Origin of the sequence: Agrobacterium rubi TR3 = NBRC 13261, assembly GCF_000739935.1 — a bacterium.
GTDB lineage: Bacteria > Pseudomonadota > Alphaproteobacteria > Rhizobiales > Rhizobiaceae > Agrobacterium > Agrobacterium rubi.
Map to the genome: position 1 here is coordinate 56,325 of NZ_BBJU01000017.1, position 97,183 is coordinate 153,507.

The following is a 97,183-nucleotide window of genomic DNA, read 5'->3' on the forward strand; positions in this document are numbered from 1 at the left end:
ACGCCTCCGCCCGCCCCTGGGCTTGATCGCATTCAGAGCCTGTTTGGTTCTACCCGTACCGAATCGTCGCTGGCGTTCCTTGAAATAGACCATCTCCAAGGCTAAGAAGCCCGCACCCCGCAACATTTGACGCTGCGGGGCTAAGGATTTTGACGCGCCCGCCGTTTGAAACCTCCGGAGGTTCTACGTCGTGGCCAAGGAGGGTTTTCATGACAGTGCGCACGCTTTTCCTGCTGCCCGGTGACGGCATCGGCCCCGAAGCCATGGCGGAAGTCCGCAAGCTGATCGATTATCTCAACAGCGAGAAGGCTGCTGGTTTCAAGACGGAAGAAGGCCTCGTCGGCGGCAGCGCCTATGACGCGCACGGCGTGGCAATCTCCGACGCCGACATGGAAAAAGCGCTGGCAGCAGATGCGATTCTGTTCGGCGCTGTCGGTGGTCCCAAGTGGGATAGCGTGCCTTACGAGGTGCGCCCGGAATCCGGTCTGTTGCGCCTGCGCAAGGATTTGGAGCTGTTCGCCAATCTGCGCCCGGCGATCTGCTACCCGGCACTGGCTGCCGCATCCTCGCTGAAGCAGGAACTGGTCGAGGGCCTCGATATCCTCATCGTTCGCGAATTGACGGGCGGCGTTTATTTCGGTGAGCCGAAGCAGATCATCGACCTTGGCAACGGCCAGAAGCGCGGCATCGATACCCAGATTTACGACACGTTCGAAATCGAGCGCATCGCCAGCGTAGCCTTCGAGCTGGCCCGCACCCGTGGCAATCGCGTCTGCTCCATGGAAAAGCGCAACGTCATGAAGTCGGGCGTGTTGTGGAATCAGGTCGTCACCGAAACCCATGCGGCGAAGTACAAGGACGTGCAGCTGGAGCATATGCTGGCCGATGCCGGTGGCATGCAGCTGGTTCGCAAGCCCAAGCAGTTCGACGTGATCGTCACCGACAACCTGTTCGGCGATATGCTGTCGGACGTAGCCGCCATGCTGACGGGCTCTCTCGGTATGCTGCCATCCGCTTCGCTGGGCGCACCGGATGCCAAGACCGGTAAGCGCAAGGCCATGTACGAGCCCGTGCATGGCTCGGCCCCTGACATTGCTGGCAAGGGTATCGCAAACCCCATCGCCATGATCGCGTCCTTTGCCATGTGCCTGCGCTACTCCTTCAACATGGTGGATGAAGCGACCAAGCTGGAAACGGCCATCGCTAATGTGTTGGACAAGGGCATCCGCACAGCGGACATCGTCTCGGATGGCAGCCGTCAGGTCAGCACGTCTGAAATGGGCGATGCGGTTCTGGAAGAGTTCAAGGCGCTGTCGGCTTGATCGAAACATTCTGGGCAGGGGGCGTTGCGCCCTGCCCGGTATCGTCTTTCGGCAAGAGATGCTCATATCGCTTGTCGGTCAGCGTTTTCAAAAACGCGACGATGGCATCCACCCGCTTGTCATCCAGTGCAGGCGCTGCCGTCAGCTCCGTCATGGCGATATTCTCAGGCACCTCTGGTGCATCCCATGTCTGCCCCGTTTCCGGGTTGATCTGACGGCTGGGCTTCTTGCTTTTGTATTTTACGTAAAACAGCACGACCGTGCGCAAATCCTTGAACACGCCATTGTGCATGTAGGGGCCGGTCACCGCGACGTTGCGCAGGGTGGGGACCTTGAACTTGCCGCGCTGCGCGGGATCGCCTGCAACAGCGGGGTTCTGCGCCAAACCAAGATCGACGGCATCCGGCTTCGATCCATTCGCTGCCCGGGCTGCCTTGTTGGCGGGAACGCCGATGTTGAAATATTTGTGGTTGGTGAAAAGCCCGTTGGACAGGCCGTTCGGGCCTTTGAGTTCATGGCAGGTGTTGCAGTTGGTAAACTGTGTCGAGGACATCAGCACCCGGCCCAGCTCTTCCTGATCGGTCAGCTTCTCTTCACCCCGCAGGAAGCGGTCATATTTGGAATCGAATGTCGAGAAGGTGTCCGTCCGCTCGAAAGCGGCCAGCGCCTTCGTCATGGCGGCGAAGGCTGCGTCATCGGTCTTGAACACATCCCCGCCGAACTGGGTGCCGAAAGCGGCAGCGTAATCCGGGTTTTCCTGCAGCCGCTTGGCGATGGTCGTTTTGTCCGGCATGCCCATTTCGATTGGGTTGAGAGGCGGGCCAGCCGCCTGATCTTCCAGAGACGATGCGCGGCCATCCCAGAACTGGCCGCCGACATATTCGCCCAGCGCGTTCTTTCCGAACGGTGGTGAAAAGCTGGCATAGGCGGCGCTGGGCGTGTTTCGATCACCCAGCGAGGTGCCGTCATCTCCCAGCGAGACATCGTGCCCAATCGGGCCGCCTGCATCACGTCCATCGGTAAAGCCCGCCGCCGGCATGTGGCAGGTGGAGCAGGACATGGTGCGGTTCATGGAGAGATTGGGATCATCGAACAAGGCAGCGCCAAGCTTTTCCAGCGTGGCATAATCCTCGCCGCCATGGGCAAAGGTTCCCGTGCCAAGCCCAGCGGGCGTAAAGGAAAAGGCACATGCAGAGATAACGCAGATGAGATGTCTGATCATGGCAGAACGCCGCAATAGATGAACTGGCGTGCTCTATAGCACCTCAAAACGGCGAAGCACAGAAACTTTCTGTGCCCGCTCCACTTTACCGCAACAGATGTTTCAGTCGATCTGGAAGTAATTCTCGAAGGATTCCGGAAAGTTCTGCCGTGCCACCCGCTCATCGATAACAAGCATGGACTGATACGACAGCGGATCGAAGTCCTTGTCGGCAGGCAGCACCTCACGACCGAACAGAAGGCTCAGGCGGGCAGCATCGAGGTTACCGCGCTCGAACGGCTCGTTGCCGAACTGGTGCCACAGCGCATGCAGGAAAGCGGCATCCACCTTGTGTTCCGCCGAATCATTACGCGCACGGCGCGGAATCTGTTTAACGGGCGTGACGCCGCGCGGATTGGCGCGGCGTATAGTGAATTGAATGCCCGTGCTCGGCATGCCGGATGGAAAGCCGCGGTGTTTCGTCATTTCAGGCAGCTTTGCCATGGTGTTTCCTTATGCTTTGCCGATCTTGTCCTGCGTCTTCGTATCGAAGTCTGAGGCGTCGTGGCGTTCGTGTAACTGTTCTGACGGATCGCCATTCATCTTGTTGACCATGCGACCACGCTTGACCGCCGGACGTTCCGCAATTTCGTTCGCCCAGCGCTGAAGGTTCTTATAGCTCTTCACGTCCAAGAAGACATCTGCCTTCGGATAGGACTGCCCACGCGCCAGATTGCCATACCACGGCCACACCGCAATATCCGCAATCGAATATTCCGAACCGGCCAGATAGCGGTTTTCTGCCAGATGGCGGTCCAGCACGTCAAGCTGTCGCTTGGCTTCCATGGCAAAACGGTCGATGGCATATTTGATGTGAATGGGCGCATAGGCATAGAAATGGCCGAAACCACCGCCCAGATACGGGCCGGATGCCATCTGCCAGAACAGCCAGTTGATCGCCTCGGTGCGACCCTTGTGGTCCGTAGGCAGAAATGCGCCGAATTTTTCCGCGAGATAGAGCAGGATCGAGCCGCTTTCGAACACGCGAGTCGGCTCCGGCGTGGAATGGTCCACCAGCGCCGGAATTTTCGAATTCGGGTTGGCCTTAACGAAATCGGAGCCGAACTGGTCGCCCTCACCGATCTTGATCAGCCAGGCATCGTATTCGGCGCCCGTATGCCCCGCCGCCAGCAGCTCTTCCAGCATGATGCCAACCTTCTGGCCGTTGGGCGTCGCCAGCGAATAAAGCTGCAGCGGATGTTTGCCGACCGGCAATTCCTTGTCGTGGGTCGGGCCGGCAATCGGGCGGTTGATATTGGCGAACTGACCGCCGTTGCCCTTTTCCCACTCCCAGACGTCGGCTGGTTCGTAACCGGCAGGAAAGTTATTCTCGGGGGATTTCTCGGTCATGAAAATCTGTCCTTGTTCAACGGATCAAGCGCCAGCGTTCAGCACTCCAAAGCAATATAGGGATCAACAAAGATTTCCTCCACCGCATCATCGATGAGAAAAATTCAACCTTTGGCGATGGCGTGAAAAAACGTCCCCGTAACTTGCCCGCGTCGGCCACCGGATGGGCCAAGCGGTTTGCCCTGCCCATCGGCAATCTGGGCAAAGGCTTCGTCGTGACCTTGATCGATGACCCGCGCATAATGAAACTCATGGCCGCGCAGAACATCGCCAGCGCGCCCGATGGGACTATCGGCTATAATTGTCGCCTGCCGGTAGCCGAGGTTCATCTTGCGCTTGGCGAAGCTGGTGGCATGCGACAACAGCCCCGTCATCTGGTGGGTCACGCCATCCGCATCCTCGAGTGCGGCACCCAGCACCATGTAGCCTCCGCATTCGCCATGGACAGGCTTGGTTTCTGCGAAGTGTGCCAGACCCGACCTGAAGCTATCAGCGGCGGCAAGCTGGCCCGCAAAAAGCTCGGGATATCCTCCCGGCAACCAGCAGACATCGCAGGAAGGCTCCGGGCCCTCATCGGCCAGCGGCGAAAAGGGCACGATCTCGGCACCGGCTTCGCGCCAGTGACGGGCAAGATGCGGATAGAGGAACGTAAAGGCGGCATCCTGCGCCAGCGCAATCCGCTGGCCGGGCGGGGCAATCGCTGAAACGGTCGAGCCATGCGGCACGGTAACGGGTTGCGCCAGAGACAGAAGCGCATCGAGATCGATGGCCGCCTCCATGGCATCTGCCAGGCGGTCGATATGCCCATCGATTTCCGGGTGCTCGCTGGCCTGCACTAGCCCCAGATGCCGCTCCGGCAGCACCAGCGACGGATCACGCATGACGCAGCCCGCAACGGGCAGGCCGATCTTTTCGATGGCTTGCGAGCAGAGCGTGCGGTGCCGTTCACTGCCTGCGCGGTTCAGCACCACGGCGGACATTTCGACTGCCGGATCGTAATGGGCAAAGCCATGGGCGACGGCTGCGGCGGTTTGCGACTGGCCGGAGACATCCAGCACCAGAAGCACGGGAATGCCGAACAGGCGCGCCAGATCGGCCGCAGAGCCGGTTCTATTATCCGGCACGACGATACCATCGAACAGGCCCATGGCGCTTTCGATCAACACCAGTTCTGCATCCCCTGCCTGCTGGGCAAACAGATGCCGCAGCAAATCGGGCTGCATGGCCCAACTATCGAGATTGAGCCCCGGCGTTCTTGCCGCAAAGGCATGGAAACCCGGATCGATATAATCAGGCCCGGTCTTGATACCGCGCACTTTCACGCCCCGCCGCGCAAAAGCGCGCAAAAGCCCAATGGTGACGCTGGTCTTGCCGGAGCCAGAGCGCGGCGCGCCGATGATGATGGCACGTGCCGTCATACCCGTCTTCCCTCATTCCTGTGCTCGTCACAGGAATCTAGCCAGCCCAAGTCATTGGGCTGAAAAGATTCTTTCCGCCGCGCAGACGCGCGATGACTGGATTCCTGTGACAGGCACGGGAATGAGGGTGGTGAAGCGTTTCTAACAGTCTTCAAAATAAGGGCCTTAACATTTTGTCGCTGTTGTTTCCCGATGACGGCCCAACCCGTAACCGCTATAGAAACACGATGGAAACGGATGGAAAAAATCTGCGTCGCGGCTGGACGACCGGCGCTTGCGCGACGGCTGCGGCGAAAGCCGCCTGCACCGCGTTGCTGACCGGAGAGTTTCCATACCTTGTCGAGATCGAACTTCCAAGCGGCAAGCGTGTCGGCTTTTCGCTGGCAACCAGCCATCGCGGCGACGGCTTTGCCCGCGCAGGCGTTATCAAGGATGCAGGCGACGACCCTGATGTGACCCATGGCGCGCTGTTGGAAAGCACCGTGCGCCCCGGCAGACAGGGCACGGGCATCACCTTTAAGGCAGGCGTGGGTGTCGGCACCGTCACCCGTCCGGGTTTACCGCTGGCAGTCGGCGAGCCTGCCATCAACCCCGTGCCGCGCAAGATGATCGAAAAGGCCATCCACGAAGTTGCTGGAGAAAATGCCGATTTCGAGGTGGAGATATCGGTGGAGGATGGCGAGAAGATCGCAGAGAAGACGCTGAATGGCAGGCTGGGCATTCTCGGTGGCATTTCGATCCTCGGCACCACTGGCATCGTCATTCCCTTCTCCTGTTCCGCCTGGATTCACTCCATCTGGCGCGGCATAGACGTGGCCCGCGCCGAAGGGCTGACCCACATTCTCGGTGCCACCGGCAATGCCTCTGAAAAGGCGGGACAGGCCCTGCATGGCCTGCCGGAAACGGCGCTGATCGACATGGGCGACTTCATCGGCGGCATGCTGAAATATCTGCGAACTCACCCGGTCGAAAAACTGACCATTGCCGGTGGCGTTGCCAAGATGACGAAGCTGGCCCAGGGCATGCTGGACGTCCACTCCAAGCGGGGGCTTGCCGATCTGCATGCGCTGGCGAAGCTTGCCATGGAGGCGGGCGGCGATGACGGGCTAGCCGATGCCATCCGCCACGCCAACACCGTGTCCCATGCCTTTACGATGTCTGAAGCCGCAGGCATCGACCTTGGCGCAACGGTTGCCGCCAATGCGTGGAAAACAGCTGCCGACGCGCTGAATACGCCCGGCATGTCGCTAGAAATTCTGGTCTTCGACCGGGATGGCGTGCTGAAAGGGCGATCAGGCTTTGCGCCGTCAGCGCATCACGTCTCGGCTTTTCCTTCCGGCGAGCGGAATCGGCGAACATAATCCGTGCTGTAAAGCGCGCTTTCGCGGAAGTCCTGCGAGGCCAAGCCCTTGCCCACGAAAATCAGTGCCGTGCGTTCCACAGGTTCTTCCGCAAGCTTGGCCTCGATGTCGCCAAGGGTGCCGATGATCACGCGCTCTTCCGGCCACGAAGCACGGACCACGATAACAACCGGGCAATCCGCGCCGTAAAGCGGCGTCAGTTCCTCGACCACCTGCGCAATGGCGTGGATGGCGAGGTGAATGGCGAGCGTGGCGCCTGTCGCCCCGAAAGCCCTCAGATTTTCCCCCTCCGGCATTTTCGATGCGCGACCGGAAATGCGGGTCAGGATGAGGCTTTGCGCCACTTCCGGCACCGTCAGTTCTTTTCTCAAACTGGCGGCGGCGGCGGCAAAGGAGGGAACGCCGGGTGTGACGGTGTAATCCAGCCCCAGCCGCTCCAGTCTGCGGATTTGCTCACCCATCGCGCTCCAGACGGAGAGGTCGCCGGAATGAAGCCGGGCAACATCCTTGCCGTCACGGGCGGCCGCGACAAATTCGGCCTCGATCTCATCCAGCGAAAGCGCTGCGGTATCGATGATGCGTGCACCGGGTGGGCAATAGTCGATCAGGGCTTTCGGCACCAGCGAACCCGCATAGAGGCAGACGGGGCAAGCGGCGATGAGATCGCGCCCGCGCACGGTGATCAGGTCTGCGGCACCGGGGCCAGCACCGATAAAATGAACCGTCATGGTTGGTCTCCTGACACGGCAATCGCAATGGTAATATCGCCCAGCACAGAACGCGGCGCGATGAGCTTTGAATTCGGGCCACAGGCGGCAAGCGCCGACGCTTCGCTGAGACTTGGGGAGCCGGAATGCTTCAGGCTTGTTTCCGAGCGCGTGACCGTGCGTTCGCCCGCAGCTTCAAAATCCGCCTGCGCCACCACGACGAGGGCCATGCCTAAGCGTGTTGCTGCCTCCAGCAGACCCGGTTCATCGCCCTTGATCGGCGCTGTCGCGATGAAGTCGATCTTCACGTGATGAGCAAGGGCAACCTCGTGCAACGCGGCCATGATGGCGTGTGCGCCAACGCCCTTGCGACATCCGATACCGGCGACGATCATGGCTTGACCCACGACCATTGCGTAACCGGCATCGATGGCCGCCAGCCCTGCATGGTGCCGACAGGCGACGCACGTGCCACGTCTAGCCGGATCAGCGAACCACCAAGCCGGGCTTGTGCGGCAAGCAGAACCGCTTCCATTTCGAGCGTTACCGCATTGGCGACCAACCGGCCACCGGATTTGAGCGCGGCAATGGCACCGTCCAGCACGCCGTCTTCACTGCCTCCACCGCCGATGAAAATCGCATCCGGTGCTGGCAGGCCTTCAAAAGCATCCGGCGCTGTCCCGATTACCACCTCTAGACCCGGCACGCCGAAAGTCTCGGCATTGCGGCTGGCCCGTTCGGCGCGCTCCGGGTGTTGCTCGATGGCGATGGCGCGAAGGGAAGGGTGCGCTAGCATCCATTCGATGCCGATCGAGCCCGATCCGGCACCGATGTCCCACAGCAATTCGCCATGGCGTGGCGACAGGGATGACAGCGTCACAGCGCGGATTTCCCGCTTGGTGATCTGGCCGTCATGTTCGAAAAGCGCGTCGTCCAGCCCCTGCGCATAGCTGAGCACGCGTGATGTCTCGTCGGCGGCGACCTCGATGGCCACGACATTGAGCGGGTCGATAGTGTCGAAGGCGAAGCCCCTTGCCTCTGCGTTGCGCACCCGCTGATGCGGACCACCCAAGGCCTCCAGCAGTGTGAAGCGTGAGCCCCCGAAACCTGCCTCCGACACGAGCGCTGCCAGCAGGGCAGGGGCGTTTTCATCCGACGTCAGCGCGATGAGCTTTGCGCCAGGGTGCAGATGCGGGCGGATGAGATCGATGGAGCGGCCATGCAACGATACGCATTCCACATCCTGCAACGCCCAGCCCAGCCGTGATGCTGCGAGCGAAAAGGCCGAGGGAGCAGGGTAAGACACGGTTTCTTCCGCCGCAACTTGCCGCAACAGGGTAACGCCGACGCCGTAGTGGAAAGGGTCGCCGGAGGCGAGCACGCAGACGTTTCGATTTCGCAGCGCCACCACATCGCTCATGGCGACGTCGAACGGCGCAGGCCATGGCCGTGCTTCTCCGCGAATAGCGTCTGCCGCCAGCGCCAGATGCCGCCTGCCGCCAAAGACGAACTCGGCATTCTTGATGGCTGCGCGCGCTGCACTCCCTAGGCCCAACAAGCCGTCTTCGCCGATTCCGACGATAGAAAGCCAGGGCGCTACAGTCTTTTCGGTGGATGAAGCACTCAATCCCGCATATTCAGAGACCATGACACGCTCCATACTCATTCTTGGTGGCACGGCGGATGCCCGTATCCTGGCTGGCAGACTGGCCGGCGAATCCGGCTATCGTCTTCTGTTGTCCATGGCTGGTCGCACCCGTGATCCCGTTGCGCAACCGGTGCCTATGCGCAGCGGTGGCTTTGGTGGCGCGAGCGGGCTGGCGCGTTTCATCGAGGACAACGCCTTCGATCTGCTGGTCGATGCCACCCATCCCTATGCCGCGCGCATATCGGCCAATGCGGTCGAGGCGGCAGGCATAGCTGAAGTGCCGCTGGTGGCCCTGGAGCGTCCGGCGTGGGTGAGGACGCCGGGAGGCGATTGGCGCGAGGTGCCCGACGTCGACAGTGCCGTCACCGCTCTCGGGCAGGAAAGCTGCACCGCGTTTCTGGCCCTTGGCCGTCAGGAACTGCTGCCCTTTGAGGCCGCACCACAGCACCACTATCTCATTCGCAGCGTCGATCCCGTCGAGCCGCCGCTTGTCGTGCCCCAAGCGCGCTACATCACGGCCCGTGGACCCTTTGCTCTCGCCGATGAAATCGCCATGTTGCGCGAAAATGGCATTGAGGCGGTGGTCTGCAAAAACTCCGGCGGGGCGGCGGCCTACGGCAAGATCGAGGCGGCGCGGCAGCTGGGCATTCCCGTCATCATGATCGCACGTCCCGCGCATCCCTGTGGTGACACGGTCTCCGATATCGACACTGCGCTCAGCGCCATCCGCCATCAGCTTTCCCTTTTGGACGAGCGCGGCGAATAGACGATCGGCGCTTGTCCATCACGCTCGATCAACCGTGTTTCGACGGAGCCGACGATGATGCAGGTGGCCATATCAGCCATGTCGCTTGCGGCTTGTCCCAGCGGCACCACGCGCATGCGCTCATCCGCACGGCCTGCTGCGCGCCCGAAAATGACGGGCACGGTTTCAGGCAGATGGGCGCGCAACACATCGAACGCCGTCGCAAGCTGGTGAGGTCGGGCCTTGCTGACGGGATTGTAGAAGGCCATGACAAACCCGGCCTCAGCCGCAGCAATCAGTCTTTTTTCGATCAGCGACCATGGCTTGAGATTGTCCGACAGCGAAATAGCACAAAAATCATGCCCTAGAGGCGCACCCGCACGCGCCGCCACCGCCAGCATGGCCGTGACGCCGGGAACGACGTGGAAGTCGATATCGCGCCATTCGACGGGGCCGTTCTCGATGGCCTCGCAGACGGCAGCGGCCATGGCGAACACACCGGGATCACCGCCCGAAACGACGCAAACTTTACCACCGGCAGCAGCGATGGTCAGCGCGGCCTGCGCCCGGGAAAGCTCTTCGCGATTGTCCGAGGCATGACGGCGTTGATGGGGCCCAAGCGCCAGACGGTCGAGATAGGGAATATAGCCGAAGAAATCGTCCGCCTCACGCACGGCGGCGTGTGCTTCCGGCGTGATCTGGTCCGGGCTACCGGGCCCAAGCCCGACAACCGTCAACCGCCCGCTCATGCCGTTTCACCGACAGGGCGATCTTTCCAGCCGGGAACGAGAACCAGCGAGAAATAGGGCGCGGGCGATGCATCGCGTTCGATGAGCCTCATGGCATGGCCATTTTCCATCGTGCCGCGTTCGACATAAAGCGCGCTGTGCAGCTTGCCTGCTTTTTCGAGCGCCCGGCAAATTTTCGGCAGGTTGCGCCCGACCTTCATGATCACGGCGCCATCGGTGCCGGACAGGCGTTCGGTCAATGTTTCCTCGCCCAGCGTCCCCGGCAACACGCTCAAGATATCGTCGCCCTGCACAAGCGGCAGACCCGCCATGGACCAGCAACCGGACATGGCCGTGATACCGGCGACAACTTCCGCAGGGTAGGCCGGGGCCAGCCGCAGATGCAAGTGCATGTAGGAGCCGTAAAACAGCGGATCACCTTCCGACAGCACCGCGACGCTGCGACCGGCATCCAGATGAACGGCGATATCGCGCGCCGACTGATCAAAGAAGGCCGCGATGGCGCCTCTGTAGTCGTCTCCATTCTTGTCACTCTCGACCGTGACGGGGTAGACCAGTGGCATTTCCAGCGTGCCGGGGCGGATGAAGCTTTCGACGATACCGCGTCCATTGCCCTTGCTACCCTTCTTGCAGAAGAAGGCGACGACATCGGCATTCTCGATAGCACGCACCGCTTTCAGCGTCAAAAGCTCGGGATCACCGGGGCCTGTGCCGACACCGATCAGCTTGCCCTTCAGCACCGGCTGCGCCGCCGGATCGAACAAGGCCGCACTCATAGCCCGGCCCTCGCAATGGCGTTGATGGCAGCCGCTGTCATGGCAGAGCCACCCAGGCGGCCCTTGACGATGGCATAGGGTATGCCGAGCGGACTCTCCTCAAGCGCATCCTTGGATTCCGCCGCACCGACGAAACCGACAGGCATGCCAATAATGGCGGCGGGGCGGGGAGCGCCTCGCTCCAGCATTTCCAGCAGATAAAAAAGCGCGGTGGGCGCGTTGCCTATGGCAACCAGCGCACCTTCCATCTGGTCGACCCAGAGATCGAGCGCGGCTGCAGACCGGGTATTGCCGATCTGCTTGGCAAGGTCGGGCGTGCGCAGATCGCGCAGCGTGCAGATTACCGGATTGCCAGCGGGCAACCGCGCATGTGTAACCCCATGCGCCACCATATTGGCATCGCACAGGATCGGCTTGCCAGCCAGAAGCGCGCCACGTGCGGCATCCACGAAGTCAGGCGAAAAACGGAAGTGCTGCGCGGCTTCCACCTGCCCGCAGGCGTGGATCATCCTGATAGCGATATCGGCCTGATCCGGCGTAAAAGCCGTCAGGTCCGCCTCTTCGCGGATCATCGCAAAGGAGCGCTCATAGATCGCGTTGCCATCGCGGATATAGTCGTATTCAGTCATCTCGTATCCTGTCGGAGCGCCGCTACGATCCGCTCCTTGCCGAGACGGGCAAGCAGGGTGCGGGCATTTTCTCCGGGCTTATGTTCTTTTTCATATAATCGGGCAAGCCGCGAAAGTGCCGCCTTGCGGTCAGCGAGCGGCAAAACCGCCTGCGGTGTGTCGGAAACGCGACCTGAAAAGGTAAGGGCCAGCCCTTCGGACGAGCCCGCAAAGGCCAGTGTGGCAGGCGTTGGGTGCGCGCAACCCTTACCGCAGCCCGAAAGATGCAGCGTAAACGAGCCATCCAGCAAGGACGCACAGTCCGTCGCCGCATGTTCGGCTAGGTCTCGCGTGGAGATAACCCCCGAAGCGCAGGCCGGTTTTCCAGCGCAGACGGCGATGGAAGAGCGCGGATCATCGGCACCGGTCACAAAACCGGCGTCCCGCGCATGATCGAGAAGGGCCCGGCATGCCTCATGGCTGCCGGTGAAAAACATGGCATGCGCTGGCCCGGGCCGCAAACGCTGTAGTCCCAGTGTCGAAGCATGGTGGCAAAGGGCAGCGAGCATGTCTGCGCCGATTTGCCCGAAGGCGGGCGCAACAACTGCTGCAAACACATCGTTCGAAAGGCGCATAATACCGTAGGGACGTGCGTTGTTACAACGGGCGACGGTAGTGGCATACGGAGCGTTGGCCCCCTTATCCGACCTTTCAGGCAAACGCCTCACGTCGACCAATCGACCCGCACATACGGCCCGTACCTGTTCAATATCCAGGTCACGACCGCGCGTATCAGAACCCCGTTCGGCAAGACACATCAGAAGATCAATCACGCTATCGGCAACATGTTCCGTCCGCAGCAAACCCGCCTGCAACGCCTTATCTTCGGCGCCACCCAGCATGAGTTGCCAAAACACGTGATCGCTGACACGAGTGGCCTTGAGCCTGATATCCGCAAGCAGATCACCCATGTCCACAAGACCACCGCCATCGACGATGACGGACAACTTCGCAGCCAGCTTTTCATGCAGTTGAAGCGCATCCGCTCGCGCGCATATCCGGCTTACGATATCGCGCGTATCGGCAATTTCCGTTTGGTCGATCCCGGTGAGGGGCGATGTTTCCACCGTCAATCCCTGCCGCAATGGCAGATCAAGAGCGAGAACATCGCGTTCCAGAGCCTCGGCGCTCTCAGCCGTCAGGCCACGAAATTGCAGCCCGCCCCGCGCGGTGATGTCCATCAGCCCGTTGCCGTGCTGGATTGCGAGGGCGCACAGCGCCTCCAGATCAGAGGGCGAGATAGGATCCGTGAAGGCGATGCGCGATAAAAGTCCGTCCCCCGTCTGCATCGGAGCCGACAGGGCCGGGCAAACGCCGCGACGCGTGAAAGGCTGGACATCCACAGGGCCGAAAGCACTCATGCCTCTACCCTCGCCGATTTCGGCGCAACGAGCATTTCCAGCTCTGCATCCACGGCATTGCGGCGGCTGTGCCAGAGGCCGCGGCGGCGGGCAGAGAGAAAACGCTGCGCCATCACCTCTGCCGCCTGCGGGTTTTCCCGTAGAATGAAATCTCTGATATCCTCATTGCCGAAATAGGCGTCGTAGACCGCTTCTATCAATGAGGACGACACCGCGTGAGTGGTCTCGGCAAAGCCGATCAGCCTGTCGACCGTCTCGGCAAATTCCGCAGCACCGCGCGGCCCGTGCCGCATCTGCCCGGCAATGAAGCGCGGATTGATGGCGCGGGCGCGCACCACGCGGGTAATGGCCTGCGCAATGGAACGGGCGCGGGGACGCGCGGGATCGGTCGTATCGAGCGCCACGACATCGGCGGATTGCCCAAGGGCCGCCTTGGCTGCCGCAAAGCCACCGATAAAGGCGACGTCGGACGAACCATCGAGCAGATCACGGCCCGGATCGTCGCCCGTATGAACCAGAAGATCGGCCTTTTCCACTTGGCCTGCAAAGCTGGCATCGGCAAACACACCAAGCCCGTTCGCCCCGCCAAAAGCATGGCTTGCGGCGTCCAGATAGATCTGGCCCAGCTCTTCGCGCGCATCCCAGCGCCCGTTTGCCAGCTTTTCCTCGATGCCAGCACCGTAGGTGCCGGGTGCCGAACCGAAAATGCGGGCAGGGATACGGCCGAGGCTGGCGGCCTCTTCTCCCAAGGGGTTATCACCCGGTGATTCTTCACGGCGCGCAATGGCTTTTGCGGCAGCATCCAGCAGGGCAATCAGCGCCGGAAACATATCGCGGAACAGGCCGGAAATGCGGAATGTCACATCTACGCGGGGCCTTCCCAAAGCCGCTGGCGGCAGCACTTCGATGCCCGTGACGCGGCCCGTGCCTTGATCATAGATCGGTCGTGCGCCCATCAGGTGCAGCGCCTGGCCGACATCTTCGCCGCCATTGCGCAGAGAGGCCGAGCCCCAGAGATCGAAGACGATATTCCTCGGCCAATCGCCATGGCTTTGCAGATGGTGCCGCAAGACTTCTTCACCCGCCATGCGGCCCAGCTCGAAAGCGGTCGGGGTCGGCATGGTGCGCGGGTCGGCAGCGTAAAGATTACGCCCCGTCGGCAACACATCCAGCCGTCCGCGCGCTGGCGCACCAGATGGGCCGGGCGTAATGTGCCGTCCGTTGAGAGCAGCCAACAAAGACACTTTTTCCGCTATCGCACTATTACGCCTGAAGACATCCGGCTCATCATCCGCGCAGCGACCGAACACATGCTGGCCGTCCTTGATCGCGAAATCCTTGAGATCGCAGAGAAACGCATCGATGCGTGACAGTGCGGTATCGGCATCATCCTGCGTGTCGATACCGGCATCGGCTGCTAATCCCGTTTCCTGCGCCTTTTCGAAGATCAGTTTGGCCAACCGGTCGCGGCGGCGACGGTCCAAACCATCGGCCTGGGCATATTCGTCGACAAGCTGTTCCAACGCCATCTGCTCCGACGAAAGCCCGGCATCGACCAAGACGGGCGGAATATGCCCGATGGTCACAGCCGCGATGCGCCGCTTCGCAACCGCCGCTTCCCCCGGATTGGAGACGATGAAGGGATAGATCACGGGCAGTGAGCCGGTGACGATTTCAGGGAAACAGGCTTGCGATAGCGCAACGGTCTTACCTGGCAGCCATTCAAGCGTCCCATGGGCGCCGACGTGAATGACGGCATGCGCCTCGAGGCTTTTCCGCATCCAGGCCCCGAAGGCGACCAGCGCATGCCGAGGGGGCAGGGCCGGGTCGTGATAATCCACCCGCCGGTTTTCGTTCCGACCACGATCAGGCGCAAGAGCAACTGTTACGGAGCCGAATCGAGCCGCGCGGAAATGGAAGACACCATCTTTAACGGCCTCATCGTTTTCTGCATGGCCCCACGTCTCATCCAAAGCCAGATTGGCAGTTTGGGGCAGGGCGCTGCGAAACGCTGAATACTCGGCCAGCCCAAAAGCAGCCGTCTCGCTTTCAACGCGGTCGAGCAAAGCCCGAGGCGTTTCGGGAATATCGCCCACCGCATAACCGGCATCGCGCAGATCGCGCAACATCTCCAGAACACTCTGCGGCACGTCCAGACCCACCGCATAACCGGTGCGCCCCGGTGCGGCGCCGGGATAATCCGGTATCAAAATAACAATCCGCCGCTCTGATGGAGCCGCGTTTTTCAGCCGCAGAAATGAAGAAATGCGTTCAGCGACCTGTTCGACACGATCAGACTCCGGGCAATGCACCAGCCCGCGCCCACCTTCTGGATCGGGCTGCTTGAAAGAGATCGCCCCGGCGAGAATGCGTCCATCCAGCTCCGGCAACACCACATGCATGGCCAGATCGGACGGATTGAGGCCGCGCATGTTGTCCGCCCAGCCGTCCCGCCGGGTGGTGGCCATGATGACCTGAAAGGTCGCGACACCCAGCCGGTCAAACAGGCTTCTGCCATCGTCGTCCGAATGGCTGGCAAAGGCCGTGGCCGCAATCATCGCCGCTGGCTTCAAAGTGACAAGAGTGTCTTCCAGAAACCGGATCGCATCTGAGTCCTTCAAACCGCTGACGAAGATCGGCAGCGGCGAAAATCCGCGTGAGTTCAACGCTTCATAAAGCGCATCGATGGGGGCGACGTCTGCCGCCATCAGCATGGAACGGTAAAACAGGATAGGAACAAGCGCCATGCCGTCTTCACGGCCATCCAGCGCTGCCGGAAGGTCAACCACGCCTTCACCAGGCCGGTAGAACCCGCATTTGGGCAAAGGTTCAGCGACGACATCCGGCCAGGCGCCTTCTCGCGCAAACGCAGCAAGCAATCTCGCAACCCGGTCCATATTCTCCGGCCCGCCCTCGCGGAAGAACGATAGAATTCTGGACTGCGTCGGTAGATCGACGGTGGAGGCAACCTCAAGCTTTTCATCGCGCTCGCTGCATTCGCCGGGCAGAAGTACGAGCCTGATACCACGCCGACGCGCCATTCTCGACAGCTCGTCCACGCCGTATCGCCAGCGATCGGCACCACCGAGAATCCGGATAAGGATCAGCTTGGCGTGTTCCGCCGTCTTTTCGATCCACAGATCGACCGACATGGGATGGCGAAGTTCGGAGAGGTTGGCGGACACGAAGGACACCGAACCATCCGTGCTACGCTGCCATCCGCGCTTCAGCCCCCCGAGGTCGCTGGCCGAAAAAGACAGCACCACCACATCCGCCTGACCCTGGTTGAGATCAACCGGCTCGATCAGGTCGTCCAGAGACGAGGATGTGGTGGCGAGGATGTGCATGGATCAGGCAGCCAGCATCCGCTCGATTTTCGCGCGGTCGAGACCCTTTTCACCGATCACCACCAGATGGCTGCGGCGCACCTCGCCTGCTGCCCATGGACGGTCGAAATAATGGTTGACGCGCGAGCCGACCGCCTGGACCTGCAACCGCATCGGCTTGGCGGACACTTCGACAAAACCCTTGATGCGCAGCACGTTTTCAGATGCTGCCGTTTCCGAGATACGCGCAGCCAAAGCCTCGGCGTCGGTGACGGCATCCAGTTCCACGACGAAGCTGTCGAACTCGTCGTGATCGTGGTCTTCTTCCTCATCGTGATGGGTGTGGCGGTTTTCGATATCCTCTTCCACCGCAAGGCCAAGGCCGATCAGAACGGCAGGATCAACCACGCCATTGGAGGCCACGACGATCTTCGCAGCCTTCGGCAGATGCGCGTTGATATGGGCCTTTGCGCGTTCAAGACCCGCTGCATCCAGCAAATCGCCTTTTGTGAGAACGATGAGGTCTGCGCAGGCAATCTGGTCTTCGAAGACCTCTTCGACCGGATCATCGTGATCCAGCGCCTCGTCGTTTTGGCGCTGAGCGGCCAGCGCTTCCAGATCATGCGACACCATGCCATCGGCCAGGGCGACACCATCGGCCACGGCCACCACCGCATCCACCGTCACTCGGCTTTTGATCGCGGGCCACTGGAAGGCCTGTACGAGTGGCTTCGGCAGAGCGAGGCCCGATGTTTCGATCAGAATATGCTCGACGCGTGGCTCGCGGCTCAGAATCTGCTCGATGGCGGGCTGGAAATCATCCGCCACCGTGCAGCAGATGCAGCCATTGGCCAATTCCACGATGTTTTCTTCCGGGCAGCTTTCGATGCCGCAGCCTTTCAGGATATCGCCATCAATGCCGACATCGCCAAACTCGTTGACGATGATGGCCAGCCGCTTGCCCTCGAGCTTTTCCAGAAGGCCGCGCAGAAGCGTGGTTTTGCCCGCGCCCAGAAAGCCGGTGATGATGGTGCAGGGAACGCGGTTGAGCGTGGTCATTATGTCTCCTCGGTAAAATTCAAAGGGGGAATGCGGGCAACAAGGCCACGCTTTAAACTGTCGGGCCGTCCGCGCCATGGCATCAGGCCATCGGGTGCTGAAGACAACAGGCGCGCGCCGACCAGCAAGTCGGCAGCGTCGTCTTCGCTCAACGATCCGAACATGTAGGACCAGCCATCGGCGCTGCGCACCGCGGCACTCAAGCCACGCTTGCAATTGGCAAGGCAGTTGACGCTGCGTACATCGACACCTTCAGCCTGACCGAGTGCAACAGCAGCCTGCGCAAGGGTCGCACCGGTGCGAGGGTCCGCGTTCGGATCGGCTTCCGACCGGCAACTGCGGCAAACGTAAACCACGACGCCGGGCGCGGTGTCACGGTCCGTCTTTTCATTCAGGCTTGATGATGTCGATGTCATATCCAAGGGTATGGTTTCCGCGCCTTTGCAATGGTCTCGGGGTGCGGATATCGAAAACGGCATGCGGATCAACGCAACGCCATCGTTCGAACAACCGACTGACCGGAGCACCCCGCCCGGCAGACGTTTTTCCTGAAACGGCAGGTCTCCTGGCTTGCGGCTTCGACACCCTTGCGCCGCCTTCCCGGACTCATTCGTCCAGTGGCTTTCGGCGCGGGCTCACCGCTTACAGTTGCGGGGGCAGCCACGGGTTGGTTCGCACACGCGAATGGCACCGTGTTCCCTCTTAGCTTTTCCCGTTGCCGGAAAAAGACCGTCAGTCCTTAACCCTTATGCCCTGCGGTGCTTTTGTGTCAATGCCGCCGTGTCATTGCCGTGGAACACGTTTTGGCTATAGTCGCCGCTTTGAAAAAGCATGAGACCCGGAAGGATGAGCCACTATGACCCGTGACATAAGCGATAGCGAGGCCGAACGTCACCGCGCCAAGATGGTCAACCGCAAGGCGGTGCAGGATGCCGAAGTCTCGGAAAAGACCATCGAAAAAGGTCTGCTGATGATCAACACCGGCCCCGGCAAAGGCAAATCCACTGCTGCCTTCGGCTTGGCGCTGCGCATGCTGGGCACCGGCAGGCGTGTCGGCATCGTCCAGTTCATCAAGGGGGCTTGGTCGACCGGCGAGCAGGGGGCGTTGGCCCTGTTTGGCGACCGTGTCGAATGGCGTACCATGGGCGAAGGTTTCACGTGGGACACTCAGGATCTGAAGCGAGACGTCGCTGCTGCCACCAAGGCGTGGGAAGAGGCAAAGACGCTGATGGCCGATGAAACCATCGGTCTTGTGGTGCTTGATGAGCTCAACATCGCGCTGCGCTATGATTATCTGTCGTTGGAAGAGGTGGTCGAAACCCTGCAGAACCGCCGCGATGGCTTGCACGTCATCGTCACCGGTCGCAACGCCAAACAGCTGCTGATCGACGCCGCCGACATGGTGACGGAGATGACGCTGGTGAAACACCACTTCAAGGCGGGCGTCAAAGCGCAGTCGGGCATCGAGTATTAATCCATGACAGCGCGCGTTCTCATGTTTCAAGGCACCGGCTCCGATGTCGGCAAGTCGCTGATGGTGGCGGGGCTGGCGCGCGCTTTCGTGCGACGTGGCTTGTCCGTCATGCCGTTCAAGCCGCAAAACATGTCCAACAATGCCGCCGTCACCGCCGATGGTGGGGAGATTGGCCGGGCGCAGGCATTGCAGGCGCGGGCGGCGGGCGTACCGCTTTCCGTCCACATGAACCCGGTGCTGCTCAAACCCCAGAGCGAGACGGGCGCGCAGGTGGTGGTGCAGGGCAAGGTCATCGGCAACGCCAAGGCCGCTGACTACCAGCACATGAAAGCCGGGTTGATGCCGCGCGTGCTGGAAAGTTTCGATCATCTCAAAACCATGGCTGATCTCGTATTGGTGGAAGGTGCGGGCAGTGCTTCGGAAGTCAATCTTCGTGCCAATGACATCGCCAATATGGGCTTTGCCCGCGCAGCCAATGCCCCCGTGATCCTGATCGGCGATATCGACAGAGGCGGTGTGATTGCCAGTCTCGTCGGCACGAAGACGGTTCTGGATAGGGCGGACGCGGCGATGATCGAAGGCTTCATCGTCAATCGTTTCAGAGGCGATCCAAGTCTGTTCGATGAGGGCATGCGGATCATTTCGGAGAAGACCGGCTGGAACCCGATTGGCCTCTTGCCGCATTTTGCCGATGCCAGCCGCCTGCCCGCTGAGGATGCTTTAGGGTTGAGTGGAGCTGGCGAAAGAAAGCCTGACGCGAAAATTCGGATCGCGGTTCCTATCCTGCCGCATATCTCCAACTTCGATGACCTTGATCCCTTGGAGGCCGAGCCGGACGTCGAGCTTGTCCGCGTACGCCAGGGAGACGTCATTCCGACAGATTGTACGCTGGTGCTGCTGTGCGGTTCCAAATCCACCATCGCCGATCTGACGGCGCTGAAACATGCTGGTCTCGACGTGGATATCAAAGCGCATGTGCGGCGTGGAGGCTATGTGCTTGGCGTGTGCGGCGGCTATCAGATGCTCGGGAAAACCGTGGCTGATCCAGAGGGCATCGAAGGCGCTCCCACCGCGATCGAAGGGCTTGGCTTGCTCGACGTGGACACCGTGCTGACGGGTGACAAACGGCTCGTTTCGGTAACCGGCCAGAGCTTTGATCAAATCTCCTTCTCCGGCTATGAAATGCATGTGGGCGTCACCGCCGGACCGGATGATATTCGCCCGTTCTCCACCATCGGCAACCACATCGAAGGCGCTATGTCCCCGAATGGACGCGTGTTTGGCACCTATATTCATGGCCTGTTTGCCGATGACCGCCAACGCAGCGCATGGTTAAAACGGCTGGGTGGGGAAAACTCGACGCTCCATTACGAGGAACAGGTGGATGCGGTTCTCGACCGGCTGGCCGACCATATGGAGCGTCATCTCGATCTCGATGCTCTCTTGGCTATAGCACGATAGCTAAGGCCAATATCCCGAACAATGCAATCAACATGGCGTCTGCAATGCGTGTGAGCTTCAGGGCCCGGCGAATATCGGCAGCGTTCAAATCCCGCCGCCCACCTTCACCCATGAACCGCGCTTCGATCATCTGCCTGCCATAAGAGCGTGGACCGGCCAGCGCAAAACCCAGAGCACCTGCCATTGCGGCTTCCGGCCATCCGGCATTGGGCGAACGGTGATGGCGCGCATCACGGAAAATCGCCTGCAAGCCCTGACGAGGCGAGGCACCTTTTACAAAAAACGCGGCCAGAACGAACAAGAGGGCGGTGAGACGGGAGGCGGGAAGATTGACCAGATCATCTAGCCGTGCGGAGGCCCAGCCGAAGGCTTCATGGCGTGGAGAGCGATGGCCGATCATGCTGTCCGCCGTGTTGATCGCCTTGTAACCGGTGCCACCGGGCAGCCCAAGAAGCCCGAGCCAAAGCGAGGGTGCGACAATGCCATCGGAGAAATTTTCTGCCAGACTTTCAATCGCCGCCCGGCAGACAGCGGCTTCATCCAGCGTTTCGGGATCACGGCCGACGATCATCGACACCGCCTTGCGGCCACCCTCAATACCGTCACGTTCCAAAGCCACCGCCACCGCCTGGACATGCTGCTCCAGACTTTTCTGCGCTGGAAGCGAAGCGCCAAGCACTGCAACGAGGATCAGACCGAGCGGAAGCCAAAGAAGGGCCGACTGCAATAAAGAGGCAATCAATACCGTCGACCCCAGAAAAACAGCGAGAGCTATGACGCCGAAGCCCTTGCTACGCGAAAATGAATCGTGTTCTCGGTTCCATTTTCTGTCGAGGAAGGCGATAAGCGAACCGATCCAGGTCACGGGGTGGCCGATGCGTTTGAACAGCCAGTCGGGATATCCGACAAGGCGTTCGATCAGCAGGGACAGGAAAGCGAGAGCGAAGAACATGGGCGAGAGGGTACCAGACAAAGCGCAACCGGCGATCCGCCATGGGGGCAATCTGGGACGGGCGCGCCAGCTTTTTCCTAGGGCACCTGAACCGTGGATCGACCTTTCCACCGGGATCAATCCGCACTCCTACCCCCATTCGCCCATTCCCGCCAGCGCCTTTGCCCGCCTGCCAGAACCGGGTGCCGTGGAAACGCTGAAAGATATCGCAGCAGCGGCCTTTGGCGCACCTTCGGAGGCGCACATCGTGGCGGCGCCGGGAACGCAAATGCTGATGCCACTTCTTGCGCAGATGGCGGTTGGACGTGGCGCAGAACGCTGTGGTGTCCTGTCGCCCGCCTATGCGGAACATGCTCGCACTGCACGAATGGCGGGACTATCGGTCAGCGAAGTCGATGATTTTGCCGATCTCGCTGCCTTCGACTACGCCGTCGTCATCAACCCAAACAATCCCGATGGACGCGTGTTGGAACGCTTGGAACTGCTGTCCCTAGCTGATGCCATGCGCAAAAAAGGCGGACTACTGGTGGTGGACGAGGCCTTCATTGAAACAGGCTATGCCGAAAGCATTGCCGACGCGACGACCTCACACAACCTTGTTGTCCTGCGCTCCTTCGGCAAGTTCTATGGCATGGCAGGCGTGCGCCTCGGCTTCGCCGTGGCCCATCCCGATACCGCCGGAGACATCGAATCAAGGCTGGGACCGTGGGCGGTCTCCGGTCCTGCGCTGCATATCGCAATCGAAGCGCTGGCAGACGATACGTGGCGTCATAACATGAGAACCCGGCTAAGAGAGGATTCGAGACGGCTGAATGATCGCTTGAGCGCAGCCGGTCTTTCGCGTTTCGGGGGAACGTCCCTTTTCACTCTGGTCAGAGATGAACGAGCACCTACTTTATTCACCCACTTGATGGAAAACGGTATTCTCACGCGCAGTTTCGATGAAAGGCCAGCCGATCTCCGCTTTGGCCTGCCGGGCGAAGACGCGGAATGGGCAAGACTGGAAGCGGCCTTGGCCAGCTTTTGAAGCCCGATCTCAGTCAACTTTCGTCATCCTCGGGCCTGTCCCGAGGATCTAACGAACCCCAACATCAAACGTGGTCAGATCCTCGCCACAAGGGCGAGGATGACGACGGAGAGGGCTGTGGTTATTGGGGCTACCCCTTAAACGTATAGGCCTCGATCGTTTCAGGCTTCATCTCGATCGAAAAACCCGACATGGTCGGCGGCATGTAAGCGGCATCCCTGATGTCGCAAGGCTCGATGAAATGTTCATGCAGGTGATCAACATATTCGATCACGCGGCCCTCCTTCGTGCCAGAAACCACCAGATAATCGATCATCGACAGGTGCTGCACGTATTCACAAAGCCCCACGCCACCAGCATGAGGCCAGACGGGCAGACCATATTTCGCGGCGATCAGCAGCACGGCCAGAACTTCGTTCAGTCCACCCATGCGGCAGCTATCGATCTGCACCACGTCGATGGCACCTTCCGCGATGAACTGTTTGAACATGATGCGGTTCTGGCACATCTCGCCGGTGGCCACCTTCACCGAACCGATGGCCTGGCGGATTTTGCGATGGCCTGCCACGTCGTCTGGGCTCGTCGGCTCTTCGATGAAGAAGGGCTTGGCGAAGGCGAGCTTATTGACCCACTCGATAGCCTGATCGACTTCCCATACCTGGTTGGCATCGATCATCAGATAGCGGTCAGGACCGATCACCTCACGCGCGATGGTCAGGCGACGAATATCGTCTTCGAGATCACGCCCCACCTTCATCTTCACATGGTTGAAACCGGCATCGATGGCTTCCTGGCAGAGGCGACGCAGCTTCTCGTCACTGTAACCCAGCCAGCCGGCTGACGTGGTATAGCAGGCGTAGCCTTCGCTCTTGAGGGTTTCGATCCGTTCCGCCTTGCCGCTCTCGGCCTTTTTCAGGATTGCGAGCGCATCATCGCGGGTCAACACATCGGTCAGGTATCGGTAATCGACGATATCGGCGATGTGCTCCGGGCTCATATCGGCTACCAGCTGCCAGACTGGTTTGCCCGCCTGCTTTGCCAGCAAATCCCACACCGCATTGACGACAGCGCCGGTGGCCAGATGCATCGCGCCCTTGTCCGGGCCGATCCAGCGCAACTGGCTGTCGCCTGTCAGATGCCGCCAATAGACGCCGGGATTTTCCGAGACGGTGGAAAGATCGGTGCCGACAACCAGATGCCGCATCGCCTCGATCGCCATGCAGCAGATCTCATTGCCGCGACCGATGGTGAAGGTCAGGCCGTGGCCCTTAAGGTTCGGATCGTCAGTATCGAGAATGACATAGGCTGCAGAATAATCCGGGTCGGGGTTCATTGCATCCGAGCCATCGAGGCTGAGGGATGTGGGAAAGCGCAGATCGAAAACGCGCAGATCGGTAATCTTGGTCATAGCCATTCACTCGCAGTCAAGGATCACAAAATGGGTGATGCTGGAAAGGTCTATAACGGCGCGTCGGCGCAAGCGCCCGGCATTCAGCGCATCCACTATCATTGTCTCACTCCTCCCAGCGTCGCTGCGCGGTTGCGCCTGCGACGATGAAAACAAGCACAGATGAACGGCAAACACCAGCAATCAAAGCGGGCGAAAGGCGAGACGATCTTGTCAGGGGAGGTGGCGGCTGACGCCATGTCGATACGCGTCGGTGAAAAGCCCGGACACGCTCCGGGCTTTTCACGGATCGTCGCTTAGTGGCGGAAGTGGCGCATGCCGGTAAAGACCATCGCCACATTGTGCTCGTTGGCCGCATCGATCACGTCCTGATCACGCATGGAGCCACCCGGCTGGATCACCGCGGTCGCACCTGCAGCGATGGCCGCCAGCAATCCGTCTGCAAACGGATAGAAGGCTTCGGACGCCACGGCGGAACCCTTGGTCAAAGGCTCGGACAGGCCCATGGCTTTTGCCGCATCTTCCGCCTTCTGGGCAGCGATACGGGCCGAATCGATACGGCTCATCTGGCCGGCGCCAATACCGGCGGTCTGGCCATCCTTGGCGTAAATCACCGCATTGGATTTCACATGCTTGGCGATCTTGAAGGCGAACTTCATGTCTTCCAGTTCCTGCGGCGTTGGCGCCCGCTTGGTCACGACCTTCAAATCGAGGTCTTCCACCATCCCATTGTCACGGCTTTGGACCAGAAGACCGCCGGAAACGGTTTTCGCGGTGATGCCAGGCGCACGTGCATCCGGCAGACCACCGGCCGACAGCAGCCGCAGATTGGGCTTGCGGGCAACGATCTGCTTTGCTTCCTCGGTCACGTCAGGCGCGATGATGACTTCGGTAAAGAGCTGTATGATCTCTTCTGCCGTTTCGGCGTCCAGCGTGCGGTTAAGCGCAATCACACCACCGAATGCAGAGACGGGATCGCAGGCCAGCGCACGCTTGTAGGCATCCAACAAGGTTGCGCCGGTTGCCACGCCGCAGGGGTTGGCATGCTTGATGATGGCAACAGCCGGTGCCGTTTCCGGCAGGAATTCTGACACGAGCTCATAGGCCGCATCCGTGTCGTTGATGTTGTTGTAGGACAGCTGCTTGCCCTGCAACAGCGTGGCTGTGGCAACGCCGGGGCGCTTGTCGCCGGTGAGGTAAAAGCCAGCGCTCTGATGCGGGTTTTCGCCGTAGCGCATCTTTTCCTTCAGCACCCCGCCAATGGCACGGTAATGCGGCGCTTCAATCGACAACGCCTCCGCAAACCAGTTGGAAATCACCGCATCATAAGCCGCCGTGCGGGCATAGGCCTTTGCCGCGAAGCGCTGGCGCAGTGCATAGCTCGTGTGGCCATCATCAGCCTGCAAGGCTTCCAACAATTCAGGGTAATCGCTCGGGTCGGTCAACACCGTCACATAGGCGTGGTTCTTGGCAGATGCGCGGATCATCGCAGGGCCACCGATATCGATATTCTCGACCGTTGTTGGATAATCGCCGCCCTTGGCGCGCACGTCTTCGAACGGGTAGAGGTTGATCACGGACAGATCGATCGCCGCAATGCCATGCGCGCGCATCGCCTCCACGTGGTCGGCATCGTCACGAATGGCCAAAAGACCGCCATGGACGTTGGGATGCAAGGTCTTGACGCGGCCATCCATGATTTCGGGAAAATGGGTGATATCGGAAACATCGGTCACCGGAAGGCCCGCGTCCGCGATAGCCTTGGATGTTCCGCCAGTCGAGAGCAGCTTGACGCCCATATTGACGAGCGCGCCTGCCAGCTCGACGATATCAGTCTTGTCGGAGACAGACAGAAGGGCGGTGCGGATCTTGACCTTGTCAGGAGCGGGGATTTTCTTGGAAACGACAGCCATCGGGAGAACTCCGTGATGCGTGGAGGACAGGCCGGAGAGCAATCCATCCGGCGGTTGCCGCCGCGTTAGCACAGCTTTGCGCATTAATAAACACAGCCAAGCCTCGCCGCGCGTCGCCAAAGGCTGTTTTACGCAACTGAAACACCGGCAGCGCTAGAGTTTCTTCTCGATGATCCAGCGTATCTCCGTCATCTGAGGCAGTTGAAACGGAATTTCGATCTGCTGCGATGGCCGGATGCCGGAGGCATCCGCCATGAACACGTCATCGGCAATCGTCACCGTCTGTCCGGGTGCAGAAAACACCCAGCTCGTGCCATCGCCCGCACGCATCATCACGGATTCATCATCCAGCCGCACAAGTTCGATGGACGGATGAATATGGAAGCGGGAGACGGCATCAGCAGCAACAGGCTGACGCTTGCTGTCCTGCTCGGGCTGGACGCTGTCACGTCCCTTGATCTTGCTGCCGGCGGCGTTCAGCTCCAGCTCGCGCTCATAAAAGTAACCGAACTCTTTTTGATAGCCATCGTGCGATGCCCGCAGCACATCGGCACCTTTCTGATCCGTCTCCCGCTCGACGGCGACCTCGGTAATACCCGGAACCATGATAGAGCCGAGCAAACGCGACCGTGAGAGGCGTGATGACGAGGTATCGTTGATGGTGACGGTGGAATGGGCAGCCGTGGAGCGGCTTGCGCGCTTGAAGGCGTCGACGGCAAAGGGTGGAAAGCCCGAATTGACGATGAAACGGTTTCTGGAGGACGACATCTCGAACGACAGGCAACCGCAATGCGCGCCTCTGGACAGTTCCATGGATTGCGGAATGCCGGTATCGACGATCACCACCGTATCTGCCGCAGACAGCCGCTGATAGGCGATATCGGGCAGAGCACGCGACGGGCGACCGGAGGTTTCATCATAGCGCAGCACCGAGGCCAGCTCATTGGCAAGCGTCACCGTCGCACCGTTGAACAGCGCCAAATCGCCATCCTGATGGCGAAAGAAGCGTATGGCGGGAAACATGCGGTCGATAGCCGGCACGAGCCCCGGCGGCACGTCATGGCCGAGGTTTATATAGCTCTGGCGCAGCGGCAGAAGGTCGAGCATCAAATCCAATATCACCCGCGGGTTTCGCGAGATATGACCGCCATCCGGCAGAATCTGGCGTTCGAGTTCACGGTCCAGCTTGACCCCATGACGCGCAATTTTCGCAACCCGGTTGGGCAATGAAATCGATGCGATGGCCAATGCGATGCGGATTTTGAGACGTGTTTCGCCGTCTGGCGCATGTTTCGCGATCAGATTGAGATAGCGCACATGATAGCCGAGGCTTTTCAGAAAACGCCGATAAAAACCGGCATCGGCGTTCTGCAATACGACAGGCGAGTGCGACAGCCACGCGATCAACCGCTGGGCTGCGGTTTCCGGCGCCCAGGCAGCACCGCCGATCTTGCGCCCATGCATCGATATCCAGTCGGACACCAGAATACGAGCACGAGCACAGGCTTCATCGGATTTGCTGGCCCGAACATGCCGCAGCCAACGAAACGCGTGCAGCCTCTCTTGAAAGGCCGGTGAGGGCATGTCCAGCAGAAACGGTGAGACGCCTCCGGTCTCCAGAATACGGCCCGTCAGCGCAATACGGCCAAAGACCAGTTCCTGCGCAACATAGGGATCGACCGCGCGCAGATCCGTCGGCGCTGCCACCAGCCCGTTCGGCACACGATCCGCAACGCGCAGGAACTGCAGGCGCAAAGGCGCGATACCGATCATGCATCGGTCCCACAGGGTCCGTAAAAACAGCCCCGTCACGCCCAAGCTGCTGTTCAGGGATCCTACCAAACGCGTATTTCCCGCCTGCGCGAAGATATCTTGTGTTGCAAAAAATAAGTGGTTTTCGGTTGTAGCTGGAAGATCATTCAAATTTTCACGAAATACTTCATATTGTGTAAACGAAAGGCCATTTTGAAAAACGGTCCCATGCCGAACACCGCATTCAGTTACGGTATCCGATCGTTAACCTATTGTTTAAGAAAGATATTGTGCCGCGAAAACGGCACGCTAGCGTGTCGATCAGTTATAAAACAAGCTTTATGGTTTTACCCGCAGCATCGCCGCGTAGAATCCATCCACTCCGCCAAACATATCAGGCGTCGTGCGCAGCTCACCCTTTTCATTGATGGCAGCGTCCATTCCCGGACAATCCAAAGCAGAGGCAGGAACACGCTCCAGCCGCACGTCACTTGCCAGAACACGCGCAACCATTTCCTCTCCCTCGGAAGGATCGAGGGAACAATTGGAAAACACCACAAGACCGCCCGGCTTGACCAGGGTCACAGCGTGGCGCAACATCTGTTCCTGCAAGGTGGCGAGCTTGGCAATATCGCTCTTATCCTTCGTCCAGCACACATCGGGATGCTTGCGCAATGTGCCGGTGGAAGAGCAGGGAGCATCGAGAAGAACGGCATCGAACAGTTCGCCTGTCTGGTACTTCAACATATTGCTTTCGATCGTCGTCGCCTTCAGCTTAAGACGATCCAGATTTTCGCGAAGCCGTTTCAGGCGGTTGCCGGATTGGTCGAGCGCTGTGACATCGGCACCCGCAAGCACCAGCTGTGCGGTCTTGCCGCCCGGTGCCGCACACAGATCGGCGACGCGCTTTCCGGTCAGATCACCCATCAGCCTCACGGGCATGCTGGCAGAGAAATCCTGCACCCACCACTCGCCAAGTTCGAAACCATCGAGCGCCGAAACCGAACCTTCGAAGGATGCCAGTCGCACGCTGCCATTGGGCATCACAGTGCCATTCAATTTCTGCGCCCAGTGGTCAGGGTCAGACTTCACCGTGACATCGATAACCGAGGGAATGAGCTGCGCATCTGCCATTCGGATAGCAGCGTCTTTACCGTAAACGGTCTTCAAACGTGCAAAGAACCAGTCCGGCAGCACTGGAACGGTGCTGATGGCCTCCATCATCCCATCTTTTTCACGCCCCAACCGACGCAATACGGCATTGACGAGTTTCACGAAACGCCGGTTGCGTGGGTCGCGATGCGCCTGTTCGACGGCCAGATCGACCGCCGAATGGTCCGGTACATCGAGATAGATCATTTGCGTTACGCCAACCACCAAGACATGGTGCAGCGAGCGGGCGCCCTGGGGAAGGGGTCCATCCAGCAGTATGGAAAGGGCAGCCTCGATGCGCGGCAGATGCCGCAGGGCCGTATTGACGATGGCCCGCACCAAAGCACGGTCGGCGAGGTTCAGCGCACGATAGGCCGGGTTGCCGTTTTCGGCGTCCAGCATGCCGTCGAGCGAGGTCTTCTTGTCCAGCACCGCCGACAGAATTTTGACCGCAGCCGTGCGTGCTGCAAGGCCGGGTTTCCAATCCTCATTGCCGGAGTGTTCGTCGTTCCTTCCACCGGACGGCTTTCGTGTGTGATGTTTTGCCGGTTTGGCGGAAGAATTCGATGTCAAGACCAGGGACCTTTGCGCTCATTCTGTCGGCCGCTTGCCGAGCCTGTGTTCGGCACGGAGCGTGATTTGCGCACCGCCTTATCACTTGTCGGCTGGTAGGTCGATGCTTTCGCAAAGTCCTGCGTCATGCCATGAAGAGCCGCGATGCGGTTGTCGGTGTTAGGATGGGTGGAAAACAGATTGTCCATCCGCTCTCCAGACAACGGATTGATGATGAACATGTGCGCGGTCGCAGGGTTGCGTTCGGCGTCGGGATTGTGAATTTGCTGGGCAGCACCTGCGATCTTTTGCAAGGCGGAGGCCAGCCATAAAGGGTTGCCGCAGATTTCCGCACCGCGTCTGTCGGCGGAATATTCCCGCGTGCGGCTGATCGCCATTTGCACCAGCATGGCCGCCAAAGGGGCCACGATCATCGCTGCGAGAACGCCGATAAAGCCCAGCGGATTGTTGTTCTCGCGGTTGCCGCCAAAGAAGAATGCGAAATTACCCAGCATGGAGATGGCACCGGCAAGTGTCGCTGTGATCGTCATGATCAGTGTGTCACGGTTCTGGATATGCGCCAGCTCATGCGCCATGACGCCCGCCACCTCCTCCGGTGTCAGGCGCTCCATCAACCCCGTCGATGCCGCAACCGCGGCATTTTGCGGATTGCGACCCGTCGCAAACGCGTTCGGCTGCGGGCTGTCATAAACATAGACCTTCGGCATGGGTAGACCGGCATTGTGGGAGAGATCACGGATCATCGCAAAGAAGTCCGGCGCGTTGTGCTCATCCACTTCCTGCGCATTATAGGCCCGCAAGACCATCTTGTCGGAGTTCCAGTAAGAAAAGAAGTTCATGCCAACCGCAAACAGGAAGGCAATCATCATGCCTCCGGTGCCGCCAATCAGGAATCCGATGCCCATGAACAACGCGGTCATGAACGCCAACAACATGGCCGTACGCATTATGTTCATCCGAAAATCTCCGTTCAAAGGTGGAAATGGCTTATCAAGTCCATCTAACTTCTATAATCTGGTTATAAGAAAAGGCTTTTCAATATCCCGTCATAAGGGCTTGAGAACGATGCAGAACCCAGACAACGACAATAATGGCGATACCGTCCGAAAACTTTCACCCGCAGCCCAGCGCGCGCTGAAGGAAGCGGAAGAGCGTCGACGCCAAGCCAAGGCCATGGAGCTGCCCCCGGAGATCGGGGGGCGCGAGGGGCCGGAGGCCGTTCGTTTCGGGGACTATGAAATCAAGGGACGCGCCATCGATTTTTGAGCAAGGCCCAAAGGGCCTCGCTTCTCATCGACCAGATTTTTAATTAAAAATCAAACAGTTAGTTTATTTCTGTTCGAGAAGACGACAAACGCCTTCCAGCTGCTCGAGCGTCCGGTAATTGATCCGGATATGACCACCGGTTCCCCTATGGTTGATTTTTACATCCAGGCCAAGGGCGTCAGAGAGGGTGCGTTCCAGCGCGACCGTGTCGGAATCTTTCTCGTGTTCTTCCTTGCGCGGCAGCATCGGATTGAGCTGCATATGAATATCGGCCTGCGCCATCCGCTCCGCATCGCGAACGGAAAGACCTTTGGCCACGATGGACTTGGCAAGATAGGTGGGATCGGAGGTCGACACCAATGCACGGGCATGGCCTGCCGACAGCGAACCATCCGACAACATATCACGAACCGCTTCCGGTAGTTTCAGAAGCCGCAGACTGTTGGCGACATGGCTGCGGCTCTTGCCAATGATTTCGCCGAGATCATTTTGCGTATAACCATGTTCGGCAATCAGCTGATCGTAGCCCATGGCCTCTTCCAGCGGATTGAGGTCCGAACGCTGCACGTTTTCGACAATGGCCAGCTCTAACGCGGTGCGATCATCCACATCGCGAACGATAACGGGCACGTCCGTAAAGCCAGCCAGCTGTGCTGCGCGCCAGCGGCGTTCACCAGCGATGATTTCGTAGCGGTTTTCGCCGACCGTTCGCACAACGACAGGCTGCACGATACCATGCTGACGGATGGACGAGGCCAAGTCCTGCAATTCGTTCTCGTCGAAGTGCCTGCGTGGATTGCGAGCACTACGAGCTATAAATTCGATCGGTATCGTCCGGTCGGCACTCACGGCCTTTTGCGGCTCACCGACAGGAAGAGGCTGGTCCATTTCGCCAATAAGGGCCGCCAGTCCGCGCCCAAGGCGCCGCTTTGAAAGATCATCGCTCATTTTTTAACTCCATAAACCCAATGAGGCGCTGCACGACATCCATTCGTTCGGCGCATGATGGCATTTTACGTCAGCCAAAAGCGCCGTTGAGAAAATTTTATTGATGTCGTTACGCTGCCTTACGCAAACGTTCACGCTGAATCACTTCAGACGCCAATTGCAAATAAGCCTGGCTGCCGGCGCATTTCAGATCGTAGAGGATCGCTGGCTTGCCATAGGACGGCGCCTCGGAGACACGGACATTGCGAGGTATCAACGTATGATAGACCTTTTCACCCAGATGGGTGCGTACATCGTTGACGACCTGCTGTGCGAGATTGTTACGCGAGTCGAACATGGTCAGCACAATACCTTGAATATCGAGGCCAGGATTGACCGTCACCCGGATTTGATTGACCGTATCCAGCAACTGACTGAGGCCCTCCAGCGCGAAGAATTCGCATTGCAGGGGAACGAGCACGGAATGTGCAGCCGCCATAGCGTTCATGGTCAGCAAATTGAAGGAGGGTGGGCAATCCACCAGGATATAGGAGTAAGTGCGCGCCTCGTCGGACTGCAACGCATTTTTCAGCAAAAACACGCGATTCGATGCGTTCGCGACTTCCATCTCGAAACCCAGAAGGTCCATGGTTGAAGCGACGATATCAAGATTGGGCACGGCGGTCGGAACGACCACCTCGGATATGGTGTTGGCACCGATCAGCAAATCATAGGACGAGAGCTTGCGCGCTCGCCTGTCGATACCCAGACCAGTGCTCGCATTGCCCTGCGGGTCCAGATCGACCACCAAAACGCGTTCACCGATCGCTGCCAGCGCAGTAGCGAGGTTGATCGCGGTCGTCGTTTTCCCAACGCCACCCTTTTGGTTCGCTATCGTGATGATCCGGTTTTTATCAAACATGAGGGTGCACCTGCTGGTCAATCAGCGTTTCGCTGCGAGGTGGCTGATTTCAAGCACAACGGAACTCGCTTCAACGCTGCTTTGATGTATTACCAGATCGAACTCCCAACGACCACGCGCTTTTTGAACCTCTGCCTCATAATCCCGCCCTTTATTCAAATAACAGCGTAAAGTTTCGCGCTGTACTGCCCAAGGCTGGATGTAATCGAGAAGCAAATCAAGGTCCGCGAGCGCACGTGCCGATATTGCGTCACATGGACCGATGGCTTCTGGTGCGGACTCGATGCGAATAGGATGCACGGAACCACGAGCTCCGGTTTCCTTGAGCGCAATACGCAAAAATCCCGCTTTCTTTTTGTTGCTTTCAACAAGATTCACCCAGCCCTCCCCCAATTCAGCGAGAAAAATAGCTGTTATGATGCCAGGAAAACCACCGCCACTGCCGAGGTCAGCCCAGGTGAGCGGCTGCGGCGCCAGCTGGAAGATTTGAGCGCTGTCAGCTATGTGGCGCGACCACACATCTTGGAGCGTGGAGGGTGCGACAAGGTTTGTCGTGGCGTTCCATTTCTTGAAAAGCTCGACAAAATGCTCTAGCCGATCCAATGTTTCACGTGAAACACTCTGGCCGTTTATCTTCATATTCAGACTCGTTATGGCTGTGTGCGCAACTTTGAAGTTTGCGTATAGGAGCCTTTTTTCACCAATGCAAGAATCAACGACACCGCCGCCGGGGTCATACCGTCGACGCGACCAGCCTGCGCAATGTTCGTGGGCCGGGCCGCCTGAAGCTTCTGCTTAAGCTCATTGGACAGTCCTGACAGGACAGAGAAGTCAAAGTCGTCGGGAATTTTGAGATCTTCGTCGCGCTTGATGTCGATAATGTCAGCACTCTGTCGCTGCATGTAGACGGCGTAGGTCGCCTCGATCTCCAGAACTTCTGCCACCTTCATATTGATGTCGGCAAGCTCCGGCCACTCCGGTCGCAGTGTTTGAAGCGTAATGTCGGGATAGGCGAGCAATTCATAAGCGGTCCGACGTTTTCCGTCATTGTTGAGTTTGATGTCGTGTTTTGCAGCCTGGGTAGGTGTGATGGTGAGCTCTTGCAGACGCGCGCGTTGCTGATCCAGTGTTTGCAGAAAGTCCCCAAAACGCTTTGCGCGCTTAGTTCCCACAATTCCGGCCTTTATGCCGAGAGGGGTGAGGCGGAGATCGGCATTGTCCACACGAAGAGAAAGGCGGTACTCAGCGCGCGAGGTGAACATCCGGTAGGGTTCTGTCACACCCTTGGAGGTGAGATCATCGATCATCACACCGACGTAAGATTCGGTTCGGCTGAAATGAACCGGCGCACCACCACTGGCATAAATCGATGCGTTGAGACCAGCGACCAGACCTTGCGCCGCCGCTTCTTCATAGCCCGTCGTACCGTTGATCTGACCAGCCAGAAACAGCCCGGGTACTTTGCGGCACTCGAGAGACGGTTTCAGCTCACGCGGATCAACATAGTCGTATTCGATAGCGTAGCCCGGCTGTAAGATATTGACATTCTCCAGCCCGGGGATGGTACGAATGAACATCTCCTGCACAAAAGCCGGCAGGGATGTCGAGATGCCGTTGGGGTAGATGGTGTCGTCATCCAGACCTTCGGGCTCGAGAAAAATCTGATGGCCGTCGCGCTCACCAAAGCGGACGATTTTATCTTCGATCGATGGGCAATAACGGGGCCCAACACCCTCGATCTGGCCCGAATACATGGCGGACAGGTGGATATTGTCCTGAATAATCTTATGACCGGCTGGCGTCGTCCGGGTGACGCCACATTCAATCTGCGGGTTCGTGATCGCGTCGGTCATGAAAGAGAACGGTACCGGTTCCTCATCCGCACCCTGGCGCTCAACAGAATCCCAATCAATTGTCCTGCTGCTGAGGCGCGCAGGGGTTCCAGTCTTGAGGCGACCCATCGCTAGGCCCTTGCGCGCAAGCGTGTCTGACAGACCCACAGACGGCTTTTCGCCAACGCGACCAGCAGGAATCTTTTCGGAACCGATATGAATAAGACCACGGAGAAATGTGCCGCTGGTCAGAACAACTGAACGACAAGCAATCGTCCGGCCGTCGGCCAGAATAACGGCAACGATGACGTCATTATTCATCTCGATATCATAAGCATCGCCTTCTATAACGGTTATGTTTTCGATGGCAGCAATTTCCGCCTGCATCGCTTCGCGATAAAGACGACGATCGGCCTGTGTGCGCGGGCCACGAACGGCGGGTCCCTTTTTGCGATTGAGCATCCGGAACTGGATTCCACCCGCATCAGCGACACAGCCCATCAAGCCATCCAACGCGTCGATCTCCCTCACAAGGTGACCTTTGCCCAAACCGCCGATGGCAGGGTTGCAGGACATGACACCGATCGTGTCCTTGTTGTGGGTTAGAAGGGCGGTTTTCGCGCCATGGCGCGCAGCAGCGGCAGCCGCTTCGCTGCCCGCATGACCACCGCCAATTACAACGACATCATATGTCATTATAAATCTCTTTATCCCTGTCGCAGCCAAAAGGCGCGAGATGTTTCACGTGAATCATTTGCCGATACAAAACTCGGAGAATATTACGCCGAGCAAATCTTCTACATCCACACGCCCGGTGATACGTCCCAGCGCCGTTGCGGCAAGCCGCAAATATTCCGATCGGATCGCGAGATCCATACCGTCAGATGTGAGCGCATCACTAACATAGTTGAGCGTCTCTTCAAGCCGTTTCTTATGTCTGGCACGAACGGGTGCCAATGTCAGTGACGATCCGACCCTTTTTTCGATCTCGATCTTGATCGCAGACCGAAGCTGGTCCAGCCCCGCACCTGTCTTAGCAGAAAGAGCGATATCATAGGTACCGCGCACCACTTCGTGGGAATCGGACTTTGTCGCAACTCGCAAAGTCCGACCCGTCTCGTGTTCGTTCAATTGTTGCGGTTCCGAATCGAAGTCAGACAAGAGCAAGATAAGATCGGCAGTCTGGGCTGTTCGCCGCGCACGCCGCATGCCCTCCTGCTCGACGACATCGTTGGTTTCCCGAAGACCTGCCGTATCGAAAAGCGTCACCATGTAACCACCGATGTTGAGATCAATGCTGAGAACGTCACGTGTCGTGCCGGCTATGTCGGTCACAATCGCAACGTCACGCCCGCTTAAAGCATTTAGGAGTGTCGACTTTCCGACATTTGGGGCGCCCAGAAGTGCGACTTTAAAACCATCACGAATGATTTCGTTGCCTGACCCCGCGGTTAGGTGCTGATCCAGTTCCGCACGAAGTGTCGCGACATCCCTCCACACCTGGTCTGCAACGGAATCAGGAACATCTTCCTCGTCGGAAAAGTCGAGCTCAGCCTCAATCAAGGCGCGGCAGCGGGTCAGGCGGTGCGCCCATCCATCGTAAAGCTCCGAAAGCCTGCCGCTTGTCTGCTCGACGGCCAGGCGGCGCTGCATTTCGGTTTCGGCCTTGAGAAGATCGGCGAGCCCTTCGACCTCAAGCAGATCCATCTTACCATTGTCATAGGCGCGCTTGGAAAACTCACCGGCATCAGCGGGACGAACCGCGGGGATGGCGTTCAGCTCCGTGAACACCGCATCCACCACGGCGCGGCTGCCATGGACGTGGATTTCCACGCAGTCTTCTCCCGTAAACGAATACGGAGTTGGGAAAAAGAGAACGAGCCCCTGGTCGACCACCTCATCGTTGCGGTTCCGAATCGTTTTTAACGCCGCCATACGAGGCGCTGGCAGGGCACTTCGCGTCAGTGTCTCAAGCGCCTGACGTGCCAAAGGACCGCTGATGCGCAAGATCGCCACGCCAGCTGGCAGTGAGCCGCTGGAGAGGGCGTAAATCGTATCTGTAGACGGCGACATCGGGCTTCGGCTCCATCAAGTGTTGGCGAGCGTTGGGATCACCGCTGGTCGCTAGCACGAACACCAACGGTGTGCTCTCAAAAGAATTGGCCGCGTCCGTTTTTGCGGACGCGGCCTTATGACATAATGAGAGAATGCGGATGATTACGTGTTCATCGAATCGAAGAAATCGCCGTTGTTCTTTGTCTGCTTCAGCTTGTCGATCAGGAACTCAATAGCGTCCGTCGTGCCCATCGGTGCGAGGATGCGGCGCAGAACGAAGATTTTCTGGAGATCCTGACGCGGAACGAGAAGGTCTTCCTTACGCGTACCGGATTTCAGAATATCCATCGACGGGAAGATGCGCTTGTCGGCGACCTTGCGATCCAGCACAATTTCCGAGTTGCCGGTGCCCTTGAATTCTTCGAAGATGACTTCGTCCATACGGCTGCCGGTATCGATCAGGGCAGTAGCAATGATCGTCAGCGATCCACCTTCTTCGATATTACGGGCAGCCCCGAAGAAGCGCTTGGGGCGCTGCAAGGCGTTGGCGTCCACACCACCGGTCAGAACCTTGCCGGAAGAGGGAACGACGGTGTTGTAGGCGCGGCCAAGGCGTGTGATCGAATCAAGCAGGATGACGACATCACGACCGTGTTCGACAAGGCGCTTGGCTTTCTCGATCACCATTTCGGCGACCTGAACGTGGCGCACGGCGGGTTCATCGAAGGTGGACGATACGACTTCACCCTTCACCGAACGCTGCATATCGGTCACTTCTTCCGGCCGCTCGTCGATCAGAAGAACGATCAGGTAGCATTCCGGATGATTGGCAGTGATCGAATGGGCGATGTTCTGGAGAAGAACCGTCTTACCGGTGCGCGGTGGCGCGACGATCAAACCGCGCTGGCCCTTGCCGAGCGGGGCAACCAGATCCATCACGCGGGCGGACAAATCCTTGGATGTCGGTATCTCGAGTTCCAGCTTGAAACGCTCGTTTGGGTAGAGCGGTGTCAAATTGTCGAAATGCACCTTGTGGCGAATTTTTTCCGGGTCATCGAAGTTGATCGTGTTGACCTTGAGCAGCGCGAAATAACGCTCGCCTTCCTTGGGTCCACGGATCGGTCCTTCGACGGTATCGCCTGTTTTCAACGAGAACCGGCGGATCTGCGACGGCGAGATGTAAATGTCGTCGGGACCCGGCAGGTAATTGGCGTTGGCAGAGCGCAGGAAACCGAAGCCATCCTGAAGAACTTCAACGACACCTTCGCCAATGATCTCGACGTCCTGGCTCGCAAGAACCTTGAGGATTGCAAACATGAGCTCCTGCTTGCGCATCGTGCTCGCATTTTCGACTTCCAGGGATTCGGCAAAAGTCAGCAAATCGGTAGGAGATTTGCTCTTGAGTTCCTGAAGCTTCATTTCAGCCATGAAGAGAAAGACCGTCTTTAAAATATGTGTGGGGAGGGGCTTGTTCGCGAATCAGGTACTGTGGGTGGCCCGCAGACGTCTGAATAATTCACATGCCATTGAGATGAGTGACCGGAAAATAGCGGTTCAGCCCGCAAGCCGCAAGAGGAAAGCACCAATTCCGAGAAATTTATCGTGAACAGCCGTTATCCAAACGGTTTCACAACCACCAGTATGACTATGGCGATCATCAGAAGCGTCGGAACCTCGTTCATCAACCGCCAGTGACGGGCGGTGCGGATGTTCTCATCGCGCGCAAACCGCTTGGCACTGCGGCTGAAATAGACATGGGTCACGGTCATCAACACCACCAGCGCGATCTTCGCATGCAGCCAGCCGCCGGAAAACCCATAGACCGACCAAGCGAGATAAAGCCCAAGCACCCAGGAGATCATCATGGCGGGGTTCATGATGATCCTGATCAGACGCTGTTCCATGATCTTGAAGGTCTCGGATTTGTCGGAGCCGGGTTCAGCGTCGGTGTGATAAATGAAAAGCCGCGGCAGATAGAACAATCCGGCCATCCACGAGATAACAGCGATGATGTGGAGTGCCTTGATCCAGAGATAGGCATCGGCAGGATCGACATGCAGCACCACCGCAATCAGGCCAACGAACACGGCAAGAGCTGCCGCTGCCCGCAACCGCGTCTTGCGGCCTGCTTTAGCCGAGGTCGGTTTTTCCTGCGTCATGACCTGTCCCCGTAAGAGCGCACCCGCGCCACAAGCCTGGCGACATTCTCTGGGTCGGCCTGGGGTGTGATGCCGTGGCCAAGATTGAAAATCAGGGGGCCATTCCCGAGACAATCGAGGATCGCGTCTATGCCGTCTTCAAGCGCCTTGCCACCAGCCACCATGCGCATGGGATCGAGATTTCCCTGAACGGGACCGTCTTTTTGAAGATCACGGGCAAAGGACAGCGGCACACTCCAGTCGAGACCGATCGCATCGGCCTTGGTCTTCTGGCGGTAATCCTTCAGCAGAATGCCCGCACCCTTAGCAAAGGCGATGATCTTGGCATCAGGGCGACGGGCCCGAACGGATTCGATGATGCGAGCTACGGGCTTGACGGCATACTCCTCGAATTCTTTCTCTCCGAGCACGCCCGCCCAGGAATCGAAAATCTGGACAGCATCGGCACCTGCATCCAGCTGTGCCACCAGATAATCGGCCGAGGCCTCGGCGAGAAAGGCCAGCAGCGCTTCCATTGCCTGTGGATGCTGATAGCCGAACAGGCGGGCAGGGGCCTGGTCCGGTGTTCCATGGCCGGCAATCATGTAGGTCGCGACGGTCCAGGGCGCTCCACAGAAACCAAGCAGCGTGGTTTTCTCTGGCAGTTCACGGCGCAGGCGTCTGACCGCTTCAAACACCGGAGCAAGATGGGGCAAAACATTGTCTGCCGTCAGCGCTGAAATCTCATCCGCACTGATCGGGTCCATCGCTGGTCCCTTGCCTTCCGTGAAGGTGACATTGCGATGAAGCGCGTCAGGAATGACCAGAATATCGGAAAACAGAATCGCAGCATCGAGATCGAAACGACGGATCGGCTGAAGCGTGACCTCCGTTGCCAGTTCAGGATTGTAGCAAAGATCAAGGAAACTTCCTGCGACTTTGCGCGTTTCTCGATACTCGGGAAGGTATCTCCCTGCCTGTCTCATAAGCCAGATGGGAGGAGGGCTGAGTGCCTCTCCATTCAAAACCTTCAAAACGCTACGTTCAGACATCGGCGCATCTTTTCTAAAAAAATAATAAAAGAGATTCTTAGAGATTTTCTATTTCTTAGAGTCTGTGAGTAGCAAGGATTAAATCTTATCCGGCCGATATGCCGCATCGGTGCCAAGAAGACGATTGCGATAAAAACGTTTATGCCAGAGCAATGAAACATCGGGGATAATGCGAAACAAGGTATTATTTTCAGTGCCTTATGAGAAAGAGGCATAGCCAGCTTCCTGTGGATAAAGGCGGGGTGGTTTTGAAGAACGTTTCATTGTCCTCACAATTCACAAGATGCCTTTTGCTTGCTACACAAAAACCCGATTGTGGATAAAACGGCAGTTTTACACCGTGCGGGAGCAGGACCGGGCAAAGGCGACAGCTTGTCCAGTGTTATCAACAGGGAGCCGAGAACAGCGTGGAGAACACAAAAAGCTTCTTCCATCTTCACCTGATTTCTGACTCAACCGGTGAGACTCTGATGTCGGCGGGCCGGGCGGTGTCGGCGCAGTTTCACGCGGCCATGCCGTTGGAACATGTATATCCGATGGTGAGAAATCAAAAACAGCTGCAACAGGTGATCGATAGCATCGATAAGGAACCCGGCATCGTGCTTTATACGATCGTCGATGAGCAACTGGCGCAGTTCCTCGATCTTCAATGCCATGCCATCGGCGTTCCCTGCGTCAATGTCCTGGAACCTGTCATTGGAATCTTCCAAACCTATCTCGGCGCCACATCAAGACGACGGGTTGGTGCCCAGCACGCCTTGAACGCCGATTATTTTGCGCGCATCGAAGCGTTGAACTTCGCGATGGATCACGATGATGGGCAGATGCCGGAAAGTTACGATGAGGCGGATGTCGTCATCATCGGTATCAGCCGCACGTCCAAGACACCCACCAGCATCTATCTGGCCAATCGCGGCGTCAAAACCGCCAATATTCCCGTCGTGCCGGACGTGCCTTTGCCAGACAGTCTTTATAAGGCCAAGAAGCCGCTGATCGTCGGGCTCGTAGCGACATCCGACAGAATATCGCAGGTTCGGGAACATCGAGAGCTGGGTGCGACCGGCGGCTTTGACCGTCGCCAATACATCGACCGTGCCACGATTATGGAAGAGTTGAAATACGCCCGTGCGCTGTGCGCGCGCAATGACTGGCCATTGATCGATGTTACACGCCGGTCGATCGAAGAGACAGCTGCCGCCATTCTTGCTCTTCGGCAAAGGACGCGTTAATCCGTCGCTTCCTTCTTCGGAGACCATGGTTGATGAAACCAGACCTTATCCTTGCATCCACAAGTGCGTCGCGACAAATGCTAATGCGCAATGCCGGCCTCACCTTTACCGCGCAACCAGCCGATATCGACGAGCGCGCCATCGATGCGCAGCTGGTGAAAAATGGCGCGACACCTGACCGGGTTGCCGTGGAACTCGCCAGGGCAAAAGCGCTTTCCGTCAGTGCCGAAAAACCTGGCGCCGTGGTTCTCGGCTGTGATCAGACCATGTCGCTCGGAACCCGGATTTATCATAAACCGAAAGATATGGCTGAGGCCCATGCCAACCTGATGTCTTTATCGGGTCAGACGCACCACCTAAATTGCGGTGCGGCGCTTGCCTTTGGAGGTAAGATTATATGGGACGTCGTGACCTTCGCCGACCTGACAGTGCGCGACTTGACCGATGATTTCATAGAGCGACATCTAGAGCGGGTCGGTCCAAAAGTATTGTCCAGTGTCGGTGCCTACCATTTGGAAGGCGAGGGCATTCAGCTTTTCAGCGCCATAGAGGGTGACTACTTCACGATCCTTGGCCTGCCGCTTTTACCTCTCTTAACAAAACTTCGAGACTTGGACCTGATCGATGGTTGATTCACGTGAAACATTAACCATCAAGGCCTTCGTCACCGGCTATCCAATCAAGCATTCGCGCTCTCCACTGATTCACGGCCACTGGTTGAAGACGTTTGATGTGACCGGCTCCTATGAGGCCATCGCCGTCGCGCCTGACAAATTCGAGGGTTTTATCACCACATTGAAATCGGGTGAGATGGGTGGTTTTGTCGGTGGCAACGTGACGATCCCGCACAAGGAATCCGCCTACCGATTGGCCGACAAACCGGATGAGGTGGTTGAAGAGCTTGGTGCTGCCAACACATTGTGGCTTGAGGACGGACAGCTGTGCGCGACCAACACCGACGGTTATGGCTTTCTATCCAATCTCGATGCGCGCCATCCCGGTTGGGATAAGGCCGACAGGGCCGTCGTTCTGGGCGCCGGAGGTGCAAGCCGCTCTGTCGTTCAGGCACTGCGCAATCGCGGCATCGGTGAAATCAATGTCGTCAACCGCACGATTGGCCGCGCCAAGGAATTGCGCAGCCGGTTTGGGGGATGCGTCTTTGCTCACCCGATGGAGGCACTGCCGGAGGTTTTGGGCGGCGCAGGCTTGTTCGTCAACACGACCTCGCTGGGTATGGATGGGCGCGATGCCCCGCATATCGATTTCTCCACGCTGCGTTCGGAGGCGGTCGTGACAGATGTGGTCTATGTGCCGCTCAAAACACCGATCCTTCAATCTGCCGAGGAGCAGGGTTTTGCCATTGTCGATGGCTTGGGCATGCTTCTACATCAGGCCACGCCCGGCTTTGAAAAGTGGTTTGGCAAAACACCTGAAGTAAACGAGCCGCTGCGGGCACTCATCATCGCTGATATGGATAAGCACGGATGATCACTATTGGCTTGACCGGCTCCATCGGCATGGGAAAATCGACAACCGCCAAGCTGTTTGCGGACGAGGCGGTCGCCGTCTGCGATTCCGATGCGCTTGTGCATGACCTCTACGGAAACGAAGCGGTACCTCTGATCGAGGGCGCATTTCCCGGCACCACCACAGACGGACGCGTGGATCGTGAAAAGCTGAGCGAACACCTGCGACAGAATCCGGCTCACTTTAAGATGCTTGAAGCAATCGTGCATCCCTTGGTACAGCAGAAACAAAGGCAGGTTCTTGAAATGCAGCGTTCTCGTGGTGCTGAATTTGCGCTTCTGGATATTCCCTTGTTGTTCGAAACCGGTGCGGAGACACGGGTCGACTCGGTTGTCGTCGTCAGTTGCGCACCCGATATCCAAAGGCAACGCGTCCTGTCACGGCCGGGGATGACGGAGGAAAAGTTTCAGATGATCCTTGCGCGACAGCTGCCGGACGCGGAAAAGAAAAGGCGCGCAAACTTCGTCATCGATACCGGCCAAGGCTTGGATGGTGCCAGATCGCAGGTACGGGCAGTGCTTGCCGGTTTGCGGGCAGAGAAACACGGGAAGAGATAGTCATGCGCGAGATCATATTCGATACGGAAACGACGGGTCTGGAATCAAAGGCCGACCGCATCATCGAAATCGGCGGCATCGAACTGTTCAATCATTTTCCGACCGGCCGTACACTGCACCTCTACATCAATCCCGGCGACCGCAAGGTTCATCCCGATGCCTTAGCCGTCCATGGCATCACCGACGAGTTCCTGCAGGACAAACCGAAATTCGAAGAGGTCGTTCAGGAAATCCGTGATTTTTTCGAAGGCGCGCGGTGGGTGGCCCACAATGCCACCTTTGATATGGGCTTTATCAATGCCGAGTTTGCCCGGATCGGCATTGAAGCCGTGTCGCCGGAGGTCGTGACCGATACATTGTCCATGGCGCGGCGCAAACATCCCATGGGTCCGAACTCCCTGGATGCGCTGTGCCGTCGCTATGGCATCGACAATTCGCATCGTACCAAGCACGGCGCATTGCTCGACTCCGAACTTCTGGCCGAAGTGTATATCGAGATGATCGGCGGACGTCAGACGGCGCTGGGTTTCGGCAGTTCCGCCAAGACGCGTTCAACGAGCCTGGTGGAAGACGTTCCCATTGAAGTCCTGACGCGCGAAAAGCCCCTGCCATCGAGACTGAACCCAGATGTCGCTGCTGCGCATGGAAAATTGGTTCTATCGATGGGTGACAAGGCGATCTGGAACAAATACCAGCAGAATTAGAGCGTTCCTTGTTAAATGGAAACGCTTAGGCGTTGTCCTTATGTCGGCAGAAATCGTCCAACAAAAAACCCGGGCTTGCGACCCGGGTTTTTTGTTGTCGGAAGTTCAAAGATCAGTTCGGAACGGCCTGGACCTTGGCGCGAGCCTGTTCTTCGGCAACGCGCTGCGCAAACATCTGCGAGAAATCGATCGGGTCGATCATCAGTGGCGGGAAGCCACCATTGCGGGTGACGTCGGCAATGATCTGGCGTGCGAAGGGGAAGAGAAGGCGCGGGCACTCGATGAAGAGCACCGGCAGCATGTGTTCCTGCGGAAAACCGGTGATGCGGAACACGCCGCCATAGACCAGCTCGGCCACGAACAAAACCTTGTCGCCATCCTTGGCTTCGGCGTTCAGCGTCAGCACGACGTCGAAATCGGAACCCGAGATCGGATTGGCATTGACGTTGACATTGATGTTGATCGCCGGTGCACCGTCACGGGCCTGGAGCGAGCGGGGCGCGCCCGGATTTTCGAACGACAGGTCCTTGGTGTATTGGGTCAGAATGTTGAGGGATGGGTTTGCACCGTCCTGCACACCGTTTTCAGTGGTCATAATATGTCCTCGCGGATTGAATTCTTGGAAGCCCGTCTATCATCTAGACCAAGGCCTTACAACCCTTCGATATGAAGGGTGGCGTCAGGATTTCGGCAGGTCGCGGTCACCCTTATTCGACGACCATGGAGACTGTCTTGGGCCATCCCGGTGGAAATCGTCTTCGTCCAGATCGACCACTTTCGACGACGGTTCGCCTTGAGGGCCGGCATGGAAACCCCGGCTCTTGAACGAACTGGCCACGACGATGCGCGGGCCGAAGGATGTCCAGATCAGCGATCGGAAGCTGGGGATCAGCAAGAGAAGGCCGATCGTATCGGTGATGAAGCCCGGCAGAAACAAGAGAATGCCCGCAATCACCCGCATGCCACCACTGACGATGGCTTTCGCCGGTTCGCCGCCGGTACGGCTTGCATTTTGAAGATCGCGCATCATGCCCAGTCCGCCCGATCTCAAAATGACGAGGCCGAGAAACGAGGTGAGCAGAATGAGCGCCAAGGTCAGCCAGACGCCCAAGGCCTTGCCCACGACGATGAAGCCGGCAATTTCCAGGATCGGCATCAACAGGACGACGATGGGTAACAAAGAGAAACGCATATTCCGAGCCTTGCGTGTTGTCGAAACCCGTGCGCCTAGTGCAGGCGCTTGAGATGTCCCGACGGACTGAACCGACGCACCGGACGAAATGAAAAGCAGTTTCTGGCTCATCCGATGCTTGAACAGAAACCATATCGCCAATTTGCCCGTCTTGGGAGACCGGCGTTCGAATCTGCATATTTGAATGATGAACAGATGCAGACTATATGATGTGTAGAAAATTGAATTTAAATGGTGGTGTCGGTAAAAGATGAACTCAAGCGACTTAATAACATTGTTTTTTCTTGTGGCTGCTGTGCTGGTTTTCTTCCAGCTTCGCAGTGTCCTTGGTCGTCGGACCGGCAATGAAAAGCCGCCTGTGGATCCCTATACCCCGCGCGATGCCGTCAAATCTCCCGCCACAGACGATAACAAGGTCGTGACCTTGCCGAAGCGTGGCGAAGAGGATGAGGAAAATCGTTTTGCCGAGATCGACGCCATCGCACCGGCGGGCTCTGCATTGAACGATTCGCTTCGGGAGCTGAACAAGACCGATCCGACATTCCGCCCGAAGGAATTTTTGAACGGTGCACGCATGGCCTACGAGATGATCGTCATGGCATTTGCCGAAGGCGATAGAAAAATCCTCAAGGATCTCCTGTCCAAGGAAGTTTACGAGGGCTTTGACGCCGCCATTACCGAGCGGGAAAGTCGCGGCGAAGTGGTCAAATCGACCTTTGTCGGCACCGAAAAGATCGATATCACCCAGGCGAGCATCCGCGATTCTGAAGAGCAGATCACCCTGCGGATCAAGAGCCAGCTGATTTCCGCCACCTATGACAAGGATGGCAAGCTGATCGATGGTGATCCGGAAAGCGTATCCGATGTCGACGACATCTGGACCTTCTCGCGGGATATCCGCTCGCGCGATCCGAACTGGAAGCTGATCGCGACCGAATCCGAACAATGAGCAGCCTTGGCCGCGATTTCGCGTTAGAAGAGGTATCGTTCGAGCAATTGCCCGGTTGGCAGACGGACGATCCCTCTTCGCTGCTTCCGGCCATGCAATCCGTCCGCTCGCACCTGAGTCAATCAAAACCCTATCGCGCCGGGGCGCTCGGGCTGAGTGCGGAAGAGCTTTCGGCCCTGCTGGAAAAGGCCGACGAAGCCAGCTTTGAACATGCCAGCACCGCACGGCGGTTTTTCGAAGACCATTGCGTTCCCTTCAAGATATCACCGTCCCAGGGCAAAAGTGGCTTCGTGACCGCTTTCTATGAGCCTGAGCTCGACGTATCGGAAAAGCCCGATGCGACCTTCAAATATCCGATCTATCGTCGTCCACCCGATCTGATCGATCTGGATGATGCCAACAGGCCGTCGGATATCGATCCCTATTATGCCTTCGGCTTGCAGCGCGATGGAGAGATTTCGACCTATCCTGATCGCGGTGAGATCGACCGTGGATATCTGGAGGGTCGAAGCCTGGAGATTGCCTGGGCCAAGTCCAAAGTGGATCTGTTCTTCGTGCATGTCCAGGGCGCCGCACGTCTTCGCTATGCCGATGGCACGATCAGGCGTATCACCTATGCCGCCAAGGCTGGCCATATGTTTTCACCCATCGGTCGCCTGCTGCTGGACAGGGGCGAGCTCGATCCCGCCACCATCTCGATGCAGACAATCCGGCAATGGCTGAATGATCATCCCGAAGAGGTGGACGAGGTGCTGTGGCACAACCGCTCCTACATCTTCTTCCGCGAGGCGGATGTGGAAGGGCTTGAACTCGGACCGATCGCGGCTGCCAAGGTGCCGTTGATCGCGGGCAGGGCGCTGGCGGTGGATCGCCTCATCCACACATTCGGCTTTCCGTTTTATATCAGCTCGCAAAGCCTGACCCATCTGGATCAAGGGCGTCCCTTCGGTCGGCTGATGCTGGCGCTCGATACAGGCTCGGCCATCGTCGGGCCTGCACGGGGCGATATCTTCACCGGCTCTGGCGATGAGGCAGGCGAGTTGGCAGGCACCGTGCGCAACGCGGCAGATTTCTATATCCTCATTCCGCGTGGGGCGGCGGAGAGGTATCGGTAATGAAGGGCGGTCGCAAACTCGGCAGAGACGAGCGCATCTTATGGGGCAAGGTTGCCAAGACGACCCGGCTGATTTCCGGCAGCGTCGAGGACTTGATGGCCTTTGAAGCGCTGGAAGCCGAGATCGAGCCCGTGCCTCCACCTCCACCCGCAAAAAAGCCCATTCCGCCTTTCCCGAAAATGATCATCGAGACGATACCGCAATCGGCATCGCCGGACCCGGACCGAAAGCGCATCCACAGCCCGCTGGAAAAGCCCGTCAAACGCAAGCTGACCCGCGGGCGGTTGCCGCTGGAAGCACGCATCGATCTGCACGGCATGTTTCAGAGCGAAGCGCATGCGGTGCTTCTCGATTTCCTCGTGCGTGCTCATGAGCGCGGCTTACGCCACGTTCTGGTCATCACAGGTAAGGGTCGCTCGATGGGCAGCGATGGCGCCTTGAAACGTGCGGTGCCGATGTGGTTTTCCAAATCGGAATACCGTCACCTCATCTCGTCCTACGAGGATGCCTCGATGAACCACGGTGGGGATGGTGCGCTCTATGTGCGTCTGGCCCGCCGACGCGGAGACACGTCATGACGCCGTTTGCGGAAGCGGTGCGTGTTCTGCGCGACAAGAAGGGCGTAACGCAAAAGCAGATGGCGCTGGCGATCGGTGTGTCGCCCGCCTATCTCTCGGCACTGGAACATGGCAAGCGCGGCAAGCCGAGCTTCGATCTGCTCCAGCGCATCGCCGGTTATTTCAACATCATCTGGGATGAGGCCGATGAACTCTTCTCGCTCGCAGGCACATCCGACCCCCGCGTGGTCATCGATACCGCCGGTTTGCCGCAGGAATATACCGCTTTCGCCAACGGATTGGCGCGGAATATTCGCAAGCTGGCGCCAACTGTGATAGAGGAATTGGCAGAGGTGCTGCAAAAAAGCCGTTCTTACGATTGAAACCCGCGCTATCCCCCGCTTTATGCAGGGTTTTGACGCTCGTGGACTTTGGATATCGAGGCGGAATTTCTATAGTCACACGTCAGATTTAAAGTGATTCGCTGTCGCGCCGTCCGCAAACAGATGCGCTGCGACAGATACATTTGGAAAGAGTGCTTATGACTGAAACTCCGTCGAGCGAAAACGCCGCCAGTGCAGCCTATGGAGCCGACTCGATCAAGGTCTTGAAGGGCCTTGACGCGGTGCGCAAACGTCCCGGCATGTATATCGGCGATACCGACGACGGTTCCGGTCTGCACCACATGGTCTACGAAGTCGTCGACAACGCGATCGATGAAGCCTTGGCCGGTCATGCCGACCTGGTGACGGTGACGCTGAATGCCGATGGTTCGGTATCGGTCACCGACAATGGTCGCGGCATCCCCACCGATATCCACACCGGCGAGGGCGTCTCGGCTGCCGAAGTCATTATGACCCAGCTGCACGCGGGCGGTAAGTTCGACCAGAACTCCTACAAGGTCTCAGGCGGTCTGCACGGCGTGGGCGTCTCGGTCGTGAACGCTCTGTCGGTCTGGCTGAAGCTGCGCATTCGCCGCAACGGCAAAATCCACGAGATTTCCTTTACCCATGGCGTGGCCGATGGCCCGCTGAAGATCGTGGGTGAATATGAGGGTCGTTCGGGCACGGAAGTTACCTTCCTCGCCAGCACCGAAACCTTCACCATGACGGAATACACCTACGCGACGCTGGAACACCGGCTGCGCGAACTGGCCTTCCTGAATTCGGGCGTGCGTATTCTTTTGACCGACAAGCGCCATTCCGACATCAAGCAGGAAGAGATGCTTTATGATGGCGGTCTGGCAGCCTTCGTGCAGTATCTCGATCGCTCCAAGAAGCCGCTGGTCGACAAGCCTGTTTACATCATCGGCGAAAAAGACGGCATTACCGTTGAAGTCGCGATGTGGTGGAACGACACCTACCACGAAAACATGCTGTGCTTTACCAACAACATCCCTCAGCGCGATGGCGGCACGCATATGGCCGGTTTCCGCGGTGCGTTGACGCGCCAGGTGACCTCCTATGCCGATAGCTCCGGCATTACCAAGCGCGAAAAGGTTTCCCTTCAGGGCGAAGATTGCCGCGAAGGTCTGACCGCTGTTCTCTCGGTCAAGGTTCCCGACCCGAAATTCTCGTCGCAGACCAAAGACAAGCTGGTGTCGTCCGAAGTGCGGCCCGTTGTCGAAAATCTCGTCAACGAAGCGCTCAGCACCTGGTTCGAAGAACATCCGACCGAAGCCAAAATCCTGGTCGGCAAGGTCGTTGAAGCTGCGATTGCGCGTGAAGCCGCCCGCAAGGCCCGTGAACTGACCCGCCGCAAGGGCGCACTCGATATCTCCTCCTTGCCCGGCAAGCTTGCCGATTGCTCGGAGCGTGATCCGGCTAAATCTGAAGTCTTCCTCGTCGAGGGTGACTCCGCCGGTGGTTCTGCAAAACAGGGCCGTTCGCGTGAAACGCAGGCTATTTTGCCCTTGCGCGGTAAAATCCTGAATGTCGAACGCGCGCGTTTCGACAAGATGCTGTCGAGCCAGGAAATCGGCACGCTGATTACGGCGCTCGGCACCTCCATCGGCAAGGACGAGTTCAACGCCGACAAGCTGCGCTACCACAAGATCATCATCATGACCGACGCTGACGTCGACGGCGCGCATATTCGCACGCTGCTTTTGACGTTCTTCTTCCGCCAGATGCCGGAGCTGATCGAGCGCGGCCATCTCTATATCGCCCAGCCACCGCTCTATAAGGTCACGCGCGGCAAGTCCGTTCAGTATCTGAAGGACGAAAAGGCGCTGGAAGACTATCTGATTTCCATGGGTATCGAAGAGGCGTCGCTGACATTGGGGTCCGGTGAAGTCCGCGTCGGCCAGGATTTGCGTGAGGTCATTCTCGATGCTGTACGCATGCGCACGCTGATCGACAATCTGCATTCGCGCTACAGCCGCTCGATTGTCGAGCAGGCAGCCATTGCCGGTGCGATGAACCCTGAATTGTCGGCGGATGCCAGCAAGGCTGAAGCCACCGTTGCCGAGGTTGCGCGTCGTCTGGATATGATCGCAGAAGAAACCGAGCGCGGCTGGACCGGCGAAGTTCTTGATGATGGCGGTTTGCGCTTCTGGCGCATGGTGCGCGGCGTGAAAGAAGTCTCCACGCTGGATATGGGCCTGATGGGTTCGGCAGATGCGCGACACATCGACCAGCTGGCCACTCGCATGGGTGATATCTACAAGACGCCGCCGGTGCTGCAACGCAAGGACGGAACGCTGACGATTTCAGGCCCCCGCTCGCTTCTCGATGCCATCTTTGCAGCAGGCCGCAAGGGCTTGTCGATGCAGCGTTACAAGGGTCTTGGTGAAATGAATGCCGAGCAGCTGTGGGAAACCACGCTCGACGCCAATGTGCGCTCGCTGCTTCAGGTGAAAATTCCTGACGCAACCGATGCCGACAGCCTGTTTGCCCGTCTGATGGGCGACGAGGTCGAGCCTCGCCGTGACTTCATCCAAGAAAACGCGCTGAACGTCGCCAATCTCGATATCTGATTTTAGGTGGATTGTCGCGTCAGACGATTCACGTGAAACGCATTTTTAACAAAAGGCCCGAGGGATATTCTTCCTCGGGCCTTTTGTTTGATCTAATGCCGATGAAACAGGGTTTATTCGGCCTTGCCGGTAAACTTGCCCTCGAAGGCGACGTCGGAGAGCGGCACTCTGTCGCTCGGCACTTCCCGCTCTGCAAGCTCTGGCGATAGGGTGGACTTGTCAGCCATTGTCCCGATCGCGACGGCGGCCTCGACGACGAACCCGGCTGGGATGTCCAGTGTCTCGACGATCTTGTCCTTGAAGATCCCCGCCATGCCGTGGGCGTGGTAGCCGAGCATATGGGATTGCAAGGCAAGCGACAGCCAGGCAGCACCCGCATCGAAAGAATGGGTCGTTGCCGGTTTCTTCTCGCCGTCGCGGGAAATCGTAAAGTCGCGGGAAATGATGAAAAGCAGCACGGCGGCGTTTTTCGCCCAGACCTGATTGCCTTCCATCAACAGGCTGACAAAGGTCTCCCATTGCTCGGTGCCCTTATGGGCAAAGACAAAGCGCCATGGCTGCTGGTTGGATGAAGACGGCGCCCAATGCGCAGCGTCGAGGATCGTCAGCAGATGTTCTCTCGGCATTCCTGTCCCGTCAAACGCACGTGGCGACCAACGATCCAGAAATATGGGATCGACCGGATACTCGGACTGGCGTGAATTGGCGTAGGTCATATCATCTCCTCGACACTGTTTGACGTCATGATGCATAGGCGCACCGTGAGGCCCTCAGGAAATGTCATACACCCCCGCTGAGGAAAATGCCTCCTACAATCCGAAGAGCGATGTTTTGAATTGCTAGCAGGGGTGACACGGATAAATAGTTCGTTCATATATGCAGAAACATGTCGGACAACGGGAGAAATGTCATGAAATTGTTACGCGTCGGCCAACCGGGTCACGAAAAGCCAGCTATCCTCGATGCTGATGGAAAGGTGCGCGATTTGTCCGCGCATGTGAAAGACATCGGTGGCGATGCCATTTCTCCCGAAGGTCTCAAGAAGATCGCAGCCATCGATCTGGCTTCGCTTCCGGTTCTGAGCGACGACCGTATCGGCGCTTGCGTCTCCGGCACCGGCAAATTCATTTGTATCGGTCTCAATTTCTCCGATCACGCAGCTGAAACAGGCGCCACTGTGCCACCGGAGCCGGTGATTTTCATGAAGGCCACATCGGCTATCGTCGGACCGAACGACGATGTCGTTATCCCGCGCGGTTCAGAAAAGACGGACTGGGAAGTCGAACTCGGCGTGGTCATCGGCAAAACGGCGAAATATGTCTCCGAAGCCGATGCTCTGGATTACGTCGCCGGCTATTGCGTTTCGCATGATGTGTCAGAGCGTGCCTTCCAGTCCGAGCGTCAGGGACAATGGACCAAGGGCAAGTCCTGCGATACCTTCGGTCCGGTCGGCCCATGGCTCGTCACCAAGGACGAAGTCGCCGATCCGCAAAACCTCGGCATGTGGCTGAAGGTCAATGGCGAGACGATGCAGAACGGCTCCAGCAAGACCATGGTCTATGGCGTTGCCCATGTCGTCTCCTACCTCAGCCAGTTCATGTCCCTGCATCCCGGCGACATCATCTCCACCGGCACCCCTCCCGGCGTCGGCCTCGGCATGAAGCCACAACGCTTCTTGAAGGCAGGCGACGTGGTCGAGCTCGGCATCGAAGGTCTCGGCACGCAGAAGCAGACATTCGTGGCCGACGTCTGAGTCTGTTATTGAACAGTGCGGAATGAAAAAGGGCAGGCCTTGGCTTGCCCTTTCGCGTCTGCGTGTGACAAGCTGCTACCTTGCTGCGGGGGTAGTTGTGAGAATAATAAAGATATTATTGGCAGTCCTGTGCATCGCAGGCGCTTGTATCATCTTAGGGTATTGGCTGGCTTTTCAGGCAGGTTTGAACGGCCTTTACAAATGCGAGGACGTTGCCTGTCCTTGGATTGTTCTCCTGATCACGGGCCCGATGTTTTCATTAGCTTTGGCAATGATCGCTTCCCTGATCTTCATCGGGCTCAGACTCCGTAAATCCTTTAAAACTAAGCGTCGAGACATCGGCCAACTCCCAAAATAATGGCCTTATTTTGTGCATGTGCGAAAAGATGCTATCATGACGAAAAGAAGTCGATAAACGACGGGAGGCGTTCATCCATGTTCTATCAGTTTTATGAAATGAACCACGCGGCCATGATGCCGCTGCGGGCCAGCGCCGATATGATGCGGCAGGCCTTCAATAATCCCGTCAATCCTCTGTCCAACACAGCATTCGGAAGAAGCCTCGACGCTGGCTTTGAAGTATTCGAGCGGCTGACACGTCGCTACTGCAAGCCGCAATTCGATCTCTCGGAGACGGTGATCGGAGGACAATCCGTTGGAGTGAGTGAAGAGATTGTCTGGTCGCTGCCGTTCTGCAATCTCATCCGTTTCAAACGCGATTTCCCTGTCGGCCAAGCGCCTGACCCGAAAGTCCTGCTGGTTGCGCCCATGTCCGGCCACTACGCGACCTTGCTGCGCGGCACGGTCGAGGCGCTTTTGCCGTCTGCCGATCTCTACATTACGGACTGGCTGGATGCGCGCAACGTGGCGCTGACGGATGGCCGTTTCGATCTCGATGATTACATCGATTACCTCATCGATATGATCCACCACATTGGTGAGGGCGTGCATGTCGTGGCAGTTTGCCAGCCGTCCGTGCCGGTGCTGGCTGCCGTTTCGCTGATGGAAGCCGATGAGGACAAATGCGCACCGGCTTCCATGACGCTGATGGGCGGGCCGATCGATACGCGGATCAACCCGACTGCCGTCAACGAAATGGCCAAGGGTAAGCCCATCGAGTGGTTCCGTGACAATGTCATCATGCATGTGCCGTGGCCGCAGCCTGGTTTTGGTCGCGCGGTTTATCCCGGCTTCCTGCAACTCACCGGCTTCATGTCGATGAACTTGGACAAGCATATGACGGCACACAAGGATTTCTACATGAACCTTGTGAAGAACGATGGTGAGACGGCGGAGAAGCACCGCGAGTTCTACGATGAGTATCTGGCGGTGATGGATCTGACGGCAGAATTTTATCTCCAGACCGTGGAAACCGTGTTCATCGAACATGCGCTTCCCAAGGGAACCATGCTGCATCGGGGCAGGGCGGTAGACCCGTCCGCCGCCAAGCGTACGGCGCTGTTCACCGTCGAGGGCGAGAACGACGACATTTCCGGCGTCGGCCAGACCAGGGCAGCGCATGATCTCTGCTCGAATATTCCGCCCGAGAAGCGAGAGCATTACATGCAGCCGGATGTCGGCCACTACGGCGTTTTCAATGGTTCGCGCTTCCGCCGCGATATCGTCCCACGTATGCTGGACTTCATCCATAAAAACGAACGTTCCGCATAGAGGCAACCGGATAGCTTTTTGCGCCGCGAATCGCTATGAAAGGCGATGTTTTCGCTCCTTCGAAAGTCCCTGAAATCCACTTCGCGCCCCGCCAAGTCCGTGGCGTCGCAGCGCGTGGTGGATGTCGGTGGCCGCAGCGTTCCCATCACCATCACGGAAAATCAGCGCGCCACCCGCATCACGCTGCGCATCGAGCCGGGCGGTAAAGCGCTGAAAATGACCATTCCCTATGGTCTTCACCACCGCGAGGTGGATGATTTTCTCGACCGCCACAATGGCTGGCTGAAAGCGCGGCTGTCGAAGTTTTCGGAAGGCGGAAGCGTTGCGGATGGCGGCAGCATTTCCATTCGCGGCGTGCCGCATCGCATCGAACACACCGGCACATTGCGCGGCGTAACGCATCTTGCGACAAACGAAGACGGCGAGGCGGTGCTGCGGGTCAGCGGTCTGCCGGAACATCTTGGCCGTCGTATCTCGACCTTTCTGAAGAAAGAGGCGAGGGCCGATCTTGAGAGGCTGGTGGCTCACCACGCCAAATCAGTTGGCAGGCCTGCACGGTCCATCTCCATGAAGGACACACGAAGCCGTTGGGGCTCGTGCTCGCATGAGGGAAACTTGAGCTTTTCCTGGCGCATCGTCATGGCGCCGGAAAGCGTCATCGATTATCTCGCCGCCCATGAGGTCGCCCATCTGCGCGAGATGAACCATGGCCCGAAATTCTGGGCGCTGTGTGAGAAACTCTGCCCGACCACGGAAGCCTCTAAAGCCTGGCTCAAACGCAACGGCTCGCAACTCCATGCCATCGATTTCGAGTGAATCCTTAAAAAACAATTTTGGATTCACGTGAAACATCTGCCTGTATTAGGGTTACATTCGATTTGGCTCGACTCATCAGCTATTTCATGGCACCTCCCAAGTCATGAAACCGGATATCAAGATTTGCGGATTGAAGTCTGCTGACGCCATCGAACGCGCTGTTCGACGCGGCGCGAGCCATATCGGCTTCATCTTTTTCGAAAAGAGCCCGCGCAATATCGAGCCCGATATTGCCGGTAAGCTGGCGGATGCCGTGCGTGGCAGCGTCAAGATCGTGGCCGTTACCGTCGATGCCGACAATGACGAGCTGGACGAGATCATCGATCTGCTGAAACCCGACATGCTGCAGCTTCATGGCAGCGAAAGCCCCGAGCGGGTTCTGAACGTCAAGGCCGTCTATGGACTGCCCGTCATAAAAGCGTTTTCCATTCGCGATGGCGATGATCTCGCCAAAATTGATGCCTATATAGGGATTGCCGATAAATTTCTGTTCGATGCCAAGCCACCCAAGGGCTCTGATCTGCCCGGCGGCAATGGCGTCTCCTTCGACTGGACCTTGCTGCGCTCTCTTGACGAGGGTGTGGATTACATGCTTTCCGGGGGATTGAACAAAGACAACATTGCCGAAGCCTTGGACGTGACAGGCGCTTTGGGAATAGATGCATCTTCCGGTGTGGAAAGCGCACCGGGTGTCAAGGATCTGGCCATGATCGACGCATTCTTCGATGCGATACGGTCTGCCAGAACGCAGGGAGTTTGAGAGTGAACGAAACGGTGAAACCCAACTCTTTCCGCGCCGGTCCCGATGAGGACGGCCGTTTTGGTATCTACGGAGGCCGCTTCGTGGCCGAAACGCTGATGCCGCTGATCCTTGACCTTCAGGACGAGTGGAACAAGGCAAAGACCGACCCAGGGTTCCAGGCGGAGCTGACCCACCTCAACACCCATTATACAGGCCGTCCAAGCCCACTCTATTTCGCAGAGCGATTGACGCAGGAGCTGGGTGGCGCGAAGATTTACTTCAAGCGCGATGAGCTGAACCACACCGGTTCGCACAAGATCAACAATTGCCTTGGCCAAATCCTGCTCGCCAAGCGCATGGGCAAGACCCGCATTATCGCAGAAACCGGTGCCGGTCAGCATGGCGTTGCATCGGCAACGGTCGCTGCCCGCTTCGGCATTCCGTGCGTCGTCTATATGGGCGCAACCGATGTGGAGCGTCAGGCACCGAACGTCTTTCGCATGAAGCTTCTCGGCGCAGAAGTCATTCCGGTAACCTCCGGCCACGGCACGCTGAAAGATGCCATGAACGAGGCATTGCGCGATTGGGTCACCAATGTCGATGACACCTATTATATGATTGGCACCGCAGCCGGTCCGCATCCTTACCCGGAAATGGTCCGCGACTTCCAGTCGGTCATCGGCCACGAAGTGCGCGAGCAGATGATGGCGGCAGAAGGCCGTCTTCCAGATTTGCTGGTGGCAGCAGTCGGCGGCGGTTCCAACGCCATCGGCCTGTTCCACCCGTTCCTGGATGACGCCAGCGTCAAGATCGTCGGCGTCGAAGCGGGCGGCAAGGGCCTTGAGGGCGAAGAACATTGTGCGTCGCTGACAGCAGGTGCGCCGGGCGTTCTCCATGGTAACCGCACCTATCTGTTGCAGGACAGTGATGGCCAGATCAAAGAAGGTCACTCGGTCTCAGCCGGTCTCGATTATCCTGGCATCGGCCCTGAGCACTCCTGGCTGAAAGATGCCGGTCGCGTCGAATATGTGCCCATCATGGACACTGAAGCGCTGGATGCCTTCCAGTTGCTGACGCGCACCGAGGGCATCATTCCGGCTCTTGAGCCTGCCCATGCGCTGGCCGAGGTCGTCAAGCGTGCACCGAAGATGGATAAGGACCAGATCATCGTCATGAACCTGTGCGGCCGTGGCGACAAGGACATCTTTACCGTAGCGAAACTTCTGGAAATGGGTGCGTAATCATGACTGCACGTATGGACAAGCGCTTTGCTGATCTGCGCGCTGAAAACCGCCCGGCACTGATCACCTATTTCATGGGTGGCGATCCGGATTTCGACACGTCTCTCGGCATCATGAAATCGCTGCCGGAAGCCGGTGCCGATGTCATTGAACTCGGCATGCCGTTTTCCGACCCGATGGCCGACGGCCCGGCCATCCAGATGGCGGCGCAGCGTGCCCTTAAGGGCGGGCAAACGTTGAAGACGACGCTCGCTCTCTCCCGCGAATTCCGCAAGGGCGACGACACCACCCCAATCGTGTTGATGGGCTATTACAATCCCATCTACATCTACGGCGTCGAAAAGTTTCTGGATGATGCGCTTGCAGCCGGTATCGATGGATTGATCGTCGTCGATCTTCCGCCCGAGATGGATGATGAACTTTGCGTTCCTGCGCTGGCCCGCGGCATCAATTTCATTCGTTTGGCAACGCCGACCACGGATGAAAAGCGCCTGCCCGCAGTTCTGAAAAATACCTCCGGTTTCGTCTATTACGTATCGATGAACGGCATCACCGGTTCGGCCTTGCCGGATCCGTCGACGATCTCCGGCGCAGTCGGTCGTATCAAATCGCATACCGGTCTACCGGTCTGTGTCGGCTTCGGCGTCAAGACGGCGGATCATGCCCGTGCAATCGGCGCTGTTGCAGATGGCGTTGTGGTGGGTTCTGCCATCGTTAATCAGATTGCCGGAAGCCTGACCAAGGATGGGAAGGCCACCAACGACACTGTTCCCTCGGTGACAACACTGGTAAAGGGACTTTCAACAGGTGTGCGCGCATCGCGCCTTGCCGCTGCCGAGTAAGACTTCGGTTCAGCGCAGCTAGTCAGGAGTATTAGACGTGAATTGGATCACCAACTACGTACGGCCTCGGATCAACTCCATGCTTGGCCGCCGCGAGACCCCGGAAAACCTCTGGATCAAGTGCCCCGAAACGGGCGAAATGGTCTTCCACAAAGACCTCGAAGAAAACAAGTGGGTCATTCCGGCTTCCGGTTTTCACATGAAGATGCCTGCGAAAGCACGTCTTGAAGACCTGTTCGATGGCGGTGTCTACGAAGCACTGGTCCAGCCGAAAGTGGCTCAGGACCCCCTGAAGTTCCGTGACTCCAAGAAATATTCCGACCGTCTGCGCGACAGCCGCGTGAAGACCGAGCAGGAAGACACGATTCTGGCCGGTGTCGGCAAGCTTCAGGGCTTGAAGATCGTCGCCATCGTGCATGAATTCCAGTTCATGGGCGGCTCACTCGGCATCGCCGCTGGCGAAGCCATCGTCAAGGCCTTCGAGCGCGCCATTTCAGAGCGTTGCCCTGTCGTAATGTTCCCGGCCTCCGGTGGTGCACGCATGCAGGAAGGTATCCTTTCGCTGATGCAGCTGCCGCGCACCACGGTTGCGGTCAACATGCTGAAAGAAGCGGGTATGCCCTATATCGTCGTGTTGACCAACCCGACAACGGGCGGCGTCACGGCGTCCTACGCCATGCTGGGCGATGTGCACATTGCCGAACCCGGTGCCGAGATTTGCTTTGCGGGCAAGCGCGTGATCGAACAGACGATCCGCGAAAAGCTGCCTGAGGGCTTCCAGACATCGGAATATCTGCTTGATCACGGCATGGTCGACATGGTCGTGGACCGCCGTGAAATTGCCGATACATTGGCAAGCCTGTTGAAGATCATGACGAAGGCGCCAGCCGAAACGTCATCGGACGTTCTGCCACTGGCAGCTTCCGCCTGACGCCGATTGCGGCTGGGCTCCGGAGGGGCCGATGACAGATATGACGACGCCCGCACACAGCGAGGCAGAACGGATCATCGAAAAGCTTTTGGGGCTCCACCCCAAGGGCTTTGATCTGTCGCTCGACAGGATCACCGTTCTCCTGGAAAAGCTCGGCAATCCGCAAGACAAATTGCCGCCGATCATCCATGTCGCCGGCACCAATGGCAAAGGCTCGGTCACAGCCTTCAGCCGCGCGTTGCTGGAAGCCGCAGGTCTTGGTGTGCACGTCCACACCTCTCCGCATCTCGTCAATTGGTATGAGCGCTACCGCATGGGCATACGTGGCGAAAAGGGTCGCTATGTCGAAGATGCGGTTCTGGCCGATGCGCTGGAACGTGTCGTTGCCGCCAATGGCGGGCAGATGATCACCGTCTTCGAAATCCTGACTGCCGTGACCTTCGTTCTGTTTGCCGAACATCCAGCCGATGCTGCGATCATCGAGGTTGGGCTCGGTGGCCGTTTCGATGCCACCAATGTCATAGCCAGCCCGGCTGTCTCGGTCATCATGCCGATTTCGCTCGATCATCAGGCCTATCTCGGAGATAGCGTCGAGCTGATTGCTGCGGAAAAAGCCGGGATCATGAAGGCTGGATCGCCCATTGTTATCGGGCATCAGGAATACGATGCGGCGCTCGACGTGCTGGTCCATACTGCAGAACGCCTGAAATGCCCAACGGCGGTTTATGGACAGGATTACTCTGCCCATGAGGAATTCGGCCGTATGGTCTATCAGGATGAATTCAGCCTCGTGGACGCGCCTCTGCCGCGCCTTCCCGGTCGCCATCAACTCGCCAATGCCGCTGCCGCCATTCGCGCCGTCAAGGCCGCTGGCTTCGAAGTGACGGACAAGATGATCGAAACGGCCATGGCTTCCGTCGAATGGCCGGGGCGTTTGCAGCGTATCACCACAGGCAAGCTTGTCGAGATGGCACCGCCCGGTTCGGAAATCTGGATCGACGGCGGCCACAATCCCGGCGCTGGCGAAGTGATTGCCGAGGCCATGGCGGGCTTTGAGGAAAAGCAGGCGCGGCCGCTGTTTCTCATATCGGGCATGATCAACACCAAGGATCAGGTCGGATACTTCAAGGCTTTTGCCGATATCGCCCAATACGTCTTCACGGTGCCGATCCAAGGCACGGATGCTGGAATCGATCCGGTGGTGTTGGCCCATGCCGTATTCGACGCCGGATTGGTCGCCGCGCCGACGTCTTCGATCGAGGAAGCCTTGGAAGAATTGAAAAAGCGCATCGTACCGGGAAAACCAGCGCCTAGGATTTTGATTGGCGGATCACTGTATCTGGCGGGCAATGCGCTGGCGTTGAACGGGACTGTTCCGAAGTAACTTCCTCCTTCATGCCGGAAAACAAAAAAGCCCCGGATCGCTCCGAGGCTTTTTTCATTTTCTAAGCACATTCAATCAAGCGGCGCTGGAAATCCAGGCAGACAGAGCGGTCTTGGGCGCTGCGCCAACCTTGATGTCGGCCACTTCGCCGCCCTTGAACATCGCAAGTGTCGGAATGGAGCGAACGCCAAACTGGGCTGCCAATTCCGGGTTTTCATCGATGTTGAGTTTGACGACCTTCACCTTGCCAGCAAGCTCGGTGGAAATTTCTTCGAGGCTTGGGGCGATCATCTTGCACGGGCCGCACCATTCAGCCCAGAAATCAACGACGACGGGCTCGGCAGAATCAAGCACTTCGGCCTGGAAGTTGGACGTATCGACTTTCACGGTAGCCATGGATGGCTCTCCTTTCGGTGTCTCTTGGTTGATTAGAATGTGATGCCGATGGTCGGCAATTTCAATGTCCGGTATCTCACTTTGTCTCGATTGCAGCAAGTGCACCGATAAGCGCTTCGTCGCTGAGCGTCACGAATGAAGCGTTTTCGGTGTAGACCAAGGCACAGGTAAAATTCTTGCCAGGATAGAGCGGCGCTAGAATGCTTTTGTAGATCGCAAGCTGTGCCTTGTGCGCCAAGGGTATGTCGGCGTCTTTGACGGGCGGCACACGGTTGGTCTTGTAATCGACGAGAATAACGCGGTCTCCTTCCACCGCCAGCCGGTCGATCCGGCCGGAGACGGCGTAGTCCTTCGTGCCCAGCCGCAAGGTCCCCATGATCGAGATTTCCGCGCGACTGTTGGCGGAAAAGGCGGATTGGAGTGCCGGTTCTGACAGAACTGCAAGCGTCGAGCGGATGAGACTTTCACGCTCCTTGTCGGGCCAGAACCGGGCGGCACGTTCCGCGTAGCGCCGAGCGGCATCTTCGCGCTGGTCCGGTGGGTATTCCGGCAGGGTTTGCAGCATCCGGTGCACCAATCGGCCGCGTTGGAGCGCAAGGCCGGATGAGACCTCCTGTTTGGCAAACAGCGGCGAGGTGACCAGCAAGTCCTCGGAGCCGTCATCGATGATCGTTCCGGCACCAGACGGGCTCAGCGGGCGTGGCAGAACCGGTGGCGGCGGCAAAGGCTGCATGAGGGATGGTGGAAGAACATCCCGAACCAGAAGGGGCGGCGGCTCGGTCTTGGCAATTGCCTTGGCGTCGCGGCTGGTGGAATGCCACAACAATCCATCCCACTCTTCGCCGCCTGCGGAAAACGCCTGGCGTTTGCAGCGATTTTCATCTGCCGCCAGCGAACGCGCAATCATCGCATGCCAGCAATCAAGATTTTCCCGGGGGCCACGATAGCCGCAGACGATCAGATGATCGGCCGCACGCGTCATCGCCACGTAGAGAAGGCGGCGATACTCCTGTTCGGCCGAAAGCTTGAGGCGCTCCTCGTCTTTCGAGACAAGCGCATTGTCAAAACCTTTGCCGGGCAGCCAGATGGGCAACGAGGTATCATGGGTTTCGATGAACCGCAGTTTCGGCAGATGGCTGTGAATGAAGGCCTTCGAGCCGCCATCCACCAGAAAAACGACCGGCGCTTCCAGACCTTTGGAGGCATGCACGGTCATGATGCGAACTTCACCGCGTTCCTTGTCCTGCTCGCGCTTGATTTCAGGCGCGTCCGTTTCCATCACGGAAATGAAGGATTGCAGGCCGGGAAGTCCCGTGCGTTCGTGGTCGAGCGCAAAGGACAGGAACTCGTCCAAGACGTCGCTGGCTTCATTGCCCAGCCGCCCGAGGAATTTGGCGCGTCCTTCATGTAGGGTCAGAACGGCGGCAAAGAAATCATGGATTGTTTGCGTCTTCGACAGCGTGATGAAGTGCAGCAGTTGCGAGACCGAGGCGACGAACTGGCGTCCTTCCGGCTGCGCGGAGATCAGCTGTACATAATGCCAGACGCTTGTATCGGGCGGGCGTTTTGCGGCCACCTCGAAGATGTCGTCTTCCGAATGATTGAACAGTGGGCTTTTCAGCAGGGCCGACAGCGACAGATCGTCTTGTGGCAACAGCACGAAGCGGCCGAGCGCCAGCAAATCCTGAATGGCGATGTGGTCGGTCAGGCGCAGGCGGTCGGCACCGGCGACGGGAATGTTCTTGCGCTGCTTCAACTCGCGGGTCAGCGCATTGACGAAGGCATGTCGTTTCCTGACCAGAACGAGGATATCACCCGCCTCGATCGTGCGTTCCACGCCTTTCTCGACCACCGTCTCCTTGCCGATCATCTCGGCAATACGCGCAGCGATGCGGCGTGCGACGATGGCGGGCGGGGCGCTTTCGCGCAGCGCATCGAAAGGCGCGGTCCAGTCCTCTTCATTTTCCACCGGCTCAGCGGCGATCATGTCCCACAGCTCGACGGTACCCGCCTGTCCGTGGCGGTTCGAGCGGTGTTCGACGGGTTCTTTTTCGGCGCTCAGGCCTTCCGCATGTTCGGGTAGGGAAAAGACCTGGTCGACAGCGGCAAGAACATCATCCGTGGAACGGAAGGACAGGGGCAGACGGACGGAATGGAATGTCTGTTCCACGGCGGTAACGCGACGTTGTGTTTCCCGGCTCTCCTGCGAAAACCGTTCGGGTCGCGCGCCTTGAAAGGAGTAGATCGACTGCTTCTCGTCACCCACCGCAAACACCGTGCGCCGCCCTTCGCGCGCCGTTTCACCATGGAAGAAATCGGCGGCCAGCGACTGGATGATGGACCATTGCACGGGGCTCGTATCCTGCGCTTCATCCACCAGAATGTGATCGATGCCCTGATCCAGCTTGTAATGAACCCAGGCGCCTGCCGTATCGCGGTTGAGCAGCGTCGCGGCGCGTTCGATTAGATCCTCGAAATCCAGCTGGCTGCGCTGCTTCTTCAAATCCTCGAAATCACCGATCAGCCGCTCTGCGAGCGTCAGCGCATGTTTCGTCGCTTCCAGCATGCGAAGGGTGCGGTAGCGATCCCGGGAGGCAACGACATGGGCACGCGCCGCTGTCAGATCATCCAGTAGGGCAGGGGCGGATTTCTGCATGGCCTTGTTGATGACGTAAGCGTCGGACTTCGGCGCGCCCTGCGAGGTCAGAAGTGCGGCTTCGATGAACTCCACGCGCTTAAAAACATCAGTCGTGCGGGCGGCTTCGCGCAGCGCATAGGCGACATCGATCACGCGCGATCCGCCGATTTCGTCGCCCAGGGTGAGATAGGTTTCCATCGACAGGCCGGAAAGGCCGGGCAGGGGCCAATAGGCCGCCGCCGCCGTCTCTTCCGTTTCCTGCGGGCCGATGCCAGCCCTGGCCCGGAGCGAGGCATCGATGCCGCCGGCCCGACGTGCCTGTTCGAGAAAGCCGCTGATGGCGTTACGGTTTGAAACGATGGCACTGAGCAGGGCTTCCAGCCCGGTCTCGTCGGCGATGTCGAGAACATAGGCAAGCGCCTGTGCAAGCGGCTGATCGGCCTCTATGGAGACGGCGGTCAACAGCGTGCGCCGTGCCTCTGCCAGCAGTGTACTTGCGGCGCGGTCATCCAGCACCGAGAAATGCCCGGCAACATTGGCTTCTAGAGGAAACTGGTGCAGCAGCGCTTCGCAAAAGGCATGGATGGTCTGGATTTTCAGGCCGCCCGGTGTCTCCAACGCTTTGGCAAACAGCCGCCGTGCTTCCTTTAGCTTGATGAGATCGGGAACACGCCCCTCGATGGCGGTGATGCGATCGCTTAAGTCGGCATTGGAAAGCGTAGCCCAGTCTGCGAGACGGTCGAACACACGGCTCGACATTTCCGACGCCGCAGCCTTGGTATAGGTAAGACACAGGATGGCGGAGGGGCGGCACCCAGCCAGCAGCAGGCGGATCACCCGCTGCGTCAGAACATGCGTCTTGCCGGACCCGGCATTGGCCGACACCCAGGCGGAACTGGTGGGGTCGGAGGCGCGGGTCTGCTGCGCGCTCGTCCAGTCGATCCAGCTTTTGGGATCGTCCTGTGCAGGGCCGTGATCGATGATCTCACTCAGCATCGCCATCTCCCGGTTCTGCCGTCGACCATTCGGACACGCGGGCAAGGTGATCATATTCGCCGCCATAGGCCTGCTGTTCCTCGGGGATCAGCCGTGACACGAAGCCGTTCTTGCCTTCGCGCAGCGAAATCACGAATTTGGCCAGCTGGTCGATGGAGTCAGTCGCCAGTTCGACGGCCGATTTCGGCGCAACTTTCGCCGTTGCCTTGGCGTGTTCATTGTTGATCGTATCCGTGCCGAAGCGCTCGCCGGGGCGCAGACGCACATAGATCAAATCCTCCGGCACCGGAGAACCCGTATCGCGAAACGCACCGCGCATCAGCGCCGCCGCTTCCAGAGCCAATTGCGGGTCGAGCAGAGAACGGGCCTGTTTGACGGATGGTGACAGGCCGGTCTTGTAATCGATAATGTCGGCCTTGCCCGTTGTCTTGATGTCGATGCGGTCTGCAACGCCGGTGAGGCGAATGCCCGCTTCCGGAATTTCCTGTCCGGCCCGCGCTTCGATATGGCTGCGCTTGACCAGAGCGCGACGGTTTTTTTCCCACTTGAGAAATTCGCTGGCGACCGCCTCGAAGCGCGGGCGCCAGACCACATCGATATGAGGAGGCAGGTTTTCCGCATCGAAACAGGCATGTAGCACGCGAAACATCGCCTCTTCGGCGGCAGGCGTGCCGGGCACATGGCCCTCGCGGGAATAGGTTTCCATGATGCGGTGATAGAGCGTGCCACGATCGGCAGCACCGGGATCGCGGTTGAACTCGTCCAGCGGATCGAGTTTCAGGATACGCCGCGCATAGATGGAATAGGGATCGCGCCGCAGCCTGCCCACTTCGCTGAAGGAATAGGATTTCGGCTGCAGCTCCGCAGGCGGCGTCGGTGCCGGACGCTTGGCGGATTGCTGGCTTTCGCCCTCATCCAGCATGGTCGCCCAATGACGGTAAGCGGTGCCGCGTGCTTTCAGCGTGTCGGCAAACTCCTCGCCACCTAGTGCCAGAAGCCGTTGCAGCCAGCGTGAGGCAACGGCGGGTGTAGAACCCTGGCGCAGCGCACGCGTGTAGAAAATGTGCCGTGTTCCGTTGGCCATTTCGAAATCATGCGCCAGTTGCCCGATGCGCCGTTCCGGCGGCTCAAGCCCTATGGCGGTTTTCATGTTGCGCGACAGGAACGGGTTGTTGGCCGTCTGACCCGGCCAGATACCCTCGTTCAAGCCGCCGATGATGACGGTATCGACGCTCTGAAGACGGGCTTCCAGCGCACCGAAAATGAAGACGCGGGGGTGGCGCATGGCGCGCGGTTTGATCGATTCGCCCGCAATCAGCGCCGTCATGATATCGATCCACTGCGGCCCATCGGCCTCCAGCACGCTGCCGCACTCCATGAGTTCGGAGAGAAGACCGGACAGTTTCTCCCCCGCTTCATGCGACCAGAGATTGGCGAGATCACCTCTCTCATCGATACACATGGTTTCGATCACCCGGCCTGTTCGTTCTGCCCAATCGGATAGCGTCAGCCGTGCCGTCAACCGGCCGCTGATGGGGTCTTTGCGAATAAAGGCGGCATCCAGCGGTTCGATGGCAGATTTGATGCGACGCGCCAGGTCGGCAGCGGCAAGATCGGTACCCTCGGTCAGCGATTTGCGCCATTGCGGCGGATGCCGGTCGTCGGTGTGAAGGGTAAGCTGTTGTTGTAGAAGCGCTTCCAGCGTGTCGAGCGTCGTTTCGGTTCGGCCACCGCGAAGCGCTAGCAATTCCAGACCGGCAACGGCCTGGCCGACATCTGCTTCGCCAAGACCGAAGCGGGCCAGCGGGTGTTTGAGCAAAGACATCACCGCAACGGGATCGCCGGGTCGCAAAATGGCTTCGAGCGCCAGCATCAACAGACCCGCCTGCGGCGTGGCGGACAATGGCGTACCAGCGGAATCGTCGGCCTCGATGCCGAAGCGGGCAAGCTCGGTCGCCACGCGGCGCGCGAGCCCACGATCTGGGGTAATCAGTGCCGCCTGCGATTGGCCGCCTATGCCGGGCTTTTCCAGCGCCAGGCGAAGGGCAATGGCGATGGCCGTTGCCTCCTCGCGCTCATTGGCAGCTTCTATGATGGATGCGGTGGCGAAGGCATCGTTGAAAAAGACATCGCTTTTTTCGGAGCGCCACTCGTTCCACTCGCTGGTGGCCTTGGCCGGGGCAAGGGCCGTGGAAAAGATCGCGGCGCGGTTTTGCAGGTCAGTATCCAGCACGCCGATCTGTTCGGCGTCATTGCGCGATACGCCCAGCTTTTGCAGCAGAACGAAGAGGCCATATTGCGAATGCGTGCGGCTGGACGGGTCGTCGGGGCTTTCGTTGATCGACTGCCATTGGTCCTCGGGTATCTCGATATCGAGACCGGGCAGAACGACAGTGCCCTGGGGCAGGGATGCGACAGCTGCAATCAGGTCTGCCGCTGCCGGAATGGAGCCGGTGGAGCCTGCAACGATGATCGGATCATCCGATCCGATCTTGGTCAGCCGCTCGGCTTCCGCCCGCAAAATCGCGTTGCGGTGTCGTCCGGCCGAGGATTTGTTGAGTTCTTCCAGCCGAGCGGGCCAGAAGACGCTGGCGATCTTCAGGAAATCTGCGGTTAGTTGCCACCATTGCGCATGGTCGGCGGTGTCGAGCTTGGAGAGCGCATCCCAATCCCGGTCTTCCGTGTCCATGGCATCGATGACTTCGCCTAGCGAGCGTGCCAGCCAGATGGCATCTGCTGGGCTTGCGGGTGCGACGAGCGGCGATTCGGAGTGGACCGCGCGGATGGCATCCGGCAGGCTGTTGCGCCAGGCAAGGATCAGGCGCGCAAGCTCGACCAGTCTTGCGGTGCTGGAAATCGGCGGTGCCAGATCGATGGTCGCAGGCGTTTCGACATCGAAAAAGCCGCTATCGTCATCCGTTTCCCCCAAGGGACGGATGATCGGCAGAATGGCCGACTGGCCTCCCAGAAAATCCACGAATTCCGAGCGCAAAACACGCGCCGAACGGCGAGTCGGCACATAGATGGTGACTTTGGCGAGCGACAGCGGATCGGCGGCATCGTAGCGAAAACCGGGTGTCAGCCTGCCATCGCAAAGCGCTGCGGCCAGCGTTCTGAGGAACGGTGTTCCGGGGGCGATCGTTAGAATACGCTTGGCATGCGCCAATGGGTCATCTCACTTGTCGGTTGCTTTAGAGCATTGCGATGGTTCGTTCCGCATCTTCTATAGCATCCGGCGTGCCGACGGTAATCCATTGACCTGACAATGACAGACCAAAAAGCCTGTTTTGCGCAATGGCACGGTCGAAATAGATGTTGAGATTGAAGGCATCCGTGGGCGCATCATCGAGAAGCCGGCTATCCATGGCAATGGCACCGGCATAGACCACCGGGCGCGGCTCGCCTTCATTGTAGCGCGTCAGCGTGCCGTCATCGGCAAGGTTGAAATCCTTCTTGCCGTTATGGCCGGTCGTGCGGTCCATATCGACGCACAGCAGCGCCATGTCCATTGTGTCTGAATCGAAGAAACGTGCCAGCTTTTGCAGATTGGTGGCTTCATCAGGCGTTTCGCCAACCCAGAACAGGTCCGCATTCATCACGAGGACCGGGCCGGGCTCCAGCAACTTCAATCCCTTGGCAAGACCGCCACCGGAATTCATCAGCTGGTCACGTTCGTCCGAAATCAGAATTTTGACGTCCTGACGTGTTTCCAGATGAGCGACCATCTGGTCGGCATGGTGGTACACATTGATGGCGATGGTTTCCACGCCTGCCTCGACCAGCACGTCGATCACGTAATCGATCATCGGTCGTCCGGCGATCTTCACCAAAGGCTTGGGGATCGTATCGGTGATCGGCCGCATTCGGGTACCCAGACCCGCCGCCAGCACCATCGCTTGTCTGATCGTCATGGGGGACACTTCACTCTTTGTGGATATCGATGCCCGCGCGCTCGAACCAGTCACGCAGGATGCCAAGATCAGGATGATCGAGCGCTGAGCGCAGATAGGCGAAGGTACGCGGCATGTGCTTCATATAATGCGGCTTGCCATCGCGCTTCATCAACCGCACCCAGATACCCACCAGCTTGCAATTGCGCTGGGCGGCCATAATGGCAAAGGCTTTCAGGAATGACGCTTCATCGAAATCAGGGTTTTTGCGCCTGATCTCAAGATAGTGCGCCATCAATCGCGCCTGCATATCCGGTGAAATTGTGACGCGTGCATCCTGAATGATGGAAGCCAGATCATAAGCCTTCGGCCCGATCATCGCGTCCTGAAAATCGATGATGCCGACTCGGTCGATGCCGGTTTTCTCGGCTTGCCAGATGATGTTGGGCGAATGGAAATCGCGCAGCAAAAGACCGTTTTCTGCATCATCGATTTTTTCGATCAGCTGATCCCAGACGGCAAAGAAGCTCTGTTTCTCGCTGTCATCGATTTCCGCGCCGCGAATATGTGGCAGGTACCAATCCAAGAGCAAGGATGTCTCGATCTTCATCGCATCAGGATCGAAGGGCGAGATTTCATAGACCTCACCATTCGCCAAGGCGATGTTACCGGGGGTAGGGGTCTCGTGGAGTGCTGCAAGGCAGGCGACGCTTTCGAAATAACGCTCTTCGATCGGCGCGCCATCGTCATCCAAAACCCCATCACGACCGATGTCTTCCAGAAGCAGAATGCCGCTTTCCAAATCCTGCGCAAGGATATGGGGTACGGTAAAACCGTTCTCAGCCAGAAATCCTTGGATCGCGACAAAGGGTTTGACCTCGCGGGCGAGGTGCACGATTTCGGCATAGGTTTTACCGTCCTGGATGACAGGCCCCCTCGGCGGTGGCTGCCAGTCCATCAGCAGGGCTTGGCTGTTGTCGTCACTGATCAATTCGTAGGTCCGGTAGGCCGCATCGCCGCTGAAATAGCGGCGGGATGCATTTGCCTTGCCGTTCTTTTCAAGGAAATCACGGATGGCCAGTACGCGCTCGAGCCGCGCTCTTTGCGTCGGCGGCGCATCGATGGTCGCCACGCGTCCATCGCCCTGATGGGTCAGCCGCAGCGTGATGGTGCTGCCTTCCGGCAATTCGCTGGCCGCCATCTCCGGCCACTCGATCAGGCAGACGCCGTCTGACAGAATCTCGTCGATGCCGAGCTCATCCAGTTCGGAGACATGGGAGAGCCGGTAGAGATCGAGATGCGCGACGGGAAAGCGCAGATCGTAGGACTGGACGATGGTGAAGGTCGGGCTTGGAACTTCGAGTTGGTCGTCACCGGCAATGGCGCGGATCAAAGCCCGTGCCAGCGTCGATTTACCCGCACCGAGATCGCCGATGAGCGCGATGCAAACACCGGGTTTGACGGTCAGCGCCAGTTCCTCGCCGAGCCGGATGGTCTCGGCTTCATTGGCGAGGACAATGGAAAGAGGCGAAATCGTCTCGTTCATTCGGCGGCGATGGAATGCGGATGCGAGCCGGATGGAATACGGCAGCTGACGACGGTGCCTTCACCGGGGCGGCTGTCGATGGTGACGTTGCCGTTGTGGAGGCTGACGAAGCTTTCGACGATCGACAGGCCAAGACCGGCGCCGGTGCGACGACCGCCATTGCCGCGTGTCGAAAAACGATCGAATACCGTTTTCAGCATGTCCTTGGGAATACCCGGTCCGCGGTCGGCAACCGAAAAGACGAAATCACCTTCGCTACGCTGGCAAGTCAGCGTGATCGCCGAGCCCTCCGGCGCAAAATTGGCCGCATTGGTCAAAAGCTTGATGAGGATTTGCTTCAGCCGCTGATGGTCGGCAACGATGGCACCCAGATGGGCAGGAGCCACGATCTCCAGCGACACACCGCTTTCCTGCAAACGGTCGGTGATCTGTACGGACACGTCTTCCAGCAGTTCTGTCAGATCGTTTTCGGTGTAGTTTAGATGCATGATACCGGCATCGACCGTCGCCAGATCGAGAATGTCGTTGACGATTGTCAGCAACACCGATGAAGAGGTGGAGATATGGTCGAGATATTCGGCCTGACGCTCGTTGAGATCGCCGATTCCGGGTGTCTTCAACAGATCGGTAAAGCCGATAATGTTGGTCAGCGGCGAGCGTAGCTCGTAGGAGACGTGCTGGACGAAGTCGTTCTTCAGCTCGTCGGCCTTGCGTAGCGCTTCGTTCTTTTCCTTGAGCGCACGTTCGGCGCGCACGCTATCGGTCATGTTGACGAAGGTGAGCATCGTCTGCGAATCCGGCAAAGGAATGATCGCATAGTCCAACACCAAGCCGGACAGGAGCTCGAGTGTGCCCTGTTTCGAAAGGCGCTCGTCGTCGAAGCTGGTAATGAATTGGCTGAACGCGCGCCAGCCATCCGGCTTGTCGTAGGATTGCGCACAGACCTCTTCGATCGAGCGGATGTGCTTGCCGGCTTCGGCTTCGTTGGCGGTGATGCCCCAAAGCGCGCGGAAAGCCGGGTTCGACAGGCGCATGCGCCCATCGGCGCCGAAAACGGCAACGCCTTCGGCCAGGTGATCAATGGTTTCGCCCTGAACCTTGACCAGCGTGTTGTAACGCATTTGCAGATCGACCTGCTCGGTCAGATTTTCGAAGACCCATGTCGCGCCGCCTTGCGGATGCGCGGTGGCGATCACGCGCAGCGTCTGTCCGTTGGGCAGGTGCCACAGATCGGTCTTGGTATCGAGCGAGCGGTAAACAGAAAGGGCGGTTTCCTTCCAGCTCTTCCAGCTCAGCTGCTCCGGCAGCTTGCCATCGGAGCGCAGGCGGTCGAATAGCTCGGAATTATCGGGCTTTGATTCCAGCAGAACCAGATCGAGGCCCCACAGGCTGACGAAGGCCTGATTGTAAAATTGCAGGCGCTGCTGGCCGTCGAAGATCGCGACCGGCGTTGCCAGATGGTCGAGCGTTTCGGCATGGCTCTTCAGCGTCCGCTTCAGCTCTTCGCGCACCGTTTCGGCTTCGGTCGTGTCGATGGCCATGCCAGCCGAACCGCCCGGCGTCTTGAGATCGACCACATCGAAGAAGGTTCTGTTGCCGGAAACGACGGTGGAGATGCGGTCGTGATAGGGCGATTCCGGTGTTGCGCTCGCCCGGATTTTCTGGCGCGTGACGGTGTTGAGCAACTCGCGCTGCTCGGTCACGGCCTGTTCCGGCGTGCGCGCATCGACGCTTTGCGCATAGGCATGGTTGACCCAGGTCAGGGTACCATCGGAATTGCGGCGCCAGACAGGCTGTTCGATGCTGTCGAGCAAATCCTGGAACGTGGAAATCGACGATACCAGCCGTTCGCGTTCGATCTTCAGTTCGGCCAGTTCCGCACGCAGATTGTTCAGCGCCACGAAACGGGCGAATGCCTTGCCGCCGGAGACGCGACCCTGAACCTCGATCACTTCGCCACGCTGCGTTTCGATGGTCAGATCAAAACTCTGCGCGTGGCTGCGCAATTTCTCGATGGCTTTTTCCAGCGGTCCAGCGGAGGCCGGGCGAAGCCAGCGGCCAAAGGCGAGGAAATCCTGGTCTGCGAAGGGAACGCCGGTTTCAGGCGGCAGTTGGCCGATGAATTCGGGGCGCTCGCCCGCACTTTCCCAGATGACGATGCGACGGGACTTGTCGGCGATCAGGGCTTCATATTTGGAAATCTTGGCATTGGCTTCGGATAAAGCCGTGCGGTATTCGCTGGTCTCAGCCTCAATGTTTCCGCGCTGGCGAACCAGCCAGACGATGGAAAACAGCGTGGCCGAGACGACGCCGATAAACAGCGAATAGGTGATGGTCTCGGACGAGGAGAACAGCCGTTCGCCTCGTTCCAGAACAGAGTTTTGCTGGGCGTGCGCCGCAACCGCAAAACCGCTCAAGGCCGTTCCAGACATCAACGCCGTGAATGCAATCGCCTTGCCGCGAATACGCGTCACCGCTCCTGAAAAGGAGGTCAGCCAGCGTCTTCGCGCAGGTGCGTCGCCATTGTCTGGCTCGACATCATTGGTCGCTCGCTTTTGCGAGACTGAATTTTCTACCGTCATCCCCGGTCTGTCTCCGTCCTATGTGCCGCATTCTCGACAAGACATCCCATTTCCGCGCGCTATGCCCGCGCACGAATCAAGTCTTGTGACAATACCGCCTTCGGAAACCCCCGTGAAGGGAGGGCGCAAAAAGATATGGCGGGCTTTGTCAAGCCCGCCATATCCATATCTAGTGCGTTAATTGTGGATATTAACCATAAAATCAATATCTGTAGTGTTCAGCCTTAAACGGACCGGTCTTGGACACGCCGATATAATCTGCCTGAAGATCAGAAAGTTCTGTCAGCTTCACGCCAAGCTTCTCAAGATGCAGGCGTGCAACCTTCTCGTCGAGGTGCTTTGGCAGTACGTAGACGTCGTTCTTGTACTCGCCCTGCTTGGTGAAGAGCTCAATCTGGCCCAGAACCTGGTTGGTGAAGGATGCAGACATGACGAAGGATGGGTGGCCTGTGGCGTTGCCGAGGTTGAGCAGACGTCCCTCAGACAGAAGGATCATGCGGTTGCCCTTGGCGAACTCGATCATGTCGACCTGCGGCTTGATGTTCGTCCACTTCAGGTTCTTGAGAGCAGCAACCTGAATTTCATTGTCGAAGTGGCCGATATTGCCAACGATGGCCATGTCCTTCATCTCGCGCATGTGCTCGATGCGGATCACGTCCTTGTTGCCGGTCGTGGTGATGAAGATGTCGGCGGAAGCAACGACGTCCTCAAGACGAACGACTTCAAAGCCGTCCATGGCAGCCTGCAGCGCGCAGATCGGGTCGATTTCGGTGACCTTGACGCGAGCGCCGGCGCCCTGAAGCGAAGCGGCAGAACCCTTGCCCACATCGCCGTAACCGCAGACGACGGCAACCTTGCCGGCCATCATCACGTCGGTGGCGCGGCGAATGCCGTCGACCAGCGATTCCTTGCAGCCGTACTTGTTGTCGAACTTCGACTTGGTGACGCTGTCGTTGACGTTGATGGCAGGGAAGGGCAGCAGGCCCTTCTTGGAAAGGTCGTAAAGGCGATGAACGCCTGTCGTGGTTTCCTCGGTCACGCCCTTGATCGCATCGCGCTGCTTGGTGAACCAGCCCGGCGAAGCGGCGAGGCGCTTCTTGATCTGAGCGATGAGAATTTCTTCTTCCTCGGAATCGGGCTTGGACAGAACGTCTTCGCCCGCTTCAGCGCGTGCGCCGAGCAGGATATACATGGTAGCATCGCCGCCATCATCGAGGATCATGTTGGAAACGCCGCCATCGGCCCACTGGAAGATTTTGTCGGTGTATTCCCAGTATTCCGTCAGGCTTTCACCCTTTACGGCAAAGACTGGAATGCCGGTTGCAGCGATGGCAGCGGCAGCGTGGTCCTGGGTGGAGAAAATGTTGCAGGATGCCCAACGAATGTCGGCGCCCAGTTCTTTCAGCGTCTCGATGAGAACGGCTGTCTGGATCGTCATGTGCAGCGAACCGGAGATCCGTGCGCCCTTCAAAGGCTTGGTCTGACCGAATTCTTCGCGGCAGGACATCAGGCCCGGCATTTCGGTTTCTGCGATGTCCAGTTCCTTGCGACCGTAATCAGCAAGGGCGATGTCAGCTACGATATAATCTTTGTCGGCACTCATATGTGTCTCCTGCTCCAAGATGGCAGGGGCCAGCCGCTGCCTGAAAATTCAGGTTGCGGTGTATCAGGCTGAGGGCAATCTGGCAATAACGATATAAAGAAGTCTTTATGTCTTTATATGACGTGGTTATCAGATTTCTTCACCGAAACGGTCGGCGACCAATGTCTCGAGTGCAGCAAGGGCTTCTTCAGCCTGGTTGCCGCTGGCTTCAACGAGAACGGTGCAGCCGGGACTGGCGGCCAGCATCATCAGGCCCATGATCGATGTGCCGCCGACGGTCATACCATCTTTGGAAACTGTTATGGCTGCATCGAAGCCATCGACCATCTGCACGAATTTTGCCGACGCGCGGGCGTGGAGGCCACGCTTGTTGACGATCAGCAATTCCCGCGAAACAGGCGACATCCGTTGGTCTTCTTCTTATTTGCCGCTGAGAACGCGGCTGGCGACGTTGATGTATTTTCTGCCAGCATCCGAGGCCTCCTGCAAGGCCTTCTCCATGTTATCTTCGACGCGGATACCCGCCAATTTGATGAGCATGGGCAGATTGACGCCTGCGATGACCTCGACATTGCCGCTGTTCATCACGGAGATCGCCAGATTGGACGGTGTTCCCCCGAACATATCGGTCAGGATGATGACGCCATTGCCATCATTGGCGCGGGTCACGGCGTCGATAATATCCTGCCGGCGCTGGTCCATGTCATCTTCGGGACCGATACACACCGTCTCGATCAATTTCTGAGGGCCGACCACATGCTCAACAGCATGGCGAAACTCCTCAGCCAGCTTGCCATGAGTGACAAGCACCAGTCCGATCATGAAACGCTCCCTTGCACACGCATTCTGATTGCCGACTATCGCAATGCCGCAATCATGTCTATCGGTGGGGCCACATCTTGATGAGGAAAAGACGAAGCGCAAGCCCCAAAATGCCGGATTTTCGTTCACATTCCCTTGGTTATGAAAAGATTCTGAGCAAGTGCAGCAAATTTTCCATAGGGCATGATGCTGTCACGCGCAATGCGCAGAAGCGGCAGGGATGCGCCGGGGCTAAGCTCCAGCCTCTCGCGCTCGGGCGGTAGACGAGGGCTCTCAGGCGACGGGACCGACGTAATAGCGTAATGCATGTCGGCCTTCGCGACGCTTTTCACCGAGATGATCCCGCTGCCGCGCAGCTCCAGAAGACCAGCGATCGCTTCTGGCCGCCATGCGGTTGTGACGCCGTCCTTGCAGGCGATGAACACCTGATCGTCTGCCACTAGCGCCGTTTCCAACCCGCAACGCTCAGCCTCCGTCATGAAGCTGAATGCCATCTCGCTTTTGCCGCTGCCGGAGGGGCCGACGAACAACAATCCGGTCTTGCCGATGACGATGGCCGTTGCGTGGAGGTTGGTTGGATCAACGCTCATGATGGGCGGCGGGAAGCGACAGGCTGAAACGCGCGCCGGAAATGACGCCGTATTTGTCGAGAATATTTTCTGCCTTCAGGCTGCCGCCATGGGCTTCGGCAATCTGCCGGCTGATGGACAGGCCAAGGCCCGAATTCTGGCCAAAGCCTTCGCTGGCCGGGCGGTCGGTGTAGAAACGCTCGAAGATACGGTCGATGTCTTCGGCCTGAATGCCGGGACCATTGTCCTCGACACGCACGATGCAACGGTCTTTCTGGCGCAGAAGATGCACGACGATCCGTCCGCCATCCTGCGACACGAAGGAACGGGCGTTCTCGATCAGGTTGGTAATGATCTGGCCGATGCGCAGATCATGGCCGTTGACGATATAGCTGACCTTGGTGCCGGGCTTATGATCCACGACATAGTCGATGGTAACCGACTTTTTCTTGGCACTGATCTGGCGCGATATTTCCACCAGATTGCCAAGCACGACTTCCAGATCGACCGGTGAGGCATCGACGCGCGCCAGTTCCGCATCCAGCCGCGAGGCGTCCGAGATATCGCTGATCAACCGGTCCAGACGGCGCACGTCGTGGAAGATGATTTCGGTCAGGCGCTGCTTGGATTCTTCGGTCTTGGCGCGTGGCAATGTCTCGACCGCGCTGCGCAACGATGTCAGCGGGTTTTTCAGCTCGTGACTGACATCGGCCGCAAAGCTCTCGATGGCGTCGATCCGGTCATAGAGCGCATTGGTCATTTCGCGCAAGGCGATGGAAAGATTGCCGATTTCATCCTGACGGGCGGAGAAATCGGGAATTTCCTCACGCGCCTTTGCCCCGCGACGCACACGAATGGCCGCAGCCGAGAGGCGACGCAGAGGCGTAGCGATGGTGGAGGACAACAGCAGCGAAAGGACGATATTGACAAGCGTGGCAATGCCGAAGACGCGCATGATCGCAAGGCGTTCGGCATGGACGATCTTGTCGATGTCGCCAGCCTGCGTCGATAGCAGCAGAACGCCCAGCACGGCGCGGAAGCGCTGCACCGGCACGGCCACGGAGACGATCAACTCGCCCTTTTCCGTCACCCGCACCACGGCACCGCGCACGCCGGTCAGCGCATTCATGACTTCTGGGTAGATCGAGCCGTCGCCGCCGGGCGTTTCCTTGTAGAGCGGTAGGCTGCTGGGTTGCAGCATGCGGTTGAAGATGCTGGCGACCCAGTCTCCCCATGTCTGCGTTTCCGGGGTGACAGGCGGCAGATCGTAGCGCAGCACCTGGCCGCGGGAATAGAGATGGCGCGAATCGAGCAGAATGTTTGCGTCGGCATCGAACAGACGCGCGCGTGTCCGGGTCGGCGAAATCAACCGCCGCAGCACCGGCGCCACACGCTCCGGATTGATCGGAAAGGACAAATCCTCGTCGTTGGGAACCGGCGTGATGCTCTGGCCGGCCTGCAATTCCAGCAGCTTTTCCGGGTTGATGGTGATGGAATTGGTATCGACCGAGGCGGAGGCGGAAATCGCGCCTGCAATAATTTCGCCCTGGGTCAAAAGGCTTTCGACGCGCGCATCGATCAGCCCTTCGCGGAACTGGTTGAGGTAGAGAATACCACCCACGAGCACCACGGTCGCTGCGACGTTGAAGAACAGGATGCGCCGCGTCAGGCTGGAGAACACAGCATTGCCGAAGATGCGCCGGACGATCGTCAGCGGATGAATACGATGACGCCGACCGCTCTCACGGTCGTCGGCATCGGTATGATCCGATACGCTGTCCTGCATTTTGTTCAGCAACGTCGTCCCTCAGCGCCGCTGTATCGCGGCGTCATGTCATGCTGCCCTATTCTCAGGCTGCTTCGCGGAAGCGATATCCTACGCCGTACAGGGTTTCAATCATGTCGAAGTCGTTATCGACGAGTTTGAACTTCTTGCGCAGGCGCTTGATGTGGCTGTCGATGGTGCGGTCATCGACATAGACCTGCTCGTCATAGGCGGCATCCATCAGCGCATCGCGGCTTTTGACGACGCCGGGACGCTGCGCCAGCGAATGCAGGATGAGGAACTCGGTCACGGTCAAGGTGACAGGCTCGCCCTTCCAGGTGCAGGTGTGGCGTTCCTGATCCATGGCAAGCTGCCCACGTTCCAGCGTGCGGGCCTGCTGATCTGCGGTGGGCTTCAGCGGGCTTGCACCGGGGACTGCAGCATCGCGGCTGCTGGCGCGGCGCAGGATCGCCTTGACGCGCTCGACCAGAAGACGCTGCGAAAACGGCTTGGTAATGAAATCGTCGGCACCCATTTTCAGGCCGAACAGCTCGTCGATTTCCTCATCCTTGGAGGTGAGGAAGATAACCGGCAGATCCGACTTCTGACGCAGACGACGCAACAGCTCCATGCCATCCATGCGCGGCATCTTGATATCGAAGATCGCCAGTTGCGGTGGGCGTGCAATCAATCCATCCAGAGCGGACGCGCCATCGGTGTACGTTTCGACCTTGTAGCCTTCCGCTTCGAGCGCAATCGAAACGGAGGTCAAAATATTTCGGTCATCGTCCACAAGCGCAATAGTCTGCATAAAATTGGTCTCCATCGTCATTATATTTTACTCCCGACATCCCATCCCAGCCAAGGTTGTGCGCCGTGAGCATTTCTCATGAGTATAAAGGTGGAACAAATTGTGGCAAAGAAAATCGGCCACGCCGCCGCGGTTTTATGAGCAGTAATTTTCGTGGATCGGAAATTTGTCGGTTTGAGTCGTGAACTAAACCGATTTAAAATGAAATAAAATCTTTTAAATCGATTAATATATTGAATTTGTTCAATTATTTGAAATGATGCCTTGTTTTTTTAAATTGACGGGATTAATTTCCGGGCACATTTTAATGCTTTCGTCTTTTGAAAAAGGAATGCGCCCGTGAAGGAACTTGGAGTCTATAATCCTGAGAATGGCGTGTCAGCCCTTGGCCTGTCAGCTGTTGCCGCCGTGCATTACAATCTCATCGAGAGCGAATTGTACGAGCATGCCATCCGCAATGGCGAAGCAGATGTAACCGCTGATGGTGCTCTTCGCGCGGTCACCGGCCAGCACACGGGTCGTTCCCCGAAAGACAAATTCGTCGTTCGCGACGCCTCTACGGAAGACAGCATCTGGTGGGACAACAACAAGCCGTTGTCGCCTGAGCATTTCGACATCCTTCACAAGGACATGCTGGCCCACGCTGCTGGCAAGACGCTATATGTGCAGGATTTGATCGGCGGTGCGGATGAAGACAACGCCCTTCCGACCCGCGTGGTGACAGAGCTTGCCTGGCACGGCCTGTTCATCCGCAACCTGCTGATTCGCCCCGAGCGCGAAAAGCTTGGCGCCTTCAAGCAGAAGCTGACGATCATCAACCTGCCGAGCTTCAAGGCCGATCCAGCCCGTCACGGCGTTCGCACCGAAACCGTCATTGCCTGCGACCTGACCAAGGGTCTGGTTCTGATTGGCGGCACATCCTATGCCGGCGAAAACAAGAAGTCCGTCTTCACCGTTCTCAACTACCTGCTGCCTGCCAAGGGCGTCATGCCCATGCATTGCTCCGCCAATGTCGGCCCTGATGGTGACGCGGCCGTATTTTTCGGCCTGTCGGGCACCGGCAAGACCACATTGTCTGCCGACCCATCGCGCACACTGATCGGTGACGACGAACATGGCTGGGGCGACGACGGCATCTTTAACTTCGAAGGCGGCTGCTACGCCAAGGCCATCAAGCTTTCGGCGGAAGCCGAACCTGAAATCTACGCCGCAACCCGCCGCTTCGGCACGGTTCTGGAAAACGTCGTTCTCGATGAAAACCGCGTTCCCGATTTCAACGATACGTCGCTGACGGAAAACACCCGCAGTGCCTATCCACTGCACTTCATTCCGAATGCATCGGAAACGGGCCTTGCTGGTCATCCCAAGACCATCATCATGCTGACGGCGGATGCCTTCGGCGTGCTGCCGCCGATTGCCCGGTTGACGCCGGAACAGGCGATGTACCACTTCCTGTCCGGTTACACGGCCAAGGTCGCTGGCACCGAAAAGGGCGTGACCGAGCCGGAAGCAACCTTCTCGACATGCTTTGGCGCACCCTTCATGCCGCGCCACCCGGCTGAATACGGCAATCTGCTGCGCGATCTCATCGGCAAGCATGGCGTCGATTGCTGGCTGGTCAACACCGGCTGGACCGGCGGTGCCTACGGTATCGGCAAGCGCATGCCCATCAAGGCAACCCGTGCACTTTTGAGTGCTGCGCTGACCGGCGAATTGAAAAACGCCCAGTTCCGCACGGATGTGAATTTCGGCTTTGCGGTTCCGACAGCGCTTGACGGCATCGACAGCGGCATTCTCGACCCGCGCTCGACCTGGGCCGATGGCGCAGCCTACGACGCTCAGGCCAAGAAGCTGGTTTCCATGTTCGTCACGAACTTCACCAAGTTCGAAGACCATGTCGACGGCAAGGTCCGCGATGCAGCGCCTGGCCTGTTGGCCGCCGCAGAGTAAGAGCTTCACAATGGATTCTCGTGAAACCCGGCCTTGCGCCGGGTTTTTCGTTTATGTCGGTGGTTTTCATCCGTCATGATCTATGGCATCACCGCTGCCGGAGAACGAACATGGCCAGTGCGGCGCTATTTATCAGCAACCGAATCACGATTGCCGGATGGGAACTGACGGAGCAGTTCGTGCTGGCGGGTGGTCCCGGCGGGCAGAACGTCAACAAGGTTTCGACCGCCGTCCAGCTGTTCTTCGATGTCGCAAATTCCCCGTCTCTGTCGGATCGCGTCAAGACGAACCTGCTCCAGCTGGGTGGCAGGCGAGTATCGAAAGACGGCGTCCTGATGATCGAGGCCAACCGCTTTCGCACGCAGGAGCGCAACCGTGAAGATGCACGGGAGCGGCTGAAGGAACTGGTCCTCAAGGCTGCAGAACCGCCGCCGCCGGTGCGCCGGGCGACAAAGCCCACCAAGGGATCTGTGGAGCGACGCCTGAAGGCCAAATCCGGCCGGTCCGATGTCAAGAAAATGCGCAGCAGACCCGATAAGGAATAGCGCTCAAAGCTTGCGCAGCGCCACCGTATCGATCAGATGGTTCTGGCCCTTGCGCAGAATAAGATCGGCCCGCGGGCGCGTCGGCACGATGTTGCGTCGCAGGTTCTTCAGGTTGATGTTTTCCCAAAGACCTTCGGCAATCGCGAGAGCCGCCTCTTCCGAAATCGACGCATAGCGATTGAAGTAGGATGACGGGTCACGAAAAGCCGTCTGGCGCAGGTTCATGAAGCGGTTGACATACCAATGGTGGATCAGCGCTTCATCGGCGTCGATATAGATCGAAAAATCGAAGAAATCGGACACGATCGGCACGATCCGCCCACCCTCGGGCAGGTCGCGCGATTGCAGCACGTTGATGCCTTCGAAAATCAGAATGTCGGGCCTGTCGATGGTGGTATATTCGTTGGGTATGACGTCGTAGGTCAGGTGCGAATAGCTGGGGGCTTTGACATCCGGTTGCCCAGCCTTGATGGCTGACAGGAAGCGCAGGAGGGAGCCGATGTCGTAGCTCTCGGGAAAGCCCTTTCGCTCCATCAGATTGTCACGTCGCAGCACTTCGTTCGGATAGAGGAAGCCGTCCGTGGTGATGAGATCGACCTTCGGGCTGGAGGGCCAGCGCGCCAAGAGTTCCTTCAGAATACGCGCCGTGGTCGATTTTCCAACGGCAACCGACCCTGCAATGCCGATGACGAAAGGTGTCTTGTTGACACCCGCCATATTGAGGAACTGGTTGCGCTGATCGAACAGCACCTGAGATGCCTCGACATGGGTAGACAGAAGCCGCGACAGCGACAGGTAGATGCGCTTGACCTCATCCATATCGATGGGGTCGTTCAAAGAGCGCAATCTTTTGAGTTCGTCAGCCGACAGCGTCATCGGCGTATCGGCGCGGAACCTGGACCATTCTTCCGAGCTGAAGAAATAATAGGGCGAATATTCGTCGGGGCGGAAATGATCGAGCGTGTTTGGCATGCCTTGTCCTCCCATGCGTGCCAAAGTCGTCATTTTACAGGTCTCGATTCTTTTTCCTGAAGGCCGGTTTGCCCAGTGCGGCGGTGTAGCTCTGCCATGACATTTGCCAGGGGAATATCGGCGATCTTCAGCACCACCATCAAATGGTAGAGCAGATCGGCCGCCTCATCCGTCAGATTTTTGCGATCGTTGGAGATGGCGGCAATGACGGTTTCCACTGCCTCTTCGCCCAGCTTTTTGGCAGCGCGGGTTTGGCCAGCGGCCACGAGCTTCGCCGTCCAGGATTGATCCGGCGAAGCGCTTGCGCGTTCCGCCACGATGCGCTCCAGATCGGAAAGAGAAAAATCACTCATCGCGCAATACCCTAGGTGAGATCAATCAAGGCGCATGGCGATGCCGTTATCGGCCATATAGGCCTTGGCTTCACCGATGGAATAGGTGCCGAAATGGAAAATAGAGGCTGCAAGCACAGCGGTGGCGTGGCCATCTTTCACGCCCGCCACAAGATCATCCAGCGTCCCGACACCGCCAGAGGCAACCACGGGAACGCGAACCTGATCGGCAATCGTGCGCGTCAGTGCAATGTCGTAGCCGCTCTTGGTACCATCACGGTCCATGGAGGTGATGAGCAATTCGCCCGCACCACGCTCCACCATCTTGATAGCAAATTCGACGGCATCGATGCCGGTCGGCTGGCGACCACCATGGGTGAAGATTTCCCAGCGATCCGCCTCGCCAGCGTCTGACACCTTCTTGGCATCGATGGAAACGACGATGCACTGATTGCCGAATTTGTCGGCAGCCTGCGCCACGAAATCAGGGTCCTTCACCGCAGCGGAGTTGATTGACACCTTATCGGCACCGCACAAAAGCAGCTTGCGAATATCTGAGACTGCGCGGACACCACCGCCCACCGTCACCGGCATGAAGCAGTGATCGGCCGTGCGCGAGACAACATCGAAAATCGTATCGCGATTGTCGGAGGAGGCGGTGATGTCGAGAAAACAAAGCTCGTCGGCACCGGCGGCGTCATAAGCCTTGGCAGCTTCAACAGGGTCGCCTGCATCGATCAGATCGACAAAATTGACGCCCTTGACGACGCGGCCATCCTTGACATCGAGACAGGGAATAATACGGGCTTTCAGCGTCATGCGCGCGCCTCCTTGATCAGCGCCAGCGCACTCACCGGGTCAATACGTCCATCATACAGCGCACGGCCAGAGATCGCGCCTTCCAGCTTTGCAGCATCCGGCTCCAGCATGCGCTTGATGTCTTCGATGGAGGCAAGGCCACCGGAGGCGATGACGGGGATGGAAACGGCGTTTGCCAGTTCCAGCGTGGAATCCCAATTGATGCCGGCTAAGATGCCATCGCGGTCGATGTCGGTGTAGATGATGGCCGCCACGCCCGCACCCTCGAAACGGTTGGCAAGCTCGATCACGCCAAGCTCGGAGGCTTCCGCCCATCCCTCGACCGCAACCTTGCCGCCCTTGGCATCGATGCCGACGGCGACCTGTCCGGGGAAACGCTTGCAGGCTTCGATCACCAGAACCGGATCACGCACGGCAACGGTGCCGAGAATGACCCGAGCAAGACCACGCGATAGCCACGCTTCGATATGCTCCAGCGTGCGAATGCCACCGCCCAATTGCACCGGGTTCTTGGTGGATTTCAAAATAGCATCGACGGCATCGCCATTCACGGTCTGACCGGCGAAGGCGCCGTTGAGGTCCACCACATGCAGCCATTCAAAGCCCTGATCTTCAAAGGCTTTGGCCTGTGCGCCGGGGTCCTCGTTGTAGACGGTGGCCTGCTCCATATCGCCAAGCTTGAGGCGAACGCATTGGCCATCTTTGAGGTCGATTGCGGGAAAAAGGATCATGTCAGGGCTTCCAGCGCAGAAAATTCGAGATGAGAGCGAGGCCAAGCGTCTGGCTTTTTTCCGGGTGGAACTGTGCGCCGACCGTGTTGTCGCGACCGACGAAAGCCGTCATCGCGCCACCGTAACTGGTGGTGGCGATGACATCCTCAGCCTTTTTGGCGGCAAGGTGGTAGGAGTGCACGAAATAGGCATGCAGGCCATCCGTGCCGGTTTTGATGCCGTCGAACAGCGGGTGAGGGCGGTGCAGGTCCAGCGTGTTCCAGCCGATCTGCGGGATTTTCAGTGACGGATCGGACGGCGTCATCTCCACGACGTCGCCTTCGATCCAGCCGAGGCCTTCGCTCGTCGTCTTTTCCAGGCCGCGTGAGGACATGAGCTGCATGCCGACGCAGATGCCTATGAACGGGCGGGCCTTGTTTTCGACGGCCTCAACCAGCGCCTCATGCATGCCGGTCACAGCATTGAGGCCTGCGCGGCAATCGGCATAGGCACCCACGCCGGGCAGCACGATGCGGTCTGCGGACGCGACAGTCTCCGGCTTGTCGGTCAAATCGATGGTCGCGTCGATGCCAGCTTCGCGAGCGGCGCGCTCGAAGGCTTTCGTCGCCGAGCGCAGATTGCCCGAGCCGTAATCGATAATTGCCACACGCATATCAGCGCCTTCCATTCAAATCGAACTGAAACGACCCAGCCGGATCGTTCATCGTGAAACCGTTGCCCGCCCTGCGATCCTGTTTCCAATCCGGCTGCGGGATTTTGGACACTTGGGAGATGTCATCTTCGGGCAGGTTGGAAAAATAAATCTCCTCAGCCGTGGCGAGATCATGGGCGTGAACGACATCTTTCAAGGTCCATCCCTTAGAAACCAGATGTCGGACCACAATGTTGCGGCCTTCGAATCCGGCTATCAAACCGATGGAGATTGCGAAAAGTGCGCCTGTGACGCCGAAGCCCTCAAGTCCTGAAACTTGACCCGCCGCCACTTGCAAAACAACGATGCCGATAGCGACCCACCAGAGGCGCTGGATGGCAAACCAAACCCAGGGAAACAGCAGAGCAAGCCATGAGAAGCGATCAGCAATGAACCGCGTGGAGCGGTGATCGCGGTCGGGACCGCCGGGTGCTTCCAGAACCAGATAAGATGTCATCGGCTTTCCTGACAATGGTCATGGCGACGAATAAAAGGGCAATCGCCTTGGCACCACCATGACGATTTCATCTCGCTCAGGCCAGCGTACCCTTTGTCGAGGGAACGCGGTCTGCCTGACGGGGGTCGATTTCGGTGGCCACGCGCAGCACGCGGGCAACCGCCTTGAAGCAGGTTTCGGCGATATGGTGATTGTTTGCACCATAATGGTTGAGAATATGCAGGGTAATACCGGCATTCTGGGACAGGGCTTGGAAGAATTCCCGCACGAGTTCAGTATCAAAGGTGCCGATCTTGGGCGCCGAGAACGCGACATTCCAGACTAGAAACGGGCGACCGGAAATATCGACGGCGGCCTTGGTCATGGTTTCATCCATGGCAAGATCAAGCGACGCATAACGGGTGATACCGCGACGGTCGCCCAGCGCCTTGGCGATGGCCTGGCCAATGGCAATGCCGGTGTCTTCGACGGTATGGTGGTCATCGACATGCAGGTCACCCTTCACATCGATCTCCATGTCGATCAGCGAATGGCGGCTGAGTTGGTCGAGCATATGATCGAAGAAACCCACGCCGGTGGAAATCTTCGATTTGCCTGTTCCATCGATGTCGACGCGCACGGAAACACTTGTTTCATTCGTCTTGCGGGAAATCTCGGCTCTACGCTCTGCCATCTGGCTGCTCCGTATCAATATCGGCGTTCCTTATCAGCACAGCCCGCAAATATCCAGCCATTACATTGTCTTGCCGCATTGCACCCCGCTCTGCGCCAGCACGCTCATTTGCAATCGCAAAAACGGGACTTACATAGACTTCCAACCGGGATCGAAGATGCATCCCGTTGCAACGCCCCTCAAGGGCAAACAGGTGTTTGATGACGACAATTATTACTGTGAGAAAGGCCGGCAAGGTGGTGATGGCCGGTGACGGTCAGGTCAGCCTTGGCCAGACGGTGATGAAGGGCAATGCCCGTAAGGTGCGCCGCATCGGCAAGGGTGGCGATGTGATTGCCGGATTTGCCGGTGCCACGGCGGACGCCTTTACGCTGCTCGACCGTCTTGAAAAGAAGCTGGAGCAATATCCCGGTCAGCTGATGCGCGCTGCCGTCGAGCTCGCCAAGGATTGGCGCACCGACAAATATCTGCGCAATCTCGAAGCCATGATGCTGGTGGCGGATAAGTCGATCACGCTGGCGATCACCGGCAATGGTGACGTTCTGGAACCCGAACACGGCGCCATCGCCATCGGCTCTGGTGGAAACTACGCCTTTGCAGCTGCCCGTGCGCTGATGGATTCGGAAAAGTCTGCGGAAGAGGTCGCGCGTCAGTCGCTCGATATCGCTGCCGATATCTGCGTCTATACCAACCATAATCTCGTGATTGAAACGCTCGACGCAGAGTAAGCTGCGCCTTCCAAAACCCATGGGTTCTGTGGGCCGGGCCTATACGGCTGGCCGCAACAGGACGCCGAAAGGAACAAGATGACGACTTTTTCTCCCCGCGAGATTGTCTCGGAACTGGACCGTCACATTATCGGCCAGCACGACGCCAAGCGCGCCGTGGCCATTGCGCTGCGCAACCGTTGGCGCCGCCAGCAGCTGGATGACAGCCTGCGCGACGAGGTTATGCCGAAGAATATTCTGATGATCGGACCGACCGGTGTCGGCAAGACGGAAATCTCCCGCCGTCTGGCAAAGCTTGCCGGTGCGCCCTTCATCAAGGTCGAAGCGACCAAATTTACCGAAGTCGGTTATGTCGGGCGCGATGTCGAACAGATCATTCGCGACCTTGTGGAAATCGGCATCGGGCTGATCCGCGAAAAGAAGCGGATCGAGGTACAGGCGAAAGCCCATGCCAGTGCGGAGGAACGCGTGTTGGACGCACTCGTCGGCTCCACGTCTTCGCCCGCCACGCGCGACAGTTTCCGCAAGAAGCTGCGCGACGGCGAGCTGGACAAGAAAGAGATCGATATCGAGGTGGCTGATACCGGCTCCGGTATGCCCGGGTTCGATATTCCCGGCATGCCGCCGGGTGCCAATATCGGCGTCCTCAATCTCTCGGATATGTTCGGCAAGGCCATGGGTGGGCGCACCAAGAAGGTTCGCACGACCGTCGAAAAATCCTATGCCGACCTGATCCGCGACGAATCCGACAAGCTGCTGGACAATGAGCTCATCCAGCGCGAAGCGGTGAAGTCGGTGGAAAATGACGGCATCGTCTTTCTGGACGAAATCGACAAGATCGCCGCGCGCGATGGCGGCATGGGTGCCGGTGTGTCGCGTGAAGGCGTGCAGCGCGATCTGCTGCCGCTGGTGGAAGGCACAACGGTTTCGACAAAATATGGACCCGTGAAGACCGACCATATTCTCTTCATTGCGTCAGGCGCGTTCCATGTGTCGAAGCCATCCGATCTTCTGCCGGAACTTCAGGGCCGTCTGCCTATCCGCGTAGAGTTGAAGGCTCTGACCAAGGAAGATTTCCGCCGCATTCTGACGGAACCGGAAGCAAGTCTCATCCGCCAGTACATCGCGCTGATGGCCACGGAAGAGCTGGACCTCGAATTCACCGATGATGCGATCGACGCGCTGGCCGATGTCGCGGTGCATTTGAATGCATCCGTCGAGAATATCGGTGCGCGTCGTTTGCAGACTGTGATGGAGCGGGTGTTGGACGAGATTTCCTTCAACGCGCCGGATCGCGGTGGCTCGGCGGTGAAGATCGATCAGGCCTATGTGAAGGAGCATGTCGGCGATATCGCTGCCGATACGGACCTGTCGCGTTATATTCTTTAAATGCCATAGAGTGCGGCAAATCTTGCCGCACTCTTATTTTATCTGCCTTCTCTCGACATTTGGCCACGCTTTTCGCTAATGAAAGCGTTAACGGTTGTTGAAAGAAATGGTCCGGTCATCGCACCGGTCGAGAAAAAGGCATCTGCTCGTGCGTAAAACTCTTCTGGCATTGGCTGCTGTCGTGGCTTTTGGTGCGGTCTCGCAATCCTTTGCGGAGGCAGCCTCCGTCGTGCCACCCGGCAACCGCAACGCCGAACAACCCGGCGTTCCCGGGGCCTCTGCGCGGCGCACGAAAGGCTCTAACTCCACTTTCGAGCGTAAATACCAGAAAGTGTACGACTTGCTGTCGAGCGACAAGCAATTGATTTCCAAGATCAAATCAACGGCAGGACGTTACGGCATCGATCCTATCCATATGATTGGTGCCATCGTTGGCGAACATACTTATAATGTAGATGCCTATGACCGGCTGCAATCCTATTACGTCAAAGCAGCATCCTATGCCGGCAACAGCTTCCGCTTCGGCTACAAAGATGAAAGCATCGCGCAGTTTCTGGCGCATTTGCAATTTTCCAAATGCCAGTCGAAGCGTGATTCCGTTAGCCTGTGGACCTGCCGGGAAGATGTCTGGGACGACAGTTTTCGCGGCAAGAAGGTTGATGGCGTTAGCTACCCAGACAACCGCTTCAGTGCGGTTTTCTTCCAGCCCTTCTATGCGGGTCAGACCTTTGGCCTTGGCCAGATCAATCCGCTGACGGCGCTGATGCTCTCGGATATGGTGGCGCGCGTGTCTGGTTTTGAAAAACTGGACGAAAACGACGCGGCTGCGGTCTATACCGCCATCATGGAGCCGGACCATTCGCTGGCCTATATGGCCGCCGCCATCCGCAAATCCATCGATGATTACAAGTCGATTGCCGATATGGATATTTCGAAAAATCCGGGCCTCACCTCCACACTCTATAATCTCGGCGGATCACAACAGCGGGCGGCTGCTCTTGCCCAGAAAAACCGACAGAGCGGCGGGTCGCCTGTGTGGCCGGAAGAGAATTATTACGGCTGGCTGGTCAACGAAAAGCTGCCGGAGCTTCAAAAGCTCCTGTAGCCTTGGCGACAGGTTTTCAGCGGGTTTCCAGAAAGAAAAGAGTTTTGGCGCCCGCTTGCGATTGACGAGACGGGCGTTCAGCGTCCACTCTTGCCGGCAAGAATACCGACAAGGGAGATACCACGGTGAGCCGCATTGAAGAGCATGGTCTTTCATTCGACACAACACTCTATGATTTTCTGAAAGACGAAGTGCTGCCGGAAACCGGCCTGGATGCCAACGCGTTCTTTGCAGGCTTTTCCGAGATCGTGCATTCGCTTGCGCCAAAAAACCGCGACCTGCTGCAAAAGCGTGATGGTTTTCAGGACAAGCTGGATGCGTGGTACCGCACCAATGGCGCGCCGGTCGATCTGGCCGTCTATGAAACCTTCCTGCGGGATATCGGCTATCTCTTGCCGGAAGGCGAGGCCTTCAAGGTCAATACGCAAAATGTCGATCCTGAAATCGCGCAGCTTGCCGGTCCGCAGCTTGTCGTGCCGGTCATGAATGCGCGCTATGCGCTCAACGCCGCCAATGCCCGCTGGGGTTCGCTTTACGATGCGCTTTACGGCACCGATGCGATTTCCGAAGACGACGGTGCCGAAAAGGGCAGGGGCTATAACCCCAAACGTGGCGCGAAGGTCATTGCCTGGGCGCGGGAATTTCTGGATCGCTCCGCACCGCTGGCGAATGGCAGCTGGGCTGATGTGTCTGGTTTCAAGGTCGTTGATGGCGTGCTTGAAGTCGATGCCGGTGGCCTGTCGGATCCCGCCCAGTTTGCTGGCTATGCGGGTGAGGCATCCAATCCGTCCTCCATCCTCTTGCGCAAGAACGGCCTTCACGTCGACATCGTTATCGATGCTTCGACCGATATCGGAAAAAGCGATTCCGCAGGCATTTCCGATGTCATCCTCGAATCGGCCCTGACGACGATCATGGATTGCGAGGATTCCGTGGCCGCTGTGGATGCGGAAGACAAGGTCGTTGCTTACCGCAACTGGCTCGGCCTGATGCGTGGCGATCTGACGGAGGAGGTTGCCAAGGGTGGAACGACGTTCACGCGCCGCCTGAATGCCGATCGCAATTATACCGCACCGGATGGTTCGGCGCTGACAGTGCCCGGCCGCTCGCTGATGCTGGTGCGCAATGTCGGCCACCTCATGACAAATCCCGCCGTACTTGACCGTGATGGCAGGGAAATCCCCGAGGGCATCATGGATGCCGTCTTGACCGGCCTGATCGCGCTCTATGACGTTGGCCCCAACGGACGCCGCCAGAATTCGCGCGCCGGCTCCATGTATGTGGTGAAGCCGAAGATGCACGGCCCGGAAGAGGTGGCCTTTGCGTCGGAGATTTTTGGGCGCGTCGAGACACTCATCGGCATGGCGCCCAACACCATCAAAATGGGCATTATGGACGAAGAACGTCGCACGACGATCAATCTGAAAGAATGCATTCGCGCCGCCAAGGATCGCGTCGTCTTCATCAATACCGGCTTCCTCGATCGCACCGGCGACGAAATCCACACCTCGATGGAAGCAGGCCCGATGATTCGCAAGGGTGACATGAAACAGGCCGCATGGATCGCGGCTTATGAAAACTGGAATGTCGATATCGGCTTGGAATGCGGCCTGTCCGGCCATGCCCAGATCGGCAAGGGCATGTGGGCCATGCCGGATCTGATGGCTGCGATGCTGGAGCAGAAGATCGCGCATCCAAAAGCCGGTGCCAACACCGCCTGGGTTCCGTCGCCCACAGCCGCGACGCTTCACGCCACGCATTACCACAGCGTCGATGTCGCCTCGGTTCAAAGCGGACTGAAGACACGCGAACGCGCAAAACTTGGCGATATTCTTTCCGTGCCCGTTGCGGTGCGCCCCAACTGGAGCGCCGAGGACATCCAGCGTGAGCTGGACAACAATGCGCAGGGCATTCTGGGTTATGTCGTGCGCTGGGTCGATCAGGGCGTCGGTTGCTCGAAAGTGCCGGACATCAACAATATCGGCCTGATGGAAGACCGCGCGACGCTGCGCATTTCCGCCCAGCATATGGCAAACTGGCTGCGCCATGGTGTGGTGTCGGAAGAGCAGATCGTCGAAACCATGAAGCGCATGGCCGCTGTCGTGGATGGTCAGAATGCCGGTGACTCGGCTTATCTGCCGATGGCCGGCAACTTTGAAACCTCCATCGCCTTCCAGGCCGCCTTGGAGCTGGTGCTGAAAGGTCGGGAGCAGCCCAACGGTTATACGGAACCGGTCCTGCACCGCCGCCGTCTGGAGTTGAAGGCGGAACAGTCTGCTTGAGCCCACAACATAACAAGAAAAAAGCCGCCGGGATAATCCTCGGCGGCTTTTTCGTAACGGTTTCAGGTGATCTTACTGGATGACGATGACCTTGGAGCTGCGGCCCGGACGGACGCGGCTGTAGAGGTCGATCACGTCCTGGTTGATCATGCGGATGCAGCCAGACGAAGCGGCCGTACCGATGGATGCCCATTCAGGCGAACCATGGATGCGGAACAGCGTGTCCTGACCCTTGTCGTTGAAGAGATACATAGCGCGGGCGCCCAGCGGGTTGGTCAGGCCTGGGCCCATGCCGCCTTCGACGTAGCGGGCGACTTCAGGCTTGCGATCTGCCATTTCCTTTGGCGGATGCCACATTGGCCATTCCTGCTTCCATGCGACATAGGCTTCACCAGCCCATGCAAAGCCCTGCTTGCCAACGCCGATACCGTAACGCACAGCCTTGCCGCCTGGCAGGATGTAATACAGGAAGCGCTCGCGGGTGTTGACGATAACGGTGCCTGCCTTTTCGGGTGTCTCGTAGTTCACGATCTGGCGGTGGAAACGCTTGTCCACGCGGTTGATCGGAATGGCCGGAAGGGCGTAACCGGCGTCGGTCGTTGCGCCATAAACTTCGTCGCCGAAGATTTGAGTCGTTTCAACATAGGCGGGTGCCGAGGCAGTCGCGGGTGTGGTCTGTGTCGATGTCGAGGCGCAACCGCCCAGAGCAAATACCGACGACAGGCCGAGGGCAGTCAAAATAGTGCGAAGGCGCATGGTGTTCTCGCGGGAAATATCGCCATTTCAGGCGATGCAGGATGCTCTATTGAATAGATGGGTTATTTTCGATTAATCTTGTGTTGGCAAGCCGTTGCATCGCAGCAAGAGAATATGGCGCGCGAAATTGCGGGCGGATGGCCTTTTTGCAACATGAATGGGGCTCATTGCCCGGATTTATCCATGACTATTCTTTCCATCGTCAATAACAATCCGTTAATCGACGGACGCCAGTCACCCAATGCCATGCTGGTGCGTCGCGGTGTTCAGATATTGCTGAACGAGATGCGGCACGCCGTGCTGCCGGAATTGGCGCTGTCCAGCGGGCGCAGAGCCGATCTCATCAGTGTGTCGGTGAAGGGTGAAATATGGATCATCGAGATCAAATCCTCCATCGAGGACTTCAAGGTGGATCGCAAATGGCCGGATTATCGCCAGCATTGCGACCGTCTGTTCTTCGCCACCCATAGCGGCGTTCCGCTCGATATCTTTCCGGAAGAGTGCGGACTGTTCGTATCCGATGGCTACGGCGCGCACATGGTCCGCGAAGCGCCGGAACACAAAGTGCCACCGGCAACACGCAAGTCGCTGATGCTCGATTTTTCGCGCACCGCTGCCCGTCGCTTGATGATGGCCGAATGGTCCACCGGCAAGGATTATTCCGACTGACGATTACTTCGGCGCGCGCTTGGCCAAGATGCGCTGCAAAGTGCGCCGGTGCATGTTGAGGCGTCGTGCCGTCTCAGACACATTGCGCTCGCACATTTCATAGACCCGCTGAATGTGCTCCCACCGTACCCGGTCTGCCGACATTGGGTTTTCCGGCAAGTCCATCTTGTCGCCTTCGCGCTGGGTCAGTGCATTGAACACATCGTCGGCGTCCGCAGGCTTTGCCAGATAATCGAGAGCACCGAGCTTTACCGCCGTCACGGCGGTGGCGATGTTGCCATAACCGGTCAGGACCACGATCTGTGTATCGTCGCGGTGTTGACGAATGGCTTCGATGACTTCCAGGCCGTTACCGTCCCCCAGCCGTAAATCCACCACGGCATATTTCGGCGGTGCCAGCTTGGATTTGGCAATCCCTTCGCTGACCGATTCGGCCGTCTCGACAACAAATCCACGTGTTTCCATGGCCCGCGCAAGACGGCGCAGAAACGGACCGTCGTCATCGACAATCAAAAGCGATGCGTCGGGCCCGATCGGGTTGGCGTTTTCCACGGTCGTGGGTTCTGCCTCATGATGTTGCTGTTCGTCGCTCATGCCTGATCTCCCGGGCCATTGCATCATACATATAGGTATTGGGCCGTGTTGCCGCCAGCTGCGCCCAATAAAGTCACTGACCTCTATTATCGTCCATAATGTCGCGTGGCCAGACAACGGTGACCCGCGCCCCTGCGGCATCTGGTCCACGGTTCTCGAATGTCAGCGTCGCACCGGAGCGCTCTAATAGCGTCTTTGCGATGAACAGACCAAGGCCCAGCCCGCCGGCTCGTGTCACATCCTGCCGCTTGGTCACATAGGGCTCGCCGATCCGCGCCAGAATATCCGGGGCATAACCCTGCCCATCATCCTCGATCGTGACGCGAACCTGTTGGGCATCATGCTCGACGGTGACCGTTACTGCGTCCTTGGCGTAATCGACCGCATTCTCCAGCAGATTGCCGAGGCCATAGAGAATGCCGGCATTGCGTGCGCCCACCGGCTCTCCGCTTCGACCGTTCTTTTCGACCAGCCGAAGCTTGATGCCGAATTCGCGGTGCGGCGCCATCACCTCTTCGATGAGCGAAGACAGCGGAAGCTTGCGCAAATGCTCTTCGCCCTCAGCCGACAGCGACGTCAGCCGCCGCAGAATGTCGCGGCAGCGTTGACTCTGGCTGCGCAACAACGCCACGTCTTCGCGAAAGCGTTCGTCCTGGCCCAGTTCCCGTTCCATCTCCTTTGCCACCACGCTGATGGTGGCCAAGGGTGTGCCGAGCTCATGGGCGGCCGCTGCCGCAAGCCCATCCAGCTGCGACAGATGTTTCTCCCGTTCCAGAACCAGCTCCGTTGCCGCCAGCGCATCCGCCAGCTGGTTCGCCTCGTGCGACACGCGGTAAGCGTAAAAGGCGGCAAACAGCATCATGGCAACGATCGAGCACCAGATGCCGATATGGATGATCAGCTGGATCGGCAACGTCTCGCCCGGATACCACGGAACCGGAAAGGGCGAGAACGCAATGGCCGTGACACAAACCAGTGCGAAGACCAGCAGCATGAGCGAATGTTTCATCGGCTGTGAGGCAAAGGCGATGATGACCTGCACGCAGATCAGTGGCGCAAACGGATTTGAAAGCCCGCCGGTGATGTAGATCAACGCCGTCAGTTGCAACAGATCGAAGGCAAGAAGAAGCGTTGCTTCCCAGGGCTCCAGACGATAGGTCGCCGGAAACCGTGCCGATAGAAACAGGTTGGCTACCGCAAGCGCCCCGATCAGCACTGCGCAGGTCAAAAGAGGCAGCGGAAAATTCAGCCCGAAGGCAACGATCAGGATCGTTGCGCTCTGCCCCACCACCGCCAGCCATCGCAGCCAGACAATGGTTTGCAGGCGGATGTGACGGCTGGCACGGCCAAGCCGCGTATTTTCTTCTGGCTGTGCTGCCATCCGCCCGTCTCCTGTCTCACGTTCCGCGTGGCTTCACGCGATTGGTCGGTTGCGCGTTGGCCGGGTCTTCCGGCCAGGGGTGACGCGGGTAGCGTCCGCGCATATCCGCCCGCACATCTTTCCACGAGCCCGCCCAGAAACCGGGCAAGTCCCGTGTGGTCTGTATCGGCCTGTGCGCGGGCGACGTCAATTCCAGCAGCAGTGGCAATTTGCCGCCTGCCACTGCCGGGTGCTGCTTCAGGCCGAACAGCTCCTGCACACGAATGGTCAGCGTCGGCTCCTCGCCGTCATAACTGATGGCATGCCTCTGGCCCGTGGGTGCTTCGAAATGCGTCGGGAGCAGTTTGGTCAGTTCCCGTTGTGCCGCATGCGGCACCAGCGAAAGAAGCCCGTCCATGATGCCGCCGGACCTGATCTCCTGAAGGCTCCTGGCATCCTGCTGGTAAGGCACGAACCATTCATCCAGGCGTGCAACCAGCGCCTTTCTGCTCGTATCCGGCCAAGGCTCACCGATCGTGCGGTGCAAAAACCCTAGACGCTGGCGCAGCTGTTGCGCCTCCTTGGAAAAGGTCATGATATCAAGCCCATGCTCGCGGATGCCGTTGGCAAGCGCGAGAGCGGCTTTTTCGCCGCTCGGTTTTCCTAGCGGCGTCTCTTCCAGAATGATTGCGCCAATGCGCGTGACGCGGCGCGCTCGAACCTGGCCGCTGGCCTTGTCGAAAAACAGCTGGTCTTCCCTACGGATCGCATCCGGCAGATGCTCTTCCACGTCTTCGCGGCGGATCGAGGCTGCGGCCAGAATGCGTGGCTGTGCGGCCCGCCCGGTCACGTCAGCCACCACAAGCATTTTCTCCGTGGCAAGACGCTCCGTCTCGGCCAGCTCCGCACCCCGGCCATTGGCCATCACATAACGTCCGCGTCCGCCCCGCTGAAAAGCGATGCGATCGGGATAGGCATGCAGCAGAAGCTCCCCGGCGGTGATGGGTTCAGCCGCCGCACTTTGCGCGCCCCCGCCAAGGGAAGAAGCGATCCGTTTGGCCAGACCTTTGGCAGCCGCGGCGCGCTCGCCCCTCTCGTATTTGAAACGCCGAAGCCTTTCCTCCAGATCGATATCGCTGCCGCCAAGCCCCTGTTCGGTCAAAAGCACGGCCAGCATCGCTGCCTCAACGCCGTGTCCGGCGTCATGTGCTGCAATCACCATGGCGGACAGGCGAGGGGGCATGGCCAGGTCCCGCATTTTCCGGCCACGCGGGGTGATGGCCAGGGTCGCATCCAGCGCGCCAAGGCTGGTCAGAAGTGCACGCGCCTCGTTCAGTGCGGTGTGCGGCGGTTGATCCAGAAAGGCAAGCGAGGCGGGATCGGCCACGCCCCAATGGGCAAGATCGAGCGCCAGCCCTAAAAGGTCGCTTGCCAATATCTGCGGCGGCGTAAATGCTGGCAAAGCTGCCGTCTGCCCCGCATGCCAGAGCCGGATAGCGATACCCGGTTCGGTTCGCCCCGCGCGTCCTGCCCGCTGGTCTGCCGAGGCGCGTGACACCTTCACCGTCTCAAGCCGCGTCATGCCGGTGGAAGGCTCAAACACCGGAAGCCGCTGCAAACCGCTATCGATCACCACCCGCACGCCATCGATGGTAATCGAGGTCTCGGCAATCGAGGTCGCCAGCACGATCTTGCGCTTGCCCGGCTCTGTTGGCCTGATTGCTGCATCCTGCTCCCGCTGGGAAAGATTGCCATAGAGCGGAATGACACGCGTTTCCGGCCCGAACCGGCCGTCCAGCCGCTCCAACGTTCGCGTGATCTCGCCCTGCCCAGGCAAAAAAGCGAGGATCGATCCAGCCTCCGATGAGTGCGCGTCTATAATGGCCCGCGCGACCTTGTCTTCGATCCGCGCCTGTCCCGTCCGGTCATCATACCGTGTGTCGATCGGGAAACTGCGGCCCAGGCTTTTGATGACAGGCGCCTCCTTCATCAGGGCGCTGATCCGCTCCACATCCAGCGTGGCCGACATGACGAGGATGCGTAGATCGTCGCGAAGCCCCGCCTGCACGTCCAGCGCCAGCGCCAGACCAAAGTCACCATCAAGCGAGCGTTCGTGAAACTCGTCAAAAATTACTGTAGAGACGCCTAATAGCTCCGGATCATCCAGAGCCATGCGGGCAAACACACCCTCCGTCACCACCTCGATCCGGGTTTTCGCGGAAATGCGATTGTCCAGCCGCATCCTGTAACCCACGGTCTCTCCGACGTTTTCCTGGAGTAGTGACGCCATGCGACTGGCCGCCGCCCGCGCCGCCAACCGCCGCGGCTCCAGCAGAATGATCTTGCCATCGCCGCGCCATGGCTGGTCCAGCAGGTAAAGCGGCACCAGTGTCGTCTTGCCCGCACCCGGCGGCGCAGACAGCACCGCTTGCCCACGCGTCGCCAATGCCGCGCCGATCTCGCTGAGTACCTCGGTTACCGGCAGGGTGGGCAACCTTCGTTCTGTCATCTGTGTCATGTCATTCAAAAATTCAGGCCTTTGCCGTCACGCTTTCATAGGCCAGGATCGCGCCGGCAAGATCTTCTAGCGCCGCACCCACCGATTTGAACAGGGTGATATCCTGATCATTCGTGCGCCCCGCATGCCGACCGGTGACGAGATCGGCAAGCTCGGCGCGAATATCGCCGCGCTGAACAATGCCCGCCTTAAGAGGCTGAACGATATCGCCACCCTCCTTCAACGCCCCATCGAATGTATCGACAAAGAGCGTTGCGCGCTGAACCGCCCCATCGTCACTTTCCCGCATGGTGGGCTTGAACGCGCCAACCAGATCGAGATGCGCCCCCGGTTTCAACCAGTCGCCCTTGATCAGAGGTTCATGGGACAGCGTCGCACAGGAAATGATATCCGCCACGCGCGCCGCTGCCTCAAGATCGCGACAGGCTATGGCATCGAATCCAAGATGACGGGCCTCTTCAGCGGCCTTTTCCGCAGCGGCAGCATTGCGCCCCCATATTTGAAAAGATGTCAGCGGCCGGATCGTAGCATGGGCCTGCATCAGATTGAGCGACAACCGCCCGGTTCCCACCATCAGCATGGAAGACGCATCGTCGCGCGCGAGATACTTTGCAGCGAGAGCAGAGGTCGCAGCCGTGCGCCGCGCCGTCAATTCCCCACCCTCGATCGCAGCCAGCATCTCTCCGGTCTTGCCGGAAGACAGAAGATAGGTGCCGAAAATCGCGGGCAGGGACCGCAGGCTGTTGTCAGGAAAAACAGAGAGTATCTTTACACCCATGTAGGAGCCCGGAACCCATGCGGGCATCATCAGCAGTGTCGCGTCACTTTCGCCGGGAACCTCTAACTCATGATGATGCCGCACAGGCATCACGCAGCCACCCCGAAACATGGTCTCGATGGCCTCTATGAGAGCAGGCCATTGCAAGGCACGGCGCGTTTCGTCTTCGTTGAGAACAAGCATTAGGCAACTCCCGGTCTGATGATCAGGGATGACCTTAGCAATCCCCACGCGTCTGGGCAAAGGCGTGGGTATCTTGTGTGATTGCGATTGGGGTGAACTTGTGCAGTCGAAGGGGTATTTGTGGAAGAAAGGGAAAATAGTTTTATGAATTCAAGGTGTTAGACATTTTCTGATTTTTCTTGTTTGGTGGC

88 protein-coding genes and 1 riboswitch (1 of these 89 running past the window's edge) are annotated in these 97,183 nt (G+C 58.4%); of the genes, 33 read left to right on the plus strand and 55 right to left on the minus strand.

Annotated elements, in window-relative coordinates; translation table 11 throughout:
* A protein-coding gene (gene leuD, locus RRU01S_RS14520; protein ID WP_045231010.1) for a 3-isopropylmalate dehydratase small subunit crosses the window boundary here: on the plus strand, positions 1 to 26 show its 3' end. The gene continues 580 nt to the left of window position 1, outside the view; 26 of the gene's 606 nt are visible here — the last part of the coding sequence; its start codon lies beyond the left edge, outside the window; its stop codon occupies positions 24 to 26.
* Between the two features lie 183 nt (positions 27 to 209).
* Entirely contained in the window at positions 210 to 1,322 is a 1,113-nt protein-coding gene (gene leuB / locus RRU01S_RS14525) for a 3-isopropylmalate dehydrogenase (RefSeq protein ID WP_045231011.1), read from the plus strand.
* Here the strand turns inward: leuB and RRU01S_RS14530 are convergent.
* From RRU01S_RS14530 to RRU01S_RS14545, 4 genes are all read right to left on the minus strand, one after another.
* Entirely contained in the window at positions 1,303 to 2,544 is a 1,242-nt protein-coding gene (locus RRU01S_RS14530; protein ID WP_045231012.1) for a cytochrome-c peroxidase, read from the minus strand. The two genes, leuB and RRU01S_RS14530, sit on opposite strands and share 20 nt — an antisense overlap.
* A 102-nt stretch (positions 2,545 to 2,646) precedes the next feature.
* On the minus strand, positions 2,647 to 3,027 hold the full coding sequence (locus RRU01S_RS14535) for a hypothetical protein (RefSeq protein WP_045231013.1): 381 nt from the start codon (positions 3,025 to 3,027) through the stop codon (positions 2,647 to 2,649).
* 9 nt (positions 3,028 to 3,036) lie between these two features.
* Positions 3,037 to 3,933 carry a glutathione-dependent disulfide-bond oxidoreductase gene (gene yghU / locus RRU01S_RS14540; RefSeq protein WP_045231014.1) on the minus strand — a complete coding sequence of 299 codons (897 nt, stop codon included), beginning with the start codon at positions 3,931 to 3,933 and terminating at the stop codon, positions 3,037 to 3,039.
* A 104-nt stretch (positions 3,934 to 4,037) separates the two neighbouring features.
* Complete coding sequence (locus tag RRU01S_RS14545) at positions 4,038 to 5,351, minus strand: cobyrinic acid a,c-diamide synthase CobB (RefSeq protein ID WP_045231015.1); 1,314 nt, start codon at positions 5,349 to 5,351, stop codon at positions 4,038 to 4,040.
* 227 nt (positions 5,352 to 5,578) lie between these two features.
* On the opposite strand from RRU01S_RS14545, the gene RRU01S_RS14550 reads away from it, so the two are divergent.
* On the plus strand, positions 5,579 to 6,712 hold the full coding sequence (locus tag RRU01S_RS14550; protein ID WP_045231088.1) for a cobalt-precorrin-5B (C(1))-methyltransferase: 1,134 nt from the start codon (positions 5,579 to 5,581) through the stop codon (positions 6,710 to 6,712).
* On the opposite strand, the gene cobM is transcribed toward RRU01S_RS14550, so the two are convergent.
* From cobM to RRU01S_RS14565, 3 genes are read right to left on the minus strand one after another with little or no spacing between them, the layout of a single operon-like run.
* Positions 6,667 to 7,440 (minus strand): precorrin-4 C(11)-methyltransferase, encoded by a 774-nt coding sequence (gene cobM, locus RRU01S_RS14555; protein ID WP_045231016.1) that lies wholly within the window; start codon positions 7,438 to 7,440, stop codon positions 6,667 to 6,669. The genes RRU01S_RS14550 and cobM overlap by 46 nt on opposite strands.
* Positions 7,437 to 7,832 carry a cobalamin biosynthesis protein gene (locus tag RRU01S_RS14560; protein ID WP_081880086.1) on the minus strand — a complete coding sequence of 132 codons (396 nt, stop codon included), beginning with the start codon at positions 7,830 to 7,832 and terminating at the stop codon, positions 7,437 to 7,439. The genes cobM and RRU01S_RS14560 overlap by 4 nt, the downstream gene beginning before the upstream one ends.
* Complete coding sequence (locus RRU01S_RS14565; protein WP_045231090.1) at positions 7,811 to 9,067, minus strand: bifunctional cobalt-precorrin-7 (C(5))-methyltransferase/cobalt-precorrin-6B (C(15))-methyltransferase; 1,257 nt, start codon at positions 9,065 to 9,067, stop codon at positions 7,811 to 7,813. The genes RRU01S_RS14560 and RRU01S_RS14565 overlap by 22 nt, the downstream gene beginning before the upstream one ends.
* Between RRU01S_RS14565 and RRU01S_RS14570 the strand changes: the two genes are divergently transcribed.
* On the plus strand, positions 9,066 to 9,833 hold the full coding sequence (locus RRU01S_RS14570; protein ID WP_045231017.1) for a cobalt-precorrin-6A reductase: 768 nt from the start codon (positions 9,066 to 9,068) through the stop codon (positions 9,831 to 9,833). The two genes, RRU01S_RS14565 and RRU01S_RS14570, sit on opposite strands and share 2 nt — an antisense overlap.
* Here RRU01S_RS14570 and RRU01S_RS14575 read toward each other — a convergent pair.
* Genes RRU01S_RS14575 through RRU01S_RS14605 form a run of 7 tightly spaced genes read right to left on the minus strand, consistent with a single transcriptional unit; the run spans position 9,800 to position 18,167 of the window.
* Positions 9,800 to 10,561 (minus strand): precorrin-3B C(17)-methyltransferase, encoded by a 762-nt coding sequence (locus tag RRU01S_RS14575; protein WP_045231018.1) that lies wholly within the window; start codon positions 10,559 to 10,561, stop codon positions 9,800 to 9,802. The two genes, RRU01S_RS14570 and RRU01S_RS14575, sit on opposite strands and share 34 nt — an antisense overlap.
* Positions 10,558 to 11,337 carry a precorrin-2 C(20)-methyltransferase gene (locus RRU01S_RS14580; protein ID WP_045231019.1) on the minus strand — a complete coding sequence of 260 codons (780 nt, stop codon included), beginning with the start codon at positions 11,335 to 11,337 and terminating at the stop codon, positions 10,558 to 10,560. The genes RRU01S_RS14575 and RRU01S_RS14580 overlap by 4 nt, the downstream gene beginning before the upstream one ends.
* Complete coding sequence (locus RRU01S_RS14585) at positions 11,334 to 11,966, minus strand: precorrin-8X methylmutase (protein WP_045231020.1); 633 nt, start codon at positions 11,964 to 11,966, stop codon at positions 11,334 to 11,336. The genes RRU01S_RS14580 and RRU01S_RS14585 overlap by 4 nt, the downstream gene beginning before the upstream one ends.
* Positions 11,963 to 13,366, minus strand: a complete 1,404-nt coding sequence (gene cobG, locus RRU01S_RS14590) for a precorrin-3B synthase (protein ID WP_045231021.1) — start codon at positions 13,364 to 13,366, stop codon at positions 11,963 to 11,965. Before cobG ends, RRU01S_RS14585 begins: the two co-directional genes overlap by 4 nt.
* A complete protein-coding gene (cobN, locus tag RRU01S_RS14595; RefSeq protein WP_045231022.1) occupies positions 13,363 to 16,713 on the minus strand; it encodes a cobaltochelatase subunit CobN in 3,351 nt (1,116 codons plus the stop codon). The genes cobG and cobN overlap by 4 nt, the downstream gene beginning before the upstream one ends.
* A gap of 3 nt (positions 16,714 to 16,716) precedes the next feature.
* The gene (gene cobW / locus RRU01S_RS14600; protein ID WP_045231091.1) at positions 16,717 to 17,754 is read right to left on the minus strand and encodes a cobalamin biosynthesis protein CobW; all 1,038 of its coding nucleotides are present in this window, start codon (positions 17,752 to 17,754) and stop codon (positions 16,717 to 16,719) included.
* Entirely contained in the window at positions 17,751 to 18,167 is a 417-nt protein-coding gene (locus RRU01S_RS14605) for a DUF1636 family protein (protein WP_045231092.1), read from the minus strand. The genes cobW and RRU01S_RS14605 overlap by 4 nt, the downstream gene beginning before the upstream one ends.
* A gap of 122 nt (positions 18,168 to 18,289) precedes the next feature.
* A riboswitch (cobalamin riboswitch) is annotated at positions 18,290 to 18,500 on the minus strand.
* 107 nt (positions 18,501 to 18,607) lie between these two features.
* On the opposite strand from RRU01S_RS14605, the gene cobO reads away from it, so the two are divergent.
* Both cobO and RRU01S_RS14615 read left to right on the plus strand, forming a co-directional pair.
* The gene (cobO, locus tag RRU01S_RS14610) at positions 18,608 to 19,225 is read left to right on the plus strand and encodes a cob(I)yrinic acid a,c-diamide adenosyltransferase (RefSeq protein ID WP_045231023.1); all 618 of its coding nucleotides are present in this window, start codon (positions 18,608 to 18,610) and stop codon (positions 19,223 to 19,225) included.
* 3 nt (positions 19,226 to 19,228) lie between these two features.
* The gene (locus tag RRU01S_RS14615; RefSeq protein WP_045231024.1) at positions 19,229 to 20,686 is read left to right on the plus strand and encodes a cobyric acid synthase; all 1,458 of its coding nucleotides are present in this window, start codon (positions 19,229 to 19,231) and stop codon (positions 20,684 to 20,686) included.
* Here RRU01S_RS14615 and cbiB read toward each other — a convergent pair.
* Entirely contained in the window at positions 20,673 to 21,638 is a 966-nt protein-coding gene (cbiB, locus tag RRU01S_RS14620) for an adenosylcobinamide-phosphate synthase CbiB (RefSeq protein WP_045231025.1), read from the minus strand. The two genes, RRU01S_RS14615 and cbiB, sit on opposite strands and share 14 nt — an antisense overlap.
* On the opposite strand from cbiB, the gene cobD reads away from it, so the two are divergent.
* Positions 21,637 to 22,665 (plus strand): threonine-phosphate decarboxylase CobD, encoded by a 1,029-nt coding sequence (gene cobD, locus RRU01S_RS14625; RefSeq protein WP_045231026.1) that lies wholly within the window; start codon positions 21,637 to 21,639, stop codon positions 22,663 to 22,665. The genes cbiB and cobD overlap by 2 nt on opposite strands.
* A 130-nt stretch (positions 22,666 to 22,795) precedes the next feature.
* On the opposite strand, the gene RRU01S_RS14630 is transcribed toward cobD, so the two are convergent.
* The 5 genes from RRU01S_RS14630 to htpX all read right to left on the minus strand — a co-directional run bounded on the left by RRU01S_RS14630 (position 22,796) and on the right by htpX (position 30,419).
* Positions 22,796 to 24,073, minus strand: coding sequence for an L-fuconate dehydratase (locus tag RRU01S_RS14630; RefSeq protein ID WP_045231027.1), 1,278 nt, complete (start codon positions 24,071 to 24,073; stop codon positions 22,796 to 22,798).
* A gap of 296 nt (positions 24,074 to 24,369) precedes the next feature.
* Positions 24,370 to 25,986: a bifunctional phosphoribosylaminoimidazolecarboxamide formyltransferase/IMP cyclohydrolase gene (purH, locus tag RRU01S_RS14635; RefSeq protein WP_045231093.1), complete on the minus strand. Its 1,617-nt coding sequence runs from the start codon at positions 25,984 to 25,986 to the stop codon at positions 24,370 to 24,372.
* 153 nt (positions 25,987 to 26,139) lie between these two features.
* Positions 26,140 to 27,759 carry a heparinase II/III family protein gene (locus RRU01S_RS14640; protein WP_045231028.1) on the minus strand — a complete coding sequence of 540 codons (1,620 nt, stop codon included), beginning with the start codon at positions 27,757 to 27,759 and terminating at the stop codon, positions 26,140 to 26,142.
* 318 nt (positions 27,760 to 28,077) lie between these two features.
* Entirely contained in the window at positions 28,078 to 29,469 is a 1,392-nt protein-coding gene (locus RRU01S_RS14645) for an RsmB/NOP family class I SAM-dependent RNA methyltransferase (protein ID WP_174447691.1), read from the minus strand.
* Positions 29,460 to 30,419 carry a zinc metalloprotease HtpX gene (gene htpX, locus RRU01S_RS14650; protein WP_045231030.1) on the minus strand — a complete coding sequence of 320 codons (960 nt, stop codon included), beginning with the start codon at positions 30,417 to 30,419 and terminating at the stop codon, positions 29,460 to 29,462. The genes RRU01S_RS14645 and htpX overlap by 10 nt, the downstream gene beginning before the upstream one ends.
* A 109-nt stretch (positions 30,420 to 30,528) precedes the next feature.
* On the opposite strand from htpX, the gene RRU01S_RS14655 reads away from it, so the two are divergent.
* Positions 30,529 to 30,729 (plus strand): DUF1674 domain-containing protein, encoded by a 201-nt coding sequence (locus RRU01S_RS14655; protein ID WP_045231031.1) that lies wholly within the window; start codon positions 30,529 to 30,531, stop codon positions 30,727 to 30,729.
* A gap of 63 nt (positions 30,730 to 30,792) precedes the next feature.
* On the opposite strand, the gene RRU01S_RS14660 is transcribed toward RRU01S_RS14655, so the two are convergent.
* The 8 genes from RRU01S_RS14660 to hemE form a co-directional block, all read right to left on the minus strand.
* Positions 30,793 to 31,677 carry a ParB/RepB/Spo0J family partition protein gene (locus tag RRU01S_RS14660; RefSeq protein WP_045231032.1) on the minus strand — a complete coding sequence of 295 codons (885 nt, stop codon included), beginning with the start codon at positions 31,675 to 31,677 and terminating at the stop codon, positions 30,793 to 30,795.
* A gap of 109 nt (positions 31,678 to 31,786) precedes the next feature.
* Complete coding sequence (locus RRU01S_RS14665; RefSeq protein ID WP_045231033.1) at positions 31,787 to 32,578, minus strand: ParA family protein; 792 nt, start codon at positions 32,576 to 32,578, stop codon at positions 31,787 to 31,789.
* 21 nt (positions 32,579 to 32,599) lie between these two features.
* Positions 32,600 to 33,217: a 16S rRNA (guanine(527)-N(7))-methyltransferase RsmG gene (gene rsmG / locus RRU01S_RS14670; RefSeq protein ID WP_045231034.1), complete on the minus strand. Its 618-nt coding sequence runs from the start codon at positions 33,215 to 33,217 to the stop codon at positions 32,600 to 32,602.
* A gap of 11 nt (positions 33,218 to 33,228) precedes the next feature.
* Positions 33,229 to 35,106 carry a tRNA uridine-5-carboxymethylaminomethyl(34) synthesis enzyme MnmG gene (gene mnmG, locus RRU01S_RS14675; RefSeq protein ID WP_045231035.1) on the minus strand — a complete coding sequence of 626 codons (1,878 nt, stop codon included), beginning with the start codon at positions 35,104 to 35,106 and terminating at the stop codon, positions 33,229 to 33,231.
* Positions 35,107 to 35,160: 54 nt separating this feature from the next.
* Complete coding sequence (gene mnmE / locus RRU01S_RS14680; RefSeq protein ID WP_045231036.1) at positions 35,161 to 36,483, minus strand: tRNA uridine-5-carboxymethylaminomethyl(34) synthesis GTPase MnmE; 1,323 nt, start codon at positions 36,481 to 36,483, stop codon at positions 35,161 to 35,163.
* 144 nt (positions 36,484 to 36,627) lie between these two features.
* Positions 36,628 to 37,893, minus strand: a complete 1,266-nt coding sequence (rho, locus tag RRU01S_RS14685) for a transcription termination factor Rho (RefSeq protein ID WP_108722654.1) — start codon at positions 37,891 to 37,893, stop codon at positions 36,628 to 36,630.
* Between the two features lie 185 nt (positions 37,894 to 38,078).
* On the minus strand, positions 38,079 to 38,624 hold the full coding sequence (gene hemJ / locus RRU01S_RS14690) for a protoporphyrinogen oxidase HemJ (protein ID WP_045231037.1): 546 nt from the start codon (positions 38,622 to 38,624) through the stop codon (positions 38,079 to 38,081).
* A complete protein-coding gene (hemE, locus tag RRU01S_RS14695; protein WP_045231038.1) occupies positions 38,621 to 39,655 on the minus strand; it encodes a uroporphyrinogen decarboxylase in 1,035 nt (344 codons plus the stop codon). Before hemE ends, hemJ begins: the two co-directional genes overlap by 4 nt.
* Before the next feature lie 407 nt (positions 39,656 to 40,062).
* On the opposite strand from hemE, the gene RRU01S_RS14700 reads away from it, so the two are divergent.
* The 5 genes from RRU01S_RS14700 to dnaQ are packed head-to-tail and all read left to right on the plus strand — an operon-like array spanning position 40,063 to position 43,672.
* Complete coding sequence (locus RRU01S_RS14700; RefSeq protein ID WP_045231039.1) at positions 40,063 to 40,884, plus strand: pyruvate, water dikinase regulatory protein; 822 nt, start codon at positions 40,063 to 40,065, stop codon at positions 40,882 to 40,884.
* Between the two features lie 32 nt (positions 40,885 to 40,916).
* Positions 40,917 to 41,516 carry a Maf-like protein gene (locus RRU01S_RS14705; protein WP_045231040.1) on the plus strand — a complete coding sequence of 200 codons (600 nt, stop codon included), beginning with the start codon at positions 40,917 to 40,919 and terminating at the stop codon, positions 41,514 to 41,516.
* The gene (locus RRU01S_RS14710) at positions 41,509 to 42,372 is read left to right on the plus strand and encodes a shikimate dehydrogenase (protein ID WP_045231041.1); all 864 of its coding nucleotides are present in this window, start codon (positions 41,509 to 41,511) and stop codon (positions 42,370 to 42,372) included. The genes RRU01S_RS14705 and RRU01S_RS14710 overlap by 8 nt, the downstream gene beginning before the upstream one ends.
* On the plus strand, positions 42,369 to 42,968 hold the full coding sequence (gene coaE / locus RRU01S_RS14715; RefSeq protein WP_045231042.1) for a dephospho-CoA kinase: 600 nt from the start codon (positions 42,369 to 42,371) through the stop codon (positions 42,966 to 42,968). Before RRU01S_RS14710 ends, coaE begins: the two co-directional genes overlap by 4 nt.
* 2 nt (positions 42,969 to 42,970) lie before the next feature.
* Entirely contained in the window at positions 42,971 to 43,672 is a 702-nt protein-coding gene (gene dnaQ / locus RRU01S_RS14720; RefSeq protein ID WP_045231043.1) for a DNA polymerase III subunit epsilon, read from the plus strand.
* A gap of 112 nt (positions 43,673 to 43,784) precedes the next feature.
* Here the strand turns inward: dnaQ and secB are convergent, their stop codons facing one another.
* Positions 43,785 to 44,267, minus strand: a complete 483-nt coding sequence (secB, locus tag RRU01S_RS14725; protein ID WP_045231044.1) for a protein-export chaperone SecB — start codon at positions 44,265 to 44,267, stop codon at positions 43,785 to 43,787.
* Positions 44,268 to 44,351: 84 nt separating this feature from the next.
* Positions 44,352 to 44,864, minus strand: a complete 513-nt coding sequence (locus RRU01S_RS14730) for an FxsA family protein (RefSeq protein ID WP_045231095.1) — start codon at positions 44,862 to 44,864, stop codon at positions 44,352 to 44,354.
* A 250-nt stretch (positions 44,865 to 45,114) separates the two neighbouring features.
* Here RRU01S_RS14730 and RRU01S_RS14735 point away from each other — a divergent pair, with 250 nt between their 5' ends.
* The 5 genes from RRU01S_RS14735 to gyrB all read left to right on the plus strand — a co-directional run bounded on the left by RRU01S_RS14735 (position 45,115) and on the right by gyrB (position 50,462).
* A complete protein-coding gene (locus tag RRU01S_RS14735; RefSeq protein ID WP_045231045.1) occupies positions 45,115 to 45,813 on the plus strand; it encodes a Tim44/TimA family putative adaptor protein in 699 nt (232 codons plus the stop codon).
* Positions 45,810 to 46,928: a murein transglycosylase A gene (mltA, locus tag RRU01S_RS14740; RefSeq protein WP_045231046.1), complete on the plus strand. Its 1,119-nt coding sequence runs from the start codon at positions 45,810 to 45,812 to the stop codon at positions 46,926 to 46,928. Before RRU01S_RS14735 ends, mltA begins: the two co-directional genes overlap by 4 nt.
* Positions 46,928 to 47,506: a Smr/MutS family protein gene (locus RRU01S_RS14745; RefSeq protein ID WP_045231047.1), complete on the plus strand. Its 579-nt coding sequence runs from the start codon at positions 46,928 to 46,930 to the stop codon at positions 47,504 to 47,506. The genes mltA and RRU01S_RS14745 overlap by 1 nt, the downstream gene beginning before the upstream one ends.
* Entirely contained in the window at positions 47,503 to 47,868 is a 366-nt protein-coding gene (locus RRU01S_RS14750) for a helix-turn-helix domain-containing protein (protein WP_045231048.1), read from the plus strand. The genes RRU01S_RS14745 and RRU01S_RS14750 overlap by 4 nt, the downstream gene beginning before the upstream one ends.
* Before the next feature lie 158 nt (positions 47,869 to 48,026).
* Positions 48,027 to 50,462: a DNA topoisomerase (ATP-hydrolyzing) subunit B gene (gene gyrB / locus RRU01S_RS14755; RefSeq protein ID WP_045231049.1), complete on the plus strand. Its 2,436-nt coding sequence runs from the start codon at positions 48,027 to 48,029 to the stop codon at positions 50,460 to 50,462.
* 113 nt (positions 50,463 to 50,575) lie between these two features.
* Here gyrB and RRU01S_RS14760 read toward each other — a convergent pair whose 3' ends face one another.
* A complete protein-coding gene (locus RRU01S_RS14760; protein ID WP_045231050.1) occupies positions 50,576 to 51,178 on the minus strand; it encodes a nitroreductase family protein in 603 nt (200 codons plus the stop codon).
* Between the two features lie 194 nt (positions 51,179 to 51,372).
* On the opposite strand from RRU01S_RS14760, the gene RRU01S_RS14765 reads away from it, so the two are divergent.
* From RRU01S_RS14765 to RRU01S_RS14805, 8 genes are all read left to right on the plus strand, one after another.
* A complete protein-coding gene (locus tag RRU01S_RS14765) occupies positions 51,373 to 52,215 on the plus strand; it encodes a fumarylacetoacetate hydrolase family protein (protein ID WP_045231051.1) in 843 nt (280 codons plus the stop codon).
* 435 nt (positions 52,216 to 52,650) lie between these two features.
* A complete protein-coding gene (locus RRU01S_RS14775; RefSeq protein ID WP_045231053.1) occupies positions 52,651 to 53,886 on the plus strand; it encodes a polyhydroxyalkanoate depolymerase in 1,236 nt (411 codons plus the stop codon).
* A gap of 45 nt (positions 53,887 to 53,931) precedes the next feature.
* A complete protein-coding gene (locus tag RRU01S_RS14780; protein ID WP_045231054.1) occupies positions 53,932 to 54,702 on the plus strand; it encodes a M48 family metallopeptidase in 771 nt (256 codons plus the stop codon).
* 103 nt (positions 54,703 to 54,805) lie between these two features.
* Positions 54,806 to 55,462 (plus strand): phosphoribosylanthranilate isomerase, encoded by a 657-nt coding sequence (locus RRU01S_RS14785; RefSeq protein ID WP_045231055.1) that lies wholly within the window; start codon positions 54,806 to 54,808, stop codon positions 55,460 to 55,462.
* 2 nt (positions 55,463 to 55,464) lie between these two features.
* Entirely contained in the window at positions 55,465 to 56,685 is a 1,221-nt protein-coding gene (trpB, locus tag RRU01S_RS14790) for a tryptophan synthase subunit beta (protein ID WP_045231056.1), read from the plus strand.
* Positions 56,686 to 56,687: 2 nt separating this feature from the next.
* Positions 56,688 to 57,527 carry a tryptophan synthase subunit alpha gene (gene trpA / locus RRU01S_RS14795; RefSeq protein WP_045231057.1) on the plus strand — a complete coding sequence of 280 codons (840 nt, stop codon included), beginning with the start codon at positions 56,688 to 56,690 and terminating at the stop codon, positions 57,525 to 57,527.
* Positions 57,528 to 57,564: 37 nt separating this feature from the next.
* A complete protein-coding gene (accD, locus tag RRU01S_RS14800; RefSeq protein WP_045231058.1) occupies positions 57,565 to 58,458 on the plus strand; it encodes an acetyl-CoA carboxylase, carboxyltransferase subunit beta in 894 nt (297 codons plus the stop codon).
* A 40-nt stretch (positions 58,459 to 58,498) separates the two neighbouring features.
* Positions 58,499 to 59,842, plus strand: a complete 1,344-nt coding sequence (locus RRU01S_RS14805) for a bifunctional folylpolyglutamate synthase/dihydrofolate synthase (protein ID WP_045231096.1) — start codon at positions 58,499 to 58,501, stop codon at positions 59,840 to 59,842.
* Between the two features lie 75 nt (positions 59,843 to 59,917).
* On the opposite strand, the gene trxA is transcribed toward RRU01S_RS14805, so the two are convergent.
* From trxA to chvI, 12 genes are all read right to left on the minus strand, one after another.
* Positions 59,918 to 60,238, minus strand: coding sequence for a thioredoxin (trxA, locus tag RRU01S_RS14810; RefSeq protein ID WP_045231059.1), 321 nt, complete (start codon positions 60,236 to 60,238; stop codon positions 59,918 to 59,920).
* Between the two features lie 76 nt (positions 60,239 to 60,314).
* On the minus strand, positions 60,315 to 63,872 hold the full coding sequence (gene addA, locus RRU01S_RS14815) for a double-strand break repair helicase AddA (RefSeq protein WP_045231097.1): 3,558 nt from the start codon (positions 63,870 to 63,872) through the stop codon (positions 60,315 to 60,317).
* A complete protein-coding gene (gene addB, locus RRU01S_RS14820; protein WP_045231060.1) occupies positions 63,862 to 67,038 on the minus strand; it encodes a double-strand break repair protein AddB in 3,177 nt (1,058 codons plus the stop codon). The genes addA and addB overlap by 11 nt, the downstream gene beginning before the upstream one ends.
* Positions 67,039 to 67,063: 25 nt before the next feature.
* Positions 67,064 to 67,783, minus strand: coding sequence for a nucleotidyltransferase family protein (locus RRU01S_RS14825; RefSeq protein WP_045231061.1), 720 nt, complete (start codon positions 67,781 to 67,783; stop codon positions 67,064 to 67,066).
* Positions 67,784 to 67,793: 10 nt separating this feature from the next.
* Positions 67,794 to 69,308, minus strand: coding sequence for a tRNA (adenosine(37)-N6)-threonylcarbamoyltransferase complex ATPase subunit type 1 TsaE (gene tsaE, locus RRU01S_RS14830; RefSeq protein WP_045231062.1), 1,515 nt, complete (start codon positions 69,306 to 69,308; stop codon positions 67,794 to 67,796).
* Positions 69,305 to 71,740 carry a sensor histidine kinase gene (locus tag RRU01S_RS14835; protein ID WP_412674290.1) on the minus strand — a complete coding sequence of 812 codons (2,436 nt, stop codon included), beginning with the start codon at positions 71,738 to 71,740 and terminating at the stop codon, positions 69,305 to 69,307. The genes tsaE and RRU01S_RS14835 overlap by 4 nt, the downstream gene beginning before the upstream one ends.
* Positions 71,741 to 72,092: 352 nt before the next feature.
* Entirely contained in the window at positions 72,093 to 73,493 is a 1,401-nt protein-coding gene (ahcY, locus tag RRU01S_RS14840) for an adenosylhomocysteinase (RefSeq protein ID WP_045231063.1), read from the minus strand.
* A 129-nt stretch (positions 73,494 to 73,622) separates the two neighbouring features.
* A complete protein-coding gene (locus tag RRU01S_RS14845; RefSeq protein ID WP_045231064.1) occupies positions 73,623 to 73,898 on the minus strand; it encodes an HPr family phosphocarrier protein in 276 nt (91 codons plus the stop codon).
* 15 nt (positions 73,899 to 73,913) lie between these two features.
* Positions 73,914 to 74,315 (minus strand): PTS sugar transporter subunit IIA, encoded by a 402-nt coding sequence (locus RRU01S_RS14850; RefSeq protein WP_045231065.1) that lies wholly within the window; start codon positions 74,313 to 74,315, stop codon positions 73,914 to 73,916.
* Positions 74,316 to 74,440: 125 nt separating this feature from the next.
* Complete coding sequence (locus RRU01S_RS14855; RefSeq protein ID WP_045231066.1) at positions 74,441 to 74,905, minus strand: HPr kinase/phosphorylase; 465 nt, start codon at positions 74,903 to 74,905, stop codon at positions 74,441 to 74,443.
* Positions 74,895 to 76,670 carry a sensor histidine kinase gene (locus RRU01S_RS14860; protein ID WP_412674289.1) on the minus strand — a complete coding sequence of 592 codons (1,776 nt, stop codon included), beginning with the start codon at positions 76,668 to 76,670 and terminating at the stop codon, positions 74,895 to 74,897. The genes RRU01S_RS14855 and RRU01S_RS14860 overlap by 11 nt, the downstream gene beginning before the upstream one ends.
* A gap of 64 nt (positions 76,671 to 76,734) precedes the next feature.
* Positions 76,735 to 77,460: a two-component system response regulator ChvI gene (gene chvI, locus RRU01S_RS14865; RefSeq protein ID WP_108722659.1), complete on the minus strand. Its 726-nt coding sequence runs from the start codon at positions 77,458 to 77,460 to the stop codon at positions 76,735 to 76,737.
* A 339-nt stretch (positions 77,461 to 77,799) separates the two neighbouring features.
* Here chvI and RRU01S_RS14870 point away from each other — a divergent pair, with 339 nt between their 5' ends.
* Together RRU01S_RS14870 and arfB are read left to right on the plus strand one after the other, a co-directional pair.
* On the plus strand, positions 77,800 to 79,410 hold the full coding sequence (locus tag RRU01S_RS14870; protein ID WP_045231068.1) for a phosphoenolpyruvate carboxykinase: 1,611 nt from the start codon (positions 77,800 to 77,802) through the stop codon (positions 79,408 to 79,410).
* Between the two features lie 110 nt (positions 79,411 to 79,520).
* Complete coding sequence (arfB, locus tag RRU01S_RS14875) at positions 79,521 to 79,955, plus strand: alternative ribosome rescue aminoacyl-tRNA hydrolase ArfB (RefSeq protein WP_045231069.1); 435 nt, start codon at positions 79,521 to 79,523, stop codon at positions 79,953 to 79,955.
* A 3-nt stretch (positions 79,956 to 79,958) separates the two neighbouring features.
* Here arfB and coaA read toward each other — a convergent pair whose 3' ends face one another.
* From coaA to hisB, 7 genes are all read right to left on the minus strand, one after another.
* Complete coding sequence (coaA, locus tag RRU01S_RS14880; RefSeq protein WP_173998884.1) at positions 79,959 to 80,942, minus strand: type I pantothenate kinase; 984 nt, start codon at positions 80,940 to 80,942, stop codon at positions 79,959 to 79,961.
* A gap of 14 nt (positions 80,943 to 80,956) precedes the next feature.
* Entirely contained in the window at positions 80,957 to 81,280 is a 324-nt protein-coding gene (locus RRU01S_RS14885) for a phosphoribosyl-ATP diphosphatase (RefSeq protein WP_045231071.1), read from the minus strand.
* A 21-nt stretch (positions 81,281 to 81,301) separates the two neighbouring features.
* Complete coding sequence (gene hisF, locus RRU01S_RS14890; protein ID WP_045231072.1) at positions 81,302 to 82,078, minus strand: imidazole glycerol phosphate synthase subunit HisF; 777 nt, start codon at positions 82,076 to 82,078, stop codon at positions 81,302 to 81,304.
* Complete coding sequence (gene hisA / locus RRU01S_RS14895) at positions 82,075 to 82,809, minus strand: 1-(5-phosphoribosyl)-5-[(5-phosphoribosylamino)methylideneamino]imidazole-4-carboxamide isomerase (protein WP_045231073.1); 735 nt, start codon at positions 82,807 to 82,809, stop codon at positions 82,075 to 82,077. The genes hisF and hisA overlap by 4 nt, the downstream gene beginning before the upstream one ends.
* Before the next feature lies 1 nt (position 82,810).
* Positions 82,811 to 83,461 (minus strand): imidazole glycerol phosphate synthase subunit HisH, encoded by a 651-nt coding sequence (hisH, locus tag RRU01S_RS14900; protein WP_045231099.1) that lies wholly within the window; start codon positions 83,459 to 83,461, stop codon positions 82,811 to 82,813.
* A 1-nt stretch (position 83,462) separates the two neighbouring features.
* On the minus strand, positions 83,463 to 83,957 hold the full coding sequence (locus tag RRU01S_RS14905) for a DUF2628 domain-containing protein (protein ID WP_045231074.1): 495 nt from the start codon (positions 83,955 to 83,957) through the stop codon (positions 83,463 to 83,465).
* Between the two features lie 76 nt (positions 83,958 to 84,033).
* Complete coding sequence (hisB, locus tag RRU01S_RS14910) at positions 84,034 to 84,630, minus strand: imidazoleglycerol-phosphate dehydratase HisB (protein ID WP_045231075.1); 597 nt, start codon at positions 84,628 to 84,630, stop codon at positions 84,034 to 84,036.
* Between the two features lie 200 nt (positions 84,631 to 84,830).
* Between hisB and hslV the strand changes: the two genes are divergently transcribed.
* From hslV to RRU01S_RS14930, 4 genes are all read left to right on the plus strand, one after another.
* Positions 84,831 to 85,358 (plus strand): ATP-dependent protease subunit HslV, encoded by a 528-nt coding sequence (gene hslV / locus RRU01S_RS14915; protein ID WP_045231076.1) that lies wholly within the window; start codon positions 84,831 to 84,833, stop codon positions 85,356 to 85,358.
* A gap of 78 nt (positions 85,359 to 85,436) precedes the next feature.
* Positions 85,437 to 86,747: an ATP-dependent protease ATPase subunit HslU gene (gene hslU, locus RRU01S_RS14920; RefSeq protein WP_045231077.1), complete on the plus strand. Its 1,311-nt coding sequence runs from the start codon at positions 85,437 to 85,439 to the stop codon at positions 86,745 to 86,747.
* Positions 86,748 to 86,895: 148 nt separating this feature from the next.
* Entirely contained in the window at positions 86,896 to 87,852 is a 957-nt protein-coding gene (locus RRU01S_RS14925) for a DUF1402 family protein (RefSeq protein WP_045231100.1), read from the plus strand.
* Positions 87,853 to 87,977: 125 nt separating this feature from the next.
* On the plus strand, positions 87,978 to 90,134 hold the full coding sequence (locus RRU01S_RS14930) for a malate synthase G (RefSeq protein ID WP_045231078.1): 2,157 nt from the start codon (positions 87,978 to 87,980) through the stop codon (positions 90,132 to 90,134).
* Between the two features lie 72 nt (positions 90,135 to 90,206).
* Here the strand turns inward: RRU01S_RS14930 and RRU01S_RS14935 are convergent, their stop codons facing one another.
* The gene (locus RRU01S_RS14935) at positions 90,207 to 90,890 is read right to left on the minus strand and encodes a L,D-transpeptidase (RefSeq protein WP_045231079.1); all 684 of its coding nucleotides are present in this window, start codon (positions 90,888 to 90,890) and stop codon (positions 90,207 to 90,209) included.
* A gap of 183 nt (positions 90,891 to 91,073) precedes the next feature.
* Between RRU01S_RS14935 and RRU01S_RS14940 the strand changes: the two genes are divergently transcribed.
* Complete coding sequence (locus tag RRU01S_RS14940) at positions 91,074 to 91,559, plus strand: MmcB family DNA repair protein (RefSeq protein WP_045231080.1); 486 nt, start codon at positions 91,074 to 91,076, stop codon at positions 91,557 to 91,559.
* 3 nt (positions 91,560 to 91,562) lie between these two features.
* Here RRU01S_RS14940 and RRU01S_RS14945 read toward each other — a convergent pair whose 3' ends face one another.
* The 4 genes from RRU01S_RS14945 to lhpI form a co-directional block, all read right to left on the minus strand.
* On the minus strand, positions 91,563 to 92,153 hold the full coding sequence (locus RRU01S_RS14945; RefSeq protein WP_045231081.1) for an ActR/PrrA/RegA family redox response regulator transcription factor: 591 nt from the start codon (positions 92,151 to 92,153) through the stop codon (positions 91,563 to 91,565).
* Between the two features lie 73 nt (positions 92,154 to 92,226).
* Positions 92,227 to 93,534, minus strand: a complete 1,308-nt coding sequence (locus tag RRU01S_RS14950; RefSeq protein ID WP_045231082.1) for an ActS/PrrB/RegB family redox-sensitive histidine kinase — start codon at positions 93,532 to 93,534, stop codon at positions 92,227 to 92,229.
* A gap of 16 nt (positions 93,535 to 93,550) precedes the next feature.
* Complete coding sequence (gene hrpB / locus RRU01S_RS14955; protein ID WP_045231101.1) at positions 93,551 to 96,022, minus strand: ATP-dependent helicase HrpB; 2,472 nt, start codon at positions 96,020 to 96,022, stop codon at positions 93,551 to 93,553.
* A gap of 22 nt (positions 96,023 to 96,044) precedes the next feature.
* Positions 96,045 to 96,992, minus strand: a complete 948-nt coding sequence (gene lhpI, locus RRU01S_RS14960) for a bifunctional Delta(1)-pyrroline-2-carboxylate/Delta(1)-piperideine-2-carboxylate reductase (protein ID WP_045231083.1) — start codon at positions 96,990 to 96,992, stop codon at positions 96,045 to 96,047.
* Between the last annotated feature and the right edge of the window lie 191 nt (positions 96,993 to 97,183).

Excerpts from the sequence above, each read along its gene's own strand:
- leuB (WP_045231011.1), top strand. The coding sequence starts at position 210 with ATGACAGTGCGCACGCTTTTCCTGCTGCCCGGTGACGGCATCGGCCCC.
- RRU01S_RS14530 (WP_045231012.1), bottom strand. The coding sequence starts at position 2,544 with ATGATCAGACATCTCATCTGCGTTATCTCTGCATGTGCCTTTTCCTTT.
- RRU01S_RS14535 (WP_045231013.1), bottom strand. The coding sequence starts at position 3,027 with ATGGCAAAGCTGCCTGAAATGACGAAACACCGCGGCTTTCCATCCGGC.
- yghU (WP_045231014.1), bottom strand. The coding sequence starts at position 3,933 with ATGACCGAGAAATCCCCCGAGAATAACTTTCCTGCCGGTTACGAACCA.
- RRU01S_RS14545 (WP_045231015.1), bottom strand. The coding sequence starts at position 5,351 with ATGACGGCACGTGCCATCATCATCGGCGCGCCGCGCTCTGGCTCCGGC.
- RRU01S_RS14550 (WP_045231088.1), top strand. The coding sequence starts at position 5,579 with ATGGAAACGGATGGAAAAAATCTGCGTCGCGGCTGGACGACCGGCGCT.
- cobM (WP_045231016.1), bottom strand. The coding sequence starts at position 7,440 with ATGACGGTTCATTTTATCGGTGCTGGCCCCGGTGCCGCAGACCTGATC.
- RRU01S_RS14560 (WP_081880086.1), bottom strand. The coding sequence starts at position 7,832 with ATGGTCGTGGGTCAAGCCATGATCGTCGCCGGTATCGGATGTCGCAAG.
- RRU01S_RS14570 (WP_045231017.1), top strand. The coding sequence starts at position 9,066 with ATGACACGCTCCATACTCATTCTTGGTGGCACGGCGGATGCCCGTATC.
- RRU01S_RS14565 (WP_045231090.1), bottom strand. The coding sequence starts at position 9,067 with ATGGTCTCTGAATATGCGGGATTGAGTGCTTCATCCACCGAAAAGACT.
- RRU01S_RS14575 (WP_045231018.1), bottom strand. The coding sequence starts at position 10,561 with ATGAGCGGGCGGTTGACGGTTGTCGGGCTTGGGCCCGGTAGCCCGGAC.
- RRU01S_RS14580 (WP_045231019.1), bottom strand. The coding sequence starts at position 11,337 with ATGAGTGCGGCCTTGTTCGATCCGGCGGCGCAGCCGGTGCTGAAGGGC.
- RRU01S_RS14585 (WP_045231020.1), bottom strand. The coding sequence starts at position 11,966 with ATGACTGAATACGACTATATCCGCGATGGCAACGCGATCTATGAGCGC.
- cobG (WP_045231021.1), bottom strand. The coding sequence starts at position 13,366 with ATGAGTGCTTTCGGCCCTGTGGATGTCCAGCCTTTCACGCGTCGCGGC.
- cobN (WP_045231022.1), bottom strand. The coding sequence starts at position 16,713 with ATGCACATCCTCGCCACCACATCCTCGTCTCTGGACGACCTGATCGAG.
- RRU01S_RS14605 (WP_045231092.1), bottom strand. The coding sequence starts at position 18,167 with ATGACATCGACATCATCAAGCCTGAATGAAAAGACGGACCGTGACACC.
- cobO (WP_045231023.1), top strand. The coding sequence starts at position 18,608 with ATGACCCGTGACATAAGCGATAGCGAGGCCGAACGTCACCGCGCCAAG.
- RRU01S_RS14615 (WP_045231024.1), top strand. The coding sequence starts at position 19,229 with ATGACAGCGCGCGTTCTCATGTTTCAAGGCACCGGCTCCGATGTCGGC.
- cobD (WP_045231026.1), top strand. The coding sequence starts at position 21,637 with ATGGGCGAGAGGGTACCAGACAAAGCGCAACCGGCGATCCGCCATGGG.
- cbiB (WP_045231025.1), bottom strand. The coding sequence starts at position 21,638 with ATGTTCTTCGCTCTCGCTTTCCTGTCCCTGCTGATCGAACGCCTTGTC.
- RRU01S_RS14630 (WP_045231027.1), bottom strand. The coding sequence starts at position 24,073 with ATGACCAAGATTACCGATCTGCGCGTTTTCGATCTGCGCTTTCCCACA.
- purH (WP_045231093.1), bottom strand. The coding sequence starts at position 25,986 with ATGGCTGTCGTTTCCAAGAAAATCCCCGCTCCTGACAAGGTCAAGATC.
- RRU01S_RS14640 (WP_045231028.1), bottom strand. The coding sequence starts at position 27,759 with ATGATCGGTATCGCGCCTTTGCGCCTGCAGTTCCTGCGCGTTGCGGAT.
- htpX (WP_045231030.1), bottom strand. The coding sequence starts at position 30,419 with ATGAACATAATGCGTACGGCCATGTTGTTGGCGTTCATGACCGCGTTG.
- RRU01S_RS14655 (WP_045231031.1), top strand. The coding sequence starts at position 30,529 with ATGCAGAACCCAGACAACGACAATAATGGCGATACCGTCCGAAAACTT.
- RRU01S_RS14660 (WP_045231032.1), bottom strand. The coding sequence starts at position 31,677 with ATGAGCGATGATCTTTCAAAGCGGCGCCTTGGGCGCGGACTGGCGGCC.
- RRU01S_RS14665 (WP_045231033.1), bottom strand. The coding sequence starts at position 32,578 with ATGTTTGATAAAAACCGGATCATCACGATAGCGAACCAAAAGGGTGGC.
- rsmG (WP_045231034.1), bottom strand. The coding sequence starts at position 33,217 with ATGAAGATAAACGGCCAGAGTGTTTCACGTGAAACATTGGATCGGCTA.
- mnmG (WP_045231035.1), bottom strand. The coding sequence starts at position 35,106 with ATGACATATGATGTCGTTGTAATTGGCGGTGGTCATGCGGGCAGCGAA.
- mnmE (WP_045231036.1), bottom strand. The coding sequence starts at position 36,483 with ATGTCGCCGTCTACAGATACGATTTACGCCCTCTCCAGCGGCTCACTG.
- rho (WP_108722654.1), bottom strand. The coding sequence starts at position 37,893 with ATGGCTGAAATGAAGCTTCAGGAACTCAAGAGCAAATCTCCTACCGAT.
- hemJ (WP_045231037.1), bottom strand. The coding sequence starts at position 38,624 with ATGACGCAGGAAAAACCGACCTCGGCTAAAGCAGGCCGCAAGACGCGG.
- hemE (WP_045231038.1), bottom strand. The coding sequence starts at position 39,655 with ATGTCTGAACGTAGCGTTTTGAAGGTTTTGAATGGAGAGGCACTCAGC.
- RRU01S_RS14705 (WP_045231040.1), top strand. The coding sequence starts at position 40,917 with ATGAAACCAGACCTTATCCTTGCATCCACAAGTGCGTCGCGACAAATG.
- RRU01S_RS14710 (WP_045231041.1), top strand. The coding sequence starts at position 41,509 with ATGGTTGATTCACGTGAAACATTAACCATCAAGGCCTTCGTCACCGGC.
- coaE (WP_045231042.1), top strand. The coding sequence starts at position 42,369 with ATGATCACTATTGGCTTGACCGGCTCCATCGGCATGGGAAAATCGACA.
- dnaQ (WP_045231043.1), top strand. The coding sequence starts at position 42,971 with ATGCGCGAGATCATATTCGATACGGAAACGACGGGTCTGGAATCAAAG.
- secB (WP_045231044.1), bottom strand. The coding sequence starts at position 44,267 with ATGACCACTGAAAACGGTGTGCAGGACGGTGCAAACCCATCCCTCAAC.
- RRU01S_RS14730 (WP_045231095.1), bottom strand. The coding sequence starts at position 44,864 with ATGCGTTTCTCTTTGTTACCCATCGTCGTCCTGTTGATGCCGATCCTG.
- RRU01S_RS14735 (WP_045231045.1), top strand. The coding sequence starts at position 45,115 with ATGAACTCAAGCGACTTAATAACATTGTTTTTTCTTGTGGCTGCTGTG.
- mltA (WP_045231046.1), top strand. The coding sequence starts at position 45,810 with ATGAGCAGCCTTGGCCGCGATTTCGCGTTAGAAGAGGTATCGTTCGAG.
- RRU01S_RS14745 (WP_045231047.1), top strand. The coding sequence starts at position 46,928 with ATGAAGGGCGGTCGCAAACTCGGCAGAGACGAGCGCATCTTATGGGGC.
- RRU01S_RS14750 (WP_045231048.1), top strand. The coding sequence starts at position 47,503 with ATGACGCCGTTTGCGGAAGCGGTGCGTGTTCTGCGCGACAAGAAGGGC.
- gyrB (WP_045231049.1), top strand. The coding sequence starts at position 48,027 with ATGACTGAAACTCCGTCGAGCGAAAACGCCGCCAGTGCAGCCTATGGA.
- RRU01S_RS14760 (WP_045231050.1), bottom strand. The coding sequence starts at position 51,178 with ATGACCTACGCCAATTCACGCCAGTCCGAGTATCCGGTCGATCCCATA.
- RRU01S_RS14765 (WP_045231051.1), top strand. The coding sequence starts at position 51,373 with ATGAAATTGTTACGCGTCGGCCAACCGGGTCACGAAAAGCCAGCTATC.
- RRU01S_RS14775 (WP_045231053.1), top strand. The coding sequence starts at position 52,651 with ATGTTCTATCAGTTTTATGAAATGAACCACGCGGCCATGATGCCGCTG.
- RRU01S_RS14780 (WP_045231054.1), top strand. The coding sequence starts at position 53,932 with ATGTTTTCGCTCCTTCGAAAGTCCCTGAAATCCACTTCGCGCCCCGCC.
- RRU01S_RS14785 (WP_045231055.1), top strand. The coding sequence starts at position 54,806 with ATGAAACCGGATATCAAGATTTGCGGATTGAAGTCTGCTGACGCCATC.
- trpA (WP_045231057.1), top strand. The coding sequence starts at position 56,688 with ATGACTGCACGTATGGACAAGCGCTTTGCTGATCTGCGCGCTGAAAAC.
- RRU01S_RS14805 (WP_045231096.1), top strand. The coding sequence starts at position 58,499 with ATGACGACGCCCGCACACAGCGAGGCAGAACGGATCATCGAAAAGCTT.
- trxA (WP_045231059.1), bottom strand. The coding sequence starts at position 60,238 with ATGGCTACCGTGAAAGTCGATACGTCCAACTTCCAGGCCGAAGTGCTT.
- addA (WP_045231097.1), bottom strand. The coding sequence starts at position 63,872 with ATGCTGAGTGAGATCATCGATCACGGCCCTGCACAGGACGATCCCAAA.
- RRU01S_RS14825 (WP_045231061.1), bottom strand. The coding sequence starts at position 67,783 with ATGACGATCAGACAAGCGATGGTGCTGGCGGCGGGTCTGGGTACCCGA.
- tsaE (WP_045231062.1), bottom strand. The coding sequence starts at position 69,308 with ATGAACGAGACGATTTCGCCTCTTTCCATTGTCCTCGCCAATGAAGCC.
- RRU01S_RS14835 (WP_412674290.1), bottom strand. The coding sequence starts at position 71,740 with ATGTCTGGAACGGCCTTGAGCGGTTTTGCGGTTGCGGCGCACGCCCAG.
- ahcY (WP_045231063.1), bottom strand. The coding sequence starts at position 73,493 with ATGAGTGCCGACAAAGATTATATCGTAGCTGACATCGCCCTTGCTGAT.
- RRU01S_RS14845 (WP_045231064.1), bottom strand. The coding sequence starts at position 73,898 with ATGTCGCCTGTTTCGCGGGAATTGCTGATCGTCAACAAGCGTGGCCTC.
- RRU01S_RS14850 (WP_045231065.1), bottom strand. The coding sequence starts at position 74,315 with ATGATCGGACTGGTGCTTGTCACTCATGGCAAGCTGGCTGAGGAGTTT.
- RRU01S_RS14855 (WP_045231066.1), bottom strand. The coding sequence starts at position 74,905 with ATGAGCGTTGATCCAACCAACCTCCACGCAACGGCCATCGTCATCGGC.
- RRU01S_RS14860 (WP_412674289.1), bottom strand. The coding sequence starts at position 76,670 with ATGCAGGACAGCGTATCGGATCATACCGATGCCGACGACCGTGAGAGC.
- chvI (WP_108722659.1), bottom strand. The coding sequence starts at position 77,460 with ATGCAGACTATTGCGCTTGTGGACGATGACCGAAATATTTTGACCTCC.
- arfB (WP_045231069.1), top strand. The coding sequence starts at position 79,521 with ATGGCCAGTGCGGCGCTATTTATCAGCAACCGAATCACGATTGCCGGA.
- coaA (WP_173998884.1), bottom strand. The coding sequence starts at position 80,942 with ATGGGAGGACAAGGCATGCCAAACACGCTCGATCATTTCCGCCCCGAC.
- RRU01S_RS14885 (WP_045231071.1), bottom strand. The coding sequence starts at position 81,280 with ATGAGTGATTTTTCTCTTTCCGATCTGGAGCGCATCGTGGCGGAACGC.
- hisF (WP_045231072.1), bottom strand. The coding sequence starts at position 82,078 with ATGACGCTGAAAGCCCGTATTATTCCCTGTCTCGATGTCAAGGATGGC.
- hisA (WP_045231073.1), bottom strand. The coding sequence starts at position 82,809 with ATGATCCTTTTTCCCGCAATCGACCTCAAAGATGGCCAATGCGTTCGC.
- hisH (WP_045231099.1), bottom strand. The coding sequence starts at position 83,461 with ATGCGTGTGGCAATTATCGATTACGGCTCGGGCAATCTGCGCTCGGCG.
- RRU01S_RS14905 (WP_045231074.1), bottom strand. The coding sequence starts at position 83,957 with ATGACATCTTATCTGGTTCTGGAAGCACCCGGCGGTCCCGACCGCGAT.
- hisB (WP_045231075.1), bottom strand. The coding sequence starts at position 84,630 with ATGGCAGAGCGTAGAGCCGAGATTTCCCGCAAGACGAATGAAACAAGT.
- hslV (WP_045231076.1), top strand. The coding sequence starts at position 84,831 with ATGACGACAATTATTACTGTGAGAAAGGCCGGCAAGGTGGTGATGGCC.
- hslU (WP_045231077.1), top strand. The coding sequence starts at position 85,437 with ATGACGACTTTTTCTCCCCGCGAGATTGTCTCGGAACTGGACCGTCAC.
- RRU01S_RS14935 (WP_045231079.1), bottom strand. The coding sequence starts at position 90,890 with ATGCGCCTTCGCACTATTTTGACTGCCCTCGGCCTGTCGTCGGTATTT.
- RRU01S_RS14940 (WP_045231080.1), top strand. The coding sequence starts at position 91,074 with ATGACTATTCTTTCCATCGTCAATAACAATCCGTTAATCGACGGACGC.
- RRU01S_RS14945 (WP_045231081.1), bottom strand. The coding sequence starts at position 92,153 with ATGAGCGACGAACAGCAACATCATGAGGCAGAACCCACGACCGTGGAA.
- RRU01S_RS14950 (WP_045231082.1), bottom strand. The coding sequence starts at position 93,534 with ATGGCAGCACAGCCAGAAGAAAATACGCGGCTTGGCCGTGCCAGCCGT.
- hrpB (WP_045231101.1), bottom strand. The coding sequence starts at position 96,022 with ATGACAGAACGAAGGTTGCCCACCCTGCCGGTAACCGAGGTACTCAGC.
- lhpI (WP_045231083.1), bottom strand. The coding sequence starts at position 96,992 with ATGCTTGTTCTCAACGAAGACGAAACGCGCCGTGCCTTGCAATGGCCT.